The sequence below is a fragment of the Sporomusa rhizae genome (assembly GCF_041428845.1).
Lineage (GTDB): Bacteria > Bacillota > Negativicutes > Sporomusales > Sporomusaceae > Sporomusa > Sporomusa rhizae.
The window spans coordinates 1,900,001-2,015,343 of record NZ_CP156925.1 but is presented as its reverse complement, the minus strand read 5'-3'; the positions used below and the strand labels follow the sequence as shown (position 1 = coordinate 2,015,343).

At 43.6% G+C, this 115,343-nt stretch carries 109 protein-coding genes, 15 tRNA genes, 3 pseudogenes and 5 riboswitches (2 of these 132 running past the window's edge); of the genes and pseudogenes, 27 read left to right on the top strand and 100 right to left on the bottom strand.

Annotated features, from left to right (window positions below; translation table 11 throughout):
* The 3 genes from SRRS_RS09095 to SRRS_RS09085 all read right to left on the bottom strand — a co-directional run.
* Positions 1-221, bottom strand: partial view of an alpha/beta fold hydrolase gene (locus tag SRRS_RS09095; protein ID WP_371368146.1) — the 5' end (the start) only. Its footprint begins 382 nt before the window's first position; the window shows 221 of its 603 coding nt (coding positions 1-221); its start codon is at positions 219-221; its stop codon lies beyond the left edge, outside the window.
* A gap of 50 nt (positions 222-271) precedes the next feature.
* Entirely contained in the window at positions 272-859 is a 588-nt protein-coding gene (locus SRRS_RS09090; protein ID WP_371368145.1) for a nitroreductase family protein, read from the bottom strand.
* Positions 860-1,020: 161 nt separating this feature from the next.
* The gene (locus SRRS_RS09085) at positions 1,021-2,436 is read right to left on the bottom strand and encodes a hypothetical protein (RefSeq protein WP_371368143.1); all 1,416 of its coding nucleotides are present in this window, start codon (positions 2,434-2,436) and stop codon (positions 1,021-1,023) included.
* A gap of 246 nt (positions 2,437-2,682) precedes the next feature.
* On the opposite strand from SRRS_RS09085, the gene SRRS_RS09080 reads away from it, so the two are divergent.
* Entirely contained in the window at positions 2,683-3,027 is a 345-nt protein-coding gene (locus tag SRRS_RS09080; RefSeq protein ID WP_371368142.1) for a winged helix-turn-helix transcriptional regulator, read from the top strand.
* Positions 3,028-3,137: 110 nt separating this feature from the next.
* Here SRRS_RS09080 and SRRS_RS09075 read toward each other — a convergent pair whose 3' ends face one another.
* The 3 genes and pseudogenes from SRRS_RS09075 to SRRS_RS09065 all read right to left on the bottom strand — a co-directional run.
* Entirely contained in the window at positions 3,138-3,995 is an 858-nt protein-coding gene (locus SRRS_RS09075) for an IS3 family transposase (protein ID WP_371368140.1), read from the bottom strand.
* Positions 3,992-4,309, bottom strand: coding sequence for a hypothetical protein (locus tag SRRS_RS09070; protein ID WP_371368138.1), 318 nt, complete (start codon positions 4,307-4,309; stop codon positions 3,992-3,994). The genes SRRS_RS09075 and SRRS_RS09070 overlap by 4 nt, the downstream gene beginning before the upstream one ends.
* Positions 4,310-4,850: 541 nt before the next feature.
* Positions 4,851-6,209, bottom strand: a pseudogene (locus SRRS_RS09065) (IS1182 family transposase); the annotation flags it as partial.
* Positions 6,210-6,667: 458 nt separating this feature from the next.
* Here SRRS_RS09065 and SRRS_RS09060 point away from each other — a divergent pair.
* Positions 6,668-7,501: an alpha/beta fold hydrolase gene (locus tag SRRS_RS09060; RefSeq protein WP_371368136.1), complete on the top strand. Its 834-nt coding sequence runs from the start codon at positions 6,668-6,670 to the stop codon at positions 7,499-7,501.
* Between the two features lie 341 nt (positions 7,502-7,842).
* On the opposite strand, the gene SRRS_RS09055 is transcribed toward SRRS_RS09060, so the two are convergent.
* Positions 7,843-8,034 carry a hypothetical protein gene (locus tag SRRS_RS09055; RefSeq protein WP_371368134.1) on the bottom strand — a complete coding sequence of 64 codons (192 nt, stop codon included), beginning with the start codon at positions 8,032-8,034 and terminating at the stop codon, positions 7,843-7,845.
* Between the two features lie 69 nt (positions 8,035-8,103).
* Positions 8,104-8,283: a hypothetical protein gene (locus SRRS_RS09050; RefSeq protein ID WP_371368132.1), complete on the bottom strand. Its 180-nt coding sequence runs from the start codon at positions 8,281-8,283 to the stop codon at positions 8,104-8,106.
* A 123-nt stretch (positions 8,284-8,406) separates the two neighbouring features.
* On the opposite strand from SRRS_RS09050, the pseudogene SRRS_RS09045 reads away from it, so the two are divergent.
* Positions 8,407-8,992, top strand: a pseudogene (locus tag SRRS_RS09045) (integrase core domain-containing protein); the annotation flags it as partial.
* 30 nt (positions 8,993-9,022) lie between these two features.
* Here SRRS_RS09045 and SRRS_RS09040 read toward each other — a convergent pair.
* Positions 9,023-9,451: a DUF2000 domain-containing protein gene (locus SRRS_RS09040; RefSeq protein WP_371368130.1), complete on the bottom strand. Its 429-nt coding sequence runs from the start codon at positions 9,449-9,451 to the stop codon at positions 9,023-9,025.
* 44 nt (positions 9,452-9,495) lie between these two features.
* Positions 9,496-10,368 carry a DMT family transporter gene (locus tag SRRS_RS09035; RefSeq protein WP_371368128.1) on the bottom strand — a complete coding sequence of 291 codons (873 nt, stop codon included), beginning with the start codon at positions 10,366-10,368 and terminating at the stop codon, positions 9,496-9,498.
* Between the two features lie 136 nt (positions 10,369-10,504).
* Here SRRS_RS09035 and SRRS_RS09030 point away from each other — a divergent pair, with 136 nt between their 5' ends.
* Complete coding sequence (locus tag SRRS_RS09030; RefSeq protein WP_371368126.1) at positions 10,505-11,347, top strand: TrmB family transcriptional regulator; 843 nt, start codon at positions 10,505-10,507, stop codon at positions 11,345-11,347.
* 502 nt (positions 11,348-11,849) lie between these two features.
* Here SRRS_RS09030 and SRRS_RS09025 read toward each other — a convergent pair.
* From SRRS_RS09025 to SRRS_RS09010, 4 genes are all read right to left on the bottom strand, one after another.
* On the bottom strand, positions 11,850-12,023 hold the full coding sequence (locus SRRS_RS09025) for a hypothetical protein (protein ID WP_371368124.1): 174 nt from the start codon (positions 12,021-12,023) through the stop codon (positions 11,850-11,852).
* Positions 12,024-12,103: 80 nt separating this feature from the next.
* A complete protein-coding gene (locus SRRS_RS09020) occupies positions 12,104-12,391 on the bottom strand; it encodes an RNA polymerase sigma factor (protein WP_371368122.1) in 288 nt (95 codons plus the stop codon).
* A gap of 54 nt (positions 12,392-12,445) precedes the next feature.
* Entirely contained in the window at positions 12,446-13,093 is a 648-nt protein-coding gene (locus SRRS_RS09015) for a transposase (protein WP_371368121.1), read from the bottom strand.
* Between the two features lie 188 nt (positions 13,094-13,281).
* Positions 13,282-13,620, bottom strand: a complete 339-nt coding sequence (locus tag SRRS_RS09010; protein ID WP_371368119.1) for a winged helix-turn-helix transcriptional regulator — start codon at positions 13,618-13,620, stop codon at positions 13,282-13,284.
* Positions 13,621-13,741: 121 nt separating this feature from the next.
* Between SRRS_RS09010 and SRRS_RS09005 the strand changes: the two genes are divergently transcribed.
* From SRRS_RS09005 to SRRS_RS08965, 9 genes and pseudogenes are all read left to right on the top strand, one after another.
* Positions 13,742-14,158, top strand: a complete 417-nt coding sequence (locus tag SRRS_RS09005) for a nuclear transport factor 2 family protein (protein WP_371368117.1) — start codon at positions 13,742-13,744, stop codon at positions 14,156-14,158.
* A gap of 292 nt (positions 14,159-14,450) precedes the next feature.
* On the top strand, positions 14,451-15,008 hold the full coding sequence (locus tag SRRS_RS09000) for a flavodoxin family protein (RefSeq protein ID WP_371368115.1): 558 nt from the start codon (positions 14,451-14,453) through the stop codon (positions 15,006-15,008).
* A gap of 392 nt (positions 15,009-15,400) precedes the next feature.
* On the top strand, positions 15,401-15,793 hold the full coding sequence (locus SRRS_RS08995) for an Rrf2 family transcriptional regulator (RefSeq protein ID WP_371368113.1): 393 nt from the start codon (positions 15,401-15,403) through the stop codon (positions 15,791-15,793).
* 117 nt (positions 15,794-15,910) lie between these two features.
* Entirely contained in the window at positions 15,911-17,263 is a 1,353-nt protein-coding gene (locus SRRS_RS08990) for an MATE family efflux transporter (protein WP_371368111.1), read from the top strand.
* Positions 17,264-17,678: 415 nt separating this feature from the next.
* Positions 17,679-17,831: a hypothetical protein gene (locus SRRS_RS08985; RefSeq protein WP_371368109.1), complete on the top strand. Its 153-nt coding sequence runs from the start codon at positions 17,679-17,681 to the stop codon at positions 17,829-17,831.
* Positions 17,832-17,963: 132 nt separating this feature from the next.
* A pseudogene (locus SRRS_RS08980) lies at positions 17,964-18,146 on the top strand (recombinase family protein); the annotation flags it as partial.
* Positions 18,147-18,350 carry a zinc ribbon domain-containing protein gene (locus SRRS_RS08975; protein ID WP_371369775.1) on the top strand — a complete coding sequence of 68 codons (204 nt, stop codon included), beginning with the start codon at positions 18,147-18,149 and terminating at the stop codon, positions 18,348-18,350. It abuts the pseudogene before it with no gap.
* Positions 18,351-18,392: 42 nt separating this feature from the next.
* A complete protein-coding gene (locus tag SRRS_RS08970) occupies positions 18,393-18,632 on the top strand; it encodes a hypothetical protein (protein WP_371368107.1) in 240 nt (79 codons plus the stop codon).
* A 23-nt stretch (positions 18,633-18,655) separates the two neighbouring features.
* The gene (locus SRRS_RS08965; RefSeq protein WP_371368105.1) at positions 18,656-18,967 is read left to right on the top strand and encodes a hypothetical protein; all 312 of its coding nucleotides are present in this window, start codon (positions 18,656-18,658) and stop codon (positions 18,965-18,967) included.
* Between the two features lie 9 nt (positions 18,968-18,976).
* On the opposite strand, the gene SRRS_RS08960 is transcribed toward SRRS_RS08965, so the two are convergent.
* Positions 18,977-19,561: a TetR/AcrR family transcriptional regulator gene (locus tag SRRS_RS08960; protein WP_371368103.1), complete on the bottom strand. Its 585-nt coding sequence runs from the start codon at positions 19,559-19,561 to the stop codon at positions 18,977-18,979.
* A gap of 178 nt (positions 19,562-19,739) precedes the next feature.
* Here SRRS_RS08960 and SRRS_RS08955 point away from each other — a divergent pair, with 178 nt between their 5' ends.
* On the top strand, positions 19,740-20,843 hold the full coding sequence (locus SRRS_RS08955) for an NADH:flavin oxidoreductase (protein WP_371368101.1): 1,104 nt from the start codon (positions 19,740-19,742) through the stop codon (positions 20,841-20,843).
* Between the two features lie 808 nt (positions 20,844-21,651).
* Here SRRS_RS08955 and SRRS_RS08950 read toward each other — a convergent pair.
* Complete coding sequence (locus tag SRRS_RS08950) at positions 21,652-21,873, bottom strand: LysR substrate-binding domain-containing protein (RefSeq protein ID WP_371369773.1); 222 nt, start codon at positions 21,871-21,873, stop codon at positions 21,652-21,654.
* Positions 21,874-22,095: 222 nt separating this feature from the next.
* Positions 22,096-23,079 carry a GlxA family transcriptional regulator gene (locus SRRS_RS08945; RefSeq protein ID WP_371368100.1) on the bottom strand — a complete coding sequence of 328 codons (984 nt, stop codon included), beginning with the start codon at positions 23,077-23,079 and terminating at the stop codon, positions 22,096-22,098.
* 80 nt (positions 23,080-23,159) lie between these two features.
* Between SRRS_RS08945 and SRRS_RS08940 the strand changes: the two genes are divergently transcribed.
* Positions 23,160-23,591, top strand: a complete 432-nt coding sequence (locus tag SRRS_RS08940; RefSeq protein ID WP_371368099.1) for a DUF6010 family protein — start codon at positions 23,160-23,162, stop codon at positions 23,589-23,591.
* A gap of 278 nt (positions 23,592-23,869) precedes the next feature.
* Here the strand turns inward: SRRS_RS08940 and SRRS_RS08935 are convergent, their stop codons facing one another.
* Genes SRRS_RS08935 through SRRS_RS08925 form a run of 3 tightly spaced genes read right to left on the bottom strand, consistent with a single transcriptional unit; the run spans position 23,870 to position 26,095 of the window.
* A complete protein-coding gene (locus SRRS_RS08935) occupies positions 23,870-24,229 on the bottom strand; it encodes a hypothetical protein (protein WP_371368097.1) in 360 nt (119 codons plus the stop codon).
* 31 nt (positions 24,230-24,260) lie between these two features.
* On the bottom strand, positions 24,261-25,436 hold the full coding sequence (locus SRRS_RS08930) for a cysteine desulfurase family protein (protein ID WP_371368095.1): 1,176 nt from the start codon (positions 25,434-25,436) through the stop codon (positions 24,261-24,263).
* A complete protein-coding gene (locus tag SRRS_RS08925; RefSeq protein WP_371368093.1) occupies positions 25,433-26,095 on the bottom strand; it encodes a rhodanese-like domain-containing protein in 663 nt (220 codons plus the stop codon). Before SRRS_RS08925 ends, SRRS_RS08930 begins: the two co-directional genes overlap by 4 nt.
* 273 nt (positions 26,096-26,368) lie before the next feature.
* Here SRRS_RS08925 and SRRS_RS08920 point away from each other — a divergent pair, with 273 nt between their 5' ends.
* The gene (locus SRRS_RS08920) at positions 26,369-27,355 is read left to right on the top strand and encodes a GlxA family transcriptional regulator (RefSeq protein ID WP_371369771.1); all 987 of its coding nucleotides are present in this window, start codon (positions 26,369-26,371) and stop codon (positions 27,353-27,355) included.
* An 897-nt stretch (positions 27,356-28,252) separates the two neighbouring features.
* Here SRRS_RS08920 and SRRS_RS08915 read toward each other — a convergent pair.
* The 20 genes from SRRS_RS08915 to SRRS_RS08820 all read right to left on the bottom strand — a co-directional run bounded on the left by SRRS_RS08915 (position 28,253) and on the right by SRRS_RS08820 (position 49,335).
* Positions 28,253-29,242 (bottom strand): 4Fe-4S dicluster domain-containing protein, encoded by a 990-nt coding sequence (locus SRRS_RS08915; protein WP_371368091.1) that lies wholly within the window; start codon positions 29,240-29,242, stop codon positions 28,253-28,255.
* A gap of 26 nt (positions 29,243-29,268) precedes the next feature.
* Positions 29,269-31,317 carry a molybdopterin-dependent oxidoreductase gene (locus SRRS_RS08910; RefSeq protein WP_371368089.1) on the bottom strand — a complete coding sequence of 683 codons (2,049 nt, stop codon included), beginning with the start codon at positions 31,315-31,317 and terminating at the stop codon, positions 29,269-29,271.
* A 79-nt stretch (positions 31,318-31,396) separates the two neighbouring features.
* Positions 31,397-32,263 carry a dimethyl sulfoxide reductase anchor subunit family protein gene (locus tag SRRS_RS08905; protein WP_371368087.1) on the bottom strand — a complete coding sequence of 289 codons (867 nt, stop codon included), beginning with the start codon at positions 32,261-32,263 and terminating at the stop codon, positions 31,397-31,399.
* A gap of 18 nt (positions 32,264-32,281) precedes the next feature.
* Entirely contained in the window at positions 32,282-32,824 is a 543-nt protein-coding gene (locus SRRS_RS08900) for a 4Fe-4S dicluster domain-containing protein (RefSeq protein WP_371368085.1), read from the bottom strand.
* An 18-nt stretch (positions 32,825-32,842) separates the two neighbouring features.
* Positions 32,843-35,407, bottom strand: coding sequence for a molybdopterin-dependent oxidoreductase (locus tag SRRS_RS08895; protein ID WP_371368083.1), 2,565 nt, complete (start codon positions 35,405-35,407; stop codon positions 32,843-32,845).
* Positions 35,408-35,502: 95 nt separating this feature from the next.
* Entirely contained in the window at positions 35,503-36,045 is a 543-nt protein-coding gene (locus SRRS_RS08890) for a DMSO/selenate family reductase complex B subunit (protein ID WP_371368082.1), read from the bottom strand.
* Between the two features lie 12 nt (positions 36,046-36,057).
* Positions 36,058-38,664: a molybdopterin-dependent oxidoreductase gene (locus SRRS_RS08885; RefSeq protein ID WP_371368080.1), complete on the bottom strand. Its 2,607-nt coding sequence runs from the start codon at positions 38,662-38,664 to the stop codon at positions 36,058-36,060.
* A 19-nt stretch (positions 38,665-38,683) separates the two neighbouring features.
* The gene (locus tag SRRS_RS08880) at positions 38,684-39,406 is read right to left on the bottom strand and encodes a molecular chaperone (RefSeq protein WP_371368078.1); all 723 of its coding nucleotides are present in this window, start codon (positions 39,404-39,406) and stop codon (positions 38,684-38,686) included.
* Positions 39,407-39,419: 13 nt separating this feature from the next.
* Positions 39,420-40,739, bottom strand: coding sequence for a radical SAM protein (locus SRRS_RS08875; protein ID WP_371368076.1), 1,320 nt, complete (start codon positions 40,737-40,739; stop codon positions 39,420-39,422).
* 104 nt (positions 40,740-40,843) lie between these two features.
* Entirely contained in the window at positions 40,844-42,487 is a 1,644-nt protein-coding gene (locus SRRS_RS08870) for a PucR family transcriptional regulator (protein ID WP_371368074.1), read from the bottom strand.
* Between the two features lie 4 nt (positions 42,488-42,491).
* Positions 42,492-43,046 carry a 4Fe-4S dicluster domain-containing protein gene (locus SRRS_RS08865; RefSeq protein WP_371368073.1) on the bottom strand — a complete coding sequence of 185 codons (555 nt, stop codon included), beginning with the start codon at positions 43,044-43,046 and terminating at the stop codon, positions 42,492-42,494.
* A 200-nt stretch (positions 43,047-43,246) separates the two neighbouring features.
* Positions 43,247-43,321 (bottom strand) — tRNA-Arg (locus SRRS_RS08860).
* Positions 43,322-43,419: 98 nt separating this feature from the next.
* Positions 43,420-43,806 (bottom strand): zinc ribbon domain-containing protein, encoded by a 387-nt coding sequence (locus SRRS_RS08855; RefSeq protein WP_371368071.1) that lies wholly within the window; start codon positions 43,804-43,806, stop codon positions 43,420-43,422.
* A gap of 294 nt (positions 43,807-44,100) precedes the next feature.
* Positions 44,101-45,435 (bottom strand): MFS transporter, encoded by a 1,335-nt coding sequence (locus SRRS_RS08850; RefSeq protein ID WP_371369769.1) that lies wholly within the window; start codon positions 45,433-45,435, stop codon positions 44,101-44,103.
* A gap of 231 nt (positions 45,436-45,666) precedes the next feature.
* Complete coding sequence (locus SRRS_RS08845) at positions 45,667-46,182, bottom strand: transcription repressor NadR (RefSeq protein WP_371368069.1); 516 nt, start codon at positions 46,180-46,182, stop codon at positions 45,667-45,669.
* A 19-nt stretch (positions 46,183-46,201) separates the two neighbouring features.
* Complete coding sequence (locus SRRS_RS08840; RefSeq protein ID WP_371368067.1) at positions 46,202-47,197, bottom strand: TrkA family potassium uptake protein; 996 nt, start codon at positions 47,195-47,197, stop codon at positions 46,202-46,204.
* Between the two features lie 165 nt (positions 47,198-47,362).
* On the bottom strand, positions 47,363-48,958 hold the full coding sequence (locus SRRS_RS08835; RefSeq protein ID WP_371368065.1) for an ATP-binding protein: 1,596 nt from the start codon (positions 48,956-48,958) through the stop codon (positions 47,363-47,365).
* Between the two features lie 146 nt (positions 48,959-49,104).
* Positions 49,105-49,180, bottom strand: a tRNA-Val gene (locus SRRS_RS08830).
* Between the two features lie 3 nt (positions 49,181-49,183).
* A tRNA-Glu gene (locus SRRS_RS08825) sits at positions 49,184-49,258 on the bottom strand.
* A 1-nt stretch (position 49,259) separates the two neighbouring features.
* A tRNA-Asn gene (locus SRRS_RS08820) sits at positions 49,260-49,335 on the bottom strand.
* Positions 49,336-49,477: 142 nt separating this feature from the next.
* On the opposite strand from SRRS_RS08820, the gene SRRS_RS08815 reads away from it, so the two are divergent.
* Positions 49,478-50,590, top strand: a complete 1,113-nt coding sequence (locus SRRS_RS08815; protein ID WP_371368063.1) for an aminopeptidase — start codon at positions 49,478-49,480, stop codon at positions 50,588-50,590.
* A gap of 53 nt (positions 50,591-50,643) precedes the next feature.
* On the opposite strand, the gene speE is transcribed toward SRRS_RS08815, so the two are convergent.
* Complete coding sequence (gene speE, locus SRRS_RS08810; protein WP_371368061.1) at positions 50,644-51,480, bottom strand: polyamine aminopropyltransferase; 837 nt, start codon at positions 51,478-51,480, stop codon at positions 50,644-50,646.
* Between the two features lie 212 nt (positions 51,481-51,692).
* Positions 51,693-52,235 (bottom strand): YmaF family protein, encoded by a 543-nt coding sequence (locus SRRS_RS08805; protein ID WP_371368060.1) that lies wholly within the window; start codon positions 52,233-52,235, stop codon positions 51,693-51,695.
* Between the two features lie 157 nt (positions 52,236-52,392).
* Between SRRS_RS08805 and SRRS_RS08800 the strand changes: the two genes are divergently transcribed.
* A complete protein-coding gene (locus SRRS_RS08800; RefSeq protein ID WP_371368058.1) occupies positions 52,393-53,499 on the top strand; it encodes a GGDEF domain-containing protein in 1,107 nt (368 codons plus the stop codon).
* Here SRRS_RS08800 and SRRS_RS08795 read toward each other — a convergent pair.
* Positions 53,480-53,803 carry an AzlD domain-containing protein gene (locus SRRS_RS08795; protein WP_371368056.1) on the bottom strand — a complete coding sequence of 108 codons (324 nt, stop codon included), beginning with the start codon at positions 53,801-53,803 and terminating at the stop codon, positions 53,480-53,482. The two genes, SRRS_RS08800 and SRRS_RS08795, sit on opposite strands and share 20 nt — an antisense overlap.
* Positions 53,793-54,479 carry an AzlC family ABC transporter permease gene (locus tag SRRS_RS08790; RefSeq protein WP_371368055.1) on the bottom strand — a complete coding sequence of 229 codons (687 nt, stop codon included), beginning with the start codon at positions 54,477-54,479 and terminating at the stop codon, positions 53,793-53,795. Before SRRS_RS08790 ends, SRRS_RS08795 begins: the two co-directional genes overlap by 11 nt.
* A 112-nt stretch (positions 54,480-54,591) precedes the next feature.
* Between SRRS_RS08790 and SRRS_RS08785 the strand changes: the two genes are divergently transcribed.
* Entirely contained in the window at positions 54,592-56,109 is a 1,518-nt protein-coding gene (locus SRRS_RS08785; protein ID WP_371368053.1) for a PLP-dependent aminotransferase family protein, read from the top strand.
* A 21-nt stretch (positions 56,110-56,130) separates the two neighbouring features.
* Here SRRS_RS08785 and SRRS_RS08780 read toward each other — a convergent pair whose 3' ends face one another.
* Entirely contained in the window at positions 56,131-56,757 is a 627-nt protein-coding gene (locus tag SRRS_RS08780; protein WP_371368051.1) for a hypothetical protein, read from the bottom strand.
* Between the two features lie 92 nt (positions 56,758-56,849).
* Here SRRS_RS08780 and SRRS_RS08775 point away from each other — a divergent pair, with 92 nt between their 5' ends.
* A complete protein-coding gene (locus SRRS_RS08775) occupies positions 56,850-57,569 on the top strand; it encodes an SIMPL domain-containing protein (protein WP_371368049.1) in 720 nt (239 codons plus the stop codon).
* A 68-nt stretch (positions 57,570-57,637) separates the two neighbouring features.
* Here the strand turns inward: SRRS_RS08775 and purH are convergent, their stop codons facing one another.
* From purH to thiM, 37 genes are all read right to left on the bottom strand, one after another.
* Entirely contained in the window at positions 57,638-59,179 is a 1,542-nt protein-coding gene (gene purH / locus SRRS_RS08770; protein ID WP_371368047.1) for a bifunctional phosphoribosylaminoimidazolecarboxamide formyltransferase/IMP cyclohydrolase, read from the bottom strand.
* Between the two features lie 16 nt (positions 59,180-59,195).
* On the bottom strand, positions 59,196-59,825 hold the full coding sequence (gene purN, locus SRRS_RS08765; RefSeq protein ID WP_371368046.1) for a phosphoribosylglycinamide formyltransferase: 630 nt from the start codon (positions 59,823-59,825) through the stop codon (positions 59,196-59,198).
* 12 nt (positions 59,826-59,837) lie between these two features.
* Positions 59,838-60,911, bottom strand: coding sequence for a phosphoribosylformylglycinamidine cyclo-ligase (gene purM, locus SRRS_RS08760; protein WP_371368044.1), 1,074 nt, complete (start codon positions 60,909-60,911; stop codon positions 59,838-59,840).
* Between the two features lie 38 nt (positions 60,912-60,949).
* Positions 60,950-62,380, bottom strand: a complete 1,431-nt coding sequence (gene purF, locus SRRS_RS08755; RefSeq protein ID WP_371368042.1) for an amidophosphoribosyltransferase — start codon at positions 62,378-62,380, stop codon at positions 60,950-60,952.
* 42 nt (positions 62,381-62,422) lie between these two features.
* A complete protein-coding gene (gene purC, locus SRRS_RS08750; protein WP_371368040.1) occupies positions 62,423-63,130 on the bottom strand; it encodes a phosphoribosylaminoimidazolesuccinocarboxamide synthase in 708 nt (235 codons plus the stop codon).
* 26 nt (positions 63,131-63,156) lie between these two features.
* The gene (gene purE, locus SRRS_RS08745) at positions 63,157-63,654 is read right to left on the bottom strand and encodes a 5-(carboxyamino)imidazole ribonucleotide mutase (RefSeq protein ID WP_371368038.1); all 498 of its coding nucleotides are present in this window, start codon (positions 63,652-63,654) and stop codon (positions 63,157-63,159) included.
* 226 nt (positions 63,655-63,880) lie between these two features.
* A complete protein-coding gene (locus tag SRRS_RS08740; RefSeq protein WP_371368036.1) occupies positions 63,881-65,251 on the bottom strand; it encodes an NCS2 family permease in 1,371 nt (456 codons plus the stop codon).
* A gap of 208 nt (positions 65,252-65,459) precedes the next feature.
* A riboswitch (purine riboswitch) is annotated at positions 65,460-65,561 on the bottom strand.
* A gap of 83 nt (positions 65,562-65,644) precedes the next feature.
* Positions 65,645-66,121, bottom strand: a complete 477-nt coding sequence (locus SRRS_RS08735; RefSeq protein ID WP_371368035.1) for a YhcH/YjgK/YiaL family protein — start codon at positions 66,119-66,121, stop codon at positions 65,645-65,647.
* Positions 66,122-66,144: 23 nt separating this feature from the next.
* Positions 66,145-66,609 (bottom strand): C40 family peptidase, encoded by a 465-nt coding sequence (locus tag SRRS_RS08730; protein WP_371368033.1) that lies wholly within the window; start codon positions 66,607-66,609, stop codon positions 66,145-66,147.
* Between the two features lie 103 nt (positions 66,610-66,712).
* Positions 66,713-67,243, bottom strand: a complete 531-nt coding sequence (locus SRRS_RS08725; RefSeq protein WP_371368032.1) for a UbiX family flavin prenyltransferase — start codon at positions 67,241-67,243, stop codon at positions 66,713-66,715.
* Between the two features lie 14 nt (positions 67,244-67,257).
* Entirely contained in the window at positions 67,258-68,022 is a 765-nt protein-coding gene (locus SRRS_RS08720; protein ID WP_371368030.1) for a GNAT family N-acetyltransferase, read from the bottom strand.
* Positions 68,023-68,371: 349 nt separating this feature from the next.
* Positions 68,372-69,322: an aldo/keto reductase gene (locus SRRS_RS08715; RefSeq protein ID WP_371368028.1), complete on the bottom strand. Its 951-nt coding sequence runs from the start codon at positions 69,320-69,322 to the stop codon at positions 68,372-68,374.
* A gap of 157 nt (positions 69,323-69,479) precedes the next feature.
* Positions 69,480-70,988, bottom strand: a complete 1,509-nt coding sequence (locus SRRS_RS08710) for a class I adenylate-forming enzyme family protein (RefSeq protein WP_371368027.1) — start codon at positions 70,986-70,988, stop codon at positions 69,480-69,482.
* Between the two features lie 323 nt (positions 70,989-71,311).
* Positions 71,312-71,851: a 2-oxoacid:acceptor oxidoreductase family protein gene (locus SRRS_RS08705; protein ID WP_371368025.1), complete on the bottom strand. Its 540-nt coding sequence runs from the start codon at positions 71,849-71,851 to the stop codon at positions 71,312-71,314.
* Between the two features lie 4 nt (positions 71,852-71,855).
* Positions 71,856-72,599: a thiamine pyrophosphate-dependent enzyme gene (locus SRRS_RS08700; RefSeq protein ID WP_371368023.1), complete on the bottom strand. Its 744-nt coding sequence runs from the start codon at positions 72,597-72,599 to the stop codon at positions 71,856-71,858.
* 1 nt (position 72,600) lies between these two features.
* A complete protein-coding gene (locus tag SRRS_RS08695) occupies positions 72,601-73,668 on the bottom strand; it encodes a 3-methyl-2-oxobutanoate dehydrogenase subunit VorB (protein WP_371368021.1) in 1,068 nt (355 codons plus the stop codon).
* 14 nt (positions 73,669-73,682) lie between these two features.
* Positions 73,683-73,886, bottom strand: coding sequence for a 4Fe-4S dicluster domain-containing protein (locus SRRS_RS08690; RefSeq protein WP_371368019.1), 204 nt, complete (start codon positions 73,884-73,886; stop codon positions 73,683-73,685).
* A 47-nt stretch (positions 73,887-73,933) separates the two neighbouring features.
* Positions 73,934-75,277 carry an acetyl-CoA hydrolase/transferase family protein gene (locus SRRS_RS08685; RefSeq protein WP_371368017.1) on the bottom strand — a complete coding sequence of 448 codons (1,344 nt, stop codon included), beginning with the start codon at positions 75,275-75,277 and terminating at the stop codon, positions 73,934-73,936.
* Between the two features lie 32 nt (positions 75,278-75,309).
* On the bottom strand, positions 75,310-76,104 hold the full coding sequence (locus SRRS_RS08680; RefSeq protein ID WP_371368015.1) for an IclR family transcriptional regulator: 795 nt from the start codon (positions 76,102-76,104) through the stop codon (positions 75,310-75,312).
* Positions 76,105-76,344: 240 nt separating this feature from the next.
* Complete coding sequence (locus SRRS_RS08675; protein WP_371368013.1) at positions 76,345-76,515, bottom strand: hypothetical protein; 171 nt, start codon at positions 76,513-76,515, stop codon at positions 76,345-76,347.
* Between the two features lie 31 nt (positions 76,516-76,546).
* Positions 76,547-77,143: a hypothetical protein gene (locus SRRS_RS08670; RefSeq protein WP_371368011.1), complete on the bottom strand. Its 597-nt coding sequence runs from the start codon at positions 77,141-77,143 to the stop codon at positions 76,547-76,549.
* A 167-nt stretch (positions 77,144-77,310) separates the two neighbouring features.
* Positions 77,311-77,413, bottom strand: a riboswitch (SAM riboswitch).
* A gap of 199 nt (positions 77,414-77,612) precedes the next feature.
* Positions 77,613-77,701: transfer RNA gene (locus SRRS_RS08665), tRNA-Leu, on the bottom strand.
* Positions 77,702-77,707: 6 nt separating this feature from the next.
* Positions 77,708-77,782, bottom strand: a tRNA-Cys gene (locus tag SRRS_RS08660).
* Between the two features lie 10 nt (positions 77,783-77,792).
* Positions 77,793-77,867, bottom strand: a tRNA-Gly gene (locus SRRS_RS08655).
* Between the two features lie 5 nt (positions 77,868-77,872).
* Positions 77,873-77,948, bottom strand: a tRNA-Phe gene (locus SRRS_RS08650).
* 76 nt (positions 77,949-78,024) lie between these two features.
* Positions 78,025-79,431: a radical SAM (seleno)protein TrsS gene (trsS, locus tag SRRS_RS08645; protein ID WP_371368009.1), complete on the bottom strand. Its 1,407-nt coding sequence runs from the start codon at positions 79,429-79,431 to the stop codon at positions 78,025-78,027.
* A gap of 72 nt (positions 79,432-79,503) precedes the next feature.
* Positions 79,504-80,634: a DVU_1551 family NTP transferase gene (locus SRRS_RS08640; protein WP_371368008.1), complete on the bottom strand. Its 1,131-nt coding sequence runs from the start codon at positions 80,632-80,634 to the stop codon at positions 79,504-79,506.
* A complete protein-coding gene (locus tag SRRS_RS08635; protein WP_371368006.1) occupies positions 80,616-81,674 on the bottom strand; it encodes an XdhC family aldehyde oxidoreductase maturation factor in 1,059 nt (352 codons plus the stop codon). The genes SRRS_RS08640 and SRRS_RS08635 overlap by 19 nt, the downstream gene beginning before the upstream one ends.
* A gap of 253 nt (positions 81,675-81,927) precedes the next feature.
* Positions 81,928-82,203 (bottom strand): hypothetical protein, encoded by a 276-nt coding sequence (locus SRRS_RS08630; protein ID WP_371368004.1) that lies wholly within the window; start codon positions 82,201-82,203, stop codon positions 81,928-81,930.
* 201 nt (positions 82,204-82,404) lie between these two features.
* Entirely contained in the window at positions 82,405-83,013 is a 609-nt protein-coding gene (gene trsM / locus SRRS_RS08625; protein WP_371368002.1) for a DVU_1556 family methyltransferase, read from the bottom strand.
* A complete protein-coding gene (locus SRRS_RS08620; protein WP_371368000.1) occupies positions 83,013-83,222 on the bottom strand; it encodes a DVU_1557 family redox protein in 210 nt (69 codons plus the stop codon). The genes trsM and SRRS_RS08620 overlap by 1 nt, the downstream gene beginning before the upstream one ends.
* A gap of 10 nt (positions 83,223-83,232) precedes the next feature.
* Positions 83,233-85,536: a pyridine nucleotide-disulfide oxidoreductase/dicluster-binding protein gene (locus SRRS_RS08615; RefSeq protein ID WP_371367998.1), complete on the bottom strand. Its 2,304-nt coding sequence runs from the start codon at positions 85,534-85,536 to the stop codon at positions 83,233-83,235.
* A gap of 522 nt (positions 85,537-86,058) precedes the next feature.
* Positions 86,059-88,815 carry a molybdopterin-dependent aldehyde oxidoreductase gene (locus SRRS_RS08610; RefSeq protein ID WP_371367996.1) on the bottom strand — a complete coding sequence of 919 codons (2,757 nt, stop codon included), beginning with the start codon at positions 88,813-88,815 and terminating at the stop codon, positions 86,059-86,061.
* A gap of 80 nt (positions 88,816-88,895) precedes the next feature.
* Entirely contained in the window at positions 88,896-89,921 is a 1,026-nt protein-coding gene (locus SRRS_RS08605) for a molybdopterin-binding protein (protein WP_371367994.1), read from the bottom strand.
* Positions 89,922-90,137: 216 nt separating this feature from the next.
* The gene (locus tag SRRS_RS08600; RefSeq protein ID WP_371367992.1) at positions 90,138-92,174 is read right to left on the bottom strand and encodes a sigma-54-dependent Fis family transcriptional regulator; all 2,037 of its coding nucleotides are present in this window, start codon (positions 92,172-92,174) and stop codon (positions 90,138-90,140) included.
* A gap of 179 nt (positions 92,175-92,353) precedes the next feature.
* A riboswitch (molybdenum cofactor riboswitch) is annotated at positions 92,354-92,469 on the bottom strand.
* A gap of 83 nt (positions 92,470-92,552) precedes the next feature.
* Complete coding sequence (gene thiW / locus SRRS_RS08595) at positions 92,553-93,056, bottom strand: energy coupling factor transporter S component ThiW (protein WP_371367990.1); 504 nt, start codon at positions 93,054-93,056, stop codon at positions 92,553-92,555.
* 59 nt (positions 93,057-93,115) lie between these two features.
* Complete coding sequence (thiM, locus tag SRRS_RS08590; RefSeq protein WP_371367988.1) at positions 93,116-93,937, bottom strand: hydroxyethylthiazole kinase; 822 nt, start codon at positions 93,935-93,937, stop codon at positions 93,116-93,118.
* Positions 93,938-94,179: 242 nt separating this feature from the next.
* Between thiM and SRRS_RS08585 the strand changes: the two genes are divergently transcribed.
* Positions 94,180-97,635 (top strand): pyruvate carboxylase, encoded by a 3,456-nt coding sequence (locus tag SRRS_RS08585; RefSeq protein ID WP_371367986.1) that lies wholly within the window; start codon positions 94,180-94,182, stop codon positions 97,633-97,635.
* A 13-nt stretch (positions 97,636-97,648) separates the two neighbouring features.
* Positions 97,649-97,747, top strand: a riboswitch (TPP riboswitch).
* Positions 97,748-97,798: 51 nt separating this feature from the next.
* Entirely contained in the window at positions 97,799-99,100 is a 1,302-nt protein-coding gene (gene thiC, locus SRRS_RS08580; protein WP_371369766.1) for a phosphomethylpyrimidine synthase ThiC, read from the top strand.
* 93 nt (positions 99,101-99,193) lie between these two features.
* On the opposite strand, the gene SRRS_RS08575 is transcribed toward thiC (SRRS_RS08580), so the two are convergent.
* The 10 genes from SRRS_RS08575 to SRRS_RS08530 all read right to left on the bottom strand — a co-directional run bounded on the left by SRRS_RS08575 (position 99,194) and on the right by SRRS_RS08530 (position 110,055).
* Positions 99,194-99,778 (bottom strand): HPP family protein, encoded by a 585-nt coding sequence (locus SRRS_RS08575; protein WP_371367984.1) that lies wholly within the window; start codon positions 99,776-99,778, stop codon positions 99,194-99,196.
* A 60-nt stretch (positions 99,779-99,838) separates the two neighbouring features.
* Entirely contained in the window at positions 99,839-100,063 is a 225-nt protein-coding gene (locus SRRS_RS08570) for a hypothetical protein (protein ID WP_371367982.1), read from the bottom strand.
* 34 nt (positions 100,064-100,097) lie between these two features.
* Complete coding sequence (locus SRRS_RS08565) at positions 100,098-101,678, bottom strand: L-lactate permease (protein ID WP_371367980.1); 1,581 nt, start codon at positions 101,676-101,678, stop codon at positions 100,098-100,100.
* A 137-nt stretch (positions 101,679-101,815) separates the two neighbouring features.
* Positions 101,816-102,778 carry an oxalate oxidoreductase subunit beta gene (locus SRRS_RS08560; protein ID WP_371367978.1) on the bottom strand — a complete coding sequence of 321 codons (963 nt, stop codon included), beginning with the start codon at positions 102,776-102,778 and terminating at the stop codon, positions 101,816-101,818.
* A gap of 16 nt (positions 102,779-102,794) precedes the next feature.
* Positions 102,795-104,039: an oxalate oxidoreductase subunit alpha gene (locus SRRS_RS08555; RefSeq protein WP_371367976.1), complete on the bottom strand. Its 1,245-nt coding sequence runs from the start codon at positions 104,037-104,039 to the stop codon at positions 102,795-102,797.
* Positions 104,040-104,051: 12 nt separating this feature from the next.
* The gene (locus SRRS_RS08550; protein WP_371367975.1) at positions 104,052-104,342 is read right to left on the bottom strand and encodes a 4Fe-4S binding protein; all 291 of its coding nucleotides are present in this window, start codon (positions 104,340-104,342) and stop codon (positions 104,052-104,054) included.
* Positions 104,343-104,370: 28 nt separating this feature from the next.
* The gene (locus tag SRRS_RS08545; RefSeq protein ID WP_371367973.1) at positions 104,371-105,006 is read right to left on the bottom strand and encodes a 2-oxoacid:acceptor oxidoreductase family protein; all 636 of its coding nucleotides are present in this window, start codon (positions 105,004-105,006) and stop codon (positions 104,371-104,373) included.
* Positions 105,007-105,103: 97 nt separating this feature from the next.
* Positions 105,104-107,221: a CDC48 family AAA ATPase gene (locus tag SRRS_RS08540; protein ID WP_371367971.1), complete on the bottom strand. Its 2,118-nt coding sequence runs from the start codon at positions 107,219-107,221 to the stop codon at positions 105,104-105,106.
* A gap of 188 nt (positions 107,222-107,409) precedes the next feature.
* Entirely contained in the window at positions 107,410-108,129 is a 720-nt protein-coding gene (locus SRRS_RS08535) for a response regulator (protein WP_371367969.1), read from the bottom strand.
* Positions 108,130-108,156: 27 nt separating this feature from the next.
* Positions 108,157-110,055, bottom strand: coding sequence for an ATP-binding protein (locus tag SRRS_RS08530; RefSeq protein ID WP_371367967.1), 1,899 nt, complete (start codon positions 110,053-110,055; stop codon positions 108,157-108,159).
* A 133-nt stretch (positions 110,056-110,188) separates the two neighbouring features.
* Here SRRS_RS08530 and SRRS_RS08525 point away from each other — a divergent pair, with 133 nt between their 5' ends.
* The 5 genes from SRRS_RS08525 to SRRS_RS08505 all read left to right on the top strand — a co-directional run bounded on the left by SRRS_RS08525 (position 110,189) and on the right by SRRS_RS08505 (position 113,884).
* Positions 110,189-110,365: a hypothetical protein gene (locus SRRS_RS08525; protein WP_371367965.1), complete on the top strand. Its 177-nt coding sequence runs from the start codon at positions 110,189-110,191 to the stop codon at positions 110,363-110,365.
* Between the two features lie 9 nt (positions 110,366-110,374).
* Positions 110,375-110,472, top strand: a riboswitch (TPP riboswitch).
* 54 nt (positions 110,473-110,526) lie between these two features.
* The gene (gene thiC, locus SRRS_RS08520; RefSeq protein ID WP_371367963.1) at positions 110,527-111,831 is read left to right on the top strand and encodes a phosphomethylpyrimidine synthase ThiC; all 1,305 of its coding nucleotides are present in this window, start codon (positions 110,527-110,529) and stop codon (positions 111,829-111,831) included.
* Between the two features lie 9 nt (positions 111,832-111,840).
* Entirely contained in the window at positions 111,841-112,368 is a 528-nt protein-coding gene (locus tag SRRS_RS08515) for a hypothetical protein (protein WP_371367961.1), read from the top strand.
* 183 nt (positions 112,369-112,551) lie between these two features.
* Entirely contained in the window at positions 112,552-113,157 is a 606-nt protein-coding gene (locus SRRS_RS08510; RefSeq protein WP_371367959.1) for a carbonic anhydrase, read from the top strand.
* A 94-nt stretch (positions 113,158-113,251) separates the two neighbouring features.
* Positions 113,252-113,884 (top strand): NAD-dependent epimerase/dehydratase family protein, encoded by a 633-nt coding sequence (locus tag SRRS_RS08505; RefSeq protein ID WP_371369764.1) that lies wholly within the window; start codon positions 113,252-113,254, stop codon positions 113,882-113,884.
* Positions 113,885-113,925: 41 nt separating this feature from the next.
* On the opposite strand, the gene SRRS_RS08500 is transcribed toward SRRS_RS08505, so the two are convergent.
* The 8 genes from SRRS_RS08500 to SRRS_RS08465 form a co-directional block, all read right to left on the bottom strand.
* On the bottom strand, positions 113,926-114,234 hold the full coding sequence (locus tag SRRS_RS08500) for a hypothetical protein (protein WP_371367957.1): 309 nt from the start codon (positions 114,232-114,234) through the stop codon (positions 113,926-113,928).
* A gap of 312 nt (positions 114,235-114,546) precedes the next feature.
* Positions 114,547-114,635, bottom strand: a tRNA-Leu gene (locus SRRS_RS08495).
* 12 nt (positions 114,636-114,647) lie between these two features.
* Positions 114,648-114,722: transfer RNA gene (locus SRRS_RS08490), tRNA-Cys, on the bottom strand.
* Between the two features lie 15 nt (positions 114,723-114,737).
* Positions 114,738-114,812, bottom strand: a tRNA-Gly gene (locus SRRS_RS08485).
* A 5-nt stretch (positions 114,813-114,817) separates the two neighbouring features.
* A tRNA-Phe gene (locus tag SRRS_RS08480) sits at positions 114,818-114,893 on the bottom strand.
* A 140-nt stretch (positions 114,894-115,033) separates the two neighbouring features.
* A tRNA-Asp gene (locus SRRS_RS08475) sits at positions 115,034-115,110 on the bottom strand.
* Between the two features lie 80 nt (positions 115,111-115,190).
* Positions 115,191-115,266 (bottom strand) — tRNA-Val (locus tag SRRS_RS08470).
* Positions 115,267-115,270: 4 nt separating this feature from the next.
* Positions 115,271-115,343 (bottom strand) — tRNA-Glu (locus tag SRRS_RS08465) (it continues 2 nt past the right edge of the window).

Genomic DNA, 115,343 nt, shown 5'->3' with positions numbered 1-115,343 from the left:
AATCCCTGTGGATGTGAACTTTCTCCGTAACCGCGCAAATCGGTCAAAACCACAGTATACTTTTCTGTAAGTGCAGGTGCAATTTTATGCCACATTAAATGTGTTTCAGGAAATCCATGCAACATAAGCATTGGTTCGCCATGTCCTGCACGCGCAACTTTGATCAAAGAATCACCAGTATCGACCATCATTTGTTCAAAGCCATCAAGATATCTACACATGATCTAATTCCTCCAGGCTTATTTCACTTTTATATCACACATTCTTTCTTTTATTCGAGCCATATGATTTTTTTCTCTAAATTTGGGTCTTTACGCGGAACTGGCTTTGGCGTGTCCTCCGGGTAGCCCAGAGGTGTTACAGCTACTATCTCTTTATCATCCTGGATACTTAAAATGTCATGTAAACCATTTTCATCATAAAGCGGACCGGTCATCCAGCAGGTACCGAGCCCTAAATTCGCTGCTGCCAGCACGAAGTTTTCCATAGCGGCACTTGCGCTTTCAAGATCGGCTTTTGCTTCCTTTGGATCGCTGTGCTTTTTGACAAGTACCACTACAACCACCGGTGCACTACCATAATCAGACGCAAATCGTAGAAAAGCTTTGTTTGAGGCAATGTTGCCGATGTTTTTGATCTTAACATTACTTGTAAACTTCTCTACGATGTCCCGATAGCTTTCACTGAGGCGTTTAATCCATGCTCCGCTCACGACGAGAAATTCCCATGGCTGCCGGTTCGATGCCGATGGTGCCCAATTAGCACAATCCAATAACTTTAAGATATTCTCTTTACTGACCGGCTCGGTTTTGTATTTCCGAACAGAGCGCCTGCTTTTAACTAAAGTAAAAAATTCCATTGAATCTCTCCTTTTTTAATGAGTACTCTCAGGAACTCTTTGTACGCTGATTTGTGAGATTTGTTGTCAGATGTGAGGCATACGTGGAAATGTGTATACAATTGCCGAAAATCAAAAGGTTTCCCTGAGAGTGCTCGTTATATACCAAACCTAATATAGGCTTAATGTATTAAAAATTTTGTACCAAACCCTTTTCCCGAATTTTGTGCTGACTTAAATTCTTTTTCATCAGCTTTGTCAAGCACCACTACATTCTCAGGATAAAGCTTTCCCAGTAACGCCCACTGCACAAAATGATTTCCACCGGTGGAAATAAAATGGATACCTGAATCGTCTGTTACCAATCCTGTTAAGGCGAGCACATCCCCTGCACGGTGTTCCTTTATATCCGATTTTACTGTCACAGGCAATCCCGAATCTGACTTAGGACATTGATTGGGACGATACATAAATCGATGTCCTCGAAATGCCTGACCGAGATCTATCTCATAATAAGTAGAGTTAATTCTTAACCGATATTGAAGGTTGAATCGATTCGATCCACTGCGGACCGGGATGAGTTGTGCCTCATGGATATCTTCAATCTCCTGACTTTGTAAATCAAGTTGAAGCGGCTGTCCAGTTCCTATCTGGCTGCGCGGTATCGAGTAATAATCACTGGAGACATAATCAAAAGCGACAGACAACGGCTTATGAGTATCGGTAACTACCGTCCATACAGGATGCCAATGAAGAAGATATTTTGAAGCTCTAGTGGGTGATTCCCCCAAACTTGCAGGAAGTATTGTTCCAAAGCGGTATTGAAATCCATACCCGACCGCAGATAACTCCGGACTTAATAAGCTCTGAGCAAAGCCAACGATTGCCTTATGTGTGAGCCTCTTCCCCAGAAGTTCAGATAGAAATTTCGTATGGGCTTCTTCCAGAAATCTTAAACCTTTCTCGTCTGTTTTTTCTATGACTTCAATCGGAACTTCATCCCAATTATCGAAAGGAATAAGTGCCTCTCTCAAGAGTACAAGTTGATGCATATATTCATTGAACAATTGCATAACTACAGGGCTTCCTGTGGGTCCGGCAAGAAGTTCAAAAACCGGCACCGTCCATAGATGACCGTTACAATGGCTTCTAAAGCGTAATCTAGCAAGCTTTTCCTGTCCGCATTTTTTGAAGGCCCAACGTTGTGAGTTAAATTCACGTGCCCATTGGGATAAAGTTTCACCGATAAGCTTTGCCTGCTTTGTAATCTCTGCTCCTGCAGCATGTTCGAGTGAGAGCGATTCAAGCGGCAAAACAGATTCTCTCCCGCTAAGTGACATGCTGGAACGGATACTATTCAACAGGGCATCAGCATCCGCTGCCGTGCCGAGCTGAATAAGTATTGCTTCGAGAAGTGTGTCAAGCTCTCGGATTATGTCTTTTGCATGATACACACCACTAGGAAGATTCCAATCCGCATAACCATTAGAATGTTGTGTTATAGAATCCATTGACGACTTAACCGCTAGCGAATCAATATCAATGCGTGTTCCCCATATTATGTACTGGTTGTCTAAGTCTAACTGATATTCTGACATATTGTTTTCATCTCACTTTCTTATTTTATGGCTAAGTAAGCCGCATCGATATCCATAGCATCTTCTTTAGTACTGCCTGAAAACTGCATCTTGGATATAGAATGTCTTCTCTTATTCAAGCTAAAAATTCGCATTATAATCACCCCCTTAATTGGTTGAATTTAAGTGTACCACCTATTATAATAAATATGAAGTACGCATCTTTTTGTTATATACTAAACAAAATGTAAGTAAGGAGTGATCAATGTGAAAGAGCTTAAAAAAGCAACCGAAGAAGAATGTCCCTTCAACGGTTGTCCTATTGAGTATACGTTATCAATTGTAGGTGGAAAATGGAAATGGGCAATTTTATCACTCATAGCTCAGGATAAAATAATCCGATATGGACAAGTGAAAGAAAATTTACCAAAAATAGCGCATAGGACTTTAAGTCATCAGTTAAAGGAGTTAGAAAAAAGCAATATTATTCATAGAAAGCAATACAATCAGGTGCCGCCCAAAGTGGAATATTCGTTAACCGACAGGGGTAAAAGTTTGATTCCCATTCTTGACCTGATGTCACAATGGGGGATAAGTAACAGGGAAGGATAATAAGTGTTTTTTTACTGCCACATAAAAATACACCCTCGCAAACATAAAGTGTGGACTGCTCCCGGTTGACCGGACAATAATAAAGCGACCTACCGCAGAATCTCTTATAATTACGCTGACTGGCATCGTTTTTCAAATGGTGTCAGTCTTGTTTTTAATTGAATTCGTTCATGGTTATAAAAATGTATATATTCATCAATTAATTCACGTGCTTCTTCGAATGTCTTTGGCCTTACTCTATGGATACATTCTGATTTAAGAATACCAAAGAAATTTTCGGCACAGGCATTATCTAAACAGTTTCCTCTCCTTGACATAGAGGGAGTAATACCATATTCTTTTGTTAGGTTAAAATATGCTGTGGAGGTATATTGAAACCCTTGGTCGCTATGGAGCTGCAACCCATCAGCGACCTCTTCCTTTATCATGGCTCTCTTAATCGTTTCTGTAACAAGCCTAACCGTTTGCTCAGTACCAGTTTGATAGGAAATAATACTGTCATCAAATAAGTCTTTAATCATGGAAAGGTAAAGCACTCCTTGTGATGTATGAATATATGAAATATCAGTAACCCATTTTTGATTCGGTTTTTCCGCTTTAAACTGCCTGTTTAATATGTTTTCGTATTTATGGAGTTGCTGCCCATACTTCTTATACTTTTTTCGTCTCCTGATCTGCGACAAGATCCCGTATTTGTTCATAATACGTAATATTGCATTATGGTTCACTTTTAGGCCAGCTTCCCGCGATAGCCATATTTTCACTCGGCGATATCCATATATTCCATGTGTTCTCTTTTGGCATTCGCTAATAAGTCCTGCAATAATCTGATCCTTACCGGTGCGATTCATGCGTTTAACGAATTCATAATACCCACTGCGGGAAACTTCGAAAAAATTACACATCGCGGTAATACTAAACTGTTCTTTGTGGCGATAGATTGCAGCATACTTAATATTCGCCTTCACCTCCTTCCAGCGAGTTGAAGAAAAGAACGTAGCAATTGGTTTTCCATTCTCAACAGTTTAATTTCATTATCCTTTTCACTTTCACCAGATATATAGCCTTTGGGGGGCCTCCCCCTCTTACGGGGGACAATACCAGCCTCATAGAGTCGTTGATTTCTCCTGTGCCTTAGAACAAAAAACTTAACTACATACTTGTCCTTGAAACCAAAGTGCTCAGCTACTTCTCGTTGGGTTTTACCGCTTGCTAGCATTAGTAACACTTCTTGTTCAACTGCTTTTATATGGGTGTATTCCCGCTTTTTTTCTTTTGACATAAAAGTACCTCCTCTTGTATATTTCATTGCTGAAATTCTACAGGAGGAGGTACTTTTTTACAATGTCTGTTTTTCAGGATTCAGTCCACAGTGTGTGAGGGTGTTTTAATGATTAATCATGTTCTATTATAATTCCGGTTTATGAGTTTATTTAAAATAGGTGTCTCTCCCAGCACAGACTTCAAATACTTAGTTAAAAACCATCTAGACTTACTATTTACCAGGAGAACAAATCCTGGTTCTTCGCCGATGCTTTGCAGGAGTAATTACGGGTCACATATGCCAGACTGCCGCTAACTGTCACGTACTTTTGCTGCTTAATGGCAACCGTGCTGTTCTGCGTACTTTTTACTACTGCCATTCCTCCTTTCTTCATATTCGTAACATGCAAAGGGCACACCCCGAAGGTGTGCCTCAGAGTGTAGACAAATCCCGCTTCAGGCCGGAAGGCCAACAAGCGGGATTTGTTAATAGTTACGAGTTTCATAAATTTTGATAACATAGACGGAAAAGTTCTTGAAAAAGGCGGTAACATACCGCGCTTTTTTTTCCACATTGCTAACTTCTTTAAATTCATACACGCAAAAAGAAGCGTGAGGTAGTGTTGTACTTTCCTCAAGCCACGATAGCGAGTATAGCGCATTCCATGTCTTTCTTTCGCATCTGCGAAGACACGTTCAATGGTTTGGCTTCGGCGGCGATATAGGTCTTGGCCTTGGTGAGTATGACGGACATCCTCTGCATATTCAACGTAAGATTCCCAGATATGCCGGTTTACGACTTTTGTAAAGTTTTGGCTTTGGGTACATTGTATACGCAGTGAGCATTGGACACATATCTTGGGATTGCTTTTGTATTCCCGATAGCCTTCTCTATTTGTAGTGGAATATTTTAGCACTTGGTTATTGGGGCAGATATAGCAGTCATAGTATTCGTCATAAACATACTCGTATTTCTTAAAGTATCCTTCTTTAGTCATGGGGCGTTTGTAGGGCATAACCGGTATTTTATTTGCTTGCATAATTTCACGACATACTCCCGGCGTTTTGTAACCAGAATCGGCAACTACTGCTTTTATGTCATTAAATTTTTCAATGACATCTTGAAATACATCGGTAAACACCTGACTATCATGAACATTACCTGGGGCTGTTTTAACACCAAGAATAAAATTGTTGCGCTCACAGGCCACTGTGGCGGTGTAAGCAAAGCAACGCTCTTTTTCACCTTTATGGAACATACCACTTTCTGGGTCAGTTGTACTTTCTTTGACTTCCTTTTCTTCAATCATTGTTCCGTCAGAATCATTGTCGTTGTCATCGGTAAAAGGTTTCTTGCCATGTGATTCACGGTCAGCGTTAATTTCAATCATCAATTCACGCTTATATTTATGTACTCGATGCTGGGCCATCTTTTTAACATACTTGTTTTTATTGGCGTTGGCCTTAATATGACTAGCATCAAAAAATACAGCATCTGCTTTGATAAAACCACATTCTATGGCCTCAAATAACACTCTTTCAAAGATTTTTTCAAAGAGGTCACTTTCTTTAAACCGTCTTTCATAATTCTTCCCGAAGGTAGAAAAATGCGGTATCTTCTCCTGAAAGCCGTAGCCTAAGAACCAGCGGTAAGCAAGATTGACTTGAGCATCGCTAATTGTTTGACGCATAGATGTAATACCGTACAAAATCTGCAGTACTAGCAATTTTATCAGAACGACCGGATCGATACTGGGTCTGCCAGTAGTATCACTGTATAAATCTTTAACTTCATCATATATAAAATCGAAATTTATGCTTGCATCAACTAAGCGCAGTAAATGATCTTGTGGAACTAGCTCGCTTAGACAAACAAATTCGACTTGGTCGGTTATCACTCTGTTTTTCTTCTTAAGCACGATTATCTCTCCCAATCTCTTATTATCTCTTATTATCTCTTATTATCTCTTATTATCTCTATTTTACTATATTTCACACCGGATTAGAAGAGGTTCTCAAATATAAAAAGGCTGCCGACTTTGTCGACAGCCTGGGGCACACCCCGAAGGTGTGCCTTCTACGTCTAGAACGTATGCAAAATTTATAATTTTTTATTGATTACTACCGTTAAACAGAAAATATAGCCCATCAAAGTTTGTCTGTCCAATTTTTTCAAATTCAATCTATTACTCTCAATACTATCATTTTTATTAGTATATAATAAAAATGTGCGTACTTGCAATAAGTATTATATGCTGATAGTATTTTGTTAAAGTTAATGGAGGGAGTGATATACGATGAACTTTTTGTTATTAAAAACAAAAGCACAGATTTTTAGTTAAATTCCTGTACTTAAATAAATTTAGGAGGTAATAAGATGAGAAGAACAATCTGCCTATTATTAACCCTGCTAATGCTTGCTTTCACTATGACCGGAATTTGTACAGAGTATGTACAAGCAAAAAGCGCCAATTCCCAAACTTACGTATTGGTTCATGGTGCTTGGCACGGTGCTTGGTGTTGGGATCAAATTGCCAACAACCTAAGAGCCGAAGGACATAAGGTAATCGCAATCGATTTACCAGGACACGGTCAGGATAAAGCCCCGGTAAATGAACAAAACTTGGAAACTTATGCCCAGGCTGTTGTTAAAGTTCTTGATCAACAAAAAAAACCTGTTATTTTAGTGGGACATAGTATGGGTGGAGCTGTAATGAGTCAAGCAGCTGAATACAGGCCAGAAAAGGTAAAAAAATTAGTATATGTTACGGCATTTTTGCTTAAAGATGGTCAGAGCGTAGATGGAGTCACTGGCCTCAACCCAAAAGACTGGTTTAAAATAGCTGATACGGGTGCAGTGGTTTTATCACCAGACAGAAAGACTACAACTGCTACACCGGATTTTGCCAAAGAAGCATTTTTACACGATGTTCCTTCTGCTGTGGCTAATAAAGTTATAGCACAGTTAAGTCCAGAAGCGCTTGCAGCGCACTATGGTATTTTGCACTTAACTTCACATTTTGAAAGTATTCCTAAAATTTTTGTCAAATGCGGCCAGGATCGTGCAGTACCCCCAGATGTCCAGGATAAAATGATTCAAGCAACACCTGTTGAAAAAGTTTATTCCATTCCAAACAGCAGTCATTCACCATTTTTGTCACATCCTAAGGAACTTACAGATATCCTATTAGATGTTGCTACAAATCTATAAAATAAAAGCGATATATATAATTAAATGCCGAGTAAGAGATGAATAATTAAGTAACGATAATAACTGTTGAGTTCAAAAAGTATACTAAGACCTAAATGGTAAGGGCACTCCAGTTTCTCGTATTGGTATCGCTGATGCCTTCAAGGTTGACCTATGCTATTTCTATCTGGAAAATGCCGTATTCTCTCTGATCAAACGCCTTCGTCAAAGCCCGCTTCTCCAACCGAAAAAACTCCCTATATCGTGCTAGGGGAACGGGCCGAAAAGCTGGGCTTTCCCCTGGGTATGTTAGAGGCAATAAATTCATGGAAAAAAAATGAAAAAAAGAATCAGGAAAAAGATTAACTTTTTCCTGCTTCTTTTTGAATTGCTGCAACTAACGCATCAACATCTACTTTTTCGGCCAATTCTTTGCTGTTCTTATAGTAAATATCAAATCGATCCAAATTGCTTAGCAAGCCTTTCATGATCCCGTATAACGTAAGTTCTGTGATATGGGCGAGATCGCATACAATCGAATTGTATGCAGGCATCCAAATCCACTTATTCTCACCGACCGGGCGAAAGAATACCTGAAATGGAACCCCTGCCTTACCTATCTCCTAAATTGTATCTTTGGTTGCATTCTTTATGGCATACGAAATTTGATCTTCGGTCGGGGTATTGAATTTATAGGAAGTACAGTTTTCATAGAATATATTAAGAAACAACTTTTGCCATTTGAACGCGCCGCACACATCCCGAAAATATAAACGAAAAGAGTTTTGTGGAATCTCAATCATCAAATTGCCTCCTCAGTAATCTTGTGCAGTAGGGTCATTTTTCAGGAAACCTCAACTTTACATTGGCCTTTCCCAGCATTGTTTTCATCTTCAGCGCCGGGTGCACTGGCTTATTATCCAGAACAAGGACTTAAAGTACCACAGAAACAACCCAAGAAAAGACGCCTGTGGCTGAACGACGGGTCGTCTGTTCAACTACGCCCGGAAAAACCGAATCATAGATGGAGCTATGACTTCGTGGTGGATCGCACAAGTAATGGCCGAGCTTTTCGTATTCTCAATATCATCGACGAATATACTAGGGAAAGCTTGCTTACAAGCAGCTCGAAATATGAAAGCAGAAGATGTAGAAGAACATTTAGCAGAGCTATTTTGCCAAAAGGGCGTACCGGAATATATTTCTTCCAACAATGGGTCTGAATTTACTTCCAAGAGGATCAGAGTGGCTGTCGAACCTGGGTGTAGCGACAATGTTCATTGAACCTGGCGTCCATGGGAGAACGGCTATATTGAATCTTTTAACGGCAAGATGCGAGATGAACTTTTAGACAGAGAAATATTTGACACTTTGAAAGAAGCTCAAATCATGATCGAAATGTGACGCAGGGAATATAATACGATCCGGCCCCACAGTTCGCTGAATTATCTACCGCCGGCTCCAGAAACCAAGGTGGTTCTTTTATTCAAGAAAGAGGTCGGTATAACTTAAATTCTGGCATCTAGTTCCGGGGCGGGTCAATCAATTCATCAATTCGAGTTTTTTCACAATCTTGCTGATGGTCTTCTTTTGACCGACCAATGCTAGACCTGTATACTTAATGTTCTCGGTTGGAAGTTGTGCCACCATTTTTTTAAATTCTTCATAATTTTTTGTTTGCTGTCCTTCAACTGGAAAATCCACTACATCACAACCATTGTTCAGAGCCTCATGACGAATCCTAACCAGTTCCGCCTGAGGTGCGCGTAACATAGGGATTCCAGTCGGAATAAGTCCCGGATGGGCGAAATCCGAGGCATCGACCAACGATTCGCCGACGAGTACCGGATGCCGTTGACCGACAGTTAAGGCAATAACAGCGATAGCATTAGCCAGAATTCCCCCATGTAGTTCTTTATCCATAATGACTACACAGCGATCTGGTGTTTCTGTTAAAATGGGTGCTGCCACTTGTCGAACCTCCTTTCTTTAATTTAAACTACTCTGGAAGACGTCTATTTTACACTCAATAGAACGCCAGCTATTGTAATAACGCCACCTGCCAATTGTTGAAGAGTTATCGTTTCATGCAGGATTAACACAGAGAATATGACACCGAATATTGGCACAAGGTTCATCAATGTTACTGACGTACTGGGTGGAATCTTTCGCAGACCGAAGTTGTAAAACATGAAAGCTACCACAGAACAAAGCACCCCAAGATAGATCAATGCTGAGAATGATATCAGGGTTGGTGATACCCATTCATGTCTTTCCACTAAAATAAGTGGCAAAAAAAGAATCGTTCCGGCGATTGTCTGGTAAAATGAAACAGTAATAGCAGGATATTTATTAACGACCTTTTGGGTCACGAAATTATAAAATGTCCATACAAAACCCGTTGCAATCAATATCAAATTCCCGATAAACTGATCCTTCCCGTCGCCGTCACCTGCGTCTGTTTCTGAAAAAGATAAAATAAAAACTCCCGCCATGGCGATAAAAATTCCAACAACCTTAGTGGCAGATGGCTTAACATTATATATAATTAATTCTAACAAGGTAGTCACGGCCGGATAAGAAGCTACGATCAGAGCTGCACTGGAAGCCGTCGTCAGGCTTACTCCGATGTTTTGCATCGCGAAGTACAAGGTAATCCCTAGTGCCCCGCTGAGCGACATGACGCCAAGGTCTTTAAATGTTGGCTTCGCGAACTCTCGTTTAATAATCAATGCAATACCCAAAAAGATAGAAGCAATTACAAATCTTAAAGCTCCCAGAGTCAGAGGAGGAAAAGTAGAATATGCAATTTTCGTCCCAATAAAGGACGTACTCCATATAAGTAAAGCCAATGTTGATGCAGCATAGTATTTTTTGATATTCCTCATAATTGCAAAATACTCCATATCGATTTACAATAATAGCTACTACGGTAGCTACTATTGTAAATTATAGATAGGATATCCTTTTCTGTCAAGGCTAGTTCAATCAGAAATAAAATTTTCAAGGAGGAAACGAAACTGGATGAAAGCTGATGTTATATCGATTTTGCAGGAACTGAATTTTACTGAATATGAGGCAAAAGCGTATTTAGCTCTGTTGGAGAAATCACCCTTGACGGGATACGCGATTTCACTTAATTCTGGAGTTCCACGATCCAAAATTTATGAAGTGCTTAACGGAATGGTTGCGCGGGGGGATGTCCTGGTGAGTCAGGAAAGTACACCGCTATATATTCCGCTGTCCCCCGAAGAACTCATTGCGCAGAGAAAACGCGACGCGGAAAAAACTTATCTAACCGCGCAAAAGAAATTGAAGCAGTATACTGTAACGTCACAAAACCGGGAGAATATATGGAACATCTCAGGGCATGAAGCTATCCTAGCCCGCGTAAAAGAAGAAATAAAGGAAGCCAAACATCGCGTGCTGCTGGAAGTGTGGAGTGATGATGTGATGGAACTCCGAGAAGAACTTGAACAAGCGGCTCGAAGAGACGTAAAAGTTTTTATCATATCCTACGGCGAACTTAATTTCGAATTTGCAACCGTTTATCAACATTACATGCCTGAGGAGATTACTGACGAATACGGTGGTCGCTGGATTGTATCTAGCGTTGACGACAGGGAAATCGTCGCCGGCATAGTTTCTCTTGGCAAGGAAAGCCGCGCTGCCTGGACGGCTCATCCGGGGTTAGTTATGCCGATAACCGAAGTCATCATTCATGATATCTATATCATGGAAATCATGAACGTTTTCAGGAATGAACTAGAAGCGAAGTTCGGTCCCAACCTGATTAATCTCCGCAACAAATTTACTTTGGAACCTTATGGCAAAAAATACTATCTCGCCATTCAGCAGCAAAATTAATATTCTGCACACAAGGCTGATTGCAGGACAGTCAATGAAAAAAGCGTATCGTTGCGGTTGCAAGGAAACGCTTCTGAAACTGACTCATAAGGGTTGCTTACGCCTCAAATAATGGTGTGAAACTAAATACTGACAAGTTCTGAGCAATATTCAGAATCACCCTGAACCCCTGTAAACACCTGAAATTAGCTTAAAAACTTTGTGCGGTTGATATGCAGCTTGCCTTGCTCAAAACGACTTCTAATGCCCCAGGTCGAATTTTCCGAGATTGACCGCAAGCGGAGCCCTTTTTTGCACCGCAGAATTTTCGAATCATTTTACGTACCAAATCATAAGAAATCCCAGGAACAACAATTTTCCAATTATCGCGATAAGTACAATATTATATATTCCCTTAAATCTTCCATATCTTGTTTTGCTATTTATGTCCTCAAATTTCTTTAACAATTCAGAGTTAATAGCCTTTAAATCGTTAATTTCTTTAACTTGTTCTTCCAGTTTATCAATTAATGGTACATTCGCCCGATTGATAGCTTTCTGCAACAGTTTTAGAAATGACTGTGTTGATTTTACCCTCAATTTCTGTACTTGGCACAAATTGAATCGATGGTTTTGATTCAAAAAGAGTGTGCAAATCATTAGGATTTCCCTCTAATTCCTTTGCTGAGTAATCCACACAAAATCACCTTTCTTACTAAAAATAATAACTATCCATCATGCTGGCTGTTGCCTTGTCCTTCGGACTTATCTTTTGTTTTACAAGGATAATCCAGTAGAGGCATCCATGGTATCGAGAGAGATTGTTTTTGCAGGTTTTCGCAGATGATCAATGATTTTATTACGAATAGATTGGTATATATATGAAAGTACATTTTCGCAATGATGTTGAAATTCTATTTTGTTAAACACATTAAAGATCACATCAGCTACGATATCCTCTGCATCCATTTCTGATATGCTTCTTATTCTGCAACGTACAAACCGCAAAAAATTATCCTGCTCGTCAACTATAATCTTGACTAGTTCCTTTTCTTGGTTGGGCATAACATTGCTACTCTCCCCCTCCCTAGTTTCTCTCAAAGTCTATTATGCTCTACTCTAATTATAATGACGAAATAATGATAGATTTAATGCACAAAAAGAATATGTATTTTTAAAATACATACATATCTTCAAAACAAAAAACTCTTCGACTTCATTGAATAACGCAGGGATCTTGTCCATGAGTTTCTTCTGATTTTTGCTAACAGCTTTCTTCCAAACAAAGGTATATTTATTGGCAGCCGCTTCGAGCTTAGTGCCGTCAATAAATATATTTTTAAAGGATACCTCTGCATTGTCAGCTAGAGTATGCGTCATTTGTGCCATTATATTTTTCGTCGCAGGAGCAAAATGCAGGCTTCTAAATCTTGCGATAGTGGCATGGTCTGGGGCATGAGTGCCTTCAAGAAGATACATAAAATTGATATCCCGTTTGCAGGCAGTTTCAATTTTTCTTGAAGAATAGAAACGGTTCATATAAGCATAAAGAAGGATCTTAAGCATCTGTTTTGGGGTTGCTTGATTATTCCTGGAACGGGAATAGGACTGGTAAAATTCTGTTAAATCCATCTCCTCAATAATTTGTCCCAACAACCTAACAGAGTCGTTATTTGGAATGATATATTCGATATTGAGCGGAAGTTTTAATTGATAAACGTTTCCGAACGCTGTATAATTTTTGTGTGTTAAATTGTTTAGTTGCATAAATAAATTTTACACCTTTCCCCGGACTTTTCGAAGTCCGGGGATTGTTTTTTATATGGAAACGGGGCCGCCGCACTAATTTCTTAGTGCGGCGGCCCCGTTTCCATTACCTGAATGAAAATTACGTCTATAATTACTATAATTTTCTAGATGCACCTGAAATTGTATGATTAATAGAAATCTACAATTTACTCAATATGTGCTTGTGAACCGTTCTGTCCTCCCCACATCGCCATAAGCTTCAATATAGGGATTAATGTCTCTCCTTTCTCAGTTAAAGAATATTCCACTCTAGGAGGTATTTGCGGATATTCTTCACGATGGATTAATTGCTCAAATTCAAGTGAATTTAGTTGTTGACTTAACATTTTATGAGAAATAGTCGACAGCCTTTTCTTTAGTTCTCCATATCTTTGTACTTTTTCGTTATATAACAGCCATAGTATTACCCATTGCCATTTACCGCCGACAATAGATACTGTATATGACATAGGACAGACCAAAGGATCAATAGGTCCACCTTTCATAGAATCACTCCCCTTTTGTTTAGTATCTAACAACAAAGTGCGTACTTCAATTATAACAACATTCGTATTATAATCAATGCAAACAACCTCTGAACTAAAAATATCAAAAGGAGTGATTTTCGTGGTCAACAATAATCAATATCTAGCTATGGAGGCTGCACAAAATTATCTGTCGATTGTAAAAGGCGCATCTATAAACAGTTGGATGGAAATTTGGGACGAAGATGCAATAGTCGAGTTCCCTTATGCCCCACCCCCTTATCCCAAACAAGTAAAAGGGAAAAACGCGATTTGTGAACACTATAAAAATGTATCTGGCGCAATGGAACTATGCGAAGAAAAGCCTCTGGTATTCTATCCGTCCTCAGATCCATTGCTAGCGGTATTTGAAACCTCAATGATTTTTAGAATTCCATCAACGGGAAACGACTACAGTCAGGATTATATTAGTGTAGTAAAGGTTAATGAGGATGGAAAGATTGTCTTGTACCGAGAATATTGGGACCCCAGCCGGGTACTCAAAGACTTCCCAGTATAAAGAATAACTATCAAACAGAAAACAACGAAGGGGGATATTGCTATGAAAGTTTTAGGTGTTTTAGGCAGTCCCCACCCCAATGGTAACTCGGCGACACTCCTACGACACGTGCTTGTCATCCGTATTTTCTAAGCCTACGAAGTATGTAGGAAAACATGGCAATGCGCAATAAGTAACTAAATATTTATTGCATACTTGTTAGTAGATATGCTACTGAATAATATTATTAAGTTAATCAATAGATACTTGACTTGATTTAAGAAAACTTTGTATTTAAAAGGAGAGATATGAGATGTCAAAGGTTGTTATTTTCAATGGTAGTCCAAGAAAAAATGGGTATACTGCAAAATTGTTAGAACAAGTGGCAAAAGGAGCCAAATCTAAAGGTGCCGAGGTTATTGAATTTGATTTGAATGATTCTGGAATTCGCGGTTGCCAAGGATGTTATTATTGCCGTACAAATGACGGTTGTGCTATTAAAGATTATCTACAGCCAATGTATGAAGCTATTAATGCAGCAGATGCTGTTGTATTTGGTTCTCCAATCTATTATCACCAAATTACAGGTCAAGCAAAAGTTTGGTTAGATCGTACATTCCCAATGATTGGAGGGCTTGGAGATTTTGTACCAAGACATCCAGGTAAAAAGTTAATAACGATATTTGCTCAAGGGGCCTCAGATCCTAAAATAGGTGCAGAGGGCATTAAATTTATTAATAATGTTTTTGCACTTTATGGTTGGGATTTAGAGGATAGTATTCATTGCTGTGGAACTAGTGATCCTAGTTTTGCAATGTCTGATGAGTTATCTTTAAGAGCATTTAAGGATGGGGAAAATCTAATTGGATGATTCCTAGAAAAAATATAAATATAAAAAAAAGCATCCACAATAGTGTATACTCCAATATATGGAGCACCAATTATGATTGTTTTATCAGCAAAAAACGAAAATAATAGCAGTGATTATAGAAGAGTAATTCTGCTCCGTTTTGCTAACGGGAACATGGCCTAATTAATCGCTAACAATATTCCTAAGATCTCAATTATACTCATCGGACAGGGGTTCGACTCGCTGAACCTTACCGAATCATATGTACAACTTCAATTAAATCATACCGTCACAATGTCTAACCATCAAGGAAATATATTGATGAATCTAATATATTTCCTTGACAAAATTAACTATCATCCCTATGATTATAGATAAATAAAGTCTATAATATCTGCCAAGGAGGTCTTTACTTGAAATATACGAAAGCAACAAACTACGCGCTGCATACGATTGTATATATGATTGAACATAATGCTCAAAGTGAAAAAATCAGCGTACACACACTGGCAAATCACTTCAATGTCTCAGTTACCTATCTGTCAAAGATATTAACCCAACTGGTCAAAGCAGATTTAATTGAGTCAACTTCAGGTGTGAACGGCGGTTACGCCTTGCGCAAAAAAGCTGAAGATATTTCCTTTTTGGATGTCATCAAGGCAACCGAAGGAACTGGAGCATTGTTTGATTGTAATATAGAAAAGGAAAGCAAATGTTTAATTCATAAAGTAATGACGGAAGCAGAAAACGTGATGGAGAAGTACTTGCAGGATAAAAAACTTATCGAAGTAGCACAAAATCCATAACATGCGGTATTAGTAAATATATATATATTTACCGATCATAACTGTATAGAGGAATATTATTTACATTTCAATTATAGACATTAAACATCTTTAATGTACTTATCAGGGGAAATACAAATGAACAAAATACAAGAACTTGAACACAAGCCCATTGGGAAACTAATTGTACAATACTCGCTTCCGGCGATGCTCAGTCTCCTCGTCAATTCACTATATATTTTTGTCGACCGGATTTTTATAGGAAATATACCCGAGGTTGGCGCATTTGGGTTGACAGGAATTGGCCTTACTATGCCGATTATCACGGTAATTGTCGCACTGTCTGCCCTTATATCAATGGGTGCCAGTTCCAACATTTCTATAAAGTTGGGCGAAGGGAAAAAAGGAGAAGCTGAAATTGCAACCGGAAACGCAATAACGTTATGTGTTTTCATAGGTATCACAATAACCATCCTATACCTTATCTTTCAGAATCAGATATTAGACTGGCTTGGTCTACATGGTCAAACACTGCTGTATACCAAGGGTTTTATTACAATTATTATGTTTGGTACCGTGTTTAATATGTTGAGCTTTGCCTTTCCTTTTCTCGTACGCGCTGATGGCAATCCATCAATTTCAGCCGGAATTAATATTACGGGATGCATTTTGAATATAGGATTGGATGCACTCTTCATTAATGTGTTTAATATGGGAATAGTCGGAGCCGGCATGGCTACCGTTATTGCACAGTTTATTACGGTTATCCTTGGATTTTCCTATTTTCTAACAGGAAAATCCACCCTAAATCTCGCAAAAAACAACCTCGTTTTATGTCCATCAATGGTAAAGGCTATAGCTTTAATTGGATTAGTCCCCTGTTCAAATCAATTATCTATCAGCATTGCACAAATCGTCAGTAACTACTCATTAAACCTATACGGCGGGGAGATGGCGATTGGTGCAATGACTGTAATCAACTCCATTGCGTCGGTATTCCTGATGCCCGTTTACGGAATAGCACAAGGATTTCAGCCGATTATCGGTTTTAATTATGCAAAACTGCAATATGACAGGGCGATGAAAACGCTTGCACTTGCGACTATATATAGCGCTATAATTCTAACCGCAGGCACTGTGATTACACTGATATTCCCCGTCTCTGTAGTTGGTCTTTTCACACACGAATCGGAGCTTGTAAATATATCTGTAAGTGGTATAGGTAAATACATGGTACTTCTTCCTCTCGCCACCATTCCTACTTTTGGTTCAGGATTCATGATGCTGACGGGAAAACCTAAAACAGCGGTATTGGTAAATGTGTTGAGGCAGTCTGTTATATTAGCAACAACGATATTTCTTCTACCAAAAGCGATCGGGCAGGATGGTCTTTGGTTTGCACAGCCTATAACAGACCTTTTGGCCAGTGTAATGACAATTTTACTGTTTATAAATGGATACTGGCATGTTCTGCGCAGAAAACCACATTAGACGTAAAATTTGTGTTTCGTTAATGCTACTACTATTACAGGGAATTGGCATATTAATAAGTATCGCAACACCAGATAAACCTCCAAATCTAAACATGGAATCACGTTTAGCCCTTCGGGCTTGATATCAGCACGCCTGCGGTATGCATTAAGTAACAGCGATCTTATTCCCTCATAGAATTAGGTAGACTATCAATGCCATAGCCTTCTGGAATGGTTATTAGATTTATCCCTTCATTTCTGCAGCTTTCGATATAATCAGCAAGCGTTCTTCTTCTACCCTGTACCCATGTTTGAGGTTCATCATTCAGGTAGGCCCCATGTAAGAAGCGCTCACTGCTTTCCGCAAACGAACCTGTTTGGGCAATCAATCGAAGCCAATTATATATCCGCTCTTTCTTAGGGAATCAATCATATTGGAAAGTGTGCTGGAAGGCATGGCGGAATATTACTCCAAAAATCTGGCGCGGGAAGTGATGAAAGGAATGCGGGAAACCGCCCTGCAATGCAAACATACAGGCGGCACCCGCCTCTTGGCTATGATGTTGGACCAGATAGACAATATGTGATTAACCAAACCGAGGCTGAAGCGATAAAATTCATATTTACCAGTATTCTGCCGGATATGGATATAAGCCCATAATCGCTGCCCTAAAGGAAAAGGGCCATAAAACCAAACTTGGCCGCGATTTTACCCAAGCCAGTTTCATGACATCTTGCGTAATGAGAAATATACCGGTGTATACATTTTCAATCGAGCCAGCTCAAAAGTTGGCGGCAAAAGAAATAATCATCGGTCAAAAGATGAGCCAGACATCATTAAAATTCCTGGTGGAATGCCCGCTATTGTAAGTGAAGAATTGTTCGAAGCGATTCAAGTTAAGATGAAGAACAACAAGATGAATGCGCAAAACAAGGCTAAAGAAAATTACCTGTTAAGCAGCAAAATCGTCTGTGGTAGATGCGGGGCGGCTATGATTGGGCATACTTCCTATTCCGACCGGAATAAGTCCAAATACTCTACATATTCCTGTGGCACAAGATATCGGACTAAAACTGCCCCCAAAAAGCAATTAACAAGAGCTTAATTGAGGATATTGCCATTGCGAATTTACAGCATAAAATATTCAATGTCAGCACTATTACTTGCCGATAAGTTAATTGAACACTACCATAGCACTCAGGCTGACAAGAAAAAAGACATTCAGGTTTTTGAACAGCGGCTCGCCGATACCCAGAAAAAGCTTGATAATTTTATCAGTGCCATTGCCGATGGCCTCTATAATCCCAGCATGAAAGCAACTATGGACAAACTTGAACAAGAAAAAGCCGACATTCTTATTATAATCACTGAATACAAACTACGCTAAAATCTGTATCATTAGACAAATCAATGGTTGTTGCCTATCTTGAAAAGGATATAGCCGCACTGAAAAACAAAAAGCCGGATGACCTTAAAAAGATCATCCAGACCTATGTTGAAAAAGTGGTTGTTTATGAGGAATACGTCGAGGTATTCCTCGTTCTTTTTGTACATATGAGTGGTGGAGGCGAGCCGTGCCCCTGCAAATCCACTCATTTTAGAGCTAATGATGCAGTACAAACCGTCCCCTTGTATCCCTCATATTTTTTTCTCCTGCACTACTTTGGAAGCGGTGGTATTATACCACTAACCAGCGATATGCAATTCTATTCAACCAAATAGGCCCTTACATCATACCTTTCGTCCTATAACTGCCTCTAATCCTGGCAATAAAAACCGCAGAATCTCATCGGCAAATACAGCAGTTGATGGTTTTCGCCCCCTGGCATTCCATAGATACGCCGTACTATAGATTGACTGGCTGACCATGACCGCCACCCATTCCTCCGCTTCCGGTTTGGCTGCCCGTTTAATCAGCCAGTTGAACACCATTTGTTCTAACTGGCTTTTTACTTTCATTTCGATAAGCGGAAAAACGGCTTGCGCTGTACGCTTGCAGCTTGTGTTTAATTGTTCATGATACTTGCACACGGCAATTATTAGATTTCGCAGTACCTCCGGTGTCAGCTCTTCCTGCGACTGAAGTTGTTGGTATACAGTCGTCATGAATGTATCCTCAACCATCAATTCCATTAAAGCATACTTATCAGCAAAATGAGCATAGAACGTTCCCCTGTTGATTGCAGCCCGTTCCGTAATATCACGAATGGTAATATCATTAAATTTTTTCTCCTTGCTCAGTGAATAGAATGCATCCTGGATTAACTGACGTGTCCGGATAACCCTCGGATCATTCTCTTTGGGACGCACTGCCATAGCTTTCACCTTTTCCTATACGATATTTAACGTAAACCAACATTTATTCATTTCTGTTGGTTAACCGACATTCCCATGGTTTTGTCGATTGCTAAGTACTCTTTCAATTATTATTATAATAAATAGTTGCAACGTGTACAAACATGCATGTGCATAATTTGAAATTAGGAGTGATACCATGAAATCATTGTTTGATCAAACAGAGCTTAGCGGTCTTACACTAAAAAACCGCTTTATCCGGTCCGCTACATATTATGGTACTGCTGACGAACACGGTCATATGACAGAAGCGCTGTTTCGAGTGTACGAAGATTTGGCAAAAGGTGGCGTCGGTACGATTATTACCGGTATGGCAGCCGTTTGCGAATCGGAACACCTAGTGCCCAAGCAAATGGGAATTTTTAATGATTCTTTCCTCGGTGAATACAAAAAACTGACTGCTATGGTCCATCAATATCAAGCAAACATAATCGTTCAGCTCGCCAGTCTAGGATTTCATAAATTTTTATCCGCTGTGCCCGGTAAAGTCTTCTGGGTGCCTAGTGTGCTGGAAGAAGCGGAGCATAACAATGTTGCCGCCAGGGCAATGACACAGGAAGATATTATAGTACTGCAGGAAGCGTTCGCTGAAGCGGCTTCCCGGGCAAAAGCATCAGGCTTTGACGGCGTACAAATTCATGCGGGACACGAAACACTGCTAAGCCAATTTCTAACTCCTTACTGTAATCGACGCACCGATGAATATGGCGGAAGCATAGAAAACCGCAGCAAAATGATTATAGAGACCTATCAGAAAATACGGGCAAAGGTTGGTCTTGAATATCCTGTCTTAATTAAAATCAATTGTGAAGATTTTAGGGATCGAGGATTGACTTTTGCAGATTGTAAATACGTCTGCCAAAAGCTAGCAGAATTAGGAATAACCGCTGTGGAAATCAGCGGCGGCAGTTTCTCATCCCGCGAGAATGAAGGCCCTTCAAGGACGATAGCCAAAGGCCAGCCCCCCTACTTTCTGCAGCGTACTGCAGAAATGAAACAACTCATTCACATTCCCGTCATTGCCGTAGGCGGCTATCGCGACATATCGGCAACGACGAAATATTTAAATGAAAACGATATTGATTATTTCGCTCTTTCCCGACCGCTGATATGTGAAAGCGACTTAATTAACCGATGGCAATCCGGAAACCAGGAACCGGCAAAATGTATTTCCTGCAACGGCTGCCTTAAAGTTGACAAAGTTGGCGCAAGTGTTGGCGTAAGTTGTGTACTAAAGAAATAGTAAGCAAAGGATAGATTGTCCGAATTAACTACATTTTTATAAGGAAGAACCGAAGCGTGCTACTTAGTCAGCACCCTTGAATCGAGACACACAAAAAAACGCCTCTTATATTGTATGGGAAAACTATACAACATCCAAAGATTCTCTTCCTGATTACTTAACAACTACGATTATTTTAAACACAATTGTATTTATTCGGCTTTTCTCTCTTCATTTATCAATTGATTTTATGCACTTAAAGATGCAGTGAGATAGCTTGACTTAAAACTTTGAGTACAGCAACCTCGGCACGATAAAGTCGTTATCTGATTTGAGCGATAGGCTGATGGCTGAATTTACGCACAAATAAACGCAAGGTGGTCTTCAAGACCACCTTGTTTATTTGCCTTTAGAGAGCTATATCCTTTCCCAGGTTTTCAGTGCATTTAAGATGCTAGAACCAGAACTTAGCGCTTTCGTTTTCTCCCACCCATAGGCCAAGCACGTCCCAAATGCCCTCCATTTTGTACGCCGATAGCAACATAGGCACAGGCTCCTGGTGAATTTTCCGCCACCTTGGAAACCCAGAGCGATAAACATCAGATTTCGTGGCAGAGACCCGGTCAGTAAATTACGAAATCTTCTTTAATATAATTATGACTAAAATCTTCTGCATGAAAGATACCTATAGATTTTTTCAATCAAAATCTCCACTTTTTCTGCTAAATACGAAGTGAATAAGACTTTCCATTTTTGAACCGTTAAGTTAATTCTAAAATGGTAAACCATACTCTTCAGATATCCACAACTGTACATAAGTTAAAAACTTTTAGGTTGAAGCGGAAAGCATACTTTTGTCCTTAACTGCAATCCCTAAATCTCTGTATGCAGGGATTTCTAATTCCTTACTTATAATTTTCCGTGATGTGTCTTTCAATACCAATTCCGGCAAAATACTAATTCCTAACCCATTTTCAACCATGGCTATGATTGCATAATCATCCTTTTCAGCAAATTGAACATCAGGGGTTAGTCGATGAACTTTAAAGATCTCTGAAATCTCACATCAACGCCTTCATCTAGTTTAATATATGGATATTCTGACAATGCCGATATAGGAAAAAACGATCCACTAACCGCCAGGGCGTGATTTTCTGGCAAAATAGCAAAGAGGATCTCTTCTAAGAAATATTGCTGCCAAGCCCATGAAGGAAATGGCGGTTTCCATTACGCACCAGGACCGTACCGTCTCCCGCATGGATAGATTGAAAAACTACTTTATAATTCTGAACAAACAACGATATGCACTCGGGCTCGTACCGATTTTTTTGCGGAACTGTTCACGAAAACTTGCTGCCGACCCAAAACCAGTCGCTTCAGAAACCCTTTCGACTGATTGACACGTTGTTTCAAGCATAAACTGAGCTCGACGAATGCGAGAGTTCAGAATCCAATTCGCCGGTGTAATTCCAATTTGCTCGAGAAACCTCCGATGGAGCGTCCGTACGCTCATTGCCGCCTGGTTAGCCAGTACTCCAAGACAGAGGTCTTGATCAAGATTTTTCTCAATCCACTGCAGCAAAGGTTGTAGTGATTCATTAGCAATTGACGGTTGCTTATACTGGATAAACTGTACTTGGCCTCCCTCGCGCGCAAGTGGCATAACCGTCAACCTTGCCGCATCCGCCGCGGTGGCGGCTCCGTAGTCGCGGCGCACTATGTGTAAGCAAAGGTCAATTCCCGCCGCCGCTCCGGCCGAAGTGAGCAAGTTGCCATTATCGACGTATAGTACGTTAGGGTCTACATCTATTGTAGGGTAACGTCGTGCAAGTTCTGGACCAGCTAGCCAGTGGGTGGTTGCCCTTGCGCCATCTAGAAGACCTGTGGCGGCTAGAATAAAGGCACCAGTGCAGATGGAAGCAATTCTAGTACCTTGCCTAAATGCACGGCGGAGTGCCCTAATCAGAGTCTTTGGTATAACCTGATTCAAGTCTGACATTCCTGGCACGATGATGGTATCAGCGTGCCGTAATGACGATAGGGTAAAGGGAGGCCTCATTCTGAACAGCCCGGTATCAATCTGTCGCTTAACCCCGCACACCTTTATATCATAAGCCATTTGCCCGTTTTCAAGTCTGACGTGTCTAAATACATCACAGGGAGTAGAGAAATCAGATGGTATGCTACCATCAAAGACCACAACTGCAACAATATGTGGGCGATTAAATTTTGGCAGATTCTCTGCGACATCTGTCATTTGTGCCACTTGGGTTATACACCTCCACGTGATATTCTGAATGTAGCAAAAATTATTAATCAAAAAAAAGGAGGAAAACGATGGGCGTACATATTGTTCCTGAATTAGAAACGCTAAACTTCATAATGCCTATAGTCATCGCATTTATTTCTATTTTTATCGTGTCTCTTATGCCAGAACCTTCTCGCCAAAGGTTCAACGCCATCTTAGTTGCCGGTGCGGGTGCCGCATATCTAAGCGGCGGGCTGGGCATCTGGGAGTTCGCATTTACGACGGTTGCCACTGCAGCCGCATACAAGGGGCTTAGTTCGTATCGGTACATCGGCATAGCTTGGCTTCTTCATACATTTTGGGATATTATGCACCACCTTTATGGGAACCCAATTATTACTTTTGCACCCACTTCCTCTTTCGGGTGTGCGATCACCGACGCAGTTGTAGCTATCTGGTTCTTTTTTGGTGCACCATCTATTTATGAGGTGATATGCAAAAAAGGAACTAACACGGTCTAACCAAAAGATATATCTAGGGAAGGTCCAAGGGACAGACTCTCCGTCCCCTGGGCCTTCTCATCCTCATCTATGAGCAAATGAATGTGGTTATCCATTAACGATAACCACATTCATTTGCATAACTATTAAGTGTTTTGTGATATACTATCGTTTCAATAAACTATGCCGCTTCTCAAATGGCTAACTTTAGTGAACAAATTGAAAATGGTTAGCCTTTTTTTACCTTCCGTTCAGATTGATACTCAGACGTGAATCAGAGTCACCCAGAACCCTTGCAATCAACCAAAATATTTAAATAGCTTTGCGATTTTACCATTCATTATGAAAAATCCTACCAATAACAATTTTGCGATGATTGCACCAAATACGACATAAGATATTCTTTTAGACCGTACATAGCTGGTTTTGTTATTTATGTCATTTACTCTCTCTAACAATTCAGTATTAATGGTTTTTAAATCATGGATTTCTTTGACTTGTTTTTCTAATTTTTCAATTAGTGGTACGGTCGCCCGATTAATGGCTTCTGTAACAGTTTTAGAAATAGCTGTATTGATTTCTCTCTCAATTTCTGTGTTTGGCACAAATTGACTCGCCCTGGACTTTCCTGCTACTTCGCACATGTCATTTGAAGACATCTAACATCACCTTTCTAACTAAAATTAAAGACTATCCATTATACTGGTCTATTGCCTGGTTCTTCTGACTTATCTTTTGTTTTACAATAATCATCTGTAACGCTATTAGGAACTTATCCACTTCTTCAATAGTGTTATAAACAGAAAAACTTATACGGATAGCACTATTAGCTACTTCCTCATTTATGCCTGCTGCTAATAAAACACGCGATGGCTTATCACTCTTTGATGAACAGGCAGAGCTTTTAGAAACATAAATATCATGACTATCAAGAAGCAATAAAATTTCTTGCGATTTAAACCTCCTCAGAGAAAAATTGATGATGTGAGGTGCTCCGTTAGAATTTCCCTTAGGGCCGTTAACAACGCAACCAGGTATTTGCATGAGACCATCTATTAAGTACTTTTTAAGGCTGGCTAAATGCTCGTAATTTTCTTCTTGTTCCGATTGATGCTTCTGCATGGCCCTGCTCATAGCAACTATACCAGCTAAATTTTCCGTGCCAGCCCGATAGCCGCTTTCTTGTCCTCCTCCGTTAATTAGCGAAAACAATTGCGTACCTTTCCCTAGATATAGGAGTCCTGTACCTCGCAATCCATGAAATTTATGTGCAGATAAAGAGAGGGAGTCAATTTTCCATTCCTTAGGACGCAGCGGAAGTTTTCCATAGGCTTGAACTGCATCAACATGAAAATGAATAGCAGGAAATTCTGATAACAAATGACCAATATCGGCTATCGGTTGTATCGAACCCAATTCGCTATTTACATACATCACAGAAACAAGAACCGTATTTTTGCGAAGAGCCATTCTTACATCCTCTAAGTTAATACAACCTTCTCCGTTAGTCGGTAGATACGTAACAGAGCACCCCAAACTTTCTAGCTGTTTACATGTTTCATAAACAGATGCATGTTCAACGTTTGTAGTAATAATATGCTTATCTCTTAGATCCTTCCTTAACATCAATCCCTTTATTGCTGTATTATTACTCTCTGAACCACTGGAGGTAAAAATCATCTCATCCGTATCCGCTCCCAAACAATCAGCACAAACATTCCTTGCCTCCTCCAATTTTAATGCAGCTTTGACACCTAACCGGTGTGCTGAAGAAGGGTTGCCGAAATATTCGGTTGCTATTTCTTGATAAGCTGTTACTAGATCTTTATCTGGTAAAGTAGTAGCACTATTATCAAAATAAATCATATTTTGCCTCCACTACTCTTAAACTTCTTGATTCCTGCAGTAACCATGTCCATAGCTGTAACAACAAAACCCAATCCCTTCCAGCCCATCATGCCGCTAGTCAATCTCTTCGCCTTATATCCATTCTCCTCAAAAAAGTCACAGATATAGCGAGCACGCATTCCATGAGAACATACAATGATATATTCTCTATCCTTTGGCAACGTCTTTATTTTATTTGGCAATTGTTTTATTTCAATATGAATAGCACCAGGGATACTGCTTTCCTTAGCTAGCTCATGGCTTTCTCGTATGTCGATAATTTCAAAAGAAGTATCTCCTGATTGTATCTTTATCCTTAATTCCTTTGCGCTAATATCTTGAACTTTATTGCTTTTATTAATTCTCTGAATCGATTTTTCTCCATAAATAGCTTCCTCTATTTTATAGTCAGCTAAGAATGGATAATTCATTACATCTTTTACCGCAGCTTGCGCTTCTTTCATGGTTTTAAATATGGCCAGTACCCACCACTCCTGTGATCCTTTCTGTTGTAAATAAACCAAGTAACCAGTTTGTATGCAGTCGCCACAAATGCGTTCTCCCTCTGTGAATTCATAAGCACTACCTTGCTTTTCCTTATTACATAGGTTACAAATATAGTCCTCATTAGTTTCCATCTACAATTTCCCCCTCAGAATAGAATAGACTATTTACACTTACCGCTGATACCTCTATAACAATACAGTCCTACAAAGGTTTGCCCTTACGTATTAATAGTGAAGGGAAATTACAAGATGTGTCGAATAAAAGCCCTAATCTTATAATCCAGATACAGAGATGTTGCTTATTCAAAACTGCAGAACCTTCACCATCAATAGTTTCTCCTTTCCTCGGAACGGTTTTATTGTATACATAGTACCATGTGGAGGTAAATAATAAGAGTGGCACAAATGACAATTAACGCTAATAATCCGCCAAACATTCACCAACCCCATACTGTTGCCGTTGTGGTTTTTGATGGTGTCGTCCCCTCCGATTTCTCTACTCCATGCGACATATTCAAGTATGTCAAACTTGCAAGTGGACAACTCGCCTATGATATCAAAGTATGTGGTGCTAAACGGCAGATAGAAACTGACCTATTTAGCCTACGAGCTCCATTTACACTTTCGTCATTACAGGACGCAGACACCATAATCTTGCCAGGAATATCAGATTTGGATCAAGCGATACCAGAGGATTTAATTCGCGCTATACGTCGAGCGTTTGTACACGGTACTAGGATTGCATCTATCTGTACAGGTGCATTTATTCTCGCAGCTACAGGGCTTTTGAATGGCTTAAATGCGACCACCCATTGGCTAGCTGCTCCAGAACTTGCACGACGTTACCCTACAATAGCTGTAGACCCTAACGTACTATACGTCGATAATGGCAACCTACTCACTTCAGCTGGAGCCTCTGCAGGTCTTGACCTATGCTTACATATCATTCGACGTGATTACGGAGCCACTGTAGCAGCGGATGCAGCAAGGTCGGCGGTTATGCCACTCGTCCGTGAGGGAGGGCAAGCGCAATTTATCCAATATAAGCAACCGCCAAATGACAACGACTCCCTACAACCTTTATTGTCTTGGATTGAGGAAAACCTTGATCAAAATCTCAACGTTAAAATGATAGCAGATCAGGTATCAATGAGCGTTCGCTCACTTCAGCGACGGTTTGTCGAACGACTCGGAACTACACCCGCGAGTTGGATACTTCATTCTCGTATTCGTCGAGCCCAGCATCTACTTGAAACAACGAGGCACTCAATCGAATGGATTTCCGTAGCAACTGGTTTTGGATCAATAGCAAATTTCCGTTCTCAATTCCGTAAAAAAGTCGGCACTAACCCTCGGGAATATCGCCGCTCATTCAACCTTGTAGAACCATGAGTTACTAAGTCTTTGATTCATTTTCTTTATGAAATCAACAGTAAATTTCTTAACCCGAATACAAACAAAGAGCCTACACCGAAGGCTAGACGAATATAAACAGATATAAGAAGAAAGTCCTGCAAAGTATCTACTTTACAGGACTTTTTTCCATGAGTTACGAGATAAAAGTGTGAATCAATAGTACGCCAGCCAAACCCATGAAGGAAATGGCCGTTTCCATCACGCAAATTCAGCCACAAAATTAATTGTCCATCTATTCCACTAATTGTTATATAGTATGTATAAAATCATTGTTTCTTTTATGTATTGCCCCCCTTTTTGCCCCCCCCTCCCAGAAAAAGTAAAAAGCCTTCAAAGGTTATAACCTCTGAAGGCCTAATTTTACTTGATCTAATATGGTGCGCCCGGCAGGAATCGAACCTGCGCTCCCGGCTCCGGAGGCCGGTGCTTGCCGATTTACTAAAAATTCCAAATTCAGCTTCTTGCCTTGGATTCCTTATATATTAAAAGTATATTGCATTTAACAAAAATTATAAAATACTATTTTCCTTCCTCAAGTTATGTTTTTACTGTTATTTTTCATCTTTTTCTATCATTATTGTTAAAACAAGCAGTGCATAAGCAGTTTTTTACAAGACTTCCGGCATTTCGCATGAGTTTTTACTATTCACTAATTTCTATCAAACTATCAATGAAATCATTCATGAATGTAGTATAGTTTTCCCATACGACATAAGAGGCGTTTTTCTTTGGTGTCCCAATTCAAGGGTTCAGACTAATGTGATCGTCAAGAAATCAGCAGAGAGATTTCCGCCAGATTGCAAATTATCTGGACGGGAAGAAATGCCGGGTCTATATTACGCTATTTACTGATTTCTATCTGCGAAAGTTGAGTTAGGAAGAAAAAATTCTGGACTTGTGCATACAGTCGTTGCAGACACTCGTATTGCCTACCGGTTGATATGCCTTTCCGCAATCTTGGCAGATCGGCATTTTAAACAGCCCCACGGCAGCCTCGGATAACGAGCTTGCCGGCAATAGCGAGATTGCGCCCTGAGGACAAAGCGCAGCACAAACACCGCAATTTTTGCATATGACCGGGTTATGCCTAATTTTGAATATGTCTTCTTTAGAAGTAGTAACAATCGCACCCGAACTACACACTTTTGCACACATCCCGCAGGCATTGCATGTTTTCTCGATAGCAAGCTTTTTGAATGTTGTCTGATTGTATAGTTCGTTTTGACGCAAATGGGCAATACCATACTTGATAAATAAATCCCGGCGCGGAATTGCCCGCACTTCTTCGGAAGCCGGAAAGGCAATCTCCCGAACTGTCAATACAGAAGCTTCCCAGAGTCTAGTGAAAAACTCCCGGCGGGAAACCGTCTGTGGTGCCAACGAGCTGCCAAACTTCTGCTTTGAGTTCACAATCATTTGCTTACCAGAACCCAGAAGCCGGTTAGACTCCGCTACCGTCCTTACAAGATGCTCGGCAACATCATGGCAGCATCGCCTACAGTCCTCCTGGTAGATTATCACTTCCCGCCTGGTATCCTTACCCGAAAACACAAGTGCCAAGAGCAAGGTCGGATCTAAAAAGCCCAAGCAAGGCCACAAACTATCAGGCTGACATCTTTGACAGATTATTCTTATGGCTTCTTGCTCAGTGAGTAGTTGCTGTACAGCTTCTAAGGGATAACTAACTCCGCCAATCGCCTCAACCGAACAAAAGGCAAGACAGAGACCGCAATTGGTACAATGTTTTCCTATTTCCAATGTCTCACTAATGCATCTAGCCGGACAAACATCTATACAAGCAGTACACTTTACCCTGGCAAAACGTTTATTTACACACCTTTGAGTATCAATTACAACCTTCATCTTGAATAGTGCCTCTCTTCTAAAAACTATACCGGCTCGAAATCCACAAAAACATCATAGAAAGCGAGGCCCTTATAGCCTGTACCTATATCCCCCATATCTGTCGGCAAACCGACGTTTAAGGCGTTAAGGCTAATATCTTCTCCCGGTCGCCAGCCTTGGTGGCAAACTAGTACATCTGGCGGTATATCTTGGGAAATACAGGCTTTGAGAGTTATTGCCCCCATGCTGTTGTATACTCTTATCTGTTCTCCGTTCATTAAACCTTTCCGCGCCGCCGTCTCGGAATTGATGAATACCGTTTGTTCCGAGTCGTTAGGCAAGACTGCGATATTCTGAAATTGAGAGTTAAGCCCCTGCTGCGCGTGTGATGTTATGAACCAATACGGATACTTATCATTGGGTACAGCTCCTTGTGTATATTCAGGCAATGCCGTCAAGCCGTTATCCCGCGCCTTAGTCGAAAAAAATTCAAATTTGCCTGAGTCGGTTGCAAAACATTTATCCTGCCAAGCCGTTCGAGCAATATCTGCCCGTCTTGGCCCGGTGGCCAATTCCGACCAGTGACTAATCCCAAGAAGGGTATACACTTTCTCATTAAATTCGCTATCCAAGAAATCAGCCGGTAATTTGTTAACAGGAAAAGAGCTGCTGCCTTCCCGGTACTGATTTAACGTTCCGGCCAAAAGCCGGGCAATTTCAAGGTCGCTCTTGGAATCGAAAAATGGAGGGATGGCTTGCTCATTTAAACCAATCCAATGATGCCAATAGCTGGAAACCACATCCAGCTCTTCAAAGTGGGTGGTTGTCGGCAAAACAATATCAGAATGGTAGGTAGTAGGCGTAAGAAATTGTTCCACTGTAACAATCAATTCCAGCTTATCCAGCTCTTTGGTCAACATACTGCTTGCCACATCTTGCGTCACCAAGTTACGGCAAGCCACCCAGAGCAGCTTAACCGGCGGATCATTGATACTTCCTAGTTCCCGGGCGAACTCATTCATATTGATGTGCCTGGTGCCGGCAGGGCTATTGAGAAAATGATAATTAAAACACTGTGTCATTCTGTGCGCATATTGAACTCCGCCACCAACAATGCCAATGTTGCCAGTCATGGCAGCCAACGCGTCAATTACCCGCAAGCTTTGGCCGCCGTTGACATGGCGTTGCAGACCAAATCCAACCCAGATAAAGACAGGACTAAAGCTGGCTATCATGCCTGCCAGCTCTTTTATGCCTTCCTTGTGCTGACCACATTGACCTGCAAGGTAATCAATATCTAAAGCTGAGAGGTATTCCCGAAACTCTGGCCAGCCCAGTGTATAATGGTCAATAAAATTCTGGTCAATCTTACCGCTTTCGTATAGTTCTTTTGCCAACGCCAGCGCTAAAGCTCCATCTTCCCCCGGACTAATCTGCACAAAGTAATCTGCCTTGCGCGCCGTCTGAGTGTAAATAGGATCAATGACAACAACCTTTGCCCCATTAGCTTGCGCCTGGTAAATATAAGGCAATGAGTGAATGGCTGTCCAAGCCGGATTTACACCCCAAAGAATTATCAGCCTGGCCTTTTCCATTTCCTTAGGGTCTGAACTAACATTCCTGCCTAAATCGTAAAGCTGCGCATCTATGCCTGCTGACCAGCATGATGATCCTTTGGCCTGGGTAGTCGGGCCTAGACTATTGAACATTCCTTCTACAGCATTGTGCAGAATTCCCATATTGCCGGAATATTTGTTAAGACAAAGCGGTAAGGTAGAATGATATCTATCTTTTATATTCAGGATTTTTTCACAAATAATGGCCATGGCCTGCTCCCAGGTCAACCTTTCCCAACGCCCTGATCCACGCCCGATTTGGCGCATCGGATAGCGCAGCCGCTCCGGGCTGTACACCCGCCGGACGTAGGTCTGGCCTTTGGCGCACAATTTTCCGTTCGTATAACCGTGCGCCGGATCGCCTGTCACCTTTTCCAAAACACCGTTCCGCACATAAGCTAACATGCCGCAGACATCATAACAATTGCGGGGGCAGACATGCCGGGTAATTTGATAACCGTCCTGTGTGTACGCCAATTCTTACACCTTTTTCTTATAAGTAAATATCCTAATTCCCCTCCTGGGGAGGGGAATTAAAGGCTGCGGTAGTGTTTTTTTACAAACCGACCGCAGTGGTGATTGCAGTAGCGTAAAATACATACCGGCCAATAATCTCACCAGCCAGCACCAGTACGGCTGCCAGTAAAACTGCCCCCTTGGGCATTCCGGCAGTAATCTTCTCCGGATTATAAAGAGAGTATAGGAATACAGCACTGCCACCCAACGCCAATATCCATTTCAGGGCAACAGCCAGGGCAAAGCTGCCGCCTAAGAGCGTTACTGTGGCCTGTGCCGCCGCATCACCGGCAGCCAAGACGGCAAAGTATACAGGCAGATAGGCCATCTGTAGTATCAGGCAAACCAGTGCGGCAATACCTGCTGCCCGGAATATTTTAATCACTGCTTGGTCTGCCACTTCTTTGGCACCCAGCACGTTAGCAGCAGCAACCCCGGTAATGCCGAGCAACACGGTTGTGCCAAAGAAAGTGATATAGGTATTGATGCTTGCCCAGGCCGGTTTGACAGAGGTTGCGTAGATGCCTGAGGTACTGTAGATGGCTGCCAAACCCAGTACGGCTGCTGCCAAGTCCAGCAACAGGTTTATCTTGCCTTGCCGGTGCAGCATGAATACAACAAACCATACGGCAATGAACATGCTGGTGAACAGACCTTCACGGCTCAGCCATGAGGTGGCTAGGTTGTTCATGGCGTTGGGAGCAGCCATCGGACTGCCTAAATGCAGGGCAGCGATAAGGGAGGACAGCGCGGCTACCGGCCCTGCTGCCATAATGCCCAGCCGGGTTACCTTTAGGGCGGTTTCCTTATCGGTACACAGTCTGATGACTACCGCGACAAGGAATGTTCCCACTGCCCACTGGGACAGGAGCGTAAATACTAATAATGGTAAATCTTCGGTATGCATACTATACCCTCCTCATTTTTACCTTTTCTTGGTGGTAATACATAGTGACGGATGGGTTGTACTCGAACTTGGCAACCCTTTGACATCAGCCGTATTGCCGTACTGCTTGCGCAGTGCTTCTATCTCTCCGGCATTGAGTGCCCGCATAACACAAGCACTCACACAGGCCGGTTCTTCACCTTTGGCCATAAGGTCGGCACACAGGTCACATTTGCCTGCTTTGCCCTCATCCTCTTTGTATTGCGGAACACCGTACGGGCAAGACCACAGACACATCTTGCAGCCAATGCATTTGGCCTTGTCATGCATGACTATCCCATCTTCGGCTCGTTTGTAGAGCGCATTAGCAGGACAGTTTGCCACACATTTGGGCTGCGCGCAATGATTGCAGCCTAATGAGAAATGATCAATGCGCGGGTTGGGGTATGTGCCGCTTTCCATATCATACACCTTACGGTACAGCACACCGACTTTTGAGTTGTTTCTATCCTTGCAGGCGATTTGACAAGCCCTGCAGCCAATGCAGGTTGCCATATTAAAATGAAAGCCCAGTTGCGACATAGCTCTGCTCCTTCCTAATTATATAATCCGCTGCGGCCACTTGACATCAGGTATCAGTGCCTCACCGTTGTATTTCTCTACCTCGCCAATACAAGTGTTCCAACCGGCAGTACCTTGCCCTGTGGCAATCGGCCCTGTGAGAATATTGTCAGCACCGGCTTTATCAATACCGGTTTTTTCATCAATTTCTGCCCAGGCACCATGCGGCAGGCCGACAACCCCTGGCATCAGGCGTTCTGTGACACTGGCTGTGCGCAGCACTTTGCCGTGGCGGCTCTTCACCAGCACGGTATCACCGTTCTTAATGCCCCGTTTTTTGGCATCCTTGGCACTTAAAAATACCGGGTTGGGATAGACTTCCCGCAGTTGAGGGATATTGTCAAAAATACTGTGGGAGCGGCGGAAGTAGTGCGGGTTAATGATCTGCAGCGGATACTCGCCTTTGATTTTGTTGTCCCAATCTTTGAATGTATCCTCATAGCCTTCAATGGCACGGTTATAGGTCGGAATAGGTCTGATTTCGGTAAAGCCGTAGTTTTTAATAAGGTCGGCTAAGCCTTTGCTGTGAATCTCCAGTTTGCCTGATTCGGTTTTCAGTTTATTGGCTTCCGGGTTCTGGCGGAATTTTTCGTAGGCGATATGCCCATACTTGTCGCCAGGCTTGCGTTCAACTTGATAGATTCCCTTTTCTCTGAACTCCTGCAGGGTAATCCGTCCTTGCTGCGGTTTGCCTGCTACGCCCATGGCGGCAATATCTCCGGCGGTAATTGTCACCAGCTTCTCCATGCCTGAACCGTCTTCTTTAATGACTGTTGCCCCGGCTAACTGGTTAAAAATCTGCTGTTTTTCCGAGAGCGGGTAAATGTCCTCTGCTTTTAAGCCCAACCGTTTGCCGATCTCAATGGCCATCCATTGGTCATGCTTAGCTTCAAAGAGCGGCTGGGTAATGCGGGTATAGTGAATTAACATTTCGCGGTTGCCGTTGCTGAAGCCGCCTTCGCGTTCCCATTCGGTTGTGGCTGGCAGAATAATGTCAGCGTACTTCGAGTTGGTTGTCAGGAAGTGGGAATGGGAGACAACAAACTCCACCTTGCGGTGCGCCTCAATTCCTTTGTTCATAGCCGAACGGGTCTGCAGGACAGCGTTATAGCCATGATAGATGAGCTGGATATTAATATCCTTCTTCTTATTGTAGCCTGCGGTGTATTTGCCAGTAAGAATGGTTTCCCACATTTCATTATCATTGATTCTGTCAGTAACCGGATTCTTGATGACAGGCAGACCATTGCCTCCCGGTTTTACGAGATAGGGGCCGCCATTACCTGTGGCGAAGTGACAGCTTACGCCAGTCATCCGGCCAGGCTGACCCATATGCCCGGTCATGGCACCCAAGCTCATGAACATTTGCGGCCAGGAATCAGAGTTGTTCGTCCGTGCCGCCGCCCAGGCGGTGAATAATGCCACCCGCTTGGTTTTACCAATCTTACGCGCGATATCCCGGATAGCCTCAGGGTCTACGCCGCAGATTTCTGCCGCCCATTCCGGGGTCTTAGGCACACCGTCAAAGGTACCCAGAATATAGTCCTTGAGATTTTCCTTAGGATCAGCACCTGGCGGCACATGCGCGGCATCAAAACCAACCGTGCAGCGGTTGAGGAAATCCCAGTCAATCAGCGGATTTAAGGCCGGGTTATCCTCAGTCACCAGCGTATAGGCCATACCCAATGCCATGGCATGGTCTGTACCCGGATAAATGGGAACCCACTGGGCCTCCAGCGTCTCAGACGTGTCAGTGTAGATAGGGTCGATGATAATAAATTTTGCGCCTGCTTTTTTGGCCTGGAGATAATGGTACATCGGACTGCCGCCTGCACTCCATGCCGGATTGCCGCCCCAGATAACAACCAGTTCGGAATTTCTTAAATCAAGGCGGTCATTAATGCTGTGTTCAGTATATCCGTCTTCCATGCCAAACTTGTTTGGACCCCAACGCCAGGTTCCCCAGGAGGTGGTTCCCCAATGGGTAGAATGGCCGCCATAGAGTCCCAGTGTGCGCGGCATTTCACTGCCGCCGGTAACTAAAATAGAGTTGCTGCCATATTTCTCACGGATGCGTTTAATCTCACCGGCAACGGTATCCAGAGCTTCATCCCAGGAGATGCGCACCCATTCATCCTTACCGCGCAGCTCCTTCTTGCCGCCGCCCGGCTCCCAATGCTTGCGTTTCATAGGATACTTGATGCGGTCAACACCGAATACCTGGTGACGCTGAGAACGGCCGCGAGCGCAACCGCGCTGCTGGATATAATCCGGTGTGTCCGGGTGAGTATCGTCGGTTTTTTGGCGGACAACTACCCCATCAACCACATAGGCTTTGTTCAAGCAACGCCCGCCGCAATTATGCCAGCAGGCTGCGGTAAGCCACTGACCTTCGGCTTTGGCTATTTCTTCGGCTTGTTTGGTGGCGACTTTGGTAAGACCGCAGCCTGTCAAACTGACAGCAGCAATGGCCCCGGCTGACATTCCAAGAAACGACCGGCGGCTTATCACATGATTTTGGATTTTTTCAATGAATTTTATCATCAATATCCTCCCCTTTTATTATTTACTTGCTGACAACTCCTGCAAAAGAACAAAACAGGCTGCGTTTAACAGATGAAGCTGCCAGGGAAGAAAAGTTAAAGCTTCTTTGCCTTAATTACCATATTGGGTTTTGTTGTTGCCGAAGTTGGCAGACCTTTCATATCAGCATTAGTGCCATATTTTTTACGCAGCTCTTCAATATCCCCAAACTCAATAGCCCGCAGCGGACAGGTATCAACACAGACAGGATTCAGACCCTGATCTACCAAGTCGGCGCATCCGTCGCATTTTCCGCTTTTACCCTGCTTCGCAAGGTATTGCGGACGTCCATAAGGACACGACCAGATACACATTTTACACCCGATGCATTTTTTCCGATCCTGAACCACCAGCCCATCGCTTTGCCGTTTGTAGATAGCACCGGTTGGACAATTCTCCGCACATTTCGGCTTATCACAGTGATTGCACCCTACTGAAAGAGAGTAGCCCCATACATCGGGATATATTCCGCCTTCAAAATCGAATACCTGGCGAAAAAATTCCCCTACATACAAGTCATTTTTATCTTTACAGGCAATTTGACAAGCTTTACAGCCTGTACAAAATGTTGCATCATAATAAAACCCTTTTTGTCCCACAAATTGTCACCCCTAAAGTATGATTCTTTGCCTCCATTCAGTGTCTGGTTCTAACGGTTCACCGCGATATTTCTCCACACGAACAATCGTGGTATTCCAGGGCTCCTCCCCCTGACCGCTCAACCGTGCTCCGCAAAGAGTATTGGTTGCACCAGCTTTATCGATCCCTGTAGCTTCGTCAAACTCTACCCAAGCTCCTTCGCCAAGTGCTACTACCCCTGGCATCATCGCTTCTGTGAGCGTAAGAGGCCGGACGCATTTGCCATAGGCGCTTTCAATTAAAACCGTATCCCCGTTTTTAAGTCCAAGAGCTTGCCCGTCTCTTTTGTTCATCACGAAATCCTGAGGATAGGCTTCTCGTAGCTGGGGAATATTGTCATACGTAGAGTGGGAGCGTCTTCCGTGGTGAATGGTAACAAGTTGAAAGGGATATTGCCCCTTCTCTTTGCTTGACCATTCTTTGAACGTAGCTTCATAACCGTCCAGGGGCGGTTCATACTTTGCAATTGGCGGAATCGTCGTCAAGCCGTAAGCAGCAATTTTATCTGAGAGGGCTTGACAGTGAATCTCCAGTTTACCGCTTTGTGTTTTTAGAGGGTTTGCTGCCGGATCTTTTGCAAAATCTGCACCTTGGATTAAGCCTAATTTATCTCCGGGAGATCTGGGTACCTGATAAACCCCTTGTTTAACCAGCTCATTTAAGCCTATCCTGCCGTTTTGCGTTTTACCTTTAACACCCCACTCCCGAATATCTTTTTCCGTAATCGTGACCAGCGTTTCATAATTTTCTCCGTCATCTTTGATTACTTGCGCTCCGGCAATGCTGTTGAAAAATTGTTGCTTGCCATTAATCGGATAAATCTCATCTGGATTCAGCCCGAGGCGTTTGCCAAGTTCCCTGTCCATCCACTCTTCCGTTTTTGCTTCAAAAAGGGGCTTTACTACTTGGGGAGTAATAAAGATTGCTTCCGGATTGCCTTGTAGAATTTTCCCGTCTTTTTCCCACTCGGTTGTGGCTGGTAAAACAATATCCGCGTATTTTGAAATACTGGAAAGAACAATATCATTGGTTACGACAAAGTCTACTTTACGGAATGCTTTAATTCCCTTATTGGTGTCAGAGGATTGATTTAGGTAGTTATAGCCATATCCGTCCCTGACCAACCAAATCAAACGAATATCACAGGGGACTTTACCCCGCCCGTTGGTTCCGGTGTAGTGTCCATTTAAGATGGCGTCATATGTTTCACAATAGGCCATCCCATTGGCTGCCGGGTTTTTGGGGTTTGCCCATCTGTATCCATCATAAGGGCCGTATGTGACATCCGGAAATAAAGGATTCTTAGCGGTGGGCAGGCCTGTACTGCCGCCTTTCACAAGGGTTTTTCCACCATAACTTTGATTTGCCGCATAGTTCATTGTCCAAACTCCGGCACCTGATTTTCCTACATTGCCAGTCATCCAGCCGACGGTAAGAAAAGCCTGGCAAAATTGTTGCCCTTTGTAAGTACGTGCCGGTGCAAAAGAAGAACAAAAAATCATCGGCTTGGTTGTGGCTATTTCTGCGGCAAACTCCTTAATCAGTTGTGGCGGCGTTCCGCAAATCTCCGAAGCCCATTCTGGTGTTTTAGCAATCCCGTCATAAGTGCCAAGAACATAGTCCTTAAAGTTTTCTTTAGTATCCGCCCCCGCCGGCATATGGGCTTTATCAAATCCTACAGTACACCGGTCAAGAAAGTCCTGATCCTGCAGATTGTTAGCAATCATGTGGTAAGCCATGCCTAACAGCAGTGCCGTATCCGTTCCTGGCCGGCAAGGAATATGTTTGTCTGCCAGCGTCTTTACCGATGGTGTCACAAAAGGATCGACGATGATAAACTTGGTTCCTGCTTTTTTCGCCTGCATTAGGTTGTATGTCGGATTCCCTAAGTTTGAACGAGCAGGATTGGCACCCCATAAAACAATGAGTTTGGCATTTCGCCAATCCAGTCTGTCGTTCGCTTTCCACGAAAAGAAACCGGTCATACATTCCTGGGGAATGCCCCAGGCACCTGATGAAGATGAACCCCATCTTACAAGACCGCCGCCATAAAAATTAAGAAGTCTGCTTGAACCAAGAATGGATTTATTGCCATATCCCTCTTTAATTCGCTTCAATTCTCCGGCCACAAGATCCAGCGCCTCATCCCAGGAAATGCGCACCCATTCGTCTTTTCCCCGCAATTCTTTGTTGCCGCCGCCGGGTTCCCAGTGCTTGCGCTTCATTGGATATTTAATCCGATCAGCACCGAATACATGGTGTCTTTGAGAACGCCCGCGTTGACAACCTCTTTGTTGAGGATAATCAGCTGAATCAAGGTGAGTATCATCTGTTTTTTGTTTGACGACAATCCCATCAACAACATAAGCCTTATTCAGACAACGCCCTCCGCAGTTATGCCAGCAAGCAGCCGCAATCCACTCGCCTTCGGCTTTGCTCATCTCTTCGGCTTGCTTGGTGGTAACTTTAGTAAGACCGCAGCCTGTCAAACCGACAGCGGCAATCGCCCCTGCTGACATGCCAAGGAACGAGCGACGGCTAATCAGATGATTTTGGATTTTTTCGATGAATTTTATCATCAATATCCTCCCCCTGCTATTAGTTACTTGCTGATAGCTCCTGTAAAATCAGGGCATCAGCCACTAAAAAGCCGCTGAGTACCTGTACCGCGCCTTGATAGAAGACAGTATCCGCATGAGCTGTGACTTTTTCAGCAAAAGCCGGAACCCATAGCAGAAGATGCTCTGTGAGGAAATCGGCTTGGTCTTGGATAACTTCCTGCAATGCCGCACTGTCATTAGCCTCAGCTTTTTCATAGGCTAAATTGGCAAGCTGATACATGAAATCACATTCTAAGCCGATATGGTCATCTGCCTCTTGCTGATAAAGAAGCGGCAAGAACGCATACTTCAAGTAGGCTAGGCGCACAAGCCGCGTCTCTTGTTGGAACAGCAGCTTATCCTTATTGAGATAGACCGACTCCCATGGCGGAGCCGCTACCTCATACGGACCGATAAATAGCCGGGTATATTCCCAGTGCAGCTTTTCATATTCGGCTTGCGCCAGCCCCTCGGCACTACACGCTTTAAGATAGGCGGCTAGCTTTTGTACCCCTTGCACAATATCTTCATTCTCCTCTTGAAACGGAAACGCCAAGACCAGTTCGTTCTGGCTAAGCTTGACTAGAAAATCTTGCGCCGGTTCTTGGAGAAAGATGCGGCGCAGCAAATCATAAGCGAACACTCTCGCCTCTAAGAGAGGCAGCATTGACACTGGCTCTCCGGTATCGTTACCAGCCCTAGTCTGTGGATGCGCTACCATACAATGCCTCCTTTTATACCATATCTATCTGGAAGTCTTGGGAGAAAACGCGTTCAATCTTTAATTCGCGGCGATAGATTTCGCCGCAACGTTTTTCCATAATACTTGTCGATATGCCAACTTCCACGGTCATATCTTTTAGCAGAAAAATCTTACTGACAGGGAACTCCAGGTACTGGTAATCCTCATTCAGCTCATAGTCGGTCATGTGCTGCTTGCGAAACACCTTCATGGCAGCCTGAACATCCTTGCCAAAAACCTTGGCCGTCTTAATAAAATAGTCTTTGGGCGAAAGATAGATTAAGCCTGACTTCTCGGCCAACTGATTCTGCTGAAAGATTTGCCCGGAGAATTTGTTCGCCAGCGAGCAATAATGCACTCCCAGCGTCAGGTTTTGCTCTGCCGCAAACGTTAGCAAAGCCAGGCACTCCTCTTCACTTTGGTCAACAGGCAGTCCCCCTGCATACCAGTAATCATACAATACTTTGTAAGGGGGATTTTTCAATTTAAACATGCGCCGCTGAAATTCTTGCTGATTGTGATAAGGAAAACAAAATTCCAGCAAATTAATTCCGGCGATACCTATCGCGTCTAATTCCTGCAGTAATGCCTTCATCTCCGGCAATGTACCGGGAATGACCGGCATTTCGATCACTACGCTGGGGATACTGTCTTTCGCCCAGCCAATGCGTTCCATGACCGCCGCCCGCACCGCCGGGGAGTCTTCCAATTTAATACTGAACCGGATTTCATCCAACCGGACGCGCGCAAGCTCAGCCAGTACATCTTTATCCAGCAAGTCGCCTGAGGTGTACAGCCGGGTGTGCGCTTGAGGAAACAGCCGCTTGGCCTCTTGGAAAAACCGAATCGTCTCCTGTTTGTGTAAGAGTGGCTCACCGCCGGTTAAGGCTATATAAGACAACTTGCCGCCGGTCTGCTTGATTTGCTTCAATTCTCTGATACTGTCCCGCCGCTGCAGCGTATGCTCTTCATAATCCTCTTGGTTGGGATTAAAGCAGTAGTAACACTGGCGATGGCAGGCTAATGACAAATAGAAGGTGGCACTGTTCTCCCCTGTGTTACACGCTTTACAGGCAGGTGACAGCCAATTGTTATGGATACTGTGGTCATTGTTGCGAAAGTACATGTTCTTGCCCTGCAGGCTCAGCTTACCCGCTTGTCCATTGTCCGGGCGACAAGCAGCAAACTCCAAACCATGAGATTTCACCTGTTCCAAAAAACGTCCGTATATCCTGGTATAAATCTGCGCATATTCTTTAAACTCTGGATTTCTAATCTCTTTTAGATTTTTTTCATTTAGCTCTAATAACATCAAATTACCCCTCTTAAGCTAATTATATATAATTTTAAAAGCACCATTTTTGTAATATCCTCCAGACAATTCTTCGATTATTGTAGAAAAATACAAAACCAACCTCACAGGTTGGTTTCACGCATTTTCGCTATTTTGCAGGCAACAGAAAGATTAATTCGAATCTCTAATTTCTGCAAATCAACATCTAGTAATTCCTCAATCTTTTTTAGACGATACCGCAAGGTGTTGGGATGCATAAATAGTTTTTCAGCGGTAATATTCAGATCCCCGTTTTGCTGAAAATACATTTGCAGTATCTCAAGAAAATTCATGTTGTTTTTTTCGTCATACTCAATGATCACGGCCAATTGCTCTTGGTAGTACTCGTCCAGTTGATCTAAGCTAACGTGGGATAAGAGCCGAATAACACCCAAATCTTCGAAATAAGTAACATGTCCTTTTTCGCGAATAAACCGGCCTAAATCCAAGGCATGTTTAGCCTCTTGGAAACTTTGGCAAAGCTCGGCGGCAGATGAATGAAGCTTGCCTATCCCGAAGGAAACCGTAGCTTCAAAAGCAGCTTCCTGTAGGTTAGCTTGCAGTAAATTCGCAAGATTTTTTATGTATTGCTTGGCACTTCTGCCTTTTTCTTCGGTAGCTGGGATAATTACAATAATCTGATCCTGCATTTCAGTTATAATGGTTTGCAAAAAATGAGGTTTTAAAAATGCTTCAATGAAAAGTTGCAACCCTGCCAGGACTTGATCTTTATTTCGTAATTGTTTAAAGTCATCAGGTTCGACAACAAAAAGATGTTGCGGTTTATTAAGCTCCCAGTTCCAATAGCGCCCGCGCTTAATAAGCTCATCTGTTGATTCGAAATTATTATACAAAAGATCATAAAGGAATTGTTGTTTATACTTTTTCTCAATTTCCTCCGTGCTTTTGCGGTTAACAAGAAGCTGCAGGCAAGCAAGCCCCACCTCGCCGATCCGGCCTGCATCCAAGGCATTTAATGGGCCTGCGGCTTCAAAAACTAACAAATAACCAAACAGCTGACCAGCCAAGACCAACGGTGTAACAAAGCAATTCATAGCTTGATCATGGAAGCCTGTTATCAGTTGTTGATATGGCTCAGCAGCTATTGGAACACTTTGTTTGCGTTCCAGTATGGGTGGCCGAACTGTTTTCACCAGCCTCCCCATTTCCTCTGCAGGCAAAAAATGTCCGGTCATCCCTTCGGCCAGCAGCTGAAATACAGGGTCAACCAAGACCGCCGGGTTTTGGAGATACTCGGCAAGTTGATTAAGCAAAATCGGTAGTTCCTGGCTTAGATTTGTCAATTGGCGCAGACGATACCCCTCGGCAAAACTCATTATTTTTCTGTTTTTTATCAATTCCAGCACTAACGTCAGGGAACCATCTAATTCCTGCTCCGCGATGACTTTGGGGAAAACCAACAACGGCATACGGCTTTTCTCGGCTGCAGCTATAAGCCCCTGTGAAAGCGCAGTTCCATATCCATTGACTATAATTCCGGCAGCAGCTGAATTAAGATAGGCTGCCAAGGCCCTCGTCAGATCGCCTTGACCGTCTCCCATGTTAACCAAAACAAGCACCCCATCCAGCGCATGTGCGGCTACGCTTGGGCAAGCCGTAACAATTTTATGAACCTTGTTATTCCGGCCTGCCCAACCGGCAACTACCTTGGCCTGAGCAAACGGATTCATGGTTACTAATTCCTGTACCGTACAAAATTGCTGCATATTTTTATCGCCCTTTCCTCCAAAAACACCGGGGTTCTTTAGGCAATATAACCCTAAGTGATGGTCGGGTAAATTTAATAATCGGCAAACACGCCAGCGTCATCTGCCCGGTTAACTCCATTTGTTCGCTCAAATCCACTGCCTGGAGCGCACCGACAACACATGCGTCCACACAAGCCGGAGCAAGTCCCTTATGAATCCGTTCGACACAAAAGTTACATTTGCTTACCTTGTGGGTTCGTTTGTTTACCTTAGGTACCTGAAAAGGACATGCTGCAACACAACTTTGGCAGCCATTACAGTGTTGCGGCCGATGCAATACTATCCCATCCCGTCGTTTATAAAAGCATTGCTTTTGGCAAACCCGGATACATTCGGGATTTACGCAGTGATTGCAGGCTAACGATAAAAACTTCAAACCCCGTTTATCCTTGACTATATCAATAACTCGCCGGTAATGCACTTGATCGAAGTGGTGTTCGTTTAAACAGGCTATCTCACAACCTTTGCAGCCAACACATTTATTCAAGTCAAGCAAAAAGCCCAGCTGTTTTCCCAAGCAAGCCACCTCCAGAGCACTTATATGTTTTAGTTTGATCTCACCACTATAAGACGGTAAAACTACTTTATACACAATTCGACAAGCCCAATACGTATTCCCGCTGGTTGATAAGATAATTGTATTTTTAATGGTTTATAATAAGCAGTTTTTCATAAAAAAAGCCTTCTAGCAAATTTGCTAGAAGGCTTTTTCTTCTATGGTGCGCCCGGCAGGAATCGAACCTGCGCTCCCGGCTCCGGAGGCCGGTGCTCTATCCCCTGAGCTACGGGCGCATTATGATGTTGTCCTTAGCCACGAATAAGATTATAACACATCAGTGTATTCATGTCCAACAAATTCATCATATTTTTTTATTGTAACCTTTTTACAGTTATTTTGCGTCAGTTGGTGTCTCGCAATAAGGGCACACACGCCATTCACGGTTAAGCTCTTTGCCACAGGAAGTGCAGCTGGGTTTTAGAGTAAACCCACAATGAGGGCAGGCTTTAAAATCTTCTTTAACTTTACTGGCACACATAGGGCATTTTATAGTCTCTTCTACCGGTATGGCTTCAACATCAATGATATTATCATCCCGGTGAGGATTTATCGGTCGCTTACGTCCAAACAACAAGTAAAGGGGTAAAAATATAACAATTGCCGCCACTGTACCAACTGCCCATAACAGAGCAGTACTCATGTTATGACCGTGTCCGCGGGCATCATTAAATACCCAGTAAGCAGCGATAGCAGCAATCAGGTAACTAAAAGTCATCATAAAAGCACATTTCCCCTTAATATAAAGAATATGTACAATTATACCATGCCCTGGACAAGCTGGCAAAACTAAGCCTCAACAAATTTTACATTAGCACTTTTGAAAAACAAAGACCTCAATCCCTATCTTTCCCGGGATTGAAGTCTTCGGCTTAACTAGGCTACTGGCTTTACAATTGAGCCATATTTATACTTGTTGCCCGGCACTAACCTCAAACGATGACTCACCGGAACATCTGCTGGCCTTTTTAACGGTGCTAGGGACGTCACTAAATTACAGTGGTGCCTCCTTGGTTTACTTACTTATTTCATCTAAAGTCTTGCCTTTAGTTTCCTCGCCAAACAACCAAACAGCAAGGGCGACAACCATCATAACACCTGTAAACATTGTAAACACTTTTGGCAGACCTTCCGGCCCGGTAATCATGTAGCCAACAATAGTTGGTGCCAAAATCCCGCCAAACCGTCCTACTGCCGCTGCCCAGCCGGAGCCGAAGGCTCGGATGCGGGTAGGATATAATTCCGGAGTATAAGTATAGACAACCCCCCAGGCGCCAAGGTTAAAGAAGGACATCAAACTGCCCCAGAAAAGTACCACCCCGGCACTGCCTCCCAAACCAAAGAAATAAGCGCTTACAGCACTCATAGCCAAGTAGATAGAAAGAGTTGCTTTCCGGCCAATGCGGTCAATAAAATAGGCGGCACTGAAGTACCCTGGCAGCTGGGCCAATGTCATAAGTAACACATATTCAAAGGTTTTGATTACAGTATGGCCTTGCTTTACCATCAGCGAAGGCAACCAGGTAAAAATACCGTAATAAGAATAAACAATACCGAACCAAATGATCCACAAGATAATTGTCCGTTTGGCAAATTGTGCAGTCCATAATTCTTTAAAAGCTAGTTTAGGTTCGGACGTTTTGGTTAATTTGGTCGCAGTTGTAGCAGCAGGTTGTACTGTCGATATAACTCCAGCCTCTTTTTCAATCTTAGCGACAATTTCCAAAGCCTCTGCTTGACGACCTTTATCCATAAGATAGCGTATAGATTCAGGCACCGCCAGTCTGATAAAAAATACATACAGTGCCGGCAGAGCACCGATAAAAAAAGCCATCTGCCAGCCATAACGGGGAATTATCAGATAGGAAATGAGTGCCGCCACCAACCAACCTGCTCCCCAAAAGCTCTCTAACAGTACAACAAAGCGTCCGCGCTTTCCCGGTGGTGAATATTCAGTCATAAGTGTAGCCGCTACTGGTAATTCGCCGCCAAGGCCAAAGCCTACTAAAAACCTGAATACCAGTAATGATTCATAATTCCAGGCAAGTCCGCACAACCCGGTAGCTACACTGTAAATGATTAGAGTAAAAGAAAAAACAGCCTTACGCCCAAATTTGTCCGCAGCCGAACCTGCAAGTACCGCACCAACAGCCATACCTAGCAGGCCGATGCTGCCGATGTACCCCATCTGAGCGGTTGATAATCCCCACTCACTCGCTAATACAGGCAGAACAAAAGCAATGACGCCTGTATCCATAGCGTCAAATAGCCAACCTAGCCCGGTCAAAACCAACAGTTTATAATGAAAGCGGCTAACCGGCACACTTTCCAAACGGCTGATAACCTCCATCATTGCACCCTCCTTTGAGTCTTTACAACTGTCTTGTCACTAGTAATAATTATAACTGCCACTCAGTAAGATGGCAACTTATTTTTTATACTATATTAATAACCGTGCAGACGATCCGGTATACCCCTGCTACTCATCAGTAATGTCCTATTGCCGGCAGGTAGTAACCTATATTAGAAAAGTCCGTACCACATTTACGTGTACGGACTTTGTTACAATTCGCAAACAGAATTAGTCTAACAATATTCCCAGCATCTTAAGTTCAGAAGAAATTTTGCTTAAAATCTCGGTCGAAGGCGCTTCAACAGTATGGAGATGCGCACCACTGGTAACAAGGGATAACGGTGCTGCCCCACTTTCAGCTAATTTATGTAAAAAGTCAGCTAAATCCCGCCGGGAAGCTAGCATTAAATTCGCCTTAATTTCACCATATACAGGATGTTCAACACTGACATCCAACACCCTGCCCCCATTATCAATAATAACTAAAAGCTCTTCTTCTATCTGGTCAACATTATGGCGGCAAGCAAGTTTCGCTCGAATAGTTGCCGGCTCAGCTGCCTGCAAAATAACATAGCCCTGAGGGGTAGCAATAATATCCATGCCGGCCGCCCGCAAAATAGCGACATCACCAACAATCACCTGCCGACTTACTCCTAGTTCTTTGGACAATGCCATGCCAGTAATTGGTAGTTTACTATACTTTAGCATGGCGGCAATTTTTTCTCGCCGCTCTTTTGCTTCCATACTTAATCACGCTCCTGCTTCATCTAACTGAAGCCAGTTTGTTAATTTCACTTAAGTATTCCCGTTTTCCCAGTAAAATCATAATATCGCCGGCCTGAATGCTTTCATCGGCCCGCGGGTTGCTCAGCAAATTTTCCTCCCGCTTTATTGCCACAACGATTGACTCATATTCATCTTGGATAGCACTTTGCGCTAACGTCTGACCAACCAGAGTTGACGCGGGATTAACAGTTATTTGGGCGATATCAATATGTATGTCATTATTATAAAACACGTTTTCCATTAAATCCGTAATAGCGGGCTTCGTCATTGCGGCGGCCAGTTGACGGCCTCCCATAACCGATGGAAAAATAACGGTATTCGCGCCTGCTCTTTTAAGTTTTTCTGCTGCCTCCGGACGTTCGGCTCGTGCTACAATATTTATCTCAGGATTCATGCTCTTAGCCGTTAAAGCAACATAGACGTTATCGGCATCATGAGACAATGCCGTGATTATCCCTTTAGCCCGACTGACACCTGCCTGCAGTAGTATTTCATCAAACGTAGCATCACCGCAAATAGCCGGTGTTCGCTGTTCAAGCAAACAATCTATTACCTGCTGATCACAGTCGATAACAACATACTCTTCTTTTTCGTGCAACAATCGTTCACTGGCATTACTGCCGACCCGGCCGGCTCCACATACAATAATATGATTATTCATCGCTGCAATTCGCCGGTTCATAGCTCTTCTCCCCCATACATTCTTAAGTTGGCCTTCAATAACCCCACCAATTAGCAGCGAAAACGTATAATAGGCCATTCCGACACCACTGACTATTAGACCCATGGTAAATAACCGTCCGGCAACCGTTTTCGGTATAATATCGCCATACCCGACGGTTGTAATTGTAACAACAGTAAGGTAGAATGCATCGATAAACGAAAGATTTTCTATTACCATATATCCAATAATTCCGATTATCTGGATAGCAAAAAATGCACCGATAGTAACTTTAATGCGTCGATCAGGCAAGCCGCTCACCCCTTAGGATTACCAAAGCAAGCAGCAATAATCATACTGCCTACATTATGTTATTTGCTCTTTATACGAAAAACTCCTGCCATTTTTCGGCTCGCAGCTTACTTAATAAATACATCTATTATACACTACAACCGATATGTTAGCATCAACACAACACTAGTTAGCTGCTTGCAATAGTACAGTAAATACTGTTTTCTTACCCGGCTGCGAGGAGACTAGTATCTGTCCGCTATGATTCTGTACAATGCTATAACAAACCGATAACCCTAAGCCGGTGCCATTCTCTTTGGTAGTAAAAAATGGGGTTCCTAGTTTTTCAATAACCGCTGAAGGAATGCCGGTGCCGTTATCCTCCACCGCTATTAACACCTTGTCCTGTTGCTCTTTAACGGTCACAACGACATTGCCGTTGATTGGCGCGGCCTCTATAGCATTTTTTAATAGGTTGATGAATACTTGTTTAAGTTGTGATATATCGCCAAAAACATGACAATTAGGATGCGGTACTTCTAGTTGTAAGCTGATGTTCTTATTATGGCATTGTCCTTCCATAAGCAACGATACACATTCTAGCAAATTACAAACATTGATTTCTTCAAATACCGGCTCCTTTAACGGACGTGCTAACATTTGAAACTCACTGATTAAGCTGTCAATCCGGCCAATCTCTGCTAAGATTATTTTTACATGCTCCGGCGTAACGGGTTTATCGGTCCGACGAGCCATAAGTTGAATAAATCCCTTTATCGAAGTCAATGGATTGCGAATTTCATGTGCAAGTCCTGCGGCCAATTGGTTAACACACGTCATGCGCTCCATTTTTAGTTGTTCGCGTTCACGCTCGTGATATTTTGCCTGACGCCAGACACCATACAAGAGTACACAGCAAACCACTAGCAAGAAAAAAATTCCAATATCGTCAAGCGATTTGCTCAGAACTCTGGTATATAAAGCAGTTAGAGGGATTGTCTTTGCCACCCGCCAATCGGCATTTGACAAATCGGTATAAATAAGCAGCTTTTCTTGATTATCCAGGAAGGACTTAATCTTCTTAATTCCTGTTTTTTGACTATACACCAAACTAACAATTTGATCGTTTACCGCAGGCGATTCCGGATAAATTTCAGCTAAGTGAGGGTGATGGATAAGCTGACCTTTGTTATCCGTCACGAAAATATGTTGCTCCTCCGGTATTTGCTTATGTAGTACAGCTGCTGATATATCGCGGATAGGTACAAACGCAGCTATCACGGCAATTACCTTGTCCTCCTCCACTACCGGAACCTGCACAGTAATATATGCATCTTCCAGATTTTCATAAGCAATTCTTTCCGAAACATTCGGCTTGCCTGCCAAACTTTTTAGGAAAAAAGTTTTACTATTGGGAACTGTAAAAGGTGTATTGACATTCCCAGGGTAAGACAAGCTATCACTAATTAAAATACCATTTTTATCGTATAGAGCGACATTAGCAACCTCTAGAGTTCGGGCGGCTTCCACTAAACTTCGCCGTACCCGTCCGTCTTCCAGACTCCTGATACCAGGGTAACCAGCTAATAATTTAAGCCCAACCAGTTTAGTATTAAAATACATATCAAGGCAATTAGCCGTTACTGCAAGGCGGTCCTGTTCCTTTGCCACTATATTCCGATACTGGCAATTAATATAGTGTACCATGGCAGCAGCCATTATTGCCAACAATCCTACACCAACTAATATCCTAAACACTGCATTTTTAGTTGTGGAGAGCACGGCCGAATCACCACCTTTTTTTGACACACTTCGCTAAATTTCAAACTTTTCCTGCTGTATTTGGCAAGCTTAGTCTATCTTTCACACAAACTTCTTATCACATAAAACAAAAAAGCTTTCAGATTATAAACTGAAAGCTTTAACTATGGTGGGCGATGACAGGATCGAACTGCCGACATCCTGCTTGTAAGGCAGGCGCTCTCCCAGCTGAGCTAATCGCCCATATGGTGACCCGTAGGGGATTCGAACCCCTGATACCGCCGTGAAAGGGCGGTGTCTTAACCGCTTGACCAACGGGCCATGGCTCCTCGAGTAGGACTCGAACCTACGACAAATCGGTTAACAGCCGATTGCTCTACCGACTGAGCTATCGAGGAATTTTAATGACATAATGAATTATATAATAACAAAAAAAAAATTGCAAGTATGGAGCCCCCTATTTCAAAGGATATTTTTGTTAAAGCATCAAATACTGATAGTATAACAATGCAAGCATTAACACTTTAAGGAGGCCTGTCTTTGGATCCCAGAATAAGAACTCTTGCCAAAAATTTGACTGGCTATTCAACCAGTCTCAAGCAAGGCGAAAAAATACTAATCGAGATATACGATGATGCCTTACCCTTGGCTAAAGCGCTTGTTGATGAAATATATGCTGTTGGTGGAGTACCTTTTCTTGAAATAAAAAACAGCCAACTGCAGCGTTCTTTGCTTATGAAGGCATCCGCTGAGCAACTGAAGCTTACAGCATCATGGGAGCAAGCCAGAATGAAGGAGATGAATGCCTATATATCCGTGAGAGCCAGCTATAATATCACCGAAATGGCCGATGTACCTTCATCCCAACTGCAAAGCTACCAACAAAACTGGGTTAAACCTGTGCACCTAGATATACGCGTACCAAAAACCAGATGGTGTGTTCTACGTTGGCCTAATGCATCAATGGCACAATTAGCTAATACCAGCACAGACGCCTTTGAGGATTTCTATTTTAATGTTTGTAATTTAGATTATGCTAAGATGGCTAAAGCGATGGATCCTTTAGTTGATCTCATGGAAAAAACCGATAAAGTTAAGATTACCGGACCTGGCACCGATCTTACTTTTTCAATAAAAGGAATTCCGGCCATAAAATGTTCGGGACTTAGAAATATACCCGACGGCGAAATATACACCGCTCCGGTTAAAGACTCGATAAACGGGGTTCTTTCCTATAACACTCCGGCCGTATATCAAGGTTTCACTTATGAAAACATCCGGCTTGAATTCCAGAATGGCAAAATTGTTAAAGCCATTGCCAACGATACCGAAAAGATTAATAAGATTTTTGATACCGATGAAGGATCCCGTTATATTGGTGAATTTGCGCTTGGTGTCAATCCTTATATCGATACCCCGATGAAGGATACCTTATTTGATGAGAAAATTAAAGGCAGCTTCCACTTCACTCCCGGCAATGCCTATGATGTTGCCTTTAATGGCAACAAGTCAGCTATACATTGGGATCTTGTCTGCATCCAAAATCCCGAATACGGCGGTGGCGAAATCCGTTTTGATGACAAGCTTATCCGCAAAGACGGCCGTTTTGTCATTCCCGAGCTTGAAGGCTTAAATCCAGAAAACTTGATGTAACTCTAAATGAAAAAAGGCGGGATTGCGCAGCAATCCCGCCTTTTTCATTTATGCTATTTAAGCAGGTCCTGAATAAAATTAGGCAAAGCAAAACAACTTTTCTGAATTTCCTTGTTGTAGTAGCGAGTACTCAAATTTTGTGGAATACGGGAAATATCGGCAGTAGCCGGATCGTACTTTTTAGAACCAAGTGTAAAGCAATGTAGACCGCTTGGGTAGATTGGAATGTTTGCCAAATACAAGCTGGTGATTGGGAACAAAGAAGAAATGTCCTTGTTCAGGCGCTTAATAAGTTCCTGATGGAAAAAAGGTGACTCGGTCTGTTGTACAAACAGACCATCTGGTTTTAACGCTTTATAAACATCCTGGTAAAAAGCATGGGTGAACAATCCTTCACCCGGTCCAATTGGATCAGAGCAGTCTACAATAATAACATCATATTTGCTTTCTACTTCCCGCATGTGCTTAATGCCGTCACCGATCTTAAGACGCAGCTTAGGGTGATTTTCATTCAATGCTACACTGATTTCCGGTAGATATTTTTTACTTACTTCAACTACTAAACCATCAATCTCTACCATCTCAGCCACTTCTACCGATTGGTGTTTGACAACTTCGCGAATGGCGCCGCCGTCACCGCCGCCGATAACAAGCACAGTCTTAGGATTTGGATGCATAAACAAAGGTACATGAGCAATCATTTCATGATAGATAAACTCTTCTACTATTGATGTTTGGAAAACGCCATCAAGCACCAGCATCCGTCCAAATTCATGTGTATCAACTACAGCAATTTCCTGGAACTCCGACTCACCGGCAAAAAGCGTTTCTTTTATTCGAGCCGTAAGCCCTAAATTTTTAGTTTGATATTCAGTATACCACAACTCCATTATGTAAATCCTCCTTATAGATTTTGTCCTCTATAACTATTCTACCTTATATAATTTGTTCAGGCACAAATTTTATCACAAAATTTGCCACATTGAAAGATAAATCTAAAAAAATTGCATTAAATACCTATTTATTTAACAATTTCTCAAAAAAAAGCTATATAACGAACAGAGCCGTCAGTAGACTCTGACGGCTCTGTCCACATAATATTTTATTTTTCTTCCGGACGCTTACCATATTTATATTTGTATTTCGGCATTTTTACTGGCATCTCACATTCTTCTTCTTCTTCTTCTTCACATACATCTTCTTCTTCTTCGCATTCGTCCTCGTAATCTTCCTCGCACTCGTCTTCGTCCTCTTCCTCATCTACGCAAGGCATAGATGGGCCAAGACCAGTAGCACCGGAGAAACTGTGACAATGGCCGTCATCTTTACTGGTCACGCCGGCAAAGTAATGAACATGATTTCCGTCAGGCATTTCAATAGCAGGCCCTGTCATGACATCATAAGTATGCCAGTGACCGCCCTCGTCTTCTTCACTAATAAAAGAAGTCCTGCCATGAATCCGGTGACAATGGTTTCTTCCGCTTTCTCGTGCCGGGCCGCTAACACCCAGTATAATATGCTGATGACAATCTGCCACGTCAGCCTCGGTTAAATAAGTATGAACATGTGGCATAGTTTCATGATTGGGTTGATGGTGATGATGGTGGTGATGGTGAGGTTTACGGTCTTCTTCATTAATCGGCATAGTTCAGGTCGCACCTCCAAAAAGTTTTCGCACCTTATCCTATGCCACGAAATTACTATTTGCTACTGAACTTATATGCTGCCGCCCTCAATTGTGTCACTAAACATAACATGTGCATATAGTATACTGACAGCTAACGTTTTGTGGAGGTGATTTCTTGTCAAAACCAAAAGAAACCGTCAAAGCCTTTACTACTCGCATGTTGGCACTAGCCCTAATGACTAGTCTATTAATCTCTCTAGGAACACCTCTTACCTATCTGTGCTTTGCCTGGAAAGCTAAACAAGCCGAAACAATTGCGTTAGCCCAACAAATAGCCCGTGAAACACAGGCAATTATCATCAGCAATCCGGACGCAAAACAACATACCCTACTCCAGCTTAATAACTTGGCTTCCTTCTACCAACAACGACCGGATATTAAGCACGTAAAGATAGCAGCGAATCGTTTTACCAGCGAAACTTTAGACACCCCCTTCTCGCCTTCATTCTTTGATATTATTCAGCGGGTAGATATCTTCTGCCGCGGTACAACCCAAGGATATATAGAGGTAACAACGAGCACCACCGGCATAATGGTATCTACTGTTATTTTAACAGGCATTTTTCTTGGGCTAGGTCTGTTAATAAACACGTTACTTTATCGTTTACCCGTCAGTATCGTTGATGAAAATGAAAAAAAAATGACCGTCCTGATTAACAAATTAAAAACAACGACCGAAGAGCTTACCAAAACCAAGCATCAGCTTGAACAAACGACCATTATTGATTGCAAAACAGGTTTATATAATGCCTGCCAATCCACCAAGCGACTAGAAGAAGAAATAGCTAAAATTTCACTTTACGGAGGCTCCTTAGCTGTACTAATACTGGACATTGATCATTTTAGACAATATAATGACCATTCCGGGCATAAGGGAGGCGACGAAGCAATATCCACAATCGCCCTGCTAATAAAAAAACTAATTCGCACAAATGATTTAATCGGACGTTTCTGTGGTGATAAATTCATCGTAATTTTACCAGACGTCGATTATAACCAGGCTATTTCTACTGCCGACAGATTGCGCTCCAGCATCGCAAAGCATAGATTCCCCGAAGCGGAGTTTTTACCGAGTGGCAAGCTTACCGTTAGTATTGGAGGCACCATGTACGACGGCAGCGTTTCTTTAACGCCTCAGCAGATTTTCGTCCAGGCCGAACATGCTCTAAGGCAAGCAAAAAACTCCGGCCGCAACAAAGTCGTTATATTCCAAGCCACCTAAGCGACAACATAGCAGTTAAGCCCAAACCCATAGTAAGCATTGCATTCCGGCAAGTATAGGCTACAACCGCAGCCAGTACTCCTGCCAAAAGATAATGATTATTGAAAGAAATATCAACATACCCTTGCGGCAGCAGCAGAGAAGGAATAATGAGCGCTGTTAAAATAGCGGTAGGAACATGTTTTAACCAGCGTTCAAACCAACTGGGCAACCCAATCTTACTTAATAAGGCTACTGAGCCAAACCGGGTCAAGAAAGTTGCCACAGACATTCCTAAGACGATAAGAAATATTTCAAGACGCATGATTATCCTCCTTTTCCAATAAGCCGCCTGTTAGGCATGCAGCCAAACAGGCGGCTATTATATACCATTTTCCTGGCAAATACGCTGCTCCGATAACAGCAGTTACGGCAGACACTAAAGAAACTGCTACACTTACAGAGTCAGTCAATCTTGGAATTAACATTGCCAAAAATGTTGCCGGCATAGCAAAGTCCAGCCCCCAAGCAAGCGGATCGGGAATATAACTCCCCACGAGTACTCCGAGGACGGTAGAAAGCATCCAGACAAAATACAATCCCCAACTGCTTCCCATTTGATAATCAGCGTTATAGCCTGCTTTTGCAATCCGGTTAACGGTAATCGCATAGGCTTCATCCGTTAGGGCAAAAGTTAATAATAGCTGGCGGACAAGTGGCAATTTCAAAAGATGCGGCGCCAAGGATGCGCCCATAAATAAATGCCTGAGGTTAATAAGCAGTGTAGTAAATACAATAAGTCCCCACCCTGTAATTCCGGCGCCTAACATACTGATACTAATAAATTGTGCTGCCCCGGCAAACACCAGTACCGACATAAGCACTGTTTCGACAGGCGTCAGTCCGGCTGTCAATCCCATAATCCCACAAGTAATACCAAAAGGCACAACTCCCATCATAATAGGGATACTGTCACGCACTCCTTGTATGTATTCTTTCATACAATCACCACCTTTTCAATTTATTCTATATTACTTGGCAGGAAAAACATTGTAAATATCCAATTGTAAATTTAAATCAACAAATTGGATATTTAAAGGAGATTATCAACAAATGGATATATCCAAATTTAGTGAATTGGTATCCCTGAATCCAAAATCAACAATTCCACTATATAAGCAGATTGCCGGTATATTAACAGAAAATATCAAAAACGCTATTTTGCCCCCAGGTACTAAACTACCACCCGAACGAGAGTTGTCTGCTCTTCTGGGTGTTAGCCGCACTACAACTATCAACGCTTACCGGCAGCTTGAAGAGCAGGGCCTTATTTGTACCCGCGTTGGCAGCGGAACATATGTAGCTGATTTGGGTCCAATTACCAAAACACCCCCTGCAGTTCCCTGGTCTCAGTTATTCGCCCCTAGCGTCAATATCCAGTTACCATCGATATTGCGCGAATTGATTTATTCAGCGGCAGCCAAAGATAGTATTTCTCTGGCTGCCGGCATGCCTGATCCGTCTCTATATCCGCTCAATGATTTCGCGCAGTTCTTTACTTCACAATCGAGTTTTCTCGATGGGGCCGATTTAGGACACACTCCTACTGAAGGATATACACCAATACGCAATATTTTATCGACGATGCTAACTGAAAAAGGCTATGGCATAACACCAGAAAACACTATGATAGTAAGCGGTTCTCAGCAAGGCTTATATTTAATAGCCAAAGTCTTCTTACAACCCGGAGACTATGTTATTGTTGAGTCTCCCACCTATCTTGGCGCTATTCAGCTGTTCAGCAATTCAAGTGCCCGGATTCTCAGCCTTCCCTCCTCCGGTCCCTTACCATTTGATCTTTTAGAAGATTATCTTATTCGTTATCGTCCCAAGCTTTTTTATGTAATGCCAACCTTCCAAAATCCTAATGGCCGGGTCATGCCACTGGAAGAACGCCGTGAGCTTTTACGCTTAGCCGCCAAACACCGTTTAGTGATTGTCGAAGATGACCCCTACGGTGAATTATTTTACGAAGAAAAGCCGCCCCTCCCCCTCAAAGCTCTCGATTCGTATGGCGGCGTTATTGCTCTCGGAACTTTTTCAAAAATGCTGTTTCCCGGACTGCGAACCGGCTGGGTAGTCGCACCCGAACCGGTTATTAATCGTTTTGCCCTTGAGAAACAATATATAGATCTGCATAGCAGCAATCTATCTCAACGCTTGCTTTACGATTATTTACATCAAGGTCTGCTAGATAATCATCTTGCCTTAGTCCGGACTGAATACAAAAAACGCCGCGATTTTGTCGCCGGCGCCCTTAAACGGTATTGCAGCCCCCACCTTACTTTCAGTATACCTGCAGGCGGTTTCTATTTCTGGTGTTCACTCACACAAGATATTTTGACCAGACAACTCTTGCATGAAGCCTCGAAAACGGGCGTTTCCTTTGTTCCCGGTGAAGCTTTTTATGCGGATGCCTCGGGCGCCCACGAATTCAGACTTTGTTTTGTAACCCAGCCCGAAGAGCGTTTGCTCGAAGGTATCAAACGGTTAAGCAAAGCCTTACAGGTTCTGCAAACCGCTACCCCACTTAGCACCGCAGAGCGCCCAGCAATCCTTCCCCTCATCTAATGACTGCCATCGGATAAACTATCATGCCTGTAATAATTCATTCAATCTTGTTAAATTTCCCCTGGCCGTCCGTTCATACTTTTCCCGGAAATAATCTGTCTGGTAGATAGCCGAACGGCTAAGAAACTGTCCGAGTACCTTTTTTCTGCCCTGCACGTACTGCACTTGATTAATATGACTGTATTCTGAGCGTATTTGCCCTTCGTATTCAAGGAAACCTTCCCATTCACGTCCAAGTACTGCTAAATCAATATCCAGTAAATAAGCCCCGTCCTGACAGCCAGTCAACCCGTTATGGCTTGTAAGTATGATTAAATCCGCGGCCTTGTTGCCAAAATCAACAGGCAAATCCAGGATACTTGCCATATAGGCAGCAGCCGCCGCACTCAACGTTTCATTACTCCGAGAATTCGGGATACAAACGATATCATGAAACCATAAAGCATACTCAAGCAGCGCGGGATGATTCAGTTCCGGTTTGATTGCCTCAAATTGTTTAAAGCAATCATCAAGATGGTTCAAAGTATGATAATATCTAAAATACTGGCCGTAACTATCGGCAATGAGGCTATATACATTAGCTGCCTCAGAACTCGCTGTTAACAGTCCGATAAAACTATGCCAGCGATCCGCTAAATTCTTTAACATCCTGGCCTCCCGGAAAATTTTTAAATTTATTTTTTCTTATCCGTTACTTTTTATATATTGTCACGTTTATATAAGCGAAGGAGATGATTATTATGTACAAAACAATTAAAACATTAGTGTTAGCCCTGCTAATCACCGTGTTAGCCCTGCCGGCAGCGCTGGCCGCCGAGAAAAACCCCAACGCTACCGAAGTTCAGGTAAGCGGCAACTATCAAGAAGAAATAGCCCCCGATACTGCCTATATTAATTTAGGTACCGTGACCGAAGCCGAAACCCTCGGCGAAGCCCAAGCCAAAAATGCCGATATCTCAGCCAAACTACGTAACAAGTTAGAAATCGCGGGTATCAAATCTGAATACATAAAAACCGCAAACTACGATGTAACACCACTCTACAAAAATGATGACAACGGCCGCCGCCTGCCAAGCATTAAAGGTTACCAGGTTACCAACAGCATCATCGTAACTACTGTTCCCGACAAGGCTGGTGAAGTGATTGACACCGCCCTAAATGCCGGCGCTAACCAAGTGAATAATGTGCGGTTTGGCAAGAACACCGATAGTGAGATCAAGAATGCAGCTTTGGCTCAAGCCGTCCGTGATGCACTGCGCAAGGCCGATGCTATTGCCGCTGCTTTAAACAAACAAGTAGTTAGAATAAAAACAGTAAACGAAAATAGTGTTCATCTCCAGTCACCCGAGATTGGCACTCGTTATAAACTAAGTGCATTGGATGCTGGGCAGTCAACACCTATCTCTGCCGGGTTAATCACATTAACAGCCAATGTACAGGTAGTAGTCGAATTAGAATAGTAAACTTATCCTTGAAAAAAGTCCGTATCACTGACATGTGATACGGACTTTGGCTATTTTATATCCTTTTAGTGTTTGAAATGCCGCATGCCGGTAAACACCATGGCAATGCCTTTTTCATCGGCGGCTTTTATTGAATCTTCATCATTTACTGAACCACCCGGCTGAATAACCGCACTAATGCCAGCTTCAGCGGCGGCGGCAACTGTGTCTGCAAATGGGAAGAAAGCATCTGAAGCTAAAACAGCCCCTTTAGCCTGCTCGCCAGCCTGTGCCAATGCAATGCCGGCAGCGCCAACACGGTTCATTTGGCCAGCGCCAACCCCCAGAGTTTTATTATCGTTTACAATGACAATTGCATTGGACTTTACGTGCTTAACGACTTTCCAGGCAAATAAAAGTTGTTCCCATTCGGCTGCTGTCGGCTGACGTTTGGTAACTACCTTCATGTCACTTTTCGGCGCAGTTGTCCTGTCAGCTTGTTGGAGTAAGACTCCACCTGTTACTGATTTAATGTCAAAGCTGGCATTATCAGCCTGCGGCAATCCTGTTGCCAGCAGACGAATATTTTTCTTAGCGGTCAGAACAGCAATCGCTTCTTCGCTGAATGCCGGAGCAATAACTGCTTCGATAAATATCTCGCTGATTTGCTGCGCAGTTTCTTTGTCTACTTCACGGTTTAAACCAACAATACCGCCGAACGCAGACACAGGATCGGCCTGATAAGCTTTTTTATAAGCTTCGGCCAGTGTGGCGCCGATACCGGTGCCACAAGGATTGGTATGCTTAATAATAGCCGCTGCCGGCTGCTCAAATTCCGCAGCTAACACATAGGCAGCTTCCACATCAACAATATTGTTAAAGGACAGTTCCTTGCCATGAAGCTGCTTAACATTGGCTACACCAGGACCGGAATAGTATTGTTCCCGGTAGAAGGCAGCTGATTGGTGCGGATTCTCTCCATAGCGCAAGTCTTGCGCTTTCTCATAGACCAAATGCAGCGTCTCCGGGAAAAGACCTTGTCCCAGTTGCTCACTCAAATAGCGGGAAATATAAGCATCATAACTGGCAGTATGGCTAAAAGCTTCCTGTGCAAGCGCCATCCGGTTTTTCAAAGCAACTTCACCTTCAGCAGTCAGTTGGTTAATAACTTCTTCATAGCGCGCTGGATTTACCACAACTGCCACATAGTGAAAATTTTTAGCAGCAGCCCGGATCATAGCTGGTCCGCCGATATCAATGTTCTCTACGGCATCGTGCAAGGTGACACCCGGCTTGGCTACCGTCTGGCGGAAAGGGTATAGGTTGACAGCCACCAAATCGATTCCTGTAATTTTATGTTCGACCATAGCCGCTTGATGACTGGGATTATCCCGAATGGCCAAAATTCCACCATGAATATAAGGATTAAGCGTTTTAACCCTGCCGTCCATAATTTCCGGAAAACCAGTAATTTCGCTTACATAGGTTACGGGGATACCAGCGGCTTTAATGGCCTTCATTGTACCGCCTGTTGAAACAAGTTCAACTCCCAGGAGGTGAAGTTTTCTGGCAAACTCCACAATGCCAGTTTTATCTGACACACTTAAAAGGGCACGTTTTATTTTCATGGTTCTTCCTTTCTACTCAGCTTTCTCGTTCTTCATTTAGGATACGTACACGCCGTCGTCCTTCTATAGTTAACCGCCGCTCGCAGTATAAGGCAATTGCCCGGGGATATAGAATATGTTCAACATGCAGAATCCTATCTGCTAAAGTTTCTGTTGTATCGTCTTCCAAAACAGGTACTGCTTCCTGTAAAATAATCGGACCGGTATCCATACCCTCATCGATAAAGTGAACCGTGCAACCGGAGATTTTAGCCCCATACTGCAAGGCTTGCTTCTGGGCATCTTCCCCAGGGAAAGCCGGGAGCAACGAGGGATGTATGTTCATGATTTTTCCGGCAAACCGGTCAATAAAATAACGGCTTAGAATCCGCATAAAGCCGGCCAATACCACCAATTCTACATGGTGAAGATTTAACTCTTCGGCTATAGCAGCCTCAAACTCCTGCTTGGTGGCAAACTGCCTCCGGTCAATACAAACTGTCGGAATGTCCGACCCGGCCATGCGTTTTAATACATTGGCTTCCGGGTTATCGCCGATAACCACGCCAATTTTAGCATCAAGCCGTCCAGCATTTATGGCATCAACAATCGCCTGTAAGTTACTGCCGCGCCCGGATGCCAATACGCCGATTACCGTTTTGTTCATGAAACAGCCCCCTTACTTAAGTTCCACCTGATGTTCCCCGGCAATAACCTTGCCAATAAGATACGATTTTTCGTTCCTAGCGGCAAGATCTGCCTGCACGGCAGCTGCCTGCTTGGCCGGAATAATCAGAATCATACCTATTCCCATATTAAACGTCCGGTACATTTCAGCTTTAGCAACCCCGCCCCATTCTTGCAATAGTTTAAAAACAGGCAGTTCCGGCCAAGCGGTAGTATCGACTTCAACGCCGCAATTTTCAGGAAGTACACGGGGGATATTATCATAAAAACCGCCGCCGGTAATATGAACCATACCATGAATATCAAACTTCTCAAACAGCGGCAGGCAGGCTTTGGGGTATAGCCTGGTCGGCTCTAACAATTCTTCACCTAAGGTCCGGCCAAATTCCGGAATATAAGTATCTATACTAAACTTTTTAACATCAAAACAGATTTTTCGGACCAATGAGTAGCCATTGGAATGAACCCCGCTAGAGGGCAAACCAATGATAACATCGCCGGGTTTAACCTTCTCCCCGGTTATAATTTTATCTCTATCAACAACACCTACGGCAAATCCGGCAATATCATATTCCCCGTCAGGATAAAAACCAGCCATTTCAGCAGTCTCCCCGCCAATAAGCGCACAGCCTGATTCACGACAGGCCATCGCTACGCCACTGACGATGGAAGCTACTTTTTCCGGCTCCAGTTTACCGACAGCCAAATAGTCAAGGAAAAATAACGGTTCAGCGCCTTGCACCAAAATATCATTAACACACATCGCTACACCATCTTGACCAATGGTGTCGTGCTTGTCTGCCATAAAAGCAATCTTTAGCTTAGTGCCTACACCATCAGTACCACTTACAAGTACCGGCTGGCGATACTTACCGGCATTAAGGGCAAATAAGCCGCCAAACCCCCCAATATCACCAAGCACTTCCTGGCGGTAGGTAGCGCGAACATGACGTTTCATCAGTTCAACAGCTTTATTACCGGCATCAATATCAACACCTGCGTCGCGATAAGTTAATTGAACATTTGTCTTTGTAGTTTCTGAATTATTTTTTTGGTTGTCGGCCATCTTTGACCTCCTGCAATATTCTTGATTTTGTTTGAGCCTTACTCTTTGCTTGGCTCAAACAAAAATTTATTATTGGAACAATCGCCTTCACCAGGCGTATGCGCCGGGTAATCACAGTTAAAACAAGCGTTGCACAGCGTCTTTTCATGAATATGATCAATTGACGCATGCAAGCCTTTAAGTGATAAATAGTGAAGTGAGTCGGCGCCAATAAATTGTCTGATTTCCTCAACCTGTTTGGAAGCGGCAATCAGCTCCTTGCGCGCCGAAGTGTCAATCCCATAGTAACAAGGGAAACCAATAGGCGGTGAGCTTACACACATATGCACAGCAGTAGCGCCGGCATCTTTTAGCATACGGACAATTTTACCGCTGGTAGTACCGCGAACAATAGAGTCATCGACCATAATAACAGACTTACCTTTGACTACCGATGTTACGGCATTTAATTTAATCCGTACACCCATATCCCGCTTTTTCTGGTCAGGCTGGATAAACGTACGGCCAATGTAACGGTTTTTCATAAGCCCTTCGGCAAAAGGTATGCCTGATTCATGGCTATAGCCAAGAGCGGCAGTCGTACCCGAGTCAGGTACAGAAATAACAATATCGGCTTTAAACTTACTTTCTCTAGCCAGCGTACGCCCCATGTTAAATCTGGCTTGGTAGACACTCTGACCATCAATAACACTGTCGGGACGGGCAAAGTAAATATATTCAAAGACACAGCCTGCCCGTCTGTCGGTTTCAGCAAACCGCCGTGAAACCACACCGCTGTCATCAATGATTACCATCTCACCAGGTTCAATGTCGCGCACAAACTCAGCGCCTACCGTGTCTAAAGCACACGTTTCGGAGGCCAACACCCAGCCATCCCCTAACCGCCCTAAACACAGCGGACGGAAACCATGCGGGTCACGAACACCAATAAGTTTTTGTTCGGTCATTATGACCAAACTATAGGCTCCCTCAACATCTTGCAGACTGTCGATTACTTTTTCCTCAATAGTAGGCCTAGACGAACGGGCAATTATATTTACAATAACTTCACTATCAATCGATGTCTGGAATACACAACCCTTTTGCTCAAGCTCGGCACGTATCTCGTGAGCGTTGGTCAGGTTGCCGTTATGGGCTAAACTAAGCTGACCGCCAGAGAAGTTAACCAGCATAGGCTGGGTGTTGCGCAATAAACTTGATCCCGTTGTTGAGTAACGTACATGGCCTATCGCAATATGAGAAGGCAATTCAGGCAGACCTTGACGGAATACCTCATTGACCAAACCCATGCCCCGTTGCACATCCATAACATTGCCGTCGGTTACCGCAATGCCGGCACTTTCCTGTCCACGATGCTGCAGGGCATACAAGCCCCAGTAGGTAGATAACGCCACATTTTCCTGACGTGCGAAGATACCAAATATCCCGCACTCTTCCCGCCATTTGTCGCTGTGTATATCGTAAAGCAATTGGTTTCTCCTTTCTACCTCTGAAACAGTATGGGGAACCGGCTACGCTTGGCCAGTTATTCTTCTTAATACTTCCTGATAGGCTTCTTCTACATTGCCAAGGTCGCGGCGGAAACGGTCTTTGTCCAATTTTTGGCCTGTTTCACTGTCCCAGAAGCGGCAAGTATCCGGCGAGATTTCATCACCAAGCAGCACTTCACCTTTGTGTATGCCAAACTCTAGCTTAAAGTCAATTAATTCCAATTTTTTGTCTTTCAAGAAAGCCGATAAGATTTCATTAATTTTGAGCGCGTATTTTTCCATTGTCTCAACTTGTTCAGGAGTAGCCAACCCCATAGCTTTTATATGGTAATCATTAATTAAAGGATCATTCAGAGCATCATCTTTATAGTAGAGTTCAACAACGGTTGACGGCAATTTGCGGCCTTCTTCCCAGCCAATGCGCTTAGCCAAGCTTCCGGCTGCAATATTACGGACAACTACTTCTACCGGGATAATGGCCAGTTTTTTAACCAGCATTTCCCTATCGCTAACTACTTTGACAAGATGATGTGGTATCCCTTTTTCCCCTAAAAGATTAAAGAAAAATGTGGATATCTTGTTGTTGAGTACCCCTTTATTGCCAATAGTACCGCGTTTTTCACCATTAAAAGCAGTTGCGTCATCTTTAAAATATACCATTAGTTCGTCCGGATTATCAGTTGCGAATACCTGCTTAGCTTTTCCTTCATACATAGGTTTTTGTGTCATAATAATTTCCTCCCTTATATTAAAAACTATTTTTGAGCCGCCAGCTTTTCAGCAAGACGGGCATCTTTTTTCTCTACTTCTTCTGCCATAGCCTGACGATGGGCTGTCAGTTTTTCAGCCAACCTAACGTCATGAACGGCAAGTATTTGTGCAGCAAATAGAGCCGCATTTTTAGCTCCGTTGATTGCCATTGTGGCTACCGGAATACCTGCAGGCATTTGAACTATACTTAAGAGAGCATCCATGCCTCCAAGCGGAGTAGCGTTGATAGGTATACCGATTACCGGAAGGGTTGTAAAGCTGGCTACAACTCCTGGCAGATGAGCGGCCGCTCCGGCTGCAGCAATAATGACTTTAACACCACGGTCTTTCGCTTCGGCAACAAACCGGTGTACTTTATCAGGAGTGCGATGGGCAGATGCTACCAATACTTCTGTTTCAATACCAAATTCAGTCAGTTGCGTAACCGCCGGCTCCAACACCGGCCAATCTGAATCGCTTCCCATTATAATTGCTACTTTCATATCATCATCCTTTCGCTGTATCTATAAGCCAAAAGGCTCTAATAGCATCTTAAAAGAGTAAACAGCAGTTGAATCCAATAAACATTTTCTAAGAGGCATGTTGTTATATGCTTTCCTGCAGGTTTGGGACAACATGCCTGTAAATCTTTATTGGATACTATACGAAGCCAATAATGTTGTAATAAAACCCAGATATTCTTTTACAAATATCTGGGTTATTTTCCCGTTATTCCGCCAGGAATACGAATCGAGCAATAACGAGCACAGCAAGGATGTATACAATCCAATGTACTTCGCGGCCACGACCGGTTACCAGCTTTAACAGCGGATACATTACAAGACCGGCTGAAATGCCGTTTGCAATGCTGTAGGTAAACGGCATCATAACGATTGTCAGAAATGCCGGTAAGCCTTCTGTGAGATCACCAAAATCAATATGACGAATAGATTCAATCATCAAAGCACCAACTATGATAAGAGCCGGGGCAGTAGCAGCATCAGGGATAAGACCGGCAAGCGGCGTAAAGAACAGTGCTAATAAGAATAATCCACCACAAACAACAGCGGTTAAGCCAGTACGCCCGCCAGCACCAACGCCGGCAGCACTTTCTACATAGGCGGTAATTGTGCTTGTGCCAAGCATAGCGCCCAAGCTTACACCTGTGGCGTCAACAAGCATAGCTTTGCCAATGCCCGGAAACTTGCCTTGTTTGTCCATAAGACCGGCTTTCGATGCAGTACCAACAAGAGTACCCATCGTATCAAACAACTCAACAAATGTGAAGGTAAAAACAATAGCGGTAAGGCCCATATTGAGAGCGCCCATAATATCAAGAGCCAGGAATGCATTTTTACTTAAATCCGGAATAGCTATCGGGCTGAAACCAGCAGGAATTTTAACAATACCCATAATGACACCAAGAATAGTTGTGGTAAAAATCCCAATAAGCATTGAGCCTTTTACATTGCGTGCCATCAAAATGGCCATAAACACTAACCCAAACACTGCAAGCAATATTTCTGGATGATTAAATTTACCCATTTCTATAATTGTTTCAAAAGACAGGGGAGTTCCATTACCTTTAGCGGCGACAATTTTTTCAAGAGTTGGCGGAATCAACGATAAGCGGATACTCATAATGCCAGAGAGTTTCAAACCAATTATAGTAATAAACAAGCCAATACCTACGGTAATTGCATGTTTTAGAGAAGTCGGCATACCTTCGACCAGCAGTTGTCGGACTTGGGTTACGGTAAGCAGAAGAAAAATAAGACCGGAAATAAATACTGCACCAAGTGCAACCTGCCAAGTAACACCCATACCAATTACTACTGTAAAAGCATAAAAAGCGTTAAGGCCCATGCCAGGAGCTAAAGCAATCGGGTAGTTGACAAATACGCCCATCATAATAGAAACCAGGCCGGCACCAATCGCTGTCGCCAGCAGCACGGAGTTTTTGTCCATACCGGCAGCACCCAGAATACTGGGGTTAACAAAAAGTATGTAGGCCATAGTCATGAAGGTGGTAATACCCGCGATTACCTCTGTCTTTACATCTGTTTTGCGGGCGGTGAGTTCAAACATTCTCTCCAACATTTTCATTCTCTCCCTTTTCCGAGTAATAATAGTGTGCCGAGAACCCTACACCTTTAATCAAATGCCAAAAAACCCTGACAGGGAAATTTCGCATAAAACTAAAGAGCGAAACTTCCCCGCCAGGGTTTTTATCCCATCGGTGTAGTGTTAGCAGCTAACACCTGCGTCACTTGGTCACAAACCGTAACACATGAGTGCTACGCGGAACCCTAGACGCACTTTCACTCGTAGTCGGGCGATTTACGGTCGCCTGGTAGAAACGTTTGAGCCATATTCTCAAATATATACGAGCAGTATTTATTTACTTGTATTGTACCAGCATTAGATAAAACCTGTCAATAAAAAATCGAACTTTATTTATGTTTTTTTTATTATTGTTCGGAATCGCTATTTCTATTGATTTAAGAGTGACATCTTAATTTTGACAACGGCCTTTTTCACTTTACAGGGCTGATCCAAAACGCAGTTAGGACGGTGGACATCCCATGGAAAGAAAATAGCATAAGTCCCCTCCGTCATTATCAGCTCGGTTTCACGCTCAACATTTTTATAAAAGATAACATCATTGTCAGCAAGTTCGTCAGCCAAAACTTTATTGGCCGGAGATAGTATGCTATAGGCTATCTGCTCCTGACCGGAAATCATAAATTGAATATCCAGATACTCTGCATGAGCCTCTGCCCGCCTGGCACTGCGTGGCTCAGTTTCATATTCATTAACAGACACATAGATATCTTTGCCCTCTATTTCATGCTTACCAACAGGCAAGCTGGCTATTTCAGTTTTAGCAAGATATGTAAGCCCTTTCACAAGTGCTTGGGGAAGGAGTGCTGCGTCCTGCTTCCAAGTCGAAATATGTCCAAAAATCATAATTACGCCTCCGGTACATGCTATTATATTCTTCTGGCCCCAAGATATCTAGGCTTCCAGTAGTCTTCGTCCAACCGGCTAATCATTACACCGCGACTGGTAGCGGCATGAATGAACTTACCATTGCCATAGTAAATACCCACATGAGATGCGCCTGGTGCATAGGTAGTAAAAAAGACCAAATCGCCGGCTTTAAGATTGGTACGCTCGACTTTTTTACCGCGTTGGTACTGAACATCGGCTGTGCGCGGCAACTTTATGCCATGCTGTTCGTAGACGTATTTCACAAAACCTGAACAATCAAAACCTCTTGGAGTATCGCCGCCAAAACGGTAAGGTGTCTTCAGATACTTTTCCGCAGTTTTGACAATCGTATCCTTTCCTTGATTAACTGTTTTTTTAGGGGGTGCAGCAAAAGCAGGAATTACTGCCAAGACAAGCATAAAAACAACAAGGTATACGGCGGAAAACTTTATCGTTGGCCGCATTAGATTCACCTCTGTCCAGTTATTTAGCTTGTCATATTCGGCAAAATTCTGGAAATTCCTCTATTTTTTTGCATTTTCTCCCTTTACCCTAATCGTCAACCGCTTAGGAAGGCACAAGCTGCAAAGCACTCAGGATTTGTCTTATTAAACCGTCAACTAGTTGGTCTAAGGTGTCAGGCTTAGGATAAAAAGGAGGAGATGCCGGCATAATAACAGCTCCGGCTTGCGCCAATGTCAGCATGTTCTTTACATGAATGGCCGTCATTGGTGTTTCCCGCGGGACTACAACCAATTTTCTCTGTTCTTTCAACGTAACATCTGCCGCCCGTGTTAATAAATCACGACCGCTGGCAGTAGCCAATGCCCCCAAGGTATGCATAGAGCAGGGAACCACTACCATACCACCAGTTTTAAACGAGCCGCTAGCTAGCGGAGCAAACAGATCAGCATTATCGTATATCACAGCATAACGTTCGATATCCTGCAATGTTACGCTACATTCATATTCGAGCACTTTACGTCCCATTTCCGTATATACTGCATGTACTTCAATCCCCAACTCAGTCAAAGCCTTAATCAAGGTATAGCCATATATAGCTCCACTGGCACCGGTTACGCCAACCGCTATGCGCACAGTAATTCCTCCGTTCAGATTTTGAATTTCACGACCAAATAGTCGTCAAGATAAGTAAAACCAATTGACTGATAGGCTTTTACGGCTGGTATGTTGTCCTTCCGCACCATTAAGGCTGGCGTTTTTCCATAAGCATAAATCCGGTGGCATAATTCCGAAACCAAAGCTTTGCAATAGCCTTTACTTCTGCATTCTTCTGTCGTATATACGCCGCCAATTTGGCAAATCCGGCGGGTAGCTACTTGTATAATGGCCTGCGCTTTGGGAACACCGTTATCCAAAAGAAAAATAAAATCTTCTTCCGGGCCACAATCAGCCAGCATCTTTACTGCTAACTCTGAATTGAATCGGCGATTAAAACCTTGCCGGTAAGCTTCAACAATGAAGCTAACGGCTGCAGATTGATCAAACAACCTGGCCTCAACAATAGTAATGGAACTTTTTAGAATATGCGGTGTAAAACCTTTATTAATCAAACACCAACTATCTTCATAGGATGACACTTTTTTATACTGCGCCAATACCCTGTGCAGCGGTTCTACTACCCGTTTCATGCCGGCAACCACTTCAAAATTACGTCTTCTCATAATCTCGATAAATCCAGGTGCTGCTGCGGGTGATTCAAAATGGGGAATAACAATACCCACATTATAAAATGCTGCAACACCTTTCAGGCTGCCTTCATCAAAATAACCGTAATAATCCCCGCAGTAACGAGTTAACCGGTCATTATAAATCCTGGATTTTTCGAGATTGCCGCTAATAATCGTAGTCTCCATATAGTTTCTGTCAAGATAGCGTTTAACCTCAGATTCATCGTCATTTGTTAATAACCTTATCGTAGCGGCTCACCTCCCGTGCTAAGCCAACCCTTTTATAAAAAATCCCGTAAAAACAGACTTAGCTTCCAGATAGATATTAACCCTATTTGAAGATCAGTCACAGGATAATTGCTTACCAGTATACTATAAATGGAAATATCCTTTGTTTCAAGTAAAGAAAATGCAGCTTGCACCAAACCACTGCAAGTTAATTGCTCTTATCCGATTTTTAATTCATCTTTCGAGCAGGCAAAAAAACCAAAGTTCTGTTCGCAATTGTAACAAAACTTTGGTTTTAAAATGACTATTAGATTACACGAATGGCAAACTCAGGGCAAACAGGCGTACAATAACCGCAAGTCAAGCATTTAGCCGAGTCAATTCTGGCTTTATTGTCATCGTCAAAACTGATAGCATCAGCCGGACAAGCCGCTATGCATTGGCCGCAGCTTTTACAATTACGAGCCACCACTACTGCTTTCTTTTCGGCTTTGTCCAGCGAGATTACAGCATTAGCAAGCTCTCCGTTAAAGTACTTCACATTAAACTCAACTTCCGGGATAGATACCATGCCAATTGCAATAGAAGCATATCCTTCAATATTTCTGGCAAATTTGAGTGCTTCATCATATTCATTAATTAGTGAACCACCGCCTAACACCTTCATCAGGTAAAGCCCTTTACCCGCCTTAGCTACTTTCTCCATGGACTGCAGCATATCTTCTGTAGTTCCACCCATAATGCCACGGCCTTTATTATTAATAATGGGGAATACCACATCAATGACATCAACATCTGCTGCCAGTCTTGTTACCGCTGTATGATGGGTAGAAATCCCGACAGCCTTGACTTTGCCTTTTTTCTTCATATCCACAAGGCATTGGAGCGAATCCTTGTATACCTCAAACGCGTTTTCCCCTTCGCGTGCGGCATGAAGGTGGAAGATGTCTATGTAGTCAATACCAAGTGCGCCAAGCGCTTCCTCTACAGCCATCGCCATGCCTTCATATGTTTTTTGACTGGACTTAGACGCAATTACCGGTCTAATCCCCGTTCTATCCATAGCCATTTTTATAGGCTCGTAGGTTTTGTAGGCTTGCGCCGTATCAATAAAATTTATCCCGCTTTGTAAAGCTTTTTCCACAACATCTGCGCAATCGGCCACAGGCACATTTTTCTGTATTGGCCCCATGGGCAAAGCACCAAAACACAATTCGGTGACCTCAATGCCTGTTTTCCCCAGTTTCCGTTTTTGCATAGCCTCACGTCCTTATTAGCAGTTTTTCCAGTTTAAATATACCATAATTATGGTAAAACAGTAACCTTACTTTGTGGAAATAAATAAAAGCCAAGCCCCTTTATACAGGCTTTGGCTCTATTTATCAATAATAAAAACGCTACGAAAACAGCCGTAATTAACTGCAAGCGTTTACTACTAACTTATCATTCTGACTGGCTTGTTCTCTAAGTATACGTTTTAATATTTTGCCTGTTTGGTTCTTGGGCAAGGTATCAATAACAATAAAGTCCCGGGGTATTTTATAAGCAGCAATGTTATTCTGGAGGTACTCCCGTATTGCCTTCTTATTAAAGTTTTTTCCTTCGCTCATTACAATATAAGCCCGGGCAACCTGACCGCGTAGTTCGTCAGGAACTCCGATTACACTTGCTTCAATAATACCAGGGTAAGCATACAGCAATTCTTCAATTTCCCGCGGATAAATATTTTCACCATTGGCTATAATTAAATCTTTCAATCGGTCAACGATAAAAAAGTAGCCTTCCTCATCTTCGTAGGCTAAATCGCCGGTATGAAGCCAACCGTTTTTCAATACCTTAGCACTCTCTTCCGGCAAGTTAAAATATCCCCTCATAACATTGGATCCCCGTACGACAATTTCACCCACCCGGCCGGGAGCAACATCATTTCCATCAGGGTCAACAACCTTAACCGCCACCCCCGGGAGAGCCTTACCGATCGAGCAGTATTTTGGTTTTTGGATGGGGTTTAATGTCACTACCGGCGAAGCTTCAGAAAGCCCATAGCCTTCAACAATTTTTTTGCCATATTTAGTATCAAACTGCTGTGCCACTTTTTCAGGCAGCGAAGCTCCACCGGATATAAAATATCTGACGCTCGCCAAATCTTCCCGTTCTCCCACCCGAGTTAAAAAGTTATACATAGGCGGTACTCCATAAACAACAGTTACACCAAACTCTTTAATTGCAACAATTGTCTCTTTCGGTGCAAAAGCTTCCAAAATAGTAATTGCCGCTCCGGCTAAGAGCGAATTTAATATGGCACAAGTCCAGGCAAAACAATGATACATAGGCAGCACGCAGAGTACATTATCACCAGAATGAACCGGCAGCATATTTTGGAATGCTTCAGCATCGCTGACAAGATTTTTATGGGTCAGCACAGCCCCTTTGGGCGTCCCTGTTGTCCCGGAGGTATAAATAACTGCACACGGCTGATTTTCATCAAAGTCACTAGGTAACGCCGGTGCGTCAGACAATGCTGTCTGTACTAAGGTTTCCTTGATTTCAGGAATGACAAGCTGCTTAACTTTTTGAACATATTCCTGCTGAATAAGCTCAGACTCGAGAGAAAGCGGTTCCATGGTAACAAGCCGCTTCATTTTAGCATCCCTAACAATATAAGCAACTTCGCGGGCCGTCAGCTGAAAATTAATGGGTACAACAACCGCTCCCAAACTGACTATGGCCATATAACAATATACGAATTCGGCCGAGTTTCTGGAAAATAACCCGACATTCTCTCCTTGCCGAATACCGGACATATAAAAATAATTGCGATATTTCCGTATCTGTTCGCAAAAAGCAGTATAGGTAACTGGATCTTTGCCATGAAAAGCTACACTGTCTGGCTTTCCTTGCAGAACAAGATCATGAACGAACAATTAAAATTACACCCCTTTCTTATGTAGAGCTGGGAATCAACTCCAAACGCAATTGTATCCTGACATGTCGTCAATTTGTCTATATGTAGTATACCGATACAATTCGATAATTAACACAAAACGAGCACCCAAAGCATAGCTTTCGGTGCTCTGTCCCCTGTACCTGTATTATAAACATGCTCACGCCAGCAGCTTAACAATAATGTTATCCTGTTTCTCGATTTATTATATACTATTTGCAATAAAAAAAAAGACTAAAAACTTCCAAAAGGAAATCTTATAGTCTTTTTTTCTCTTGCTAATATCGGTTTTTTCAGTATAAGTTAAGCCTGTTTTACACAGTCATATCCTTTTTTAATTGCTATCTTGTTGGCTTCAATAACCTTTGGTTTCGAGGCGAACTTTTTCGCAAAAGCTTCAAAAAGAATATCCATTTCAACAGCACCGGTAGCACCGATAAGAGCTCCTAAGGCAACCATGTTGGCCATTTTTACATTGCCCAGTTCTGTCGCAATATCGTTAACAGGTACCCGGAAAACTTTAATATCGGTACGCTTAACAGGTTTATCAATCAACGAACTGTTGACGATCAAAACACCGCCAGGCTGAACTGTCGGCTCAAACTTATCCAAAGACGGCAGATTAAGAACAACAGCAGCCGATGGCTGATCAACCATTGGCGATCCTGTAGGGCCATCTGTAATAATTACTGAACAGTTGGCCGTACCACCGCGCATTTCCGGACCATAGGAAGGAATCCAGGAAACATTTTTATTTTCAAGCATTCCTGCATAGGTTAGAATCTGACCCATTAGCAAAACACCCTGCCCGCCGAAGCCGGACATAACTATTTCATGTTTCATGTTATCACCCCTGCACATCTTTATAAATGCCGAGCGGATACTGCGGCAACATATTTTCTTCCATCCATTTTACGGACTCAATTGGTGTTTTACCCCAGTTAGTAGGACAGATGGACAGTACTTCTACCAAGGTAAACCCTTTACCGCTAAGCTGCATTTCAAATGCTTTTTTGATAGCAGCTTTGGCCTTATTCATGTTGGCTGGGGTATTAACAGCAACCCGGGCAATAAACGCCGGGCCATCTAGCGTGGCGAGCATTTCCGATACGCGGATAGGCATACCGGCTACTTCAGTCTTACGGCCATACGGAGAGGTGCTTGTAACTTGGCCAGGGAGCGTAGTAGGAGCCATTTGGCCGCCAGTCATACCATAGATCGCATTATTAACAAAGATGGTGGTTATTTTTTCACCGCGTGCAGCAGCATGAACGATTTCAGCACAACCAATGGCCGCCAAATCGCCATCACCCTGATAGGTAAAGACAGCGGCGTCCTTGCATACCCGTTTTACACCGGTAGCAACAGCTGGTGCACGGCCATGGGCAGCTTCCAGCATATCACAGTTAAAATAATCATAGGCAAGTACGGCACAGCCAACAGGCGCTACACCGATTGCTTTGTCCTGAATGCCAAGTTCATCGATAACTTCGGCGATCAGCCGGTGAATAATCCCATGATGGCAACCAGGGCAATAGTGAGTAGATACATCCGCCAATGCTTTAGGTCTGGAAAATAATACTTCTGCCATCTTATTTGCCCCCCTTGCCGCTCATAATCTTAGCAATTTCTTCATAAATGGCCACAGGGCTCGGCATCATACCGCCGGTACGGCCATAGAAATGGACAGGTTTGGCGCCATGGGTGGCTAAGCGTACGTCTTCAATCATTTGACCAGCACTGAGCTCTAAGGTTAAGAAGGCGCTAGCAGTTTTAGCCAGCTTGGCAAAAGGCGGTTCCGGGAACGGCCACAAAGTAATCGGCCGCAACATACCAACCTTCATGCCGGCTTCCCGTGCTTTATCCATAGCAGAATGGGCGATACGGGAAGTAATGCCATAGGCTACCAATATCAACTCGGCATCTTCAGTATTAATTTCTTCCCAGCGCATTTCTTGTTCCTGAATTTCCGCATACTTTTTCTGCAGGCGGTTATTATGCTTTTCCAGTTCTTCTGGTTTTAAGAACAGGGAGTTAATTATATTGGGAGTAGTGCGCCCGCGCAGACCGGCAGCGGCCCAGGGCTTTTCAACTTTATTAATTTCACCTGTTTTAATCTCTACAGGCTCCATCATTTGACCAAGCGCCCCATCACCTAACAGCATTACCGGATTGCGGTACTTATCGGCTAGATCAAAGCCTAATACAGTAAGGTCTACCATTTCTTGTACCGAATTAGGTGCAAGAACTATATTGTGGTAATCACCATGGCCGCCGCCTTTTGTAGCTTGGAAGTAATCACCTTGTGCTGGTTGGATACCGCCAAGACCAGGGCCGCCACGCATAATGTTTACGATGAGACAAGGCAGTTCAGCTCCGGCAATATAGGAAATACCTTCTTGCTTTAAGCTAACTCCAGGGCTCGATGAAGAAGTCATAACTCTGGCGCCTGCACCGGCTGCCCCATAAACCATGTTAATTGCTGAAATTTCACTTTCGGCTTGTAAAAAAACGCCGTCAATTTGAGGCATACGTCTGGCCATATACTCGGTAATCTCGGTTTGCGGTGTAATCGGATAGCCAAAATAATGCCGGCATCCGGCAGCAACCGCGGCCTCAGCAATAGCCTCATTGCCTTTCATGAGCACTTTTTCTGACACTTTCACCACTCCTATTATTTATGAATCTCAATTACGGTGTCCGGACAGGACTTGGCACACAAGCAGCAACCCACACATTCGGAATCATCCGGGCAAGTGGCATAGTTGTAGCCTTTGCCATTAAATGTGGTCGACATACTGAGAAGCTTCTTGGGACAGGCAACTGTGCATAACTCACAGCCCTTGCACCTCTCTTGATAAAATACGGGTTTTGGCATAAGCACCTCTCCTTAATTTTAATTGACCTTATATATGCAAAATTCAATTATAGAATTTTGTTTGTCCTTCGCCATATTCCTAATTTTTCGGCACCTTTTATCAATTCATCGCGAAATTGCGGGTGGGCAATACCAATAATGCGTTCTGCCCTTTCCCATACAGACCGCCCGGCTAAATCAGCCATTCCCCATTCTGTAACGAGGTAATGGGCTTGCGAGCGTGGATTGGTCACAACAGAACTCTGAGGCAAACTCATCAGCACACGGGATTTCATTTCGCCCGTCTTTTTTTCAGTAAATGTAGAATGGAAACAAATGAAGCTCTTCCCGCCTTCAGACATATATCCGCCTGTTAAGAAATCAAGTTGTCCACCTGTTCCGCTTATTTGACGGCTGCCAGACGTCTCTGATGTAACTTGCCCAAGAATGTCAACTTCCACACAATTATTGATAGTGATTAGATTATCAATAGCGGCCATAACCTGTGGCGCGTTTGTATAGTTTATTGGATAGGATGCCAAACCGGCATTATTATTAACCCAATCGTAAAGTTCCTGACTGCCGACACATAAGGACCATACTGCCTTACCTTTATCAATATTCTTATATTTATTTGTTATCCGGCCAGCTTTGGTCAGTATCATATAAGCATCTACCAGCAATTCCGTATGTACTCCAAGATCTTTGATATCGGATTCGGCCAGCATTGTTCCCACAGCATTAGGTAGTGCGCCAATTCCCAGTTGTATCGTGGATCGGTCTTTCACTTGTTCCATAATATACTTGGCGATTTTTTTATCGGTTTCCGTAATGGGTGCCGGATTGATAACAGGTAATACCGGATTATTGCCTTCAACGATAATATCTACTTCACTGATATGAATACAGTTTTCTTGTCCGCCGCAAGCCACCGGCAAGTTTTTATTAACTTCAACAATAACTGTTTTGGCCTTCTCGCTAATAGCTTTTGATGCCGAATTGGTCAAAGAAAAGCTGAAGAATCCGTCTTTATCCATTGGAGCCACCGACATCATGGCTACATCGACATCCAAGCTCTTACGATATAATAGTGGCTTGTTGCGGTAAATCATGGGGATATAATCACATAACCCCTGATCACTTAAATTGCGTTCATAGCCACTAAAATGCCAACTATTATAACAAAAATGTTTTCTTGATGGATCGCCCTCAACCACCGCCAAGGGATTTAAAATTAAGCCGCCACGTATCTTGACATCCCAAAGCTCCCCTGTGCGCGCCGCTAATGCTTTGTCCAGCAAAATAGGCTGGGCAGTCGCAAAACTGTAATCTACCCAATGTCCTGATTTTACCATTTTGACTGCTTGCTCGGCAACCGTAAGTTTTGCTCGATATTCTCGCTGAATATCCATTATTCCCCTCCGTCTAAACTAGTATGTCTTGGCTATAAATAACCACGATACCCTAACTCTTGGGAAATTAATCTTGCCTTTTCTTTCATGACTTGCGCAACTGCCTCATACTTTTCTTTGTCGAAACAAGCCGTAGTTCCCGAAACAGTAATCGCTGCCTCAATTTTGCCGTTGGCATTAAGGATTGGCGCTCCAATACAAGTAACACCCTCCATGGTCTCATTGCTCGCCACAGAATAGCCTTGCTCTTTTATTTTAACAATTTCCTCAGTAAGCGCCTGTCTGTCATTAATGGTGCAAGCGGTGTATTGCGGTAATGCCTGGCAAAGCACTTTTTCAATAAACTCATCAGTATTATAGGCAAGGAAAACCTTGCCTAAAGCCGTACTATGGAATGTATTACAATAATCAAAACACGGAATGATGAAAACAGGCCGAGTTGGTTCAAATTTATCCACAATGGTCAGGCGCCCGGCTGATAATACGGCCAGTAAGACAGCTTCATCAACTTCTTCCACCAAAGCTTTAAGGTATGGGGAGGCGATCTTGCGGATATTTAGCCGTTCTGTACAGGCTAAGCCTAACGGCATCAGTCGAAAACCCAAGGTATAGTGTCCGGTATCGGTCTGCCGGACAAAATCTCTTGCCAATAAGGTTTGCAATAAATTGTGTACAGTGCTTTTTTGCACTCCGAGCTCCCGGCTTAATTCGGTAACGCCCATTTCGCGCGATGAACCCTCGAGGATAAAAAGCAATTCGATAGCCCGGTCAACGGATGCAACTAAGTATTTGCTTTTTTCAGTATTACTTGATATATTCTGGCTCAATTTATTTCTTCCTCACTAGCCTACGTTCGGTTATACCGAACATCGTTCTGAATTTTAATTTTAAATATTGTTATTCTACACAATTTGGAAAATTCCTTGTGTTTTTAGCGTGGAAATATTTTTTTGCAGCATTTCTTGCAAAGAATTTAAGCTGTCTTTAAACGAATTTGCTATGCCATAAGTCTTTATCCTAATAAAAAAAAGCATCTGTTGTCCCTTTAAACAGATGCTCTCTGAAATTTAAATTCCGTCGCCATACATGCCTTCGAGCGGCACATTTCTATCTTTCTGAATAAATGTTACTACTTTGCCATCACGAATAATAATAACAACTTCATTCCCCGCCTCTTCTCTTGGGGCCAAGCTGCCGACTTCATTATGTTCGTTGTATCCTTTACCTCTATCCGTCATCGAATGATCTCCTCTCATTTCTTCCTGCTCCTTAGTGTCCAAAGAAACCACTTCTTTCTGTTAAAACCTGCTGGGCTTGCTGAATATGGCTGCTTTTGATTAGAACTTCAATCAGCCCATACGATTCAGTTAAACGCAATATGGGAATATGGGCTTGCGCTAAGCCTGCCGCTACCACCGTTACTGCATTTAACAGCGAATGTCCGTTTTTGGTTTGTACCGCAACTTTAACACAATCGTCAATAACCTCAGGCTTATACTGTAGCTTTTCCAGCCCTTCACAAACTTTTGTTAAAAAAGCTCCCTGGACTACAAAACTCACTTGGTGCGGCTGAATAGACACCATATCCAGGACAGCTCCATAGCCGGCAACAGACTCTAAAACACTCGCTATCTTTCCAGCACCGTTATCTGGCGTAGAATTGAAAAAGGAAACAAGCGCAATCTTCCTGTCATAAGAAACCTGAAATTCCTTGTTTGTTCCAGAATCATCTATTAGTATCGATTTAACATTAGACATGGCTGCCATCGGCGACATTCGTTTGATCTGGCACATTCGCAGTTGCTTATGTTTTTTCTCCGGAACATTTTTTTGCGCTAATTCGCGCGTCAGGGTAACAGTACTCATTGTAAACAGCACCTCCAAATGGCCATACTCTTTTCGTAAATCTAAGAAAAGACTTTGTTTGCGCCAATTCTTTAGAACAAGGGCACAAACCTTAGTCGTTCTTACTTGCTCAAGAGGAAAATATAAAAAGCCCCTTTCCGAGGAAAGGGGCCTGTGTCTACACCTTCCTCTTATCTGCCAGGATTACTCCTGCTGGATTTAGCACCACTGCAGTAAACTGCCGGTTGCCGGGTGTCATCGGGCCAGTCCCTCGACCACTCTTGATAAGAGCTCTTTTAAATTGAATAAATTTTATCACGAACATCTAGAAAATGTCAATATATCAACCAAGCCAAAACCAATTAATAAAGAACCCGGTACAAAACATTAACCCTTACTGAACTGTAGTTACCTTTCAACATGTTTGCATATTTTTTACAAAAAAATAAAAATGAGCTGCCTTTAGACAGCTCCTAACTTATTTTAATATTGGTGCCGAGGACCGGAATCGAACCGGTACGGAAATTTCTTTCCGACGGATTTTAAGTCCGTTGCGTCTGCCAGTTCCGCCACCCCGGCATTATTTGGAGGCGACACCCTGATTTGAACAAGGGGATAAAGGTCTTGCGGACCTGTGCCTTACCACTTGGCTATGTCGCCATAAAAAAAATGGAGCGGAAAACGAGATTCGAACTCGCGACCCTCGCCTTGGCAAGGCGATGCTCTACCGCTGAGCTACTTCCGCTTAAATGGTGCCTCAGGACAGAATCGAACTGTCGACACGAGGATTTTCAGTCCTCTGCTCTACCGACTGAGCTACCGAGGCGTAAATTGTATTACCGACGACAGTTATATATATTATCATGTTTATCATTCCGTGTCAACATAACATCTTTTGGTTTTTATATTATACTGTCTTTTCCTAGTTTCTTCCGATACAGCGGTGCGCCCTGACGGTTAGTGAGATTATAGGCGCAAAACGGAATCAGCCGGTTATCTGGCCCGACTACATGAATAAAACATTGTTTTAATCGATCCAAATCCAAGTTCCATACATCTTGAAATGCCATCCCCGAAACGGCAAGCGTATAGGTATTCACCTGTTCTAGAAATGCATCAAGACTGGCTGTATTTCCAACACCCGCCTGAGTTAATTGATCCTTGCACTTAGTACCAATTTTCGGAGCTGACCATTGCCTGGCAACAAACTGCCTGGCGCGTTTTGCCCCCTCTGTTGCCGGCTTACCCTGACAGCAACAACCGCTCGCCGAATCTTGTTTAAGCGGTTTTATTTGCCCGTCCGGCATTAAAATAAAGTTAGCGTGAAAAGAACAATGGGCATGTTCGCCACCTGGCGGACGGAAATCACTTGCTTTCATTTGCCCGTTTGTCTGTTTTTCAATTTCACGAAGCACCCTAGGAAGCGTAATACGGCCACTGTCGTCAGGCTCTTCGGGATATCTCCCAAAATAGCTTACAGGTTGGAAGTGGACACCCCTGACTATCGGCATGTTTCTTATGGCAAATTTCAAAATATCACCCAACTGACTGTCGTTTACACCAGGAACCAGAGTCGGTACAAGTACCACCCCAAGGTCATGTGCCGCACAAACCTCTATTGCCTTTTTTTTGAGGTCAAATAGTGCCCGCCCTCGCAGTTTTAGGTAGACATCGTCGCTTATCCCATCAAACTGCAAAAAGACACAGTTGAGACCGGCGGCTTTTAATCTCTCTACATATTGTTCATCTGCCGCCAAACGTAAACCATTGGTATTAACCTGGAAAAAAACCAGACCTAGCGTTTTGCCCAAAGCTATAATCTCCGGCAAATCATCACGCATAGTTGGTTCGCCACCTGATAGCTGAATGTTAAACGGGCCGCCACTATTCATTAGCATTCGGTACCAGCCCTCAATAACCTTGAAGTCAGGCTCCTCCTTGCAGCTCTCTGAAGCAGAGGCAAAACAAACCGGACAGTGCAGGTTGCATAGATTTGTTACTTCCAACAACACACAGCAGGTTTGCTGACGGTGCTCCGGACATAGACCGCAGTCAAACGGGCAGCCTTTGTCGACTTGGGTTGCACATGCCACTGGTGACGATGGGATCTGCGGGTTAACCCAATCAAGATACCCAGGCTCTCCTTCCCACACACAGACTTGAACCTCGCCATGCTCCGGGCAGTTTTTTCTCAAATAGACATTATTACCCTTTAACACCCTCACTGCCGGAATCCGCTTCAAACACTCGGGACATACACTTTGGGTTGTCGAAAGCGCTATTTCCTTCTGCTCTATAGCCCTATCCATTGCATCGCTACCTCTCCCTGTAAGCAGTTTGCTGAATAAACATCTATTCTAGAAATATAGTAAAATCCTTCCCTACGGATTATTTGCTGAGAATACTATCTCATCTAAATGCATCCCCAAAATGCTTGCTGCCTGATTCCAAATAACTTCCGCAGTCCTCTTTCTTCGGGAAATGGCATCAATGATCTCGCGATTACCAGCAAATCGATCCAATGCCGGAGTAAAACGTTCCGACAACGACACGCGCCTGGTACCCTGAACTAATTTATCGGCTAAAAACACTAATGCTGCCTCGTCAATGGCACACTCCGGCTTTAGTTCCATATCCATATGGGAAGCAACGATACTGGACAATTCGGAAAATCCCTTGCACCTTAGCAAGCGTTCCCCACGCTTAGGGTGATTAGGCTTTCCCTTGCCCAAATCATGCAAAAGACCGCCAGTATATACCAATTCCGTACTGAGACTTAGCCCCGCACAGTTAAGATGACTGGCTAAACTTTTGCCGATCTCAGCAACCATGTGCCCGTGCTGCAATACCCTATCGTCATCCTGGTGCTTATTCAATATGGCAAGACATTCGTCATACGTCGGTATGTGGCGCCGCAGATAAAAACAAGTAAGCTGATTAAAATCCTCCATAGTATCCATATCAAGCAATATTCCTTGATCTGCCACTGGCACATCTACGCTGTCAGCTTCATACTCATTAAGAATACCGCGAAGTCCGTCAGCTCCGTCGCCACTTAGGATTCGGTCAAAACACGTGGCGTTAATAAGCGGCGGATGGCCGCGTTCTCCGTTAAAAACCGGATAGACCACGGCAGCATTAGTCTTGCGGTACTCACGCACTACGTCTTTAATGCTATGTCTTCTTATCACCGGAGTATCTCCTGGTAGTAAAAAGAATGCCTCCGCATCGCCGGCAAAGGTTTTTAGTCCGGCAACCACAGAAGAAAACATCCCTTGTGAGTATTTGGGGTTCTCAATAATATCAACTTGCAATTGGTCTAATACAGGATATAACTCAGCCGACCGATACCCCACTACAATCCGGATATCTGCTACCCCTGCCATTCGCAGACTGTCTACTGCCACTTCAATTACTGTTTTTCCTCCTAGCGGCAATAACGGTTTGAATGTCCCCATGCGGGAAGAGTAGCCTGCGGCTACAATTAGCCCTACTATCCTTGCGCTAGACATCGTTCTCGCTCCGCCCTTACTTTTATTAATTCGGCAACAATACTAACCGCTATTTCCTCCGGAGTCTCGGCATCAATATTAATACCTATCGGCGAATTGACCCGCTGTAAGCTTTGCGCACTGACTCCTTTGGCTTGTAGCTCCTTATATAAGTAATCCCGCTTGGTTCTGCTGCCAATCATCCCAATGTAACAAGCCTCCGTTTTGAGCGCTTGCTCCAGTACGATCCCGTCATGTAAATGGCCTCTGGTCACAATGACCAGATAACTATCTTGGTTAATAGGAAGTTTTGGCACACACTGATAATTATCCACAACCATTACTTCGGACTGCGGAAACCGCTCCTTATTGGCAAAAACCGGGCGGTCGTCAATTACTACTGTTACAAACCCTACCATATCTGTTAACTTGGCAATCTGCTGTGAAACATGACCTGCCCCAAATAAATACACAACGCCAATTATCCGGATAGGCTCAACAATAAATTTCCAGCCTTCTGCAGCATCAGCATGAATAGAAATTTTAGCCGGTCCTGTTTTCATTTTTTCCATAAACGCCGGTTCACATTGAAAATTGCCAACAACAGTGCCGTCTTTGGTAACAAGACATTGCTGCCTTTGCTGCCTGTTCTCCTGCCTATAGGTTAGCTCTGTGATAAGCCATGCTTTCTGCGCGCTATCTATTGCAGCGACAATACCCTCATAAACCTGCCGGTTGCCGGCATTGGATGCATCAAGATAACCAAGCAGGATTTCACCTTCACCGCCGCAGATCATTCCTGCTCCGGCAGCATCTGTGCCTGTCAAATCAAAAGGCTGGATCAATGATTGACGGCTTATCTGAACGCTCCGGGCAAGTTCAATAGTTTCGGCTTCCAACCGTCCACCGCCAATTGTGCCAATAATCGAACCATCGGCACGAACAATCATCTTTGCTCCTGCCGCGCGCGGCGCCGAGCCCGAACTATGAAAAATAGTAGCCAGCACAATGCTCTCACCGGTCGCAAGCAGTTGAACCACACTTTGATAGATCTGTTTCATACACATCCTCCCAATTTTTTTGCCAATGCTGCTGCAGGTTATTCACCCGGCTTACCGGTAAAAGAAAATCCGTTAGCCGACAGAATTGCTTCGGCTCGGCCAATCAGGCAAGCCCCGCCGGTCAAGCATCGCAGGTCTTACCGCAAAGCCCTGTCCCCCATTTAATCCGGCCATAACCCGTATTAGCTCAGGATTTTCCCTACCTTGCGCCTCCAGCCCGATATTTCGCTAATACTCACGAATGGACAACAGCTTATGGAACACCATCTGATCCCTTTGATTCACAACGGCTGTGATCAGGGCCTTTTCCCATCAAGTCATTAATTTTGGCCAACGCAGCGTCTGATAAGAAGCTAATTTCGGACGGTTCGCCATCAAGGGTTTCGCCAAATAATGTTACACCGTTATCAGTTTCTAAATATCTCACCGGCAGATTTCTCCTAAACTTTTTTCCGGTATTTTTATCAGCCACTTCGACAATTACCCAGTCCGCCTCAATAATATCCAAAAAATCTGTTTCTTCTTTCATACTCTATTCCCCCCCTGCTTTTTACTTTCCTGATGAAAGTATTAATCGCGGCCCCATTTTACATTTTGGACAGTTCCGCCCTTCATTGGTATCTTCGCAATTTTTGCAATAAACGGTAAAGCAACGGCAACATTGATACAAGGGAGCATTATTGGTTATTTCTGTATTGCAGCGAGGACATTTTTTTTCCTCCAAAATAGTTCATCCTTCCCTTTGCAATTTTTCAGCCACAAGTAAAAAATATCCTGCCTTTGTTCCGGCAGATACACATTGCCAAAGCTCTTGCCTGTCTCCATCCGCCATAATATAGCTGGCAACAAATTCCCTCAGGCAAGCGGATTGATCTTCCCAAGTAATAACCGTGAAACCGGCTTCCGCCAGCATTTTTTGCAGTTGGCGGCGATAAAAAAAACCGGAAGTATTCTCTGAATCAGGTACATAAATATCAGTTATCGCCAGTTTTCCTCCAAGTACAAGCACCCGGCTAAACTCCGCCAGCACTTTCGCAGGGTCCTGCATAACCGACAGACTGCACTCGGCTATACCGCCCTCAAAGCAGGCATCCGCAAACGGTAAATCTTCTCCCGCTGCCTGTAATACAGGCAGCCCGGGCGAACGTTTTTTGCCTTCTTCCAGCCGCGCTCTGGATAAATCAACCCCCACTGCCTGTAAACCGGCAGTATCACATAGATACTCCACCGTCACTCCTGTACCGCAGCCAACATCAATCACCTTCGCCCCCGGAAAAAAGGCACAGTAATCAATAACCCGCTTAGTTAACGCAATACCGCCCGGATGCTGGTGAAGCATTATTTATCCTCCAAGGCTGCTTCTACTTGTTTCATTTTACCATTGGCTAATTCTTCCGGAATGTATACCAGCCCGCACGTAGAGCATTTATAAAGTTCAACGGGAAACGTGCTGCCTAAATAGGCTAGCGTTACTTTTCCCAACGTTAGTTTAATGCCGCATTTTTCACAAATAAGAGCAGGCTCCGTCCCAGCCGTCTGCTTGTTCATAGTTCCTCCATTACTCCGTAATTTCTATACGGTGACAATAAGCATTGCGAACAACAAATTCATCCCCTTGCGGCCTGTACTCGACCCAATAAGTCACACTGGCCGGCTTATAATACGCTACATAATAGCCGCTCGCTGCCTCTTTCAGTTTATTGCCGGTGCTTTCCGCATACTCAATTACTTTAGCAACATCCGAAATGAGGATTTGCCGTTCCTCCATAATCGCTATTACCTCCGTGGCGATATTCACCTTAATGTTAACCGGTGCTTCCTCCACCCTTTCACCCCATACTTTCTCAAGTAATGTTTGTTTTAATCTTGCCCTGTTCACTTGCCGCTCTGAAAGGCCAGGACCGGCCTCAGCCGGATTTTTTCCTTCCGGACAAAAAATCAAATCCAGCAGATGGTAACTGCGTTTCCCCTGACCGGCAAAATTATCCCGGCACATAGCGCAGTAAGTAAGGTAGTCTAACTCACTTTCCTGTATTCGCCTATTTATCACTTTATGCGCAACCTCTTTATTGGCATAAAGCATCAAGCCTCCATAGCCGCAACAAACCGTATGTTCACGGCTTAAAGGCAGTTCTTCCAATTGATAGCCCAACTTGCCCAAAAGATTTCGTACACTTGTTTGAATTCTAGTGTCACATCTTGTGGTACAGCTGTCATGAATGGCCAGTTTTTGTATAGCCCCGGTCAATCGGCGGCCGTCAGGTAAACCAATACGTTCGAGCAGCGTCCACAATGTTTCCACAGGCATTTCAGGCAAATGTTGTTTAAACAAACTATAACAAGTAGGGCAGGCGGTTATGATCTTGGGACTTCCCATGCTGCTCCAGTCTTTTTCAAAACTTTGCATGGTTACCTGAAACAAAACCTCTTGTCCCGCCCAACTGGCCGGTGCCCCGCAGCAGCCAAGCATTAAGCCAACACCACCGGTGAGTTTTTCACCTAAAAAGCGGTAAATCTGCTCAACATAGTCCGGTGATGAGGCAGCTAACTGGCATCCGGGATAAAACACTGACTCACTTGACGTATGCCCGGGCTGATGCCTGCTCAGCGTAAATTTTTCACCAGTGCTAAACTGCATATCCCTCAAGGCAAAATCATGCGTTGATGGGGGCATTTTCCTCGTTTCTACCATCACCTGCCGGGCTTGCCGGCAAATTTCCCCCATGCTCAGCTTACCCGGACAAACCTGCTCGCAAAGACCACACAGGCTGCAGGAGTTAATCATATTATTGGCACGATGAATACCCATGACAATGGATAAATTATTATATACTTCACGCACATACCGTTTGGGATACCCTTTATAATGTGCGAGATATTCACAAACCTTAACGCACTCCAGACACTCACATAGTAAACAGCGGTTAGCTTCACTGAGTGCTTCCGCCTTCGTATAACCACTCCCGGAATCAGCAGCAGTTACCCTAGGCTCTGCTTTTATCCCTGAAATGTTGGTGTAAAGAGAAGACGCATAAGCTCTTTCATTTTCCCGATTAGCAGTGAGCGATGCATTCTGTAAACAACGGTCAATCGAAGTCGCGGCAATTTTGCCGTCTGCAATTGAAGTAATTGCTGACCGTTTCCCATCCTGGCAGCGGAGGCTTCCTCCCGCAAAAACCTTACTATTACTCGTTACTAAAGATAATTTATCAAGTTCTATCTTTCCATCAGTCAATACAAGTCCCAGATTTAATTCTTTAGCCTTGCAAAGTCCTATTCCCAAATAGATAGCATCAAATTCTTCATAAAGATTGTCCAATGATGCCATCGGCGAATTATAGTGAACCTCTAAAGAAACTTTCTCAAAAATGGCAAAATCTTTGCGAATTACCTGACGCGGCAGCTGGCTTTCCGGAATATTCCAGATACTTCCTCCTAAACGATCTGTTGCTTCAAAAATATCAATTTTATAGCCTTTGCGTCCCAGTTCAAAAGCCGCTGTCAAACCGCTCAAACCGGCTCCCACAATAGCTACTCTTTGCTTTTTTGCCGGCAAAACCGTAAATTTAGATTCAGTATTGTTATGATCCACGCAAATTTTTTCCAGAAATCTAACAAAAATTGACTCATCAATTTCGTGGCGTTTACACCCCTGCTGGCAGGGCTGGTCGCAGATTCTGCTGATGATCCCGGGAAAGGGAACCATTTTATGAAACAAGGCATAACCTGCCGCATAATCTTCCTTACGGACAGAAGCAATTACACCCCGAGCATCAACATGAACCGGACAGTTGGTCGTGCAGCCTGGCGGATTATCCTGAACACATTTTGCTTCCCGTTGGCGCAAGAGTTTTTGATCCATAGCAAACCTCCTCCCCTGTAAAAGCCCAAGATCCAAGCCGTGGGCAACCATAAAATTGGTCTAGATGATGAATTTGACTAAGCTTCAGTTAGGACAAGCTAACTGAAGCTTAGTCTGATTTGTCCCAAACAAAGACTCAACCGGGCAGTTAAAGCAGATGCCCCCTGAGACGAGCAGGCATTTCCAGTCAGTACTCAAAATCCATCTGACTCGGATTGGTTTTGGCCCTAAACGTAACTATAGTGAATTTCTAAAGATATTTTCTACAGTCTTTCTATCAGCTTCTATTGGCGCAACGCTTAGTAACGAAGACAAGCTGGGAGTTGTGAAGGCAAGGTCAGTCAATTTAGAAAGCTGGCTTTCTGTGAAGCCTTCGTCTTTAAGGTACAGTGCATATTGACTAGAGAAAAGGTCTGCATCCTCGGAGAAACGGGGGGAATTTCCCTGTCAACATGCAAAATCTAGCGAATCCGAATGCTGGGTGCTACCTTTCGTACAAAATCTTGGTCTTACTTTATTAGATTATTTGCCGCCGGCAGCCTGCTCTTTAGCAGCCAGAGCCTCCAATCCTGCCTTAATTTTTTCCGGTAGTGCGGGTACGGAATAAATACGAACACCACAAGCATTATAAATGGCGTTAAGAATAGCGGGATGTGGCGCCGTTAGCGGCCCTTCGCCTACCCCGGCGGCACCATATGGCCCATTTTCACGCGGGGTAATGTTGTAGATAATTTCAATATCATCAGGGATATCCTTAATAAATGGAAGACCGCAGCCGACAAGCGTAGTATGCTTTTTGAGGTCCTCAAAATCTTCGGTAAGAGCAAGACCGATACCTTGAGCCAAACCACCGTAGACTTGACCGTCGCAGGTTGCTTTATTGGTGATTGTCCCAATATCTTGGACTGTGACAAATCGAACTACGGTAGCCTTACCCGTCTTCATATCAACTTCAACTTCCGGCATAAAGACGGCATACATGTAAATCGGGAAGGGGTTGCCCTGGCAGGTATCAGGACTGCAGTCAGTACACATGGAGGCCGTCCATGATCCGTCATAATGAAGCGGAATGTTTTCCGCTACCATTTCATCATATGTCCGGAAAGTGCCATCAGGCTTTCGCATAGCGTTTACCAGCATTTCACAGGCAACCCTGGTAGCATTTCCTGTCATAACGTTTTGACGACTGCCGCCGGACGGACCGCTAGCCGGTGTGAAGGCCATGTCATTCATCACGAGTTTAATCTGTTCAGGTATAATCCCTATCTGCCGGAGAGTTTCATGAGCCATTGTCAAAGTAGCAAGATCAGCACCTTGGCCATGATCCTGCCACGAATTGCCCACAGTTACCCCCTCTTTAGTCAATTCAACCCAAGCGTGTGAACTGTCCGGACCATCCAAACCACAGCCATACATGCCGATTGCGAGCCCTACGCCGCGTTTCTTTTCAGGAGTTGAATGCTCTTTACAGCGTTTCTTAGCTTCTTCCCAGTATGGACGAATTTTGTCCAGCATTTCCGGCAGGCAGAATACTTCCGGGACCTGACCGGTCGGCGTGGTTGCACCGGGACGGTAAACATTTTTATAGCGGAATTCCAATGGATCCATACCCAGTTTTTCGGCTAACACGTCTATGCAGATTTCTGAGGACAGGAAGGCTTTAGGTGAACCATAGGCGCGGAATGCTGAGCCCCAGGCATGGTTGGTGCACACACATTTGCCTTTACCGCGGATATTAGGAATGTCGTAACCGGCACCCGTAAACTGGCCTTGACGCATACAGTTCAGGTCACCGAATTCACTGTACGGACCATGATCAAGCCACCAGTCGGTTTCCATTGCCAGCAGTTTACCGGTCTTATCGGCAGCAAGCTTAGTTTTTACCAGAGCCGGCGAACGTTTTCCTGTGTAGGTAATTTGCTGGTACATGCTGAAGTTGAGGGAAACAGGCTTACCATGGCACGCGAGACAGGCAACACCTAATAGAGCTTCATTGGTAGGACTAAACTTATAGCCAAAAGTAGCACCTGTCGGGTTGGCGACAAGACGGCATTTTTCAGGCTCAATGCCGATACCGGCAACAATCATGGCATGATGCAGGTGTAATGCGATACTCTTGGAATGAATCGTCAGACGGCCTTCTTCATCAATATAGGCAGATCCACAATCAGGCTCAAGCGGCAAATGTGGCTGACGGCTGCAATAAGTTTCCACTTCTGCGGTAACAATATCGGGGGCTTCCATAATCAGTTTGATGTCTTCACCTTTTACTACCCCCTGTTCGTAATACACGTTGGGGGTACCTGGATGAATTTCAATCGCATCAGGCGCCATGGCAGCCGGAGCGCTCATGTAGGCCGGCAATATCTCAAGATCAACCTTGACGGCTTTGGCTGCTGCCTTGGCATGTTCTTCGGTATCTGCGGCTACAACGGCAATGGCATCGCCATACTGAAATACTTTCTCATCGCAAAGAATCGGGCGATCCCAGCCGTCACCTTTATTTGTCGGGAAAGTAATCAGGCCGGTTATCCGGTTTTTGCCTTTAACATCTTTATGGGTGATTACTTTATATACACCAGGCATTTTCTCGGCTGCCGAGGTATCAATACCTTTAATATTTGCATGGGATACTTCTGCTTGCACAAGCGCTAACCGCAAAGTTCCGGCAGGCATTTGCAAAGCAACATCAGCGCCAAAATCCCATGTGCCGGTAACTTTCTGCAAGGCGGACGGGCGGTGATAGGTTGTGCCGTAAATTTTATTGCCAACAGGTTTAAACATAAGGTCTTCTTTACGCATTTCGCCGCGAATAACCTTAGCAGATGCCATAACGGCGTCAACTAGCGGCTTATAACCCGTGCAGCGGCACGCATTCCGATGTTTATGAAACCACTCACGAACCTCTTTCCTGGTAGGGTTAGGGTTTTCGTCAAGTAATACCTTAGCCGATAAAATAAAACCGGGACTGCAAAAACCGCACTGGGCACAGCCGTAGGCCATCCAGGCAACTTGCAATGGATGAAGATTATTGGGCGTTGCAAGACCTTCTATTGTGGTAATTTTAGCTTCGTCTGGCACCCTCTTCATTTTCATGACACAAGAACGTACCACTCTACCATCCATTATGATCGAACAAGTCCCGCATTGACCTTGATTACAGCCAACTTTACAACCCGTCAACAGTAGCTGTTCTCTAAGAACACTTGCCAGACTAGCTTCAGGATCAACAATAAGCGTTCTGGGCAGACTGTTGATAATCAGCACTTTTTTTTGCATTCATACCCTCTCCCTTTTCATAATATTTTATATTTCTAGGGAATCTGCTCCCTGAAATAACATGACCAATTTGGCACGAGTTAACTGCCTTTACCAAATCCGCATTCCGGATAACGGCATTCTTCACAAACAAAACATAACCCGCCATGCCCCAGCCTTGTAATATCTCTGCGCGATAATCTTTCACCTGCCAGTAAACGCGGCACAACCAGATCGAATATTGTACTTTTGTGATACATGACACAGCCTGGTAGTCCCAAAGCCGGTACATCGCCAAAATACGCCAGCATAAACATGGCCCCCGGCAAAGTAGGCGCCCCGTAAGTGACAATATCTCCTCCTGCCGCCCTAATGCCGGAAGGGGTTACATCATCGGGATCGACGGACATGCCTCCGGTTGTAACAACCATGTCAGCACCGTCAGCAAGCAGACTGCGAATGGCCTCTACGATCATAGAAATGTCGTCAGGTACGAATATTTGGCGTAAAACAGAACTGCCTAACCGCTCAAATTTATTGGTTAATACGGGTCCAAAACAGTCTTTTATCCGTCCGTGATACACTTCACTGCCGGTAGTAACTACACCCACCTTGGCTGCCTTCAGCGGCATAACCTCGATTACCGGACAGTAATCGGCACATGTCTGTTCAATTTTTTCGATTTTCTCAGCTCCAATCACCAATGGAATAATTTTGCAGCCTGCAATTTTTCTTCCAGCCTCCACCACCTGGTTTGAGTGCAAAGTAGCTGCCGCTACTTGATCAATATCATTAATCCTATCCAGCGCTTCGGTATTTATCTTTAATAAACCAAAAATAGCAGCGTTTATCTCAACCTTTCCCTCGGCAGCTTCAGCCAGGGTTAGCCCAGAACCTGATATCGCTTTTGCAAATCTGACAGCTGCTTCATTCTCGTGAATGTTTTTTTCATTCACTTCCCAAACATAAATGTTTTCCTTACCAATTGTCAGTAGTCTGGGAATGTCTTCTTTACGAATTACGTGGCCTTTCTTAAATGCTCTTCCTTTACGTTTTCCTGGAATAATTTCGGTAACATCATGGCAAAGCACCATACCTTCCGCCTGGTATACGGGAACCACCTTCATTGACCATCCTCCTTAGATGATGGCAATCTACGTATGCAGCCATCTTTAGTATCAGACTATTTAGTAAATTTATATTGCAAGTTCTATACCAACTATAAAAAAACAAAGCAACCAGCTGACTTAGAGTCACTGGTTGCTTTAAGGTCATGTAACATGTACCTAAATCTGTTCATTTATGTTACACAAAGTGTCACATAAATGTAACACTTTTAATCATCAACTGTATATGGAATATTGCTTCATCTTTCTGTACAGTGTATTTCTTGAAATTCCCATAGTTCGCGCAGTTAAACTCACGTTGCCCCTGTGGTTGGACAATAATTCAAGAATCTCCTGACGCTCGTATTCCTCTAATACGAAACGCCGTCCCTCTCTTCCATAAAAAGCCTTATCCTTCTGCGGCTTTAGGTTTGTATCTTTTTCCTTATCAGTAGCAAGCTGGTAATCAGCTATTTCTTTCGGCAAATTTCTTAAAGTTACCGATCTATCTTCGGTCAGACTTACTATCCTCTCCACTACATTTTGGAGCTCACGTACATTTCCAGGCCAATCGTAGCGTACAATCCGATCAATCACTTCACGACTCACCAAAAAATTCCTATAATTTTTATCTATTTTTTCAAGGAAATAATTAAACAGTGGTACAATATCCTCCAAGCGTTCCCGCAGAGGCGGTATGGTGATAGATATAACATTCAGTCTATAGTATAAATCTTTGCGGAAAGTCCCCTTTTCCACCTCTTTTAATAAGTTTTTATTAGTGGCACAAATTACCCGGACATCAACCGGAATTACCTTGTCAGAGCCGATGCGGTTTACTTTTCTCTCCTGCAATACCCGTAATAGAGCAACCTGTTGTTCTAACGGCATATCACCGATTTCATCCAAAAATAAGGTTCCGCCCCAAGCCAGTTCAAATTTTCCCGGCTTTCCCCCACGTTTTGCGCCAGTAAAAGCGCCTTCCTCGTAACCGAATAACTCGCTGCCAATAAGTTCCCGTGGTATTGCCCCGCAATTAACCGCAATGAAAGGACCACCGGACCGATTACTCCGGTTGTGGATGGCCTGAGCAAATATTTCTTTGCCTGTACCGCTTTCTCCCTGGAGCAAGACACTGGATATGGAAGTAGCGGCCAGAGAAGCAATTCGGATGGCTTCCAGAATGGCTTTGCTCTCACCGATAATATCACTGAACTGCAATGTTCCATAGTGTCCGCTAAACCTGTTTACTAAGTTTTGAATCTGCTTAATTGGCCGTAACATAATAACCCCGCCGGTTACTACGCCGCGTTCATCAGTTACAGGCTCACCTGAAGCCAGATAATGACTTAAACCACTGCTGGTCTCCAGCATGATTTCAACATCAGCAAAAGATTCCTTGAAAATTAGCATCTTTTTAATTAACGTATGTTTTGCACCTAAAATATTTGCCACTTGTACTCCTGGTTCGGCTTCAAATTTATTTAGGCCTAAGCCAAGGATCTTTTTGACAACAGGGTTAATCTCACTAATAACACCATTATTATCAACCATGATTACGCCATCAGACATAGTATTGAAAATATTAGTTAAACGATTATTAATTACTCTTAACTCATAATTTTTTTTCCTAATACTAAGTTGGGCCATAATCGCCTCAGCCGCCGCCACGACCATACCGAGTGTATGAAGATGCGCAGCCGTTGATTTTCCGGAAACGTCCAAAATCCCTAGAAGGTTTCCCTTATCGTCAAGTATCGGAGCGGCCGAACAGGTTAAACAGTGGTGCTTGCGGCAATAATGTTCAGACCCGGAAACCTGAATCGGGTTCCTTGTCACCAAAGTTGTGCCAATTGCATTAGTACCTGCTTCCTCTTCACTCCAGTTAGCTCCCTGAAAAAAGCTTACGGTGATTGGATTAAGTAATGTATCACTATCGCCAAGTATTTCCATGATGTAACCCCGAATATCTGTCAGCGCCACGACAAATCCGGAACCGGAGACTATTTGGTACAAATTGTCCATAAATGGCTTGGCAATAGTAATAAGGCCCTGATTTTGCTTTAACACAACCTGCAGGCTGGCATTGTCAAGCTGATGGTGAATAGAGTCACTATGGGCATTAACCCGGGCTTGGCGGCACCGCTCCCACGACTCCATAATTATAGGTCTTATAGAAAAGCTTTGTATATTGTCTGAACTTTTCCGGTTTTCGGTAAATTTTCGCCATTCGGCTAGAGTAGCATCAAGGATGTTTCCGGCATTCACAGCCATAAAGTCACCCGCCTCTGTTTTTATTAACCACACAAGAAACCCTTCAACAAATAAAGCAAACACGGCTTACGCCGAGCCTTGGCGAAAGCGGAAGCCGATGTTGCCCTTATTCAGGCGAAAGTTATACTTTTATCAGGACAAAAAAAAGACAGCGCACGAAAAAGAATGAGCGCCTGTCTCAATAGTTAGCACTGACTCCTTTCCGCGGCGGGAGACTCACCGGTTTCCCGGTAAACCCATCGACCTGACCATCGTAGTTTCCATTAGACTGCCAGATTCGGAGTTACTAAAATTCGTTTCTATATGATTGAAGTATTCGTGATTAAAAAATAAACTCCTGCATTCCCGAAATTACTTTCCAAAAGTTTGAAATTAAGTTCACCTTTTACCATTCACGTCGAATTTTTCATAAAGAAGTGTAGGAATTGTCGTCCTATATAATACATAAGCAATAATACTGCCGCCTACCGTACTAACCATAAAGGGAACGATGAGGAAAAACGCCCCTGCCTGCGATCCAATGAAGTACTTCGCAACAGGATAAGCAAGTAACGCCCCAAAAATCCCTGTTCCGATTACCTCACCGATAATAGCTCCCCAAATACTGTTGGTTTTCTTATAAAGAATACCAGACAATAAAGCTCCGACCATACTTCCGGGAAAAGCCAGCAACGAGCCTGTTCCTAAGATATTGCGAAGCAATGAAATCCCAAATGCAGCACTAACTGAATAACGGGTACCTAAAAGCACCGCCAATAATATATTGATAACATGCTGTAGCGGGAAACACTTGGCAACACCAATGGGGATATAGATTAAATGGGCGGACAGAACGCCTATTGCCATAAAAATTGCGGTATAAGACAGTTTCCTGATATTCATATTCACGGGCTCCTTCAAAAATTATTACATCATCGGTAAATTCCGCTTCGCACAGGAAGTTAGTTTTCGGAACAAAATTCAACTTTCATCCTATGTGACAAAGTCTCGGGAGTCAGGTTCGACACAGCATCAAACAAGCGCATGTGAAAGGTTCCCAGTCCTTCGTTTTTCGCGAGTTCTTGTTTTGCAAGCTCACCGGCTATCCCCATAGCAGCAACACCCGCAATTGTACCGGCAAAGGCATTGTTTGCCACGCTGCAGAAACAGGCTATCAGCGCAGTTGTCATACAACCTGTGCCGGTCACCCCTGCTAAAAGTTCAGTTCCATTATGAATATAGCAAACTTCATTATTGTAAGCAATAACATCTGTTGAACCGGTAATCGCTACTATGCTGCCCAGCTTTGCAGACAGTCTTTTGGCTAAAGCCTGATTATCCTCCTGAGGTTCAATACAATCAACGCCCCTGGTTCCTGATCCTATTCCTAACAGGGTTTTAATCTCAGACAGATTGCCACGAATTGCCGTAATTTTAAGTTCTGTAAGAATTCTATCAGCCGCATCAATTCTCAGTTTGGTAGCACCGGCGCCTACAGGATCAAAAATAATTGGTATCCCCTGTTTCATGGCCTGCCTGCCGGCGGCTAACATGGCTTCAATCTTTCGCGAATTTGGCATCCCCATATTCAGAACCAAGGCCGCCGCCAAAGAAACCATTTCCTCTACTTCACTAACGTCTTCTGCCATTACTGGCGATGCACCAATTGCTAATGTTATATTCGCACAATCATTGATGGTAACATAATTGCTAATTTGATGAATTAGCGGTCGCCTTTCGCGTAAGCGCCGCAGGCTTTCACCAAATTCCCCCGGTTCATACATAAACTTCCTCCATAAGCTGCAATGTTTTCTTAGTATATTAACATTTTTTCGTCATTCTTGCTCAAACATCCTGCTGGTATGCCTTTTTCTTTATGTCTATAAACTAATAATAGTTTTCTTAAATTAATATATACAGTATATTTTCTTAAAATATATTGTGCTTTTTGTAAATCAGTGTTAAATTACGAATTACAGTTGTTTTTTTCTCAAAAACTGCTGTTTTGCTTTGGGAGGGAATAATAATGAATAAAATTCAAACTGTATTAGTTGCCAATCGTGGCGAAATTGCCATTCGGGTTATGCGGGCTTGTTATGAACTAGGAATACGCACAATTGCCATTTATTCTAAAGAAGATGTATTTTCTTTACACCGTTATCGTGCCGATGAGGCTTATCTGGTGGGTGAAGATAAAAGTCCGGTGGATGCCTATTTAGACATCGAATCCATTATTCGTATCGCCAAAAACCGTGGTGTAGATGCTATTCATCCCGGCTATGGTTTTTTATCCGAAAACACAGTCCTGGCCAAACGTTGCAAGGAAGAGAACATTATTTTTATAGGTCCTGAGATTGAGCACTTGACGATGTTCGGCGATAAAATTAACGCCAGGGCTCAGGCTGTAGCCGCCGGCCTGCCTGTCATACCGGGAAGCGACGGTCCAGTGCACAGCTTAGAAGAGGTCAAAGCTTTTGCGAATCGCTATGGCTATCCCTTTATAATTAAAGCAATCCTGGGCGGAGGCGGCCGGGGTATGCGCATTGTCCAAACCCCGGCCGATCTTGAGGATTCCTATTTTAGGGCGAAATCCGAAGCCAAAGCATCTTTTGGTGATGACCAAATATATCTGGAACGTCTCATAGAATACCCGAAGCATATCGAAGTGCAAATATTAGGCGACCAGCATGGTAATGTTATTCACCTTTATGAACGGGATTGTTCGATACAACGCAGGCACCAAAAAGTGATTGAAATTGCCCCCAGTATCTCCTTATCGGAAAAACTGCGGCATGAGATCTCGAGCGCCGCCGTTCGGCTAATGAAAGCCATTAAATTTGTCAGCGCCGGTACAGTAGAGTTTTTGGTAACGCCTGATCAACAATTTTATTTTATTGAGGTTAACCCCCGTATCCAAGTAGAACACACCATCACCGAAATGATTACAGGCATTGACATTGTGCAAGCCCAGCTGCATATAGCCGACGGGACGCCGCTCTCTGATGAGAGTATCGGCATTCCTTCACAAGATTCTATTCGTTGCAACGGTCACGCCATTCAGTGCCGGGTAACCACGGAAGACCCTGCCAACCAATTTACACCCGATACCGGCAAAATAACGGCGTATCGCAGCGGCGGCGGGTTTGGCGTACGGCTTGATGCCGGCAATGCCTATACAAACTCTGTTATTACTCCTTACTACGATTCACTGCTGGTAAAAGTTTCGACCTGGGGACTAACCCATAAAAGCGCTATCGCCAAAATGAAGCGTTGTCTAAACGAATTCCGTATCCGGGGTATTAAATCAAATATTCTTTTTCTCAATAATGTAGTCAACCATCCTGATTTCTTAAGCGGTAACTACTTCACAACATTTATTGATACAACACCGGAACTATTTATATTTACTCCCCCCCAAGACCGTGGTACTAAATTGTTAAAATATATAGCTGATACTACGGTTAACGGGTATGAAGACTTTACAAAGCGACTAAAACCCAGCTTCCCACCTGTCCGTTTTCCAAGCATGCCGGAATCGCCCCTGCTGCCAAGCGGCACCAAGCAGATTCTTGACAGTCAAGGACCGGATGGCTTAGTAGGCTGGATAAAACAGCAAAGAGAAGTGCTCTTAACAGACACCACTTTACGTGATGCGCATCAGTCGCTATTGGCAACAAGGATGCGAACCCAGGATATGATTAACGTTATCTCCCCTACTGCCCACAAACTGCCTAATTTGTTTTCTCTTGAAATGTGGGGCGGTGCTACTTTTGACGTTGCCTACCGGTTTTTAAAAGAAGACCCTTGGAGACGCTTAGAAGCCCTTAGGGCACAAGCTCCGAATATTTTATTTCAAATGCTTTTGCGCGGCGCTAATGCTGTTGGCTACACAAGCTATCCGGATAATGTAATCCGTGCCTTTGTTGAGCAAGCCGCAGCAAGCGGCATTGACGTTTTTCGTATTTTTGACAGCTTAAACTGGCTGTCAGGAATGACTGTTTCTATTGATGCAGTTCGTAACTCCGGTAAAATTGCCGAAGTCTCCTTATGCTATTCCGGGGATATCTTAGATTCTTCCCGATCCAAGTATGATTTAAAATATTATATTAATTTAGCAAAAGAAATCGAAAAAGCAGGCGCCCACATTTTGGCGATTAAAGACATGGCTGGACTGCTCAAACCGGAAGCAGCCTACCGGCTTGTATCTTCCTTAAAGGAAGCGGTAGATCTGCCTATCCATCTGCATATGCATGATACCAGCGGCAACGGAATTTATGCTTGTGCCCGCGCTATTGAAGCCGGTGTAGATATTGTTGATACCGCAATCTCCTCCTTGGCCGGCGCGTCGTCCCAACCTAGCAGCAATAGTCTTTACTATGCTTTACAAGGGCATCCCCGGCAGCCAAAGCTAGATATTCGTAGTATGAACGAACTATCACACTACTGGGAAGATATTCGTGCCTATTATAAAGACTTTGAAGGCAGCCTGGCTTACCCCAATCCGGAAATATACCAACATGAAATGCCTGGCGGTCAATACAGCAACCTTAAGCAGCAAGCGAAATCGTTAGGGCTGGAAAGTCAATGGGATCGAGTATCAGACATGTACAGAAAAGTCAATGACATGTTTGGTGATATTATAAAAGTAACCCCTTCCTCAAAAGTCGTTGGCGACATGGCTTTGTTCATGGTAGAAAACAACCTCGAAGAAGAAGATATTTACCGTCTCGGAACCAGCTTAGATTTTCCAAATTCGGTAGTTGAATTTTTCTCCGGACAAATCGGTCAGCCATACCAAGGATTTCCGCAAGAACTCCAGCGTATAATCCTGAAGGGAAGACAACCGCTGACAACACGCCCGGGTGAACTCCTGGAAGCGGCTAACTTTGACGAAATTCAGGAAACTCTTGCTAATAACCTACCCCGTCCGGTAACACAATGTGATGTGCTTGCCTATACATTGTACCCCAAAGTATTTTTAGACTGGGTTGACTTCTTTGCCACTTACGGTGATGTATCCATTTTAGATACGCCAACCTTCTTTTATGGCTTAAATTCTAAGGAAGAAATTAGAGTAGATATTGAAGAAGGAAAAATGCTAGTAATCAAATTAATCTCTGTTGAAGAACCACTTCCTGATGGAACAAGAATTGTCAACTTTGAGCTTAACGGTCTGCCACGTGAAATTGTCGTTAAAGATAAGAGCATTAAGACTACCAGTAGTGCAAGGAAAAAAGCAGATAAAGATAATCCTGGCCATCTTGGCGCGACCATGACAGGAAAAATTGTAAAAATCATGGTAGAAGGAGGAGTTCACGTTAAGAAGGGCGAATACTTACTCGTTACCGAAGCTATGAAAATGGAAACAACCATTCAGGCTCCCTTTGATGGCATTGTGGAAGAAATCTATGTGAAGCCTCAGGATGCTGTTGAAACCGGTGACTTACTGCTGGAACTCGTGAAGATATCCAAACCTAATTAAATATGGCAAGCATAGTTATAGCTGGGGGTGCCTTGTTGGCTGAGAGGAATTATTCCAACCCTTATAACCTGATGTGGTTAGTACCACCGTAGGAAAGCTTTCTTAACGCTTTCAACTAACCCCTTTGTCTATAGCTAAAAGCCTACAGAGAAAGGGGTTTTTAATTATGTATACTACTCAAATGGATGCCGCAAAAAAAGGTATTATGACTGAACAAATGCGTATCGTAGCTCAGGAGGAAAAAATAGACCCTGAATTACTACGCGAATTAGTCGCCAGCGGCCGGATTGCCATTCCCGCCAACAAACATCATACCAGCCTCCATCCTATGGGAGTCGGCGAAAAACTTCGCACCAAAGTAAATGTCAACTTAGGAGTATCCAAAGATTGCTACGACATTGATCTGGAATTAGAAAAAGTAAAAAAATCCATTGAATTGAAAGCTGACGCAATCATGGACCTAAGCTGCTATGGTAAAACCCGTGATTTCCGCCGCAAACTGATCGATATGTCACCGATAATGATTGGTACTGTTCCTATGTACGATGCTGTTGGAATGCTTGACAAAGATCTGAAAGATATCACCGTAGATGAGTTTTTCTCGGTTGTCGAACGCCATGCCGAAGACGGTGTTGACTTCATGACCATCCACTGCGGCATGAACCTCAAAACTGCCGAACGAATTAAAAATAACAAACGCCTTACCAATATTGTTTCCCGCGGTGGCTCCCTCCTGTTTGCCTGGATGGAACTTAATAAAAAGGAAAACCCCTTCTACGAGTACTATGACCGTCTTTTAGATATCTGCGAAAAGTATGATGTAACCATAAGCTTAGGTGATGCCTGTCGCCCTGGTTCAATTCATGACTCCACCGATGCGGCGCAAATTGAAGAATTGATAACTCTCGGCGAATTAACCAAACGCGCCTGGGCACGAAATGTTCAAATAATGATTGAAGGTCCAGGCCATGTGGCACTTAACGAAATTGTGGCAAATATGCAGCTCGAAAAGCGTCTGTGCCATGGCGCACCTTTCTATGTATTGGGACCACTGGTTACTGACATTGCGCCAGGCTATGACCATATCACCAGCGCCATTGGTGGTGCCATAGCCGCTTCAAATGGTGCCGATTTTCTCTGCTATGTAACACCGGCTGAACACCTCCGGCTGCCGAATCTTGAGGATATGAAAGAAGGCATTATCGCCAGCCGTATAGCTGCCCATGCTGCCGATATCGCCAAGGGAATCCCCGGTGCACGCGATTGGGATAATCAAATGAGCGCGGCCCGCGCTGAAGTAGATTTCCCTAAAATGATCGAATTAGCCATTGATCCGGAAAAAGCCCGCAGATACAGAGAAGAATCCAAACCAGAGTGTGAAGATACTTGTACCATGTGCGGCAAAATGTGCCCAATGAAGAATATTAAAAAGGTTCTTAACGGCGACGATTTAAGTATTCTCTAAATCCCCATTTAGTCTACAAACAAAACAAAGTGGTAGTGTATGTCCGCTAAGCATACACTACCACTTTGTTTTACACACACGACTATCTCGTTCCTACCACCAATAATGCGGATATTGCCGCTTGGCAGCCAAATTATTCACTATTATCCCGACAATTACCAGAATGCATATACCTATGCTTACAGGCATTAGCGGGAATAACCAGTCCTGCTTGGTAATTACTGCAATTAAAGCCGTAGCTCCGGCCGGGGGATGGACGCTCCTTGTTCTTATCATCACAGCTACCGCAATTCCGACGCTAAGAGCTGCCGTATACCAATAGCAACCTGCCAGTTGGTATACGGCAACCCCGACAATAGCCGAAAGCAACTGTCCGGCAATAGCATTGCGCGGCTGTGAAAACGGAGCCGCCGGAGCTCCGAAAATAAGACATGCAGACGCTCCTAGTGATGCAACTAACACGGGAATTTCTTTTAGGAAAGTAAGATAGGTGACAATTCCAATACCAACAAAAGATCCGGTCAGCGCCCAAAAACATTCTGACATAGCGGGCATAGGAACACCACATTTACCCGTTGAGCGTATTTTTTGCAAATATGCATCATAAGATGTAACCAGGTGCTCACAGTATGTCGCCGTTCTTACACCGCTTTCTTTTTCCGGCAGGTTATTTGGCATTTGAACGCCTCCTTTAGGTTGAAAATGGGAAATGCCGTAAAAACGGCATTTCCCTGATACCTATTTCTTTGTAACCAAGGGAACCAGACAGGCTAGCGTAAATACTACATACGACAAACTAATCATGAAGTCGATGTTACTAACGCCGCCCTGATGCGCCAGAAAAAATCCTATCCAAAAGCACCAGAATGCCGTATTCATTAACGGAGTACGATATTTCTTACCCCACGGCACAGGTTTAAACGTAGTATTGGTGTTGGCATTAGGCACAGGATTTGTACTCATTACAATCCCCCCTTGATATTTCGCATTTTTTGACCTATGGCAGGTCTTTAAATAACATGTAGGCAAAAATCCACGCATTGATGCCCACAAGCAGCGAAATAATTATACAGTAAGGTATTGTCCGGTTCATTATCTCGCTTTCACGACCTTCAAGGCCGACAGTGGCCGAACCGATCAATACTTTGGACGGAGCAATTGAACAGCCTACTGAACCGCCGACAGACTGCACAGCACACATGACTACAGTACTAATTCCCAAAACTTTAGCCGTCTCAAACTGTAACGCCCCAAACATTACATTAGAGTTGGTGTTACTGCCGGTTAGAAATGCCCCCAGTACACCAATAAACGGCGAGAATATCGGAAATAAAACACCGGTCGCTTCGGCTATGCCTTGCGCTAACAGACTTGTCATGCCAGTATCGTTCATAATTAAGGCCATCATAACCATAGTGGTTATACCAATACTGGTGGGGACACACTGGCTAAAAGTTGCCTTTAGCGCCTCGCCGGCTGCCCCGTCTTTCCACTTGCCAAACATCTTAAAGATGATATAACCACAGAGTGCTGCAGTAAGCAGCAGTGGTGCCGGATGTGAGAAAATATTAATTTTCGAGTACATTTTTTCGGCTTTCACCGCAAAACCTGCAGCAGTTGTCATGGCCGGATAACTAAGTCCCCAGGTATAGGGTGCAAAGAAATTGGCAATTGACTTTATCTGAGTCATAATACACAAAGCGATGAGAATATAATAGGGCGAAAACGCCATATTAAAGTTCATATAGGGCTTCTCGCCCCACTTCGTGCTTCCGTCAGCCTCATGCCGGTAGATAGTCCTAGCCAAAATTACCATAGTCCCGCAGCCAAACAGCGCCGGAATTAAAGTAGCCAGTTGCGCTGCCCCCAATTTGTTCATGAGCCAGCACATAAAAGCCATTACTGTGCCTGTTATAAGTACTGCAGGCAAACCTTTTTTAACAGCGGTAAAACCACCAAAAATATGACATACAGCGATACCTGTCGCATAAATCGGAACGGCAAACAAGACCGCCATCCATGGTCCAATAACTTCTCCCGGGATTTTGGTAACCAATTGGATAGTATAATAAGATGATCCCATAGATCCAAAGCTAATAGACCAGGAGTGACCCACCAGACATGTGGCAGCAGCAACCGCCGGCGAAAACCCCATAACCAGCATGATAGGCGCGACAACCGCTACAGGCACGCCGAAGCCGGCAATACCTTGCATAAAACTGGCAAAGCACCATGACATCAGCAAACATTGTAATAGTTTTTCCTCAGTCACTTTTACCATAGTGTCACCAATTACTTTGATAGCACCATTCTTTTCAACAAAGTTATAGAGAAAAACTGCCCCCCAGATGATGAGCAATACATACAGAGACATTGCCATCCCTTTACTGTTAGCTAAAGCCAATAGCCGTGCGTCACCGCCAAAGGCTAATAAACCAATAGCAACTGCCGTGAACCAGGATACGGCTCCTGATTTCGGCGCACCCCAGTTAAATAGAAGAATCGTAGAGAGTAAGACTAAGATCGGTAGGAAAGCCAGTATCCAGTTCGTAAAGGTTAAGGCAACACCCTTATCCATACAACCAAGCCTCCTTCCAAATATACTTTGCTCAATCTGTTTATGAGCAAAGCCGGCACACATTACTTAGTCCCTGGTTCCTTTTGTTCATAAAGGGACCAGGGACTAGCATATCATGCCATCAATTTTAAGTTATCTTACTTAGCAGGCGGGAGCGGAACTTCCATACCAAGCATTTTTGCCCGGTTATTAACGAAGTTTTGAATTTTGGCCACATGCTCAGGCTGCAGATGTGCGAAACGCTTTTGCGTTTGGAGATACTCATCAACCGGCTTAAGTTTCTTAGGCACCGTATTGAATTTCTTGTTGGCCCAATCACCATTTTCAACTTCATAAAGGTTCCACATACCAGTCTCAACAGCTAATTTGGCTATTTCGATAGTACGTTCAGCCGGGAAGCTCCAGCCTTTAGGGCATGGAACATGCAAATGGATAAACGCCGGCCCATCTTGGGCAAGACCTTTGCGCACCTTGTTTATGAGGTCAACCGGATAGCCAATGGAAGCGGTTGCACCATACTTGAGGTACGGATGGCCACCGGCACAGAATATCGGCATCGGGTCTTTCAGATGATGCTTCTTAGCTTCAGGAATAGCCGGACCGGCCGGAGTGAACATGGTAGTAGCACCGTACGGAGTGGACGGCGAAACCTGAATACCGGTGTTGGCATAGGACTCGTTGTCATACATTACGCAGAGAACTTTATGTCCGCGATAGAACATAGCTGACATAGCTTGAAGACCAATGTCGGAACAACCGCCGTCGCCGGCCATTACGATGATATTGGGAAATTCGTCTTGTATTTTACCTTTCTTAATCATCATGCGAAAAGCTTCGGCAATACCGGAGGCAACTGCACCACCGTTGGTGATTTGTGCATGCGTCCAGGGCACAGCCCAAGGACCGCAGGCATAACTGGTGTTGGCAACATACATACACCCAGTTGGGCCAATGAAAATTGTATTTTTTCCGGCAGCTTTAGCTACCAGACGATAACCTAGCGCCGGGCCGCAGCCTGCACAAGTACGGTGACCAGGGACATACGTGTCCACTAGATCAGTAGTATGTGCAATTGACTTTATTAATTCAGCAACTGCCATCGTTTACTCCTCCTTATTATTTACTGGGGGCAGCTTCAGTTTTAGCAGCATTAATCTGGGAAGCGCCTTCATGATAATCATTGAAGTTAACCCAAGTACCGCCTTGAACAACTTTGCCGGCTTCGAGGGTCTGCTTCATCATTTCAGCCATAGCAAAGAACTCTTCGTGGGTAATGGTCTCGCCGCCCAAACCGGAGGTAAAGCTTTGAATAAGCGGTTTGCCAGCAACTTCGGACATAGCAGCCTTAACTTCAGTTGAGAGAACACCGCCGGCACAGGGGGCGCCATAGGAAGTACCGGTATCAACTACACCGGCAACCTTGAACTTGGTCAGAATTTGAGCAAGAGCCGTGTCTGGGAACGGACGGAACCAGCGAATTCTACACAAGCCAACTTTATAACCGGCTTCACGGAGATATTTGATGGCACTGCGACAGGTTACGGCATGAGCGCCTTGCAGCACAAATACCATGTCAGCATCTGCAGTCATATATTCTTCAACAAACGGAGCATAGTTACGACCAAATACTTTTGCGAATTCTTCGGTTACTTCCACGATTTTCTCTTTCACTCTGGTCATAACAACATGGCGGTCCCACTCCAGCGGTGGTCCCATTTCCGGCTCAATTTGCGGTCCCATAATTACAGGGTTCTTAACATCGAGTCGGAATTTAGGATTAAATTTAGGCAGGAACTTATCCACTTGTTCTTGATCAGGCATTTCATAATCCTGAGCAATATGAGTTACAAAGTAACCATCCATCGCAACAATTTGCGGCAGCATGATGTCAGGATCTTCACCAATCCGGAAATACATTAAGCTATTATCTAAGGATTCCTGAGCGTCTTGTGCCCAGCCATAAATCCAGCCGTTATCACGGAGGGTTAAGCAATCCGTATGCTCGGAACCAAAGTCACCGGGGGGATCCAATGTACGGTCACCGATAAGAGCCTGAATCGGGCAACGGCTGCCGGCAATTGGTGAATAGGTTTCAAAGGCATAGGTAACACCTACCCCGGAAGTACCGGTAGTAGCACGCGCACCGGCCATAGAAGCGCCATGAGCAATACTGAACTGGGCGTGTTCGCCTTCGCCATGAACCATTTCGCACTGCATGGTACCAGCAGCAATACGTTTTGCCAATTCGGCCATAACAGCTGTATACGGGCGGATAGGATAGGATGCTGAAACATCTATGTCAGCAAGCTGCCAAGCATCTGCAACGGCAGTTAAACCTGTACCTCTTTTCTTAATTGGCATCTTATTCACTCCTTATTCATCAAAATCAAGTTCAGGCACTCGGCTAATAGCCCCTACCGGACAAACATTGCTGCAAATACCGCAGCCTTTGCAATACTTGAGATTAAAGCTGACTCCGTCACTCTCGGTGAAGTTAACGCAGGCATCCGGACAGTAAATATAGCAAGTTTTGCATTCGGTACATTGACCTTTATCCACTACTGGCCGGAGAAACCGCCAGTTACCGGTTACCATACCCTCGTTTTCAGTCTGAGGAGAAGGAACAATAGCCGCAAACGGCACTTGTTTATATACTTTTGCCATGTTTACACCTCCTTAAAATTTACCAGTTTTACAAGGCAACTACTTGAACAGCGTCCCAGCCTTGCTGAACAGCCTTTTTGTTTTCAGCAATTTTAAGCAGGGTTTCTAATGTAACAATACCACTGGCTCTTGCAGCAGCTGCTGCCATAGCAGCACCAACACCGGCACCAATTTTTGTATCGTCAATACAACCTTCAGTGCCGTCGAAGGTATGAAATACGCCGGCACCCAAGGCATCAGCGTCGATGGCGGCAACAGCTTTTACCTTGCCAACATTTTCTTTGGGAGATAGCCACTTAATTAATTTATTAATGTCACGCTTGGTATTAATTACAACAACACAGCCATCTTTACAGCCTTTTAAAACATCGTTGCCTTTAACCAATGTTTCTTCGGCAACAACAACAACATCGGGATGATAGTTCTCATACTCATAATAGGTCTCAATAGGCTCAGGGCTAAGGCGAGCATAGCTCTTAACCGGAACACCAATCCGGTCAGGCAGGTCAACATAGTTATCAAAGAACTGGTTATACTTACCTTCGAGGCTACCTGCTTTAGCGAGCAAAGTAGCAGTGTCACGAGCTTCCTTGGCCAAGGTTACCCCCCTTGTCCATACAGTAACTTCCTGCATCTTGGCGTCAACAGCAACCGCCAGTGTCATTGTCTCTCCCCCTTTTACTATTTGAGATTAACTACAGGTGACCGTCAGAACCACCGATACCGTTTTTTGATCATCACCCCCGCAGGCAAAAATGCCGTTATTTATTTAATATTTGTCGCAGACCATTGCCAAAATCCTGACCCATTACCAGGAAAGTGCCGGATAGATTGGTTTGGTTCTGCAGTTTACTAACAGATCGTTTAAGCGCAAGCATCGAAGCGTGTTTACAAACGGCCTCAATATCGGAACCTGCAGCTCCCTCTGCTCTGTCCGCCAGAGCGATTAAATCAACATCATCAGCCAATGGCAACTTGCAGGTATGAATCTTAAATATTTCGTAGCGCTCCTGTTTGTCTGGCAGCTGTAATTCAACTATAAAATCGAATCTGCCTGGCCGCATGAGCGCAGGATCTACCCTATCAGGCCGGTTTGTAGCTGCGATTACAATAACATTGGAATTGTCCATCAGGCTGTCTAGTTCTAACAATAGTTGACTTACCAGCCGGTCAGCACCACTTCTGTCTGATGCAGCCCTTACAGGAGCTAAGGCATCAATTTCGTCGAAGAAGAGTAGGCAAGGGGCTATTTGCTTGGCCCGTTTAAAGATTAGTCTGAGTCCCTTTTCGGCTTCTCCAAACCACCTGGAATTGAGGGTGGCGGCATCTACCGCTATGAAGTGTGCCTCACTTGAGCCGGCCAGCGCTTTTACTAAGAGTGTCTTGCCTGTTCCCGGCTTACCGGTCAGCAATATGCCTTTTAGCATGGTGTACCGCGCTTCTTTAAACAATTCCGGGTGTTGAATAGGCATTTCCACCAATGTCCGTAATTTATCTTTAATATCTTCAAGACCACCTACATGGTCCCATTTGGTATTAGGCCGTTCAGAGAAAAATTCTCTGGTGGCAGTTGGTTCGACTTCCCGGAATGCGTTATAGAAGTCATCCATGGTAACCGTTAGACTGGCTAAATCTTGTTCGGTTACACCTGCCATAAAGTCTATTTTAGGTAGCAGGCGCCGTACCGCATTCATCCCGGCTTCTTTACACAAAATGGCTAAATCAGCACCTACAAAGCCATGAGTTATCTGGGCCAGTTTTTCTAAATCAATACCGGAATCGACCATCATATCCCGTGTATGTATTTTTAATATTCGTAATCTTCCATGCCTGTCAGGCGGATTTATTGACAGTTCACGGTCAAAGCGCCCTGGCCGCCTGAGTGCCGGATCAACCATATCCGGGACGTTGGTTGCGGCAATTACGATAACCTGCCCCCGGTTTTTCAAACCATCCATTAGCGCTAAGAGCTGAGCTACTACCCGTTTTTCCACATCACCGATTACCTCTGTACGTTTTGGGGCAATTGCATCAATCTCATCGATAAAAATAATTGCCGGTGCCCGACGCTGTGCTGTTTCAAAAATTTCTCTCAGGCGCGCTTCACTTTCCCCGTAAAACTTATTAATAATCTCCGGGCCATTTACATGTAGAAATGCGGCATTAGTTTCACTGGCTACTGCCCGGGCCATCAATGTCTTACCTGTACCTGGCGGGCCGTAAAGCAGTACTCCTTTAGGAGCCTCTACACCAAGATGGCGAAATATTTCCGGATATTTAAGCGGCAGTTCTATCATCTCTCGCACGCGCTGCAGTTCTTTATCCAAACCGCCTACATCTTCGTATGACGCCCGGAACTTCCTGTCTTCAGATGCATCCGCCTGTGTAACCTTAATCTTTGTGCCGGAATTTATAATTACCGGACCTTGGGGGGCTGTACCAAGAACTGTAAAGAATTGATTTTGTGCCCCAGCTAAACGCACTTTCACTTTGTCACCGATAATCACCGGCAATCCACTCAGCATGCGTTCCAGATGCTGAATATCCTGAGCATCACTAAAATCTACGGTAACATCAAGCGGACTTAAAACTAGACTCTGAGCCGGTTGGCGCACTGCCTTTTTCAAAGTGACCCGCTCATCAATTCCCACCCCGGCATTTTCCCGAATAATAGATTCCAGCTGCGCCAGGTTTTTATCTCTAAACTGGGTGAAGCAGGGGACTACTTTTGCTACTGTCGTCTTCCTGCCCTGAATCTCTACAATATCACCAATGATGACTTCAAGCTTATCCATTTCGGCATTATCGATGCGGACATAACCCTGACCGACATCTTCCGGCATCGCATCTGCTACTCTAAAGGATAGGGTAATTGCCATGTTTGATTATCCTCCTCTAGATGATCTCAGTGGAAGCTTATTACAATTTTTATTATAATGACATGCTTATATTTTGACTACTATATGGTAAATAAGGATATTTTTGTAATTAAAATTCATTGTTTACCGATACAGGATTCCGATAAAAAAGCTAGTGTAGCGGCCTTTTTACTGCTACACTAGCTTTTTTAACTAATCTTACCGGAAAATGCATCATCTTTCATGTACTTGTGAAGCGGCCTGCCTACAGGCCCGTACGATAAAATTCCCTTCAGCCAACCGTTATCACATAGATAGTTTAAGTAACGACGCACTGTAACTCTTGATATACCAACAAGTTTGGCAATATCGGCAACGCTGAAATAGCCAGACTGCCTTTCCACTATCCCTAACACCGAATCCAGAGTAGCCTTGTCCAAGCCTTTAGGAATGTTGTCCTTCAAATCTTCAAGGCAACTCGCAATATTTTCACTAAATGTATCTCCCTTTAAGACGTCAATATCTTTTTGTGACATTCGCTGAATATTCTTAATTTTAAAGACATATTTCTGGTAGTTCTTTAAAGCTTTTTTAAAACGTTGGAATGTAAAGGGTTTTATGATGTAATCAACCGCACCATACTGTATTCCCTGTTGAATAGTCTCTGAGTTATGAGCGGCCGTCACTAAAATAACGTCGGTATTAATCCCGGTCGCCCTGATGCGCCGCAATAACTCTATTCCGTTCAGCCCAGGCATATAGACGTCCAAGATTACTATCTGTGGTTTTATCTGGGCAATAAGCTCAAAGCCGGTCTCCCCGTCACTCGCCTGACCTACTAACCTAAATCCCTTCATCTGGGTTATATACTGCCGGTGAAGTTCTAGCACCATTGGGTCGTCTTCCAGGATAACAACATCGATGGCCATGATTCTACCTCCCTTTAACTTAAGGCTTCAGATGCCCCGAATTGGTATCTTTACACTAAAGATGCTCCCTTGGCTTTCTTGGGACTGAACAGTTATTTTTCCGCCACTTATAGCTACTTCTTTCTTTACAAGATATAAACCAACCCCGCGGCTTCCCCGTTTAGTAGAAAATCCTCGCTGATATATTTTGTTTTTGTAAACTTCAGGAATGCCTGGCCCAAAATCGCTTACTTTTATAGTTAAATACTTTTTTCCTTGATAAATATAAACATTAATAACTTTACGTTCACTTGGCAGGCCCTGCACTGCATCAATAGCATTGCTAATCAGGTTACCTAACACAGTTACCATGGCCAGACTGCCAAATACCGGCGGCAGAGATTCAAGCTTGCTGCGGGAATTCAGCCGCAAAGAAATTCCCTGTTCAGTTGATTGACTGATTTTTCCGATAATTAAGCCAGCTGTAGCCTGGTCTTTAATTCGTTTAACGATGAAACTAACAAACTCCTGTTGACTTTTATACATTAGAGTAATGAGTTCTACCACTTTATCGTATTGTTTCATTTGTATAAGCCCTGATATGGCATGCAGCTTGTTGGCAAATTCATGTGATTGGGCCCGCATCGAATCCAGCAGGCTTTGTAGTCCAATTATTTCTTCTGCCAACACTTTAACATCTTCTTTATCGCGAAAAGTAGCCAAAGCCCCTATGACTTCACCATCGACTATAATCGGCACCCTGTTGGTGATAATAACCTTATCCCCAACCTCTTGTTCCTGGTCATACTCTGCCTGTCTGGTCTTAACCACAATAGGCAGCCTCGAATTAGGCAGAACGTCTAAAATGTATTTGCCAATAAGATCGGTGGGTATATTTAGCAATCGTTCGGCTTCACTATTTACTATATTGATGTATCCATCAGTATTTATCGCAACAACTCCTTCCCGCATACATTGCATAATAGCGCGTTTTTGTTCTAAGAGCACTGTTACTGCATGGACTTGTTGCTTTAATTTGCTGTCAGCATCGCCATACAGCTGAGCGTTATACACAGCAATAGATGCATGGTTGGCAAAAGTCGCAAACAATGTTTGCTCAATCGGAGTAGATTTGCAGGCAGAACGAAATCCTATTGCCAATATGCCAATTAAAAAATCCTGAAAGCACAATCTAATAGCTTTTACGCTGCAAAGCTGCTCGTTTTGCAGAACATTAATCAGGCGTTCCGACAGCGCTTCGCCAGATTTTATTTCTATAACTTTCTGGGTTACAGTATCTAGTACCGTTTCGGAGATAAAAACCGGCGAATCAGGCTGATACCATGCTGTGGCAATAGGCGTTTTCCATTCGTTAGCCTGACCTGTTAAGAGAATGCTGCCGCAATCAGCCTTAAACAACCGCATTGCACTTGATACAATAAAATCTAATACGTCATTAATATTCATGGAAGAGGTCATACGGGTAGTTATCTCATTAATAGTCCTGAGCTGTTCAAACTGCCTGAAAACAGTATCCTCATAAAGAATAAAAAAGTATTCGGTCAAATGGACTCTTACCCTATCAAGTAAAGAATCAAAATCCCGCCGGAATATATTGAGAATAGGCAGCTCATTCTTTAAATATAGTGACATGGCATCCTTAACAGCTTTTTCATAGTGCTCAAGAAAGGCCATAATCTCCGGTAATCTGAACCCTTGTTCAAGTCTGACTTTGCTTATCCAACTAACATGCACTTTAAGCGGTGCAAATGTGTCATCTTTTAAGGAGTTAATAATAGCAGCAGTTAATTTGGCAATATCCTGAGCAAGCCGTTTAGGCGGAAGGTTAATATACGATAAAGGCTCTCCTTCGGCCTCCAGCTCGCTTAAAGTGCCTACATTAATTTCATGTTTGAGACTTTCAAGTACAAGTGGGAGAGAGTTCATAAAAATCACCTTGCATTTACTTTACTTTACTTATTAATTTTTTTTGTTGTTTGATTGACTGATAACTCGACATTATTTATTATATATTTTAAATACAATTTTTTCCATATATTTTTTTTATAGGAGGATTATAATGTTGCAAAACAAGCCTGCTACACAGCATTCTCCTGCTAATAAAAAATTGCCTGCCACTGGCCAGGCTGACTCTGCTGACAGCCATTCCCCTCCATCAATAGGACAAAAAATCATCAAAGAGTTAAAAACATTACTTCAGAGTTTTATTGAATACGCAAAAAAAGTTGAGCTCTAGTATTAATTAGTTCATAGCTAGGGGTGCCCACGGCTGAGAGGAGTAAACTCCAACCCTCTAAACCTGATGTGGTTAATACCACCGTAGGGAAGCTTTTTTCTTATATCAAAAGCTGGTCCCATCTCTTCTATGACTAATATAAAAAAGGAGGCTGGGAAAATATGAGTTTCACTACCCAAATGGATGCTGCCAAAAAAGGCATAATCACCAAAGAAATGCGCATTGTTGCCGGCAAGGAAAACATTAGCCCTGTAAATTTGCGTGACCTGGTGGCAAGTGGCAAGGTTGTTATTCCGGCGAACCGCAACCACACCAATCTTATGCCTATTGGTGTCGGCGAAAAACTCCGTACCAAGGTCAATGTCAATCTAGGCGTTTCCAAAGACTGCTATAACATCGAATTAGAGTTAGACAAGGCCAAAAAGGCCATCGCCCTAAAAACAGATGCCATTATGGATCTTAGCTGTTATGGCAAAACTCGGGAATTCCGCCGTAAACTTCTCGATATATCCCCCGTCATGATCGGTACTGTCCCTATGTATGACGTAGTAGGTATGCTTGACAAAGATTTAAAAGATATCACGGTTGACGAATTTTTTTCAGTTATCGAGAGGCATGCCGAAGACGGTGTGGATTTCATGACAATTCACTGCGGCATGAACCGGGCAACAGCTGCGCGGGTTAAAAGAAACAAACGTCTCACCAACATTGTTTCCCGCGGCGGCTCGATCTTATTTGCCTGGATGGAGCTAAACAACCAGGAAAATCCGTTTTATGAGTATTATGACCGGCTGCTTGCTATCTGTGAAAAATATGATATTACTTTAAGCTTGGGTGATGCTTGCCGCCCGGGTTCAATTCATGATTCAACAGACGCCGCCCAAATGGAAGAGTTGATTACATTGGGCGAGCTCACCAGACATGCCTGGCAGCAAAATGTTCAGGTCATAATAGAAGGGCCTGGACATATAGCGCTTAACGAGATTGCCGCCAATATACTTTTAGAGAAAAAATTATGCCATGGTGCTCCTTTTTATGTTCTTGGTCCATTAGTAACCGATATTGCCCCAGGTTATGATCATATTACAAGTGCAATTGGCGGGGCGATTGCAGCCGCTAACGGTGCTGACTTTCTATGTTATGTGACACCGGCTGAACATTTGCGTCTGCCTAACCTTGACGATATGAAAGAGGGAATCATCGCCTCACGCCTTGCCGCCCATGCAGCAGACATTGCCAAAGGCATCCCCGGAGCGCGCGACTGGGATAATCAAATGAGCACAGCCCGCGCCGATGTTGATTTTAAAAGAATGATTGACTTAGCAATCGATCCGGAAAAAGCCCGTAAATACAGGGAGGAATCTATCCCAGAATGTGAAGACACCTGCACTATGTGCGGAAAGATGTGTCCCATGAAAAATATGAAAAAAATATTAAACGGGGAACAGTTAGTTCTTGCGGACTAAGGTGCTGCAATGACTACATTTTATCAATTTAATGACTTGATTAAAGATTACCGTTCCTTGTTGGCAACTATATGTGAAAAGTACACCCCTGACGACTTCAGGTTGAAATATATTAAAAACATGTTGGATATCATGATTGGATGCCGGCAGTATTTCCATTTTGAGCGCCAATTTTCTCAAACAAAGAATAGTAATTATTTCCCTTGGTATATAACCTTTGTCTTCTTTCCTGCCATTTTAGAATGCATCGATAAATCACTTGACCTTTTGCGGCAGCACATGAGCAGTTGGCAGTTTCCTCCCGAGTATACGCGCACAGTCGAATTATTAGCTTCTATGCGCTCACGGCTTCGACATCAACAATTCTATTCCGATGAAGCCGGCAAAGTCAGCTTAGCCACATACCGCGGTCACTCTTTTACCCTTAGCTATGAGAAGCCTGTCGAATTTATCAATGCTGAGCTGCTCTTCCTAATTTTGAAGGACTTAGGCTATTTATTTGCCTGCCAAGAACCAGACAGCCGGATTTCTCCTTGATACATATAGAAAAAAACCAACTTCAATCAGCCTTGTAAAATAAACTATACTAAAATTCACACTGGCCGTTGCAAGTATTTTGATTTTATTTTTACAAATACTTGCAACGTCATTTTTTATATAAGCGATCGGCAATTCACTATCTTCATCAAAAAACAATAACTAGGTAAGGAGAGGATACTTATGGATGCCTATCATGCACTAGAAAAACTCATCCAAGGGAATAAAAGATATGTCACAGAGCGCTATGCAAAAAATAACGTAGGAGTACAAAGAAGATCCCAATTGATAAACATGCAAGACCCTTTTGCAGTAATACTAGGCTGCTCTGACTCCCGTATTCCCCCGGAAATAATTTTTGACCAAGGGCTCGGTGATTTGTTTGTGGTACGCACCGCAGGTCAGGTGGTCGATGATGTAGTGCTAGGAAGTATTGAATATGCTGTAGAACATCTTGATATCCGGCTAGTAGTAGTTTTAGGGCATGGAGACTGCGGTGCGGTCAAGGCTGCTGTAAACGGAAGCTTATGCCAGGGTCATATTGAAACTATCAGACAAGCTATCCAACCTGCTCTGAAAAAAGCAAATACACAGGCCGGCGAGCTATTAACTAACGCGATTAGCAGCAATGTTGAGTTTACCGTGTGGAGATTAAAAATATCCAGTCCGCTACTGCAAAAAGCCATTACCAATAAAGGTCTGCACATTATTGGTGCAATCAAGGATCTTCCTACAGGAAATGTAATTTTCGATACTGTCGATAATCACGATTTTAAAATGTTTTCTTAGTGTTCCGTAGTTAATACCTGCTTTGATCTTAATTATTTTTACTTACAAAATATATAATATAGTCCACTAATTAGACTTATGGTGATAAAGTTATATAAAACACACAATTTGCAATAGGAGGTCAGATTATGAGAATCGCATTCCCCCCACCGAACCGATCGATGAAGAATATGTTTGTCGGCCGGAACGTGCACGCAAGCCGTTATATGCTATTGCCAAACATTGTTCCGAGCAGTTATGTCTGTCCTTAGGTCATCAGCATAATTTGCCTGTAACTGTATTTCGTTTTTGGTGGGCTTTTGGTAACACTATCGGCGGAAAGCACCTACGTGAATTAATAAAATTAGCGATAACAGGGCAGGCTTTACAAATGGTGAAAGGAGCAGGCGGAGCCTTTGTCAATATGAATGATTTAGGAAGGGCTATTGAGCTGGCAGCCACCAGGCAGGAAGCTGCCGGTAATATCTACAACATTGCCAGTCTTTTTTTGTCTTGGGAGGAAATCGGCCAAACCATTATCAAACTGGCAAACTCAACATCGTCGCTGCAGTTACTTGACACCAAAGACTGGAACGGCCCCGCATTCCTTAACGAAATCTGGGATCTTAGCTGTGATAAAGCGGCTAAGGATCTTGGCTACAACTCGCTATTGGGCGCTGCCGACAACCGTGTTGCATTTAGTAATGCATTGGCGAACTGCATTACCACAGTCATAAAAGAAAAATAACCCTTCAAAAAGACTTCAAAGATCTGCGAAGTCTTTTTACTTTATGAGCCCGAATCATAAAATTCATTGACATCCATATTCATCCACTGGTAATAGACCGCATATTCGGCTAAAGTTTCATTAGCATCAACTTGTTTGGGAGCATTGAATCTGGCAAGGGCCTCTTCAAGAGTAGTAATATTGCCACGCAAAGAAAAAATACCATATGACATACCATCCATAAATACATGAAATAAGGTTGTTCCATATTGAGTTCCCCGTCCCTGGCCTTCATAAGTGATATTTGCCAGAGAACCGGTTGGAGCTTTAACCGATTCTACGACCATCATTCCCTTTTCTAACTTTGTCATTACCTATATCCTCCTTTATCTTTGTTATCATTATTATATAGCCCCAGGAAATTATTTTCTATTTTAGTAAATAAAGTAAACTAAAAGTTTGAAATTTGATTGAATAAATATATTCTTATTTTTTAACAAGTTATTATATAAAGAACTCTTAGAATAAAAATAACAGATCTCTATAGAAAAATTCCGGGCAAACAACAAAAAAAGGACGGCTTACATAGCCATCCCCAATTTAATGTTAGATCATTGTATTGTTCGAAATTGCGAGAGTAGATAATGAAAAGCTTCGCAATAGCTGCGAAGCTTTAGAAATATTGGTGCCGAGGACCGGAATCGAACCGGTACGGAAATTTCTTTCCGACGGATTTTAAGTCCGTTGCGTCTGCCAGTTCCGCCACCCCGGCATATTAGCAAATTGGAGGCGACACCCAGATTTGAACTGGGGAATAGAGGTTTTGCAGACCTCTGCCTTACCACTTGGCTATGTCGCCTTTAAATTACAAAAATGGAGCGGAAAACGAGATTCGAACTCGCGACCCTCGCCTTGGCAAGGCGATGCTCTACCGCTGAGCTACTTCCGCTTAAATGGTGCCTCAGGACAGAATCGAACTGTCGACACGAGGATTTTCAGTCCTCTGCTCTACCGACTGAGCTACCGAGGCATATGCAGCTGTCTATAAACGCCCATCTGCGTTGTTGCTCCTGCGATCCGTTGCTCAACGTACCCACATGTACGCCTCCGCTACGGTTCTCGTCGCGCCTAGCATCTGGACATTTCTAGCCACCCGCTGGCTAAGGTAAATGGCGACCCTGAACGGATTTGAACCGTCGATCTCCGCCGTGACAGGGCGGCATGTTAGACCGCTACACCACAGGGCCGCAATATTCGATTTTCGACTTTAGATCTTCGATGTCCGATATTTATCGAATGTCGAACGTCTAGCGTCGAGTATCGAGATTGGTGGGCGATGACAGGATCGAACTGCCGACATCCTGCTTGTAAGGCAGGCGCTCTCCCAGCTGAGCTAATCGCCCGGGTTGGTGACCCGTAAGGGAATCGAACCCTTGATACCGCCGTGAAAGGGCGGTGTCTTAACCGCTTGACCAACGGG

Coding starts and splice junctions, on each gene's coding strand:
- SRRS_RS09090 (WP_371368145.1), bottom strand. CDS start 859: ATGGAATTTTTTACTTTAGTTAAAAGCAGGCGCTCTGTTCGGAAATAC.
- SRRS_RS09085 (WP_371368143.1), bottom strand. CDS start 2,436: ATGTCAGAATATCAGTTAGACTTAGACAACCAGTACATAATATGGGGA.
- SRRS_RS09070 (WP_371368138.1), bottom strand. CDS start 4,309: ATGTCAAAAGAAAAAAAGCGGGAATACACCCATATAAAAGCAGTTGAA.
- SRRS_RS09060 (WP_371368136.1), top strand. CDS start 6,668: ATGAGAAGAACAATCTGCCTATTATTAACCCTGCTAATGCTTGCTTTC.
- SRRS_RS09055 (WP_371368134.1), bottom strand. CDS start 8,034: ATGCCTGCATACAATTCGATTGTATGCGATCTCGCCCATATCACAGAA.
- SRRS_RS09050 (WP_371368132.1), bottom strand. CDS start 8,283: ATGATTGAGATTCCACAAAACTCTTTTCGTTTATATTTTCGGGATGTG.
- SRRS_RS09035 (WP_371368128.1), bottom strand. CDS start 10,368: ATGAGGAATATCAAAAAATACTATGCTGCATCAACATTGGCTTTACTT.
- SRRS_RS09030 (WP_371368126.1), top strand. CDS start 10,505: ATGAAAGCTGATGTTATATCGATTTTGCAGGAACTGAATTTTACTGAA.
- SRRS_RS09020 (WP_371368122.1), bottom strand. CDS start 12,391: ATGCCCAACCAAGAAAAGGAACTAGTCAAGATTATAGTTGACGAGCAG.
- SRRS_RS09015 (WP_371368121.1), bottom strand. CDS start 13,093: ATGCAACTAAACAATTTAACACACAAAAATTATACAGCGTTCGGAAAC.
- SRRS_RS09010 (WP_371368119.1), bottom strand. CDS start 13,620: ATGAAAGGTGGACCTATTGATCCTTTGGTCTGTCCTATGTCATATACA.
- SRRS_RS09000 (WP_371368115.1), top strand. CDS start 14,451: ATGTCAAAGGTTGTTATTTTCAATGGTAGTCCAAGAAAAAATGGGTAT.
- SRRS_RS08990 (WP_371368111.1), top strand. CDS start 15,911: ATGAACAAAATACAAGAACTTGAACACAAGCCCATTGGGAAACTAATT.
- SRRS_RS08975 (WP_371369775.1), top strand. CDS start 18,147: ATGAAGAACAACAAGATGAATGCGCAAAACAAGGCTAAAGAAAATTAC.
- SRRS_RS08970 (WP_371368107.1), top strand. CDS start 18,393: ATGTCAGCACTATTACTTGCCGATAAGTTAATTGAACACTACCATAGC.
- SRRS_RS08965 (WP_371368105.1), top strand. CDS start 18,656: ATGGTTGTTGCCTATCTTGAAAAGGATATAGCCGCACTGAAAAACAAA.
- SRRS_RS08960 (WP_371368103.1), bottom strand. CDS start 19,561: ATGGCAGTGCGTCCCAAAGAGAATGATCCGAGGGTTATCCGGACACGT.
- SRRS_RS08955 (WP_371368101.1), top strand. CDS start 19,740: ATGAAATCATTGTTTGATCAAACAGAGCTTAGCGGTCTTACACTAAAA.
- SRRS_RS08945 (WP_371368100.1), bottom strand. CDS start 23,079: ATGACAGATGTCGCAGAGAATCTGCCAAAATTTAATCGCCCACATATT.
- SRRS_RS08940 (WP_371368099.1), top strand. CDS start 23,160: ATGGGCGTACATATTGTTCCTGAATTAGAAACGCTAAACTTCATAATG.
- SRRS_RS08935 (WP_371368097.1), bottom strand. CDS start 24,229: ATGTCTTCAAATGACATGTGCGAAGTAGCAGGAAAGTCCAGGGCGAGT.
- SRRS_RS08930 (WP_371368095.1), bottom strand. CDS start 25,436: ATGATTTATTTTGATAATAGTGCTACTACTTTACCAGATAAAGATCTA.
- SRRS_RS08925 (WP_371368093.1), bottom strand. CDS start 26,095: ATGGAAACTAATGAGGACTATATTTGTAACCTATGTAATAAGGAAAAG.
- SRRS_RS08920 (WP_371369771.1), top strand. CDS start 26,369: ATGACAATTAACGCTAATAATCCGCCAAACATTCACCAACCCCATACT.
- SRRS_RS08915 (WP_371368091.1), bottom strand. CDS start 29,242: ATGAAGGTTGTAATTGATACTCAAAGGTGTGTAAATAAACGTTTTGCC.
- SRRS_RS08905 (WP_371368087.1), bottom strand. CDS start 32,263: ATGCATACCGAAGATTTACCATTATTAGTATTTACGCTCCTGTCCCAG.
- SRRS_RS08900 (WP_371368085.1), bottom strand. CDS start 32,824: ATGTCGCAACTGGGCTTTCATTTTAATATGGCAACCTGCATTGGCTGC.
- SRRS_RS08895 (WP_371368083.1), bottom strand. CDS start 35,407: ATGATAAAATTCATTGAAAAAATCCAAAATCATGTGATAAGCCGCCGG.
- SRRS_RS08885 (WP_371368080.1), bottom strand. CDS start 38,664: ATGATAAAATTCATCGAAAAAATCCAAAATCATCTGATTAGCCGTCGC.
- SRRS_RS08880 (WP_371368078.1), bottom strand. CDS start 39,406: ATGGTAGCGCATCCACAGACTAGGGCTGGTAACGATACCGGAGAGCCA.
- SRRS_RS08875 (WP_371368076.1), bottom strand. CDS start 40,739: ATGTTATTAGAGCTAAATGAAAAAAATCTAAAAGAGATTAGAAATCCA.
- SRRS_RS08870 (WP_371368074.1), bottom strand. CDS start 42,487: ATGCAGCAATTTTGTACGGTACAGGAATTAGTAACCATGAATCCGTTT.
- SRRS_RS08855 (WP_371368071.1), bottom strand. CDS start 43,806: ATGATGACTTTTAGTTACCTGATTGCTGCTATCGCTGCTTACTGGGTA.
- SRRS_RS08850 (WP_371369769.1), bottom strand. CDS start 45,435: ATGGAGGTTATCAGCCGTTTGGAAAGTGTGCCGGTTAGCCGCTTTCAT.
- SRRS_RS08845 (WP_371368069.1), bottom strand. CDS start 46,182: ATGGAAGCAAAAGAGCGGCGAGAAAAAATTGCCGCCATGCTAAAGTAT.
- speE (WP_371368061.1), bottom strand. CDS start 51,480: ATGGAGTTGTGGTATACTGAATATCAAACTAAAAATTTAGGGCTTACG.
- SRRS_RS08805 (WP_371368060.1), bottom strand. CDS start 52,235: ATGCCGATTAATGAAGAAGACCGTAAACCTCACCATCACCACCATCAT.
- SRRS_RS08795 (WP_371368056.1), bottom strand. CDS start 53,803: ATGCGTCTTGAAATATTTCTTATCGTCTTAGGAATGTCTGTGGCAACT.
- SRRS_RS08790 (WP_371368055.1), bottom strand. CDS start 54,479: ATGAAAGAATACATACAAGGAGTGCGTGACAGTATCCCTATTATGATG.
- SRRS_RS08785 (WP_371368053.1), top strand. CDS start 54,592: ATGGATATATCCAAATTTAGTGAATTGGTATCCCTGAATCCAAAATCA.
- SRRS_RS08780 (WP_371368051.1), bottom strand. CDS start 56,757: ATGTTAAAGAATTTAGCGGATCGCTGGCATAGTTTTATCGGACTGTTA.
- SRRS_RS08775 (WP_371368049.1), top strand. CDS start 56,850: ATGTACAAAACAATTAAAACATTAGTGTTAGCCCTGCTAATCACCGTG.
- purH (WP_371368047.1), bottom strand. CDS start 59,179: ATGAAAATAAAACGTGCCCTTTTAAGTGTGTCAGATAAAACTGGCATT.
- purN (WP_371368046.1), bottom strand. CDS start 59,825: ATGAACAAAACGGTAATCGGCGTATTGGCATCCGGGCGCGGCAGTAAC.
- purM (WP_371368044.1), bottom strand. CDS start 60,911: ATGGCCGACAACCAAAAAAATAATTCAGAAACTACAAAGACAAATGTT.
- purC (WP_371368040.1), bottom strand. CDS start 63,130: ATGACACAAAAACCTATGTATGAAGGAAAAGCTAAGCAGGTATTCGCA.
- purE (WP_371368038.1), bottom strand. CDS start 63,654: ATGAAAGTAGCAATTATAATGGGAAGCGATTCAGATTGGCCGGTGTTG.
- SRRS_RS08740 (WP_371368036.1), bottom strand. CDS start 65,251: ATGTTGGAGAGAATGTTTGAACTCACCGCCCGCAAAACAGATGTAAAG.
- SRRS_RS08735 (WP_371368035.1), bottom strand. CDS start 66,121: ATGATTTTTGGACATATTTCGACTTGGAAGCAGGACGCAGCACTCCTT.
- SRRS_RS08730 (WP_371368033.1), bottom strand. CDS start 66,609: ATGCGGCCAACGATAAAGTTTTCCGCCGTATACCTTGTTGTTTTTATG.
- SRRS_RS08720 (WP_371368030.1), bottom strand. CDS start 68,022: ATGGAGACTACGATTATTAGCGGCAATCTCGAAAAATCCAGGATTTAT.
- SRRS_RS08715 (WP_371368028.1), bottom strand. CDS start 69,322: ATGCAAAAACGGAAACTGGGGAAAACAGGCATTGAGGTCACCGAATTG.
- SRRS_RS08705 (WP_371368025.1), bottom strand. CDS start 71,851: ATGAAACATGAAATAGTTATGTCCGGCTTCGGCGGGCAGGGTGTTTTG.
- SRRS_RS08700 (WP_371368023.1), bottom strand. CDS start 72,599: ATGGCAGAAGTATTATTTTCCAGACCTAAAGCATTGGCGGATGTATCT.
- SRRS_RS08690 (WP_371368019.1), bottom strand. CDS start 73,886: ATGCCAAAACCCGTATTTTATCAAGAGAGGTGCAAGGGCTGTGAGTTA.
- SRRS_RS08685 (WP_371368017.1), bottom strand. CDS start 75,277: ATGGATATTCAGCGAGAATATCGAGCAAAACTTACGGTTGCCGAGCAA.
- SRRS_RS08675 (WP_371368013.1), bottom strand. CDS start 76,515: ATGACGGATAGAGGTAAAGGATACAACGAACATAATGAAGTCGGCAGC.
- SRRS_RS08670 (WP_371368011.1), bottom strand. CDS start 77,143: ATGAGTACTGTTACCCTGACGCGCGAATTAGCGCAAAAAAATGTTCCG.
- trsS (WP_371368009.1), bottom strand. CDS start 79,431: ATGGATAGGGCTATAGAGCAGAAGGAAATAGCGCTTTCGACAACCCAA.
- SRRS_RS08640 (WP_371368008.1), bottom strand. CDS start 80,634: ATGTCTAGCGCAAGGATAGTAGGGCTAATTGTAGCCGCAGGCTACTCT.
- SRRS_RS08635 (WP_371368006.1), bottom strand. CDS start 81,674: ATGAAACAGATCTATCAAAGTGTGGTTCAACTGCTTGCGACCGGTGAG.
- SRRS_RS08630 (WP_371368004.1), bottom strand. CDS start 82,203: ATGAAAGAAGAAACAGATTTTTTGGATATTATTGAGGCGGACTGGGTA.
- trsM (WP_371368002.1), bottom strand. CDS start 83,013: ATGCTTCACCAGCATCCGGGCGGTATTGCGTTAACTAAGCGGGTTATT.
- SRRS_RS08620 (WP_371368000.1), bottom strand. CDS start 83,222: ATGAACAAGCAGACGGCTGGGACGGAGCCTGCTCTTATTTGTGAAAAA.
- SRRS_RS08615 (WP_371367998.1), bottom strand. CDS start 85,536: ATGGATCAAAAACTCTTGCGCCAACGGGAAGCAAAATGTGTTCAGGAT.
- SRRS_RS08610 (WP_371367996.1), bottom strand. CDS start 88,815: ATGCAAAAAAAAGTGCTGATTATCAACAGTCTGCCCAGAACGCTTATT.
- SRRS_RS08605 (WP_371367994.1), bottom strand. CDS start 89,921: ATGAAGGTGGTTCCCGTATACCAGGCGGAAGGTATGGTGCTTTGCCAT.
- SRRS_RS08600 (WP_371367992.1), bottom strand. CDS start 92,174: ATGGCTGTGAATGCCGGAAACATCCTTGATGCTACTCTAGCCGAATGG.
- thiW (WP_371367990.1), bottom strand. CDS start 93,056: ATGAATATCAGGAAACTGTCTTATACCGCAATTTTTATGGCAATAGGC.
- thiM (WP_371367988.1), bottom strand. CDS start 93,937: ATGTATGAACCGGGGGAATTTGGTGAAAGCCTGCGGCGCTTACGCGAA.
- SRRS_RS08585 (WP_371367986.1), top strand. CDS start 94,180: ATGAATAAAATTCAAACTGTATTAGTTGCCAATCGTGGCGAAATTGCC.
- SRRS_RS08575 (WP_371367984.1), bottom strand. CDS start 99,778: ATGCCAAATAACCTGCCGGAAAAAGAAAGCGGTGTAAGAACGGCGACA.
- SRRS_RS08570 (WP_371367982.1), bottom strand. CDS start 100,063: ATGAGTACAAATCCTGTGCCTAATGCCAACACCAATACTACGTTTAAA.
- SRRS_RS08565 (WP_371367980.1), bottom strand. CDS start 101,678: ATGGATAAGGGTGTTGCCTTAACCTTTACGAACTGGATACTGGCTTTC.
- SRRS_RS08560 (WP_371367978.1), bottom strand. CDS start 102,778: ATGGCAGTTGCTGAATTAATAAAGTCAATTGCACATACTACTGATCTA.
- SRRS_RS08555 (WP_371367976.1), bottom strand. CDS start 104,039: ATGCCAATTAAGAAAAGAGGTACAGGTTTAACTGCCGTTGCAGATGCT.
- SRRS_RS08550 (WP_371367975.1), bottom strand. CDS start 104,342: ATGGCAAAAGTATATAAACAAGTGCCGTTTGCGGCTATTGTTCCTTCT.
- SRRS_RS08545 (WP_371367973.1), bottom strand. CDS start 105,006: ATGACACTGGCGGTTGCTGTTGACGCCAAGATGCAGGAAGTTACTGTA.
- SRRS_RS08540 (WP_371367971.1), bottom strand. CDS start 107,221: ATGGCAATTACCCTATCCTTTAGAGTAGCAGATGCGATGCCGGAAGAT.
- SRRS_RS08535 (WP_371367969.1), bottom strand. CDS start 108,129: ATGGCCATCGATGTTGTTATCCTGGAAGACGACCCAATGGTGCTAGAA.
- SRRS_RS08530 (WP_371367967.1), bottom strand. CDS start 110,055: ATGAACTCTCTCCCACTTGTACTTGAAAGTCTCAAACATGAAATTAAT.
- SRRS_RS08525 (WP_371367965.1), top strand. CDS start 110,189: ATGTTGCAAAACAAGCCTGCTACACAGCATTCTCCTGCTAATAAAAAA.
- thiC (WP_371367963.1), top strand. CDS start 110,527: ATGAGTTTCACTACCCAAATGGATGCTGCCAAAAAAGGCATAATCACC.
- SRRS_RS08515 (WP_371367961.1), top strand. CDS start 111,841: ATGACTACATTTTATCAATTTAATGACTTGATTAAAGATTACCGTTCC.
- SRRS_RS08510 (WP_371367959.1), top strand. CDS start 112,552: ATGGATGCCTATCATGCACTAGAAAAACTCATCCAAGGGAATAAAAGA.
- SRRS_RS08500 (WP_371367957.1), bottom strand. CDS start 114,234: ATGACAAAGTTAGAAAAGGGAATGATGGTCGTAGAATCGGTTAAAGCT.